The 88348-nt window shown below is 72.6% G+C and carries 86 protein-coding genes; 32 read left to right on the top strand and 54 right to left on the bottom strand.

Features of this window, described 5'->3' with window-relative positions; translation table 11 throughout:
* Nucleotides 1-284: 284 nt before the first annotated feature.
* On the bottom strand, nucleotides 285-1331 hold the full coding sequence (locus K7G60_RS17470; RefSeq protein ID WP_225801835.1) for a GlxA family transcriptional regulator: 1047 nt from the start codon (nucleotides 1329-1331) through the stop codon (nucleotides 285-287).
* A gap of 45 nt (nucleotides 1332-1376) precedes the next feature.
* Between K7G60_RS17470 and K7G60_RS17465 the strand changes: the two genes are divergently transcribed.
* The gene (locus K7G60_RS17465) at nucleotides 1377-1964 is read left to right on the top strand and encodes a cysteine hydrolase family protein (protein WP_225801834.1); all 588 of its coding nucleotides are present in this window, start codon (nucleotides 1377-1379) and stop codon (nucleotides 1962-1964) included.
* Between the two features lie 4 nt (nucleotides 1965-1968).
* On the opposite strand, the gene proC is transcribed toward K7G60_RS17465, so the two are convergent.
* The 5 genes from proC to K7G60_RS17440 form a co-directional block, all read right to left on the bottom strand.
* Nucleotides 1969-2778 carry a pyrroline-5-carboxylate reductase gene (gene proC / locus K7G60_RS17460; RefSeq protein ID WP_225801833.1) on the bottom strand — a complete coding sequence of 270 codons (810 nt, stop codon included), beginning with the start codon at nucleotides 2776-2778 and terminating at the stop codon, nucleotides 1969-1971.
* Between the two features lie 84 nt (nucleotides 2779-2862).
* Entirely contained in the window at nucleotides 2863-3600 is a 738-nt protein-coding gene (locus K7G60_RS17455) for an ABC transporter permease (protein WP_225801832.1), read from the bottom strand.
* Nucleotides 3597-4421, bottom strand: a complete 825-nt coding sequence (locus K7G60_RS17450; protein WP_374115640.1) for an ABC transporter ATP-binding protein — start codon at nucleotides 4419-4421, stop codon at nucleotides 3597-3599. The genes K7G60_RS17455 and K7G60_RS17450 overlap by 4 nt, the downstream gene beginning before the upstream one ends.
* A 293-nt stretch (nucleotides 4422-4714) precedes the next feature.
* Nucleotides 4715-5215, bottom strand: coding sequence for a hypothetical protein (locus K7G60_RS17445; RefSeq protein ID WP_225801831.1), 501 nt, complete (start codon nucleotides 5213-5215; stop codon nucleotides 4715-4717).
* A gap of 35 nt (nucleotides 5216-5250) precedes the next feature.
* Nucleotides 5251-5583, bottom strand: coding sequence for an SH3 domain-containing protein (locus tag K7G60_RS17440; RefSeq protein ID WP_225801830.1), 333 nt, complete (start codon nucleotides 5581-5583; stop codon nucleotides 5251-5253).
* 77 nt (nucleotides 5584-5660) lie between these two features.
* Here K7G60_RS17440 and K7G60_RS17435 point away from each other — a divergent pair, with 77 nt between their 5' ends.
* Complete coding sequence (locus K7G60_RS17435) at nucleotides 5661-7820, top strand: PQQ-binding-like beta-propeller repeat protein (protein WP_225801829.1); 2160 nt, start codon at nucleotides 5661-5663, stop codon at nucleotides 7818-7820.
* 72 nt (nucleotides 7821-7892) lie between these two features.
* Here K7G60_RS17435 and ilvD read toward each other — a convergent pair whose 3' ends face one another.
* The 4 genes from ilvD to K7G60_RS17415 form a co-directional block, all read right to left on the bottom strand.
* Nucleotides 7893-9746, bottom strand: coding sequence for a dihydroxy-acid dehydratase (gene ilvD / locus K7G60_RS17430; protein WP_225801828.1), 1854 nt, complete (start codon nucleotides 9744-9746; stop codon nucleotides 7893-7895).
* 249 nt (nucleotides 9747-9995) lie between these two features.
* A complete protein-coding gene (locus K7G60_RS17425; protein WP_225801827.1) occupies nucleotides 9996-10607 on the bottom strand; it encodes a TetR family transcriptional regulator in 612 nt (203 codons plus the stop codon).
* Entirely contained in the window at nucleotides 10604-11440 is an 837-nt protein-coding gene (locus K7G60_RS17420) for a sugar phosphate isomerase/epimerase (protein ID WP_225801826.1), read from the bottom strand. The genes K7G60_RS17425 and K7G60_RS17420 overlap by 4 nt, the downstream gene beginning before the upstream one ends.
* Nucleotides 11441-11539: 99 nt before the next feature.
* Entirely contained in the window at nucleotides 11540-12472 is a 933-nt protein-coding gene (locus K7G60_RS17415) for a Ppx/GppA phosphatase family protein (RefSeq protein ID WP_225801825.1), read from the bottom strand.
* Nucleotides 12473-12513: 41 nt separating this feature from the next.
* On the opposite strand from K7G60_RS17415, the gene K7G60_RS17410 reads away from it, so the two are divergent.
* Nucleotides 12514-13395: a hypothetical protein gene (locus K7G60_RS17410; RefSeq protein WP_374115639.1), complete on the top strand. Its 882-nt coding sequence runs from the start codon at nucleotides 12514-12516 to the stop codon at nucleotides 13393-13395.
* Nucleotides 13396-13439: 44 nt separating this feature from the next.
* Here the strand turns inward: K7G60_RS17410 and K7G60_RS17405 are convergent, their stop codons facing one another.
* The gene (locus K7G60_RS17405) at nucleotides 13440-15236 is read right to left on the bottom strand and encodes a hypothetical protein (RefSeq protein WP_225801824.1); all 1797 of its coding nucleotides are present in this window, start codon (nucleotides 15234-15236) and stop codon (nucleotides 13440-13442) included.
* 173 nt (nucleotides 15237-15409) lie between these two features.
* On the opposite strand from K7G60_RS17405, the gene radA reads away from it, so the two are divergent.
* Both radA and disA read left to right on the top strand, forming a co-directional pair.
* Nucleotides 15410-16816, top strand: coding sequence for a DNA repair protein RadA (gene radA, locus K7G60_RS17400; RefSeq protein WP_225801823.1), 1407 nt, complete (start codon nucleotides 15410-15412; stop codon nucleotides 16814-16816).
* Between the two features lie 175 nt (nucleotides 16817-16991).
* Nucleotides 16992-18116, top strand: coding sequence for a DNA integrity scanning diadenylate cyclase DisA (disA, locus tag K7G60_RS17395; RefSeq protein ID WP_225801822.1), 1125 nt, complete (start codon nucleotides 16992-16994; stop codon nucleotides 18114-18116).
* Between the two features lie 94 nt (nucleotides 18117-18210).
* On the opposite strand, the gene K7G60_RS17390 is transcribed toward disA, so the two are convergent.
* Complete coding sequence (locus tag K7G60_RS17390) at nucleotides 18211-19062, bottom strand: hypothetical protein (RefSeq protein ID WP_225801821.1); 852 nt, start codon at nucleotides 19060-19062, stop codon at nucleotides 18211-18213.
* Between the two features lie 224 nt (nucleotides 19063-19286).
* Between K7G60_RS17390 and K7G60_RS17385 the strand changes: the two genes are divergently transcribed.
* The 6 genes from K7G60_RS17385 to cseC all read left to right on the top strand — a co-directional run bounded on the left by K7G60_RS17385 (nucleotide 19287) and on the right by cseC (nucleotide 24566).
* Entirely contained in the window at nucleotides 19287-19970 is a 684-nt protein-coding gene (locus K7G60_RS17385) for a phosphatase PAP2 family protein (RefSeq protein ID WP_225801820.1), read from the top strand.
* Nucleotides 19971-20003: 33 nt separating this feature from the next.
* Nucleotides 20004-20930, top strand: a complete 927-nt coding sequence (locus K7G60_RS17380; RefSeq protein WP_225801819.1) for an A/G-specific adenine glycosylase — start codon at nucleotides 20004-20006, stop codon at nucleotides 20928-20930.
* Nucleotides 20931-21125: 195 nt separating this feature from the next.
* The gene (locus K7G60_RS17375) at nucleotides 21126-21698 is read left to right on the top strand and encodes a SigE family RNA polymerase sigma factor (RefSeq protein WP_225801818.1); all 573 of its coding nucleotides are present in this window, start codon (nucleotides 21126-21128) and stop codon (nucleotides 21696-21698) included.
* Complete coding sequence (locus K7G60_RS17370; RefSeq protein WP_225801817.1) at nucleotides 21686-22486, top strand: hypothetical protein; 801 nt, start codon at nucleotides 21686-21688, stop codon at nucleotides 22484-22486. The genes K7G60_RS17375 and K7G60_RS17370 overlap by 13 nt, the downstream gene beginning before the upstream one ends.
* A 43-nt stretch (nucleotides 22487-22529) precedes the next feature.
* Nucleotides 22530-23231 carry a two-component system response regulator CseB gene (gene cseB, locus K7G60_RS17365; protein WP_225801816.1) on the top strand — a complete coding sequence of 234 codons (702 nt, stop codon included), beginning with the start codon at nucleotides 22530-22532 and terminating at the stop codon, nucleotides 23229-23231.
* An 18-nt stretch (nucleotides 23232-23249) separates the two neighbouring features.
* Nucleotides 23250-24566 (top strand): two-component system sensor histidine kinase CseC, encoded by a 1317-nt coding sequence (cseC, locus tag K7G60_RS17360; protein WP_225801815.1) that lies wholly within the window; start codon nucleotides 23250-23252, stop codon nucleotides 24564-24566.
* 56 nt (nucleotides 24567-24622) lie between these two features.
* On the opposite strand, the gene K7G60_RS17355 is transcribed toward cseC, so the two are convergent.
* On the bottom strand, nucleotides 24623-26206 hold the full coding sequence (locus K7G60_RS17355; RefSeq protein ID WP_225801814.1) for an MDR family MFS transporter: 1584 nt from the start codon (nucleotides 26204-26206) through the stop codon (nucleotides 24623-24625).
* A 101-nt stretch (nucleotides 26207-26307) separates the two neighbouring features.
* On the opposite strand from K7G60_RS17355, the gene K7G60_RS17350 reads away from it, so the two are divergent.
* The gene (locus K7G60_RS17350) at nucleotides 26308-26862 is read left to right on the top strand and encodes a TetR/AcrR family transcriptional regulator (RefSeq protein ID WP_225801813.1); all 555 of its coding nucleotides are present in this window, start codon (nucleotides 26308-26310) and stop codon (nucleotides 26860-26862) included.
* 8 nt (nucleotides 26863-26870) lie between these two features.
* Here K7G60_RS17350 and K7G60_RS17345 read toward each other — a convergent pair whose 3' ends face one another.
* Entirely contained in the window at nucleotides 26871-27554 is a 684-nt protein-coding gene (locus K7G60_RS17345) for a M23 family metallopeptidase (protein WP_225801812.1), read from the bottom strand.
* A 551-nt stretch (nucleotides 27555-28105) separates the two neighbouring features.
* Between K7G60_RS17345 and K7G60_RS17335 the strand changes: the two genes are divergently transcribed.
* A complete protein-coding gene (locus K7G60_RS17335; RefSeq protein ID WP_263985990.1) occupies nucleotides 28106-31036 on the top strand; it encodes an NACHT domain-containing NTPase in 2931 nt (976 codons plus the stop codon).
* Nucleotides 31037-31115: 79 nt separating this feature from the next.
* Here the strand turns inward: K7G60_RS17335 and K7G60_RS17330 are convergent, their stop codons facing one another.
* On the bottom strand, nucleotides 31116-33638 hold the full coding sequence (locus K7G60_RS17330) for an ATP-dependent Clp protease ATP-binding subunit (RefSeq protein ID WP_225801811.1): 2523 nt from the start codon (nucleotides 33636-33638) through the stop codon (nucleotides 31116-31118).
* Nucleotides 33639-34099: 461 nt separating this feature from the next.
* On the opposite strand from K7G60_RS17330, the gene K7G60_RS17325 reads away from it, so the two are divergent.
* Nucleotides 34100-34687 (top strand): SCO3374 family protein, encoded by a 588-nt coding sequence (locus K7G60_RS17325; RefSeq protein ID WP_225801810.1) that lies wholly within the window; start codon nucleotides 34100-34102, stop codon nucleotides 34685-34687.
* On the opposite strand, the gene K7G60_RS17320 is transcribed toward K7G60_RS17325, so the two are convergent.
* From K7G60_RS17320 to K7G60_RS17275, 10 genes are all read right to left on the bottom strand, one after another.
* Nucleotides 34666-35001 (bottom strand): Lsr2 family protein, encoded by a 336-nt coding sequence (locus K7G60_RS17320; protein ID WP_030324199.1) that lies wholly within the window; start codon nucleotides 34999-35001, stop codon nucleotides 34666-34668. The two genes, K7G60_RS17325 and K7G60_RS17320, sit on opposite strands and share 22 nt — an antisense overlap.
* Nucleotides 35002-35154: 153 nt before the next feature.
* Complete coding sequence (locus tag K7G60_RS17315; protein ID WP_123452951.1) at nucleotides 35155-35673, bottom strand: amino-acid N-acetyltransferase; 519 nt, start codon at nucleotides 35671-35673, stop codon at nucleotides 35155-35157.
* 15 nt (nucleotides 35674-35688) lie between these two features.
* A complete protein-coding gene (locus tag K7G60_RS17310) occupies nucleotides 35689-36108 on the bottom strand; it encodes a BlaI/MecI/CopY family transcriptional regulator (protein WP_225801809.1) in 420 nt (139 codons plus the stop codon).
* A gap of 117 nt (nucleotides 36109-36225) precedes the next feature.
* Entirely contained in the window at nucleotides 36226-36405 is a 180-nt protein-coding gene (locus K7G60_RS17305) for a hypothetical protein (protein ID WP_225801808.1), read from the bottom strand.
* 14 nt (nucleotides 36406-36419) lie between these two features.
* Nucleotides 36420-36992: a hypothetical protein gene (locus tag K7G60_RS17300; RefSeq protein WP_225801843.1), complete on the bottom strand. Its 573-nt coding sequence runs from the start codon at nucleotides 36990-36992 to the stop codon at nucleotides 36420-36422.
* 96 nt (nucleotides 36993-37088) lie between these two features.
* Nucleotides 37089-37895: a type III pantothenate kinase gene (locus tag K7G60_RS17295; RefSeq protein WP_225801807.1), complete on the bottom strand. Its 807-nt coding sequence runs from the start codon at nucleotides 37893-37895 to the stop codon at nucleotides 37089-37091.
* Nucleotides 37895-38911, bottom strand: a complete 1017-nt coding sequence (gene nadC / locus K7G60_RS17290; protein ID WP_225801806.1) for a carboxylating nicotinate-nucleotide diphosphorylase — start codon at nucleotides 38909-38911, stop codon at nucleotides 37895-37897. Before nadC ends, K7G60_RS17295 begins: the two co-directional genes overlap by 1 nt.
* Nucleotides 38908-40608, bottom strand: a complete 1701-nt coding sequence (locus K7G60_RS17285) for an L-aspartate oxidase (protein WP_225801805.1) — start codon at nucleotides 40606-40608, stop codon at nucleotides 38908-38910. Before K7G60_RS17285 ends, nadC begins: the two co-directional genes overlap by 4 nt.
* Nucleotides 40605-41696 carry a pantoate--beta-alanine ligase gene (gene panC / locus K7G60_RS17280; protein ID WP_225801842.1) on the bottom strand — a complete coding sequence of 364 codons (1092 nt, stop codon included), beginning with the start codon at nucleotides 41694-41696 and terminating at the stop codon, nucleotides 40605-40607. The genes K7G60_RS17285 and panC overlap by 4 nt, the downstream gene beginning before the upstream one ends.
* 47 nt (nucleotides 41697-41743) lie before the next feature.
* On the bottom strand, nucleotides 41744-42709 hold the full coding sequence (locus K7G60_RS17275; protein ID WP_225801804.1) for a Rossmann-like and DUF2520 domain-containing protein: 966 nt from the start codon (nucleotides 42707-42709) through the stop codon (nucleotides 41744-41746).
* Between the two features lie 126 nt (nucleotides 42710-42835).
* Here K7G60_RS17275 and K7G60_RS17270 point away from each other — a divergent pair, with 126 nt between their 5' ends.
* Complete coding sequence (locus K7G60_RS17270) at nucleotides 42836-44008, top strand: low specificity L-threonine aldolase (protein ID WP_225801803.1); 1173 nt, start codon at nucleotides 42836-42838, stop codon at nucleotides 44006-44008.
* Nucleotides 44009-44038: 30 nt separating this feature from the next.
* Here the strand turns inward: K7G60_RS17270 and K7G60_RS17265 are convergent, their stop codons facing one another.
* Nucleotides 44039-44251 carry a hypothetical protein gene (locus K7G60_RS17265; protein ID WP_225801802.1) on the bottom strand — a complete coding sequence of 71 codons (213 nt, stop codon included), beginning with the start codon at nucleotides 44249-44251 and terminating at the stop codon, nucleotides 44039-44041.
* A gap of 138 nt (nucleotides 44252-44389) precedes the next feature.
* On the opposite strand from K7G60_RS17265, the gene K7G60_RS17260 reads away from it, so the two are divergent.
* Nucleotides 44390-45472, top strand: a complete 1083-nt coding sequence (locus tag K7G60_RS17260) for a DUF5937 family protein (RefSeq protein WP_225801841.1) — start codon at nucleotides 44390-44392, stop codon at nucleotides 45470-45472.
* Nucleotides 45473-45519: 47 nt separating this feature from the next.
* On the opposite strand, the gene K7G60_RS17255 is transcribed toward K7G60_RS17260, so the two are convergent.
* Both K7G60_RS17255 and K7G60_RS17250 read right to left on the bottom strand, forming a co-directional pair.
* Nucleotides 45520-46194: a response regulator transcription factor gene (locus K7G60_RS17255; protein WP_225801801.1), complete on the bottom strand. Its 675-nt coding sequence runs from the start codon at nucleotides 46192-46194 to the stop codon at nucleotides 45520-45522.
* Between the two features lie 22 nt (nucleotides 46195-46216).
* Entirely contained in the window at nucleotides 46217-47419 is a 1203-nt protein-coding gene (locus K7G60_RS17250; protein WP_225801800.1) for a sensor histidine kinase, read from the bottom strand.
* Between the two features lie 96 nt (nucleotides 47420-47515).
* Between K7G60_RS17250 and K7G60_RS17245 the strand changes: the two genes are divergently transcribed.
* A complete protein-coding gene (locus K7G60_RS17245) occupies nucleotides 47516-48544 on the top strand; it encodes an SAM-dependent methyltransferase (protein ID WP_225801799.1) in 1029 nt (342 codons plus the stop codon).
* A 4-nt stretch (nucleotides 48545-48548) separates the two neighbouring features.
* Entirely contained in the window at nucleotides 48549-49691 is a 1143-nt protein-coding gene (locus K7G60_RS17240) for an NADH-quinone oxidoreductase subunit D (RefSeq protein WP_225801798.1), read from the top strand.
* A gap of 359 nt (nucleotides 49692-50050) precedes the next feature.
* On the opposite strand, the gene K7G60_RS17235 is transcribed toward K7G60_RS17240, so the two are convergent.
* From K7G60_RS17235 to K7G60_RS17220, 4 genes are all read right to left on the bottom strand, one after another.
* The gene (locus K7G60_RS17235) at nucleotides 50051-51067 is read right to left on the bottom strand and encodes a hypothetical protein (protein WP_225801797.1); all 1017 of its coding nucleotides are present in this window, start codon (nucleotides 51065-51067) and stop codon (nucleotides 50051-50053) included.
* Nucleotides 51068-51197: 130 nt separating this feature from the next.
* Nucleotides 51198-52187, bottom strand: coding sequence for an ABC transporter substrate-binding protein (locus tag K7G60_RS17230; RefSeq protein WP_225801796.1), 990 nt, complete (start codon nucleotides 52185-52187; stop codon nucleotides 51198-51200).
* Nucleotides 52188-52192: 5 nt separating this feature from the next.
* Nucleotides 52193-52876 (bottom strand): ABC transporter permease, encoded by a 684-nt coding sequence (locus K7G60_RS17225; RefSeq protein WP_225801795.1) that lies wholly within the window; start codon nucleotides 52874-52876, stop codon nucleotides 52193-52195.
* The gene (locus K7G60_RS17220; protein ID WP_225801794.1) at nucleotides 52869-53555 is read right to left on the bottom strand and encodes an ABC transporter permease; all 687 of its coding nucleotides are present in this window, start codon (nucleotides 53553-53555) and stop codon (nucleotides 52869-52871) included. Before K7G60_RS17220 ends, K7G60_RS17225 begins: the two co-directional genes overlap by 8 nt.
* Nucleotides 53556-53698: 143 nt before the next feature.
* Between K7G60_RS17220 and K7G60_RS17215 the strand changes: the two genes are divergently transcribed.
* A complete protein-coding gene (locus K7G60_RS17215) occupies nucleotides 53699-54685 on the top strand; it encodes an ABC transporter ATP-binding protein (RefSeq protein WP_225801793.1) in 987 nt (328 codons plus the stop codon).
* A gap of 3 nt (nucleotides 54686-54688) precedes the next feature.
* Here K7G60_RS17215 and K7G60_RS17210 read toward each other — a convergent pair whose 3' ends face one another.
* Complete coding sequence (locus tag K7G60_RS17210) at nucleotides 54689-55801, bottom strand: esterase family protein (protein WP_225801792.1); 1113 nt, start codon at nucleotides 55799-55801, stop codon at nucleotides 54689-54691.
* Nucleotides 55802-55966: 165 nt separating this feature from the next.
* Here K7G60_RS17210 and K7G60_RS17205 point away from each other — a divergent pair, with 165 nt between their 5' ends.
* From K7G60_RS17205 to K7G60_RS17180, 6 genes are all read left to right on the top strand, one after another.
* Entirely contained in the window at nucleotides 55967-57802 is a 1836-nt protein-coding gene (locus K7G60_RS17205; protein WP_225801791.1) for a phosphatidylglycerol lysyltransferase domain-containing protein, read from the top strand.
* Between the two features lie 135 nt (nucleotides 57803-57937).
* A complete protein-coding gene (folP, locus tag K7G60_RS17200) occupies nucleotides 57938-58735 on the top strand; it encodes a dihydropteroate synthase (RefSeq protein WP_225801840.1) in 798 nt (265 codons plus the stop codon).
* A complete protein-coding gene (locus K7G60_RS17195; RefSeq protein WP_225801790.1) occupies nucleotides 58732-59223 on the top strand; it encodes a nuclear transport factor 2 family protein in 492 nt (163 codons plus the stop codon). The genes folP and K7G60_RS17195 overlap by 4 nt, the downstream gene beginning before the upstream one ends.
* A 121-nt stretch (nucleotides 59224-59344) precedes the next feature.
* Nucleotides 59345-59704 carry a dihydroneopterin aldolase gene (folB, locus tag K7G60_RS17190; RefSeq protein WP_225801789.1) on the top strand — a complete coding sequence of 120 codons (360 nt, stop codon included), beginning with the start codon at nucleotides 59345-59347 and terminating at the stop codon, nucleotides 59702-59704.
* A complete protein-coding gene (gene folK / locus K7G60_RS17185; RefSeq protein WP_225801788.1) occupies nucleotides 59701-60300 on the top strand; it encodes a 2-amino-4-hydroxy-6-hydroxymethyldihydropteridine diphosphokinase in 600 nt (199 codons plus the stop codon). Before folB ends, folK begins: the two co-directional genes overlap by 4 nt.
* A gap of 60 nt (nucleotides 60301-60360) precedes the next feature.
* Complete coding sequence (locus K7G60_RS17180; RefSeq protein ID WP_225801787.1) at nucleotides 60361-60840, top strand: DUF3180 domain-containing protein; 480 nt, start codon at nucleotides 60361-60363, stop codon at nucleotides 60838-60840.
* Nucleotides 60841-60843: 3 nt separating this feature from the next.
* On the opposite strand, the gene K7G60_RS17175 is transcribed toward K7G60_RS17180, so the two are convergent.
* The 7 genes from K7G60_RS17175 to dacB all read right to left on the bottom strand — a co-directional run bounded on the left by K7G60_RS17175 (nucleotide 60844) and on the right by dacB (nucleotide 69219).
* Nucleotides 60844-61839 (bottom strand): hypothetical protein, encoded by a 996-nt coding sequence (locus K7G60_RS17175; RefSeq protein WP_225801786.1) that lies wholly within the window; start codon nucleotides 61837-61839, stop codon nucleotides 60844-60846.
* A 69-nt stretch (nucleotides 61840-61908) separates the two neighbouring features.
* A complete protein-coding gene (folE, locus tag K7G60_RS17170) occupies nucleotides 61909-62514 on the bottom strand; it encodes a GTP cyclohydrolase I FolE (protein WP_225801785.1) in 606 nt (201 codons plus the stop codon).
* Between the two features lie 101 nt (nucleotides 62515-62615).
* Nucleotides 62616-64634 carry an ATP-dependent zinc metalloprotease FtsH gene (gene ftsH, locus K7G60_RS17165; RefSeq protein ID WP_225801784.1) on the bottom strand — a complete coding sequence of 673 codons (2019 nt, stop codon included), beginning with the start codon at nucleotides 64632-64634 and terminating at the stop codon, nucleotides 62616-62618.
* A 171-nt stretch (nucleotides 64635-64805) separates the two neighbouring features.
* Nucleotides 64806-65345, bottom strand: coding sequence for a hypoxanthine phosphoribosyltransferase (gene hpt, locus K7G60_RS17160; RefSeq protein ID WP_225801839.1), 540 nt, complete (start codon nucleotides 65343-65345; stop codon nucleotides 64806-64808).
* A gap of 41 nt (nucleotides 65346-65386) precedes the next feature.
* On the bottom strand, nucleotides 65387-66385 hold the full coding sequence (tilS, locus tag K7G60_RS17155; protein WP_225801783.1) for a tRNA lysidine(34) synthetase TilS: 999 nt from the start codon (nucleotides 66383-66385) through the stop codon (nucleotides 65387-65389).
* 208 nt (nucleotides 66386-66593) lie between these two features.
* Complete coding sequence (locus K7G60_RS17150; protein WP_225801782.1) at nucleotides 66594-67742, bottom strand: zinc-dependent metalloprotease; 1149 nt, start codon at nucleotides 67740-67742, stop codon at nucleotides 66594-66596.
* A gap of 82 nt (nucleotides 67743-67824) precedes the next feature.
* Nucleotides 67825-69219: a D-alanyl-D-alanine carboxypeptidase/D-alanyl-D-alanine-endopeptidase gene (gene dacB / locus K7G60_RS17145; RefSeq protein ID WP_225801781.1), complete on the bottom strand. Its 1395-nt coding sequence runs from the start codon at nucleotides 69217-69219 to the stop codon at nucleotides 67825-67827.
* A gap of 102 nt (nucleotides 69220-69321) precedes the next feature.
* On the opposite strand from dacB, the gene K7G60_RS17140 reads away from it, so the two are divergent.
* Nucleotides 69322-69813, top strand: a complete 492-nt coding sequence (locus K7G60_RS17140) for an inorganic diphosphatase (RefSeq protein ID WP_123453014.1) — start codon at nucleotides 69322-69324, stop codon at nucleotides 69811-69813.
* Nucleotides 69814-69929: 116 nt separating this feature from the next.
* Nucleotides 69930-71582, top strand: a complete 1653-nt coding sequence (locus K7G60_RS17135) for a threonine/serine exporter ThrE family protein (RefSeq protein WP_225801780.1) — start codon at nucleotides 69930-69932, stop codon at nucleotides 71580-71582.
* 8 nt (nucleotides 71583-71590) lie between these two features.
* On the opposite strand, the gene K7G60_RS17130 is transcribed toward K7G60_RS17135, so the two are convergent.
* Nucleotides 71591-72292 carry a DedA family protein gene (locus K7G60_RS17130; protein ID WP_225801779.1) on the bottom strand — a complete coding sequence of 234 codons (702 nt, stop codon included), beginning with the start codon at nucleotides 72290-72292 and terminating at the stop codon, nucleotides 71591-71593.
* 151 nt (nucleotides 72293-72443) lie between these two features.
* Between K7G60_RS17130 and K7G60_RS17125 the strand changes: the two genes are divergently transcribed.
* Nucleotides 72444-72812, top strand: a complete 369-nt coding sequence (locus K7G60_RS17125; protein ID WP_225801838.1) for a YbjQ family protein — start codon at nucleotides 72444-72446, stop codon at nucleotides 72810-72812.
* 126 nt (nucleotides 72813-72938) lie between these two features.
* Here K7G60_RS17125 and K7G60_RS17120 read toward each other — a convergent pair whose 3' ends face one another.
* Nucleotides 72939-73700 (bottom strand): MerR family transcriptional regulator, encoded by a 762-nt coding sequence (locus tag K7G60_RS17120; protein ID WP_225801778.1) that lies wholly within the window; start codon nucleotides 73698-73700, stop codon nucleotides 72939-72941.
* A gap of 148 nt (nucleotides 73701-73848) precedes the next feature.
* On the opposite strand from K7G60_RS17120, the gene K7G60_RS17115 reads away from it, so the two are divergent.
* Nucleotides 73849-75123 carry an ion channel protein gene (locus tag K7G60_RS17115; protein WP_225801777.1) on the top strand — a complete coding sequence of 425 codons (1275 nt, stop codon included), beginning with the start codon at nucleotides 73849-73851 and terminating at the stop codon, nucleotides 75121-75123.
* Nucleotides 75124-75165: 42 nt separating this feature from the next.
* Here the strand turns inward: K7G60_RS17115 and K7G60_RS17110 are convergent, their stop codons facing one another.
* From K7G60_RS17110 to K7G60_RS17085, 6 genes are all read right to left on the bottom strand, one after another.
* Complete coding sequence (locus K7G60_RS17110) at nucleotides 75166-75987, bottom strand: ABC transporter permease (protein ID WP_374115638.1); 822 nt, start codon at nucleotides 75985-75987, stop codon at nucleotides 75166-75168.
* Nucleotides 75984-76931, bottom strand: coding sequence for an ATP-binding cassette domain-containing protein (locus K7G60_RS17105; RefSeq protein ID WP_225801776.1), 948 nt, complete (start codon nucleotides 76929-76931; stop codon nucleotides 75984-75986). Before K7G60_RS17105 ends, K7G60_RS17110 begins: the two co-directional genes overlap by 4 nt.
* A gap of 89 nt (nucleotides 76932-77020) precedes the next feature.
* The gene (locus tag K7G60_RS17100; protein WP_225801775.1) at nucleotides 77021-77635 is read right to left on the bottom strand and encodes a PadR family transcriptional regulator; all 615 of its coding nucleotides are present in this window, start codon (nucleotides 77633-77635) and stop codon (nucleotides 77021-77023) included.
* Nucleotides 77636-77658: 23 nt separating this feature from the next.
* Complete coding sequence (locus K7G60_RS17095) at nucleotides 77659-78201, bottom strand: DinB family protein (RefSeq protein WP_225801774.1); 543 nt, start codon at nucleotides 78199-78201, stop codon at nucleotides 77659-77661.
* Between the two features lie 90 nt (nucleotides 78202-78291).
* The gene (locus K7G60_RS17090; RefSeq protein ID WP_225801773.1) at nucleotides 78292-79749 is read right to left on the bottom strand and encodes an aldehyde dehydrogenase family protein; all 1458 of its coding nucleotides are present in this window, start codon (nucleotides 79747-79749) and stop codon (nucleotides 78292-78294) included.
* Nucleotides 79750-79811: 62 nt separating this feature from the next.
* Nucleotides 79812-80684, bottom strand: coding sequence for a helix-turn-helix transcriptional regulator (locus tag K7G60_RS17085; RefSeq protein WP_225801772.1), 873 nt, complete (start codon nucleotides 80682-80684; stop codon nucleotides 79812-79814).
* A 340-nt stretch (nucleotides 80685-81024) separates the two neighbouring features.
* Here K7G60_RS17085 and K7G60_RS17080 point away from each other — a divergent pair, with 340 nt between their 5' ends.
* The gene (locus tag K7G60_RS17080; protein ID WP_189803263.1) at nucleotides 81025-81522 is read left to right on the top strand and encodes an ATP-binding protein; all 498 of its coding nucleotides are present in this window, start codon (nucleotides 81025-81027) and stop codon (nucleotides 81520-81522) included.
* Nucleotides 81523-81576: 54 nt separating this feature from the next.
* Here K7G60_RS17080 and K7G60_RS17075 read toward each other — a convergent pair whose 3' ends face one another.
* From K7G60_RS17075 to K7G60_RS17050, 6 genes are all read right to left on the bottom strand, one after another.
* On the bottom strand, nucleotides 81577-81789 hold the full coding sequence (locus K7G60_RS17075) for a DUF397 domain-containing protein (protein ID WP_225801836.1): 213 nt from the start codon (nucleotides 81787-81789) through the stop codon (nucleotides 81577-81579).
* Between the two features lie 199 nt (nucleotides 81790-81988).
* Complete coding sequence (locus K7G60_RS17070; RefSeq protein ID WP_225801771.1) at nucleotides 81989-82243, bottom strand: type B 50S ribosomal protein L31; 255 nt, start codon at nucleotides 82241-82243, stop codon at nucleotides 81989-81991.
* Nucleotides 82244-82250: 7 nt separating this feature from the next.
* Entirely contained in the window at nucleotides 82251-82415 is a 165-nt protein-coding gene (rpmG, locus tag K7G60_RS17065) for a 50S ribosomal protein L33 (protein WP_225801770.1), read from the bottom strand.
* Nucleotides 82416-82492: 77 nt separating this feature from the next.
* On the bottom strand, nucleotides 82493-84574 hold the full coding sequence (locus K7G60_RS17060) for an FUSC family protein (protein WP_225801769.1): 2082 nt from the start codon (nucleotides 84572-84574) through the stop codon (nucleotides 82493-82495).
* Between the two features lie 534 nt (nucleotides 84575-85108).
* Entirely contained in the window at nucleotides 85109-86230 is a 1122-nt protein-coding gene (locus tag K7G60_RS17055) for a DUF2786 domain-containing protein (RefSeq protein WP_225801768.1), read from the bottom strand.
* A complete protein-coding gene (locus tag K7G60_RS17050; RefSeq protein WP_225801767.1) occupies nucleotides 86227-86628 on the bottom strand; it encodes a helix-turn-helix domain-containing protein in 402 nt (133 codons plus the stop codon). The genes K7G60_RS17055 and K7G60_RS17050 overlap by 4 nt, the downstream gene beginning before the upstream one ends.
* A gap of 73 nt (nucleotides 86629-86701) precedes the next feature.
* On the opposite strand from K7G60_RS17050, the gene K7G60_RS17045 reads away from it, so the two are divergent.
* Both K7G60_RS17045 and K7G60_RS17040 read left to right on the top strand, forming a co-directional pair.
* Nucleotides 86702-87523, top strand: a complete 822-nt coding sequence (locus K7G60_RS17045) for an NAD(P)H-binding protein (protein ID WP_225801766.1) — start codon at nucleotides 86702-86704, stop codon at nucleotides 87521-87523.
* Nucleotides 87524-87593: 70 nt separating this feature from the next.
* On the top strand, nucleotides 87594-88348 hold a 755-nt coding region (locus tag K7G60_RS17040; protein ID WP_225801765.1), incomplete at its 3' end, for an ABC transporter ATP-binding protein.

Genomic DNA, 88348 nt, shown 5'->3' with positions numbered 1-88348 from the left:
CTTTCGGCGTCTGATTCCCAGTCAGCGGGATTTGTCTTTCCGGCTGTTGGGCCGTTCCGACGAGTGAGACTTTAGCGGATTCCCTGCCCCCGACGCTAATCGGGCGGCTGCGCTCAGACCTTCGAACGCGGATTCCCCATTTCGCAAAAACACACGGAAAGCACGACGGCGCGACAAGGCGTCGTCAGCTTCTGAGGATCTTGCGGAATGGTTGTCCGGGGCCGACCGGAGTCGGTGCTCACGTCGGACAACTCGGAGAACAGTACGGACCGGAGGGTTCCGTGTCAACCCTGGCCCTGGGGCGTTCCTCTGCCCGGGCGACGGAAGGCCGTGCGGTAGTCCCGGGGGCTGGTGCCCAGGTGGGAGGCGAAGTGCTGGCGCATCGTGACCTCGCTGCCGAAGCCGGCGCGGCGGGCCACCTCGGGGAGGGGGTGGTCGGTCCGTTCGAGGAGCTTCTGGGCCGCCGCGACGCGCTGGGTGATGAGCCAGTGGAGGGGGGTGGTGCCCGTCGTGGCCTGGAAGTGGCGGGCGAAGGAGCGGGGGGACATGCCGGCGAGGGCGGCCAGGCTCGCGACGGTGTGGGGTTCGGCGAGATGGGCCAGGGCGTGGGCGCGTACGGCGGCGAGGGCGTCGGCGTCCCGGTCGGCGCGGGGCGTGGGGTGCTCGATGAACTGGGCCTGCGTCCCCGTACGGAAGGGGGCGGTGACCATGGAGCGGGCGACCGCCGCTGCGGCTTCGGCGCCGTGGGCGGTGCGGACGAGGTGGAGACAGAGGTCGATGCCCGCGGCGGTGCCGGCGGAGGTCCAGATGCCGGTGTCCTCGACGAAGAGGGCGTCGGGTTCGACCTGGACGGCGGGGTGGAGGGCGGCCAGGGCCCCGGCCAGGTGCCAGTGGGTGACGGCGCGGCGGCCGTCGAGGAGGCCGGCGCGGGCGAGGACGAAGGCTCCGGCGCAGAGCGAGGCGACCGGGACGCCGGCGGTGTGGGCGCGGCGGAGGGCGTCGAGGACGGGGGGCGGGAGGTCGGCGCGGGGGTCCTCGATGCCGGGGACGACGACCAGGTCGGTGGGGGTGAGGTCGTCGAGCCAGGTGAGGGGGCGGTCGGGGGTGAGGGTGAGGCCCCCGCGCAGGGGGATGGGGGCGCCCGGTTCGGTGGCGGTTCTGCGGAGTTCGAAGGGCGGGACGCCGCGGAGGGTGCGGTCGCTGTCCCAGACCTCGGTGATGACGGAGACGTCGAAGGCGCGGATGCCGGGGAAGGAGACGAGGGCGATGCGCTGGGGGCGGGGCGCGGGGGTCCGTGACACGTTTGGCAGTAAAGCATCGATCGCTGGCATTCGTCCCTCTGGGAGGGCGGGACCGGCGGCGGGAGGATCGTTGTCATGGAGATCAACGAGAACGCGGCGCTGGTGGTCGTCGACGTGCAGAAGGGCTTCGAGTCCGAGTTCTGGGGCCGTCGGGACAATCCGGAGGCCGAGCGGAACATCGCGGCCCTGATCGACGTGTGGCAGGAGACGGGGCGGCCGGTCGTCTTCGTGCGGCACGACTCGTCGCAGCCGGGGTCGCCGCTGGCGGCGGGGACCGAGGGGAACGAGTTCAAGGACTTCGTCGAGGAGCGGCGGGGGAAGGGCTCGGGTCCGGAGCTGTTCGTCACGAAGTCCGTGAACTCGGCGTTCTACGGGGAGCCGGACCTGGACGCCTGGCTGAAGGGTGCCGGGGTCGAGCAGTTCGTGGTGGTGGGGATCCAGACCAACATGTGCAACGAGACCACCGCCCGGATGGGCGGGAACCTCGGGTACGACGTGTTGTTCCCGCTGGACGCGATGCACACCTTCGACCTGGCCGGACCGTTCGGCTGGACGCGGTCGGCGGAGGAGCTGACCCGGGCGACGGCGGTGTCGCTGCACGGTGGGCGGTTCGCCCGGGTCGTGACCACGGAGGACGTGGTGAAGGGCGCGTCGGCCCGGTAGGGGGTCAGCTGTTGCCGGAGGCGAGCTCGCGGCTGCGGTCGCGGGCCGCTTCCAGGGCGGCGATCAGGGCGGCGCGTACGCCGTGGTTCTCCAGCTCGCGGATGGCGCTGATGGTGGTGCCGGCCGGTGAGGTGACCGCCTCGCGGAGCTTGACCGGGTGTTCGCCGCTGTCGCGGAGCATCACGGCGGCGCCGATGGCGGCCTGGACGATGAGGTCGTGGGCCTGGGCGCGGGGCAGGCCGAGGAGGATGCCGGCGTCGGTCATGGCCTCTACGAGGAAGTAGAAGTACGCGGGGCCCGAGCCGGAGAGGGCGGTGGCGGCGTCCTGCTGGGACTCGGGGACGCGGAGGGTCTTGCCGACGCCGCCGAAGATCTCCTCGGTGTGGGCGAGGTGCTCGGGGGTGGCGTGGCTGCCGGCCGAGATGACCGACATGCCCTCGTCGACGAGGACGGGGGTGTTCGGCATGACGCGGACGACGGGGGTGCCGGCGGTGAGGCGGTCCTCGATGAACGAGGTGGGGATGCCGGCGGCGGCGCTGACGACCAGGCGGTCGGCGGTGACGTGGGGGGCGAGCTCGTCGAGGAGGCGGCCCATGTCCTGCGGCTTGACGGCCAGGATGAGGGTGTCCGCGCGCTTGGCGGCCTCGGCGTTGGTGACGGTCTCGACGCCGTAGCGGGTGCGGAGCTCCTCGGCGCGTTCGGCGCGGCGGGCGGTGACCAGGAGGTTCGCGGGGCGCCAGCCGGCGCGGATCATGCCGCTGAGGAGCGCTTCACCGATCTTGCCGGTGCCGAGGACTGCGACGGTCTGGGTCATGGGTCTGTTCACCTCGCCGGAGGGGGCTTTTTCGACATCCTTTCACCGGTGGGGGGCGGGGTGCGTGGGGTGTCCGAGGGGCGGTCAGGCGGTGCGGCGGCGGAGGGTGGCCGCGCCGAGGCCGAGGACCAGGACGGCGCAGCCGGCGACGACGAGGGCGTCGCGGACGAAGGCGGCGGTCATGTCGGTGTGGCGGAGGACCTCGTTCATGCCGTCGACGGCGTACGACATGGGCAGGACGTTCGAGATCGCCTCCAGGGCGGGGGCCATGCGGTCGCGCGGGGTGAACAGGCCGCAGAGCAGGAGCTGGGGGAAGATCACGGCCGGCATGAACTGGACGGCCTGGAACTCGGACGCGGCGAAGGCGGAGACGAAGAGGCCGAGCGCGGTGCCGAGGAGGGCGTCGAGGAGCGCCACCAGGAGGAGGAGCCAGGGGGAGCCGGTGACGTCGAGGCCGAGGAACCGGACGGCGAGGCCGGTGGCCAGGACGGACTGGAGGACGGCGACGAGCCCGAAGGCGAGGGCGTAGCCGGCGATGAGGTCGGCCTTGCCGAGGGGCATGGCGAGCAGGCGTTCCAGGGTGCCGGAGGTGCGTTCCCTGAGGGTGGCGATGGAGGTCACCAGGAACATCGTGATGAGCGGGAAGATGCCGAGGAGCGAGGCGCCGATGCCGTCGAAGGTGCCGGGACTGCCGTCGAAGACGTAGCGGAGCAGGAAGAGCATCAGGCAGGGGACGAGGAGCATCAGGGCGATCGAGCGCGGGTCGTGGCGCAGTTGGCGCAGGACGCGGGCGGAGGTGGCGAGGGTGCGGTCGGCGTTCACGGTCGGTGCTCCTCCTGGGTGGTGGCGGCTGCTTGGGCGGCGCGGGTGTTCGCCGCGTCCACGAGGTGCAGGAAGGCCTCTTCGACGGTGGCCGTGTCGTTGCGGCGGCGGAGGGCCTCGGGGGTGTCCTCGGCGAGGATCTCGCCCTCGCGCATGAGGAGGAGACGGTGGCAGCGCTCGGCCTCGTCCATCACGTGGGAGGAGACGAGGAGGGTGGTGCCCCGCTCGGCGGCGAGCCGGTGGAAGAGGTCCCAGAGGTCGCGGCGGAGTACGGGGTCGAGGCCGACCGTGGGCTCGTCGAGGACGAGGAGTTCCGGGGTGCCGAGGAGGGCGACGGCGAGGGAGACCCGGCTGCGCTGACCGCCGGAGAGCCGTCCGGCGAGGGTGTCGGCGTGGTCGGTGAGGTCGACGTCCTCGACGGCCCGGTCGACGGCGTTGCGGCGGTCGTGGCGGTGGGCGCGGCCGGGGAGCAGGACGGCGGCGAAGTAGTCGAGGTTCTGGCGGACGGTGAGGTCGTCGTAGACGGACGGGGCCTGGGTGACGTAGCCGATGCGGGAGCGGAGGGCGGGGTCGCCGGCGGGGCGGCCGAGGACCTGGAGGGTGCCGCCGACCTTGGCCTGGGTGCCGACGATCGCGCGCATGAGGGTGGTCTTGCCGCAGCCGGAGGGGCCGAGGAGGCCCGTGATGCGGGCGGTGGGGATGGTGAAGTCGATTCCCCGGAGGACCTGGCGGTCGGCGCGGGTGGTGGTGAGGGCTTGGGCGATGACGGCCGCCCGCTTCGGGGGTGCACCCGACGCCTGCCGGGCCGAGTTATTCATCATGCGATGAATAATGGGCCTGGGGGTATGCGGCGTCAAGGAGCTGAGCGGGTTCGGCGGTACGGGGGCGGGCCGGCCGTGCCCACGACGGCGCCGCTCGGGGTGCGGGTTCAGGCGCGGGACGCGGAGGCCCCGCTGAAGGGCGCCGTCCCGTGCGCCCACCCTCCCCCAAGCTCTCGGCTTCGCTCGAGCAGGAGGGACCTCCTTGCCCCAGCGGGACGACTGCCCACACGGGGGGTGGGTGGGGGCGGGGCGATTGCCCGCGCGGCGGGGGGGCGCCAGCCCGCGGGGGAGGGCTACTTGCGCTTCGGCTTCTTGCGGGTCGCGGGGTTGCCCGTGCGGGAGGAGCGGCGCTTCTCGTACTGCGCCAGCGCCGTCTCGTACTCCGTGCGACGCAGTCCCTCGCCGGGGGCCTCGACGAAGCAGCGGGCGGCGTAGGCGAGGAGGGAGCCGATGAAGCCGATGGCCTTCAGGCTGCGGAGGGACTCCTCGCGGGCCGGGTCGGCCGGGCGGCGGACGAAGCCCTCCCAGGTCTTGCCGAACGCGATGGCGCTGCAGACCGCGAACATGACGACGACCAGCGCGTTGACGACGCCGCCGACGGCCGCGATCTGCAGGCCCTCGTAGGCGAAGCGCAGCACGAAGCAGGCCGCGACGGCGGCGGCCAGCGCGCCGGCGGCCAAGCCGGCGCGGCGCGGCGCGTAATTGCCGCTGTGGTCGACCCAGGTCGTGCCGAAGAAGCGGATCTCCTCCGGCTGCGGGCCGGCCTTGGCGGGGGTCTGCTCTTCGTCGCTCACGGGGTCGATTATCCCCGGGGTGACGGAGAAGGGGCTCAGGGGCAGCGCGGTGCGACCAGGTCGTCGCTGCCCGTGTGGACGTACGCGTCGGAGACGTACTCGCCCGGGGCGATGTTGTCCCAGATGTTCGTCGTGCCGTACGGCCCGCTGATCCACTCGCCGTACTTCTGGCAGTAGATCGCCACCGTGGCGCCGAGCGGCAGCACCCGGACGATCGGATACTTGGTGCTCGGGCCCGAGCGCACGTTGACCCGGTAGCCCGGTGCGACCTCGTAGCGCGTGGTCATGGTGTCCTCCCCCTGTGGCGCAAAAGCGCTCCGCCGAGTTTCACTCTCCGCGACGCGCAGGCTAGCAAGCTCCACCGACATCGCGGGCACCATGGACTAGGCTCCGTCGGGTCGCGCACGTGCGCGCGATGTGACGGGGACTCACACGGGGGTGGGCGATGCCACCGTTGCGCGGCACCGGTGCCGATCGCTATGCGGAGGAGCCGGAGTACGCGGGCGACTACCGTCTCCAGGCCTGTCTGGGGGCCGGCGGCATGGGCGTCGTGCACCTCGCGAGCTCCGCCTCCGGGCTGCGGCTCGCGGTCAAGGTCGTGCACGCACGGTATGCGGAGGACCCCGAGTTCAGGGCGCGTTTCCGCCAGGAGGTCGCGGCCGCGCGCCGGGTCAGCGGGGCCTTCACCGCGCCGGTCGTCGACGCCGATCCCGATGCCGTGCGCCCCTGGATGGCGACCCTCTACGTGCCGGGCCCCACCCTCGCCGACCAGGTGAAGCGGAACGGCCCGCTGTCCCCCGCCGAGCTGCGCCGGCTCACCGCCGGGCTCGCGGAGGCGCTGCGCGACATCCACCGGGCCGGGGTGGTCCACCGCGACCTCAAGCCCAGCAACGTCCTGCTGACCGACACCGGACCGAAGGTCATCGACTTCGGGATCTCCCGGCCGGTCGACAGCGATCTGCACACCGAGACGGGCAAGCTCATCGGCTCGCCGCCGTTCATGGCGCCCGAGCAGTTCCAGCGGCCGCGCGAGGTCGGGCCGGCGGCGGACGTGTTCGCGCTCGGCTCCGTGCTCGTGCACGCGGCGACCGGGCACGGCCCGTTCGACTCCGACAGCCCGTACATCGTGGCGTACCAGGTCGTCCACGACGAGCCGGACCTGACGGGGGTGCCGGCGGACCTCGCGCCGCTCGTCGCCCGCTGCCTCGCCAAGGAGCCCGTCGAGCGGCCGACGCCGGCCCAGATCATGCAGGCGCTGCTGCCCCCCTCGTACGCGGCCGAGGCCTTCATACCGGCACAGCGGCGGCGGCCCGCCCTGTCCGAGGGCGAGACCGGACCCGCGCCCGCGTGGGACGCGGACACGCCGGTGCGGGCCTCCGCGCCGACCCCGCCCCCGCGCGGCCCGCGGGTCCGGATCCGGCCGCGCCCGACGATCGCCGTCGCCGCCGCGCTCGCACTGACCGCCGCCGGTCTGTACGCGGCGCTCAGCCGACCGGCGGACGGCGGGCCCGAGACCCCGACGAGCCCGGCCGAGGTGGCCACCTCCTTCGCCGGCTGGCAGACCTCGCTCCAGGAGCACGGCCCTTCGGCCGCGCCCGCCTGTGCCCACGGCGCCGGCGCGCTGTACTGCACGGCCCGGGGCGTCGGCCTCGCCCGGCTCGACCCGGTGACCGGGCACGTCCTGTGGTCGCGGACCGAGCCCGTCGGGCAGGAGAGCCCCGCCGCCCCAGTGGCCCTGACGGACGGGCTGATCGGAGCCGCCGCCCCCACCGGGCCGCTGAAGGCGTACGCGGCCGGGGACGGCTCCCCCGGCTGGAGCGCCGCGGCGAGCCTGCCCGAGTCGTACCGGCCGGCCGGCTCCGCCGTCGTCCTGTCCGACGGCACCGGCAGCATCCGGGCGGTCGACGCCCGCAGCGGCAAGGAGCTGTGGCGGCACGGCCTGGCGGGCTTCGAGGTCCCGCGCCCGGGACCGTACGACGCGCCCTCCGGGCTGCTCACCGTTTCCGAGACCTCGTACGACGGCTCGCGCACCCGGGTCGGCGCGATCCGCCCGGCCACCGGCGAGGTGGTCTGGCAGCGGGAGCTGGACGGCAACCTCGACCCGCTGGGCCGGACCGGCGACGGCACCCTGGTCCTCGCCTCGTTCTACGACACCGATCTGGCCGACGCCGTCGTCCTGGTGGGTTCCGGCGGCGAGGGCGCGGTGCGCAGGCTCGCCCTGCCGCACCGGATCGACCTCCGGGGCGTCGCCGTGCACGGCGGCGTCGTCCATCTGCTCGCCGCGGACGGGCACCTCACGGCCTTCGACACCGCCGCGGAGAAGGGGCGGACGCTGTGGGACCTGGAGACGGCCGCCGGAAACGTGTCGCCGCCGGTCCTCGGGCCGGGCGACCGGCTCTACTTCTCCGTCCAGGACGGCCGGCTGATCGCGGTGGACACCGCGCGCGGCGCGGTGATCGGCCAGACCCGGCCGCGGCTGCGGAACGGCCGGCTCGGATACGCGCCCCTGGTGCCCGCGCCGCTGGTCGCCGGGGACCGGGTCTTCGGAACGGCGCCGGACGGCTCCGTCTTCGCGGTCGACGCGCGCGACCCGGCCGCCTGGTGAGCGCCTGAGGCGTGCGTACGGCGGAGGGGGCGGGCCCGCGGGCCCGCCCCCTCCGCCGTACGTCCCGCCGGGTCAGCCCAGCTTCGACACGTCCCGGACCGCGCCCTTGTCGGCGCTGGTCGCCATCGCCGCGTACGCCCGCAGCGCGGCCGACACCTTGCGCTGCCGGTTCTTCGGCGCGTACACGCCGCCGAGGGCCTCACGGCGGGCCGCCAGGGTGGAGTCGTCGACGAGCAGCTCGATCGAGCGGCTGGGGATGTCGATGCGGATGCGGTCGCCGTCCTCGACGAGAGCGATCGTGCCGCCCGAGGCGGCCTCCGGGGAGGCGTGGCCGATGGAGAGGCCCGAGGTGCCGCCCGAGAAGCGGCCGTCGGTGACGAGGGCGCAGGACTTGCCCAGTCCCCGGCCCTTGAGGAAGGAGGTCGGGTAGAGCATCTCCTGCATGCCGGGGCCGCCCTTGGGGCCCTCGTAGCGGATGACGACCACGTCGCCCTCCTTGACCTGCTTGTTCAGGATCTTCTCGACGGCCTCCTCCTGCGACTCGCAGACGACGGCCGGGCCCTCGAAGGTCCAGATGGACTCGTCGACGCCGGCGGTCTTCACGACGCAGCCGTCGACGGCGAGGTTGCCGTGCAGGACGGCGAGGCCGCCGTCCTTCGAGTAGGCGTGGGCGACGTCGCGGATGCAGCCGTTCGCGGCGTCCGTGTCGAGGGTGTCCCAGCGCTCCGACTGGGAGAAGGCGGTCGCGGAGCGGACGCAGCCGGGGGCCGCGTGCCACAGTTCGACGGCCTCCTCGGAGGGCGAGCCGCCGCGCACGTCCCAGGCGTCCAGCCACTCCTTGATGGAGCGGGCGTGGACCGCGTGGACGTCCTCGTTGAGCAGGCCGCCGCGGTAGAGCTCGCCGAGGATGGCGGGGATGCCGCCGGCCCGGTGCACGTCCTCCATGTAGTACGTGCGGTCCTTCGCCACGTTCGGCGCGACCTTCGCCAGGCAGGGGACGCGGCGCGAGACCTCGTCCATGTCCGGCAGGCCGTAGTCCAGCTCGGCCTCCTGGGCGGCGGCGAGCAGGTGCAGGATCGTGTTGGTCGAACCGCCCATGGCGATGTCCAGCGCCATCGCGTTCTCGAAGGCGGCGCGGGTGGCGATGGAGCGGGGCAGGACCGAGTCGTCGTCCTCGTCGTAGTGGCGGCGGGTGATGTCGACGACCGTCCGCGCGGCGTTCTCGTAGAGGGCGCGGCGGGCGGTGTGGGTGGCGAGCACGGAGCCGTTGCCCGGGAGGGAGAGGCCGATCGCCTCGGTCAGGCAGTTCATCGAGTTGGCGGTGAACATGCCGGAACAGGACCCGCAGGTCGGGCAGGCGTTCTCCTCGATGCGGGAGATGTCCTCGTCCGAGATGTTCGGGTTCACCGCGTCGGAGATCGCGTCGACCAGGTCGAGCGTGCGGACCGAGCCGTCGACGAGGGTGGCGCGGCCGGACTCCATCGGGCCGCCGGAGACGAAGACCGTCGGGATGTTGAGGCGCAGGGCGGCCATCAGCATGCCGGGGGTGATCTTGTCGCAGTTGGAGATGCAGATGAGGGCGTCGGCGCAGTGCGCCTCGACCATGTACTCCACGCTGTCCGCGATCAGGTCGCGGGAGGGCAGGCTGTAGAGCATGCCGCCGTGGCCCATGGCGATGCCGTCGTCGACGGCGATCGTGTTGAACTCTCGGGCGATGCCGCCGGCGGCGGTGATGGCCTCGGAGACGATCCGGCCGACCGGCTGGAGGTGGGTGTGGCCGGGCACGAACTCGGTGAAGGAGTTGGCGACGGCGATGATCGGCTTCCGGCCGATGTCCGCGCCGGGTACACCGGAGGCGCGCATAAGGGCGCGTGCGCCCGCCATGTTGCGGCCGTGGGTGACAGTGCGGGACCTCAGCTCGGGCATCGTCGCTCGCTCCTCGTGATGGGTGTGCTTGCTTTCGAGCGTACGCCGCCGCTCCAAGATCTGGACGGGGCGTCCGGAATGCGGGACAAGTGTTCAGGTCTCGGACGCCCGGCCGGCCACCGCCTGCCCCCGGAGGGGCTTCCGGGCCTCGGACGGCTTCCGCCGGGCTCGGCGGGGCTTCCGCCGGTCTCGGCGGGCTTCCGCCGGTCTCGGCGGGCTTCCGGGCCTCGGCGGGCTTCCGGGCCTCGGTCAGGCTTCCGTCAGGTAGCGCTGGAGGGTCGGGGCCACCTGCTCGACGATCCGCTCCGGGTCCGCCGAGGCCAGCGGCTCGACCTGGATCACGTACCGCATGATCACGATCCCGATCATGTGCGAGGCGGCAAGCTCCGCGCGGAAGGCCGGGTCCGGCACGTCCAGCTCGGCCGCGATCCGCTCCAGGAGCCGGCGCAGCACGAAGGTCCGCAGCACCTTGGCCGCCGCCTCGTGGGTGAGCGCGGAACGGACGATCGCGAGGAGCGGGGCGCGGGAGGCCGGGTTCTCCCAGACGCCGATGAAGAAGCGCGCGAGCCGTTCGCCGATGGCCTCGCGCGGGCCGCCGAGAATCGCCGGGACGACGGTCGTGGGCTCGAAGGAGACCTCGACGGCGGCGGCGAAGACCTCGTCCTTCGTGCCGAAGTAGTGGTGCACGAGCGCCGGGTCCACCCCGGCCGCCTTGGCGATGCCGCGCACCGAGGCCTTGTCGTAGCCGCGCTCGGCGAACTGGGCGCGGGCCGCTTCGAGGATGCGTTCGCGCGCGCCCGGGCCGCTCTCCTCCTCGGTACGGGACGGGCGGCCGCGCCGGCGCGGGGCCGGGTCGGTCATGGGCGGGGGGCCCGTTCCGTCGGGCGGGCGGCGGAGGCCAGGTGGAGGCGGGTGAAGGCCAGGGCCTCCGCGAGGTCGGCCTCGCGTTCGGCGGCTGACATAGCGCGGCGGGTGTTGACCTCGATGACGACGTGCCCGTCGAAGCCGGTGAGTGCGAGGCGCTCCAGGAGCTCGGCGCAGGGCTGGGTGCCGCGGCCCGGGACGAGGTGCTCGTCCTTGGCGGATCCCTTGCCGTCGGCGAGGTGGACGTGGCCGAGCCGGTCGCCCATGCGGTCGATCATCGCGAGGGCGTCGGTGCGGGCGGTCGCGGTGTGCGAGAGGTCGACGGTGAAGTGCCGGTAGTCGTCCTTGGTGACGTCCCACTCGGGGGCGTACGCGAGCATCTCGCGGTCCTTGTACCGCCACGGGTACATGTTCTCGACGGCGAAGCGCACGTCCGTCTCCTCCGCCATCCGCCAGATGCCGGTCACGAAGTCCTTGGCGTACTGGCGCTGCCAGCGGAACGGCGGGTGCACGACGACCGTCGACGCGCCGAGCCGCTCGGCCGCCGCCTGGGCGCGCTGGAGCTTGACCCACGGGTCGGTGGACCAGACGCGCTGGGTGATGAGGAGGCAGGGGGCGTGCACGGCCAGGATCGGGACCTGGTGGTAGTCGGAGAGCCGGCGCAGTGCCTCGATGTCCTGGCTGACCGGGTCGGTCCACACCATGACCTCGACGCCGTCGTAGCCGAGGCGCGCGGCGATCTCGAAGGCCGTCGCCGTCGACTCCGGATAGACCGAGGCCGTCGACAGGGCGACCTTCGCATCCGGGATGCGCACCACTGGTTCTGCCACGGGGACAGGGTACGGGGCGGGCCGGGGGGCCGGGGGGTGGTTCCGGTCACGCCCGGCCCGTGCGCGAGGGGTCCGTCGGCGGTCGGGCCGTGCCCGGGCTCAGTGCTCCGGCAGGTGGTCCAGGCGGCGCAGGATGACGCCCTCGCGCAGGGCCCAGGGGCAGATCTCCAGCTCCTCGACGCCGAGGAGGTCCATCGCGCCCTCCGCGACGAGCGCGCCCGCGAGGAGCTGTCCCGCGCGGCCCTCCGAGACGCCGGGAAGGGAGGCGCGCTCGGGCACGGTCATGCCGGCGAGGCGCGGGACCCACTCCTCCAGGGCCTTGCGGGTCAGGATCCGCTGGACGTAGAGGCCCTCCCCCGAGCCGGGCGCGCCCGCGATCCTGGCGAGCTGCTTGAAGGTCTTGGAGGTGGCCACGACGTGGTCGGGGCGGCCGAAGCGGCTGAACTCGCCGACCGTGCGGGCGATCTGCGCGCGCACGTGGCGGCGGAGCGCCTTCACGTCGTCGGTGTCGGCCGGGTCGCCGGGCAGCCAGCCCGCCGTGAGGCGGCCGGCGCCGAGGGGCAGGGAGACGGCCGCGTCCGGGTCCTCGTCGATGCCGAAGGCGACTTCGAGGGAGCCGCCGCCGATGTCGAGGAGGAGCAGCTTGCCCGCGGACCAGCCGAACCAGCGGCGGGCGGCGAGGAAGGTGAGCCGGGCCTCCTCCTCGCCGGTGAGGACCTGGAGGTCGACCCCGGTCTCGTCCTTCACGCGCGCGAGGACCGCGTCGGCGTTGCTGGCCTCGCGGACCGCGGAGGTCGCGAAGGGCAGCACCTCCTCGCAGCCCTTGTCCTCGGCGGCCAGGAGCGCGTCCCGCACGGTCGCGATGAGCCGCTCGACGCCGCCGGGCGCGATCGCGCCCCGCTCGTCGAGCAGTTCGGCGAGCCGCAGCTCCGCCTTGTGCGAGTGGGCGGGCAGCGGCCGGGCGCCGGGGTGGGCGTCCACCACGAGCAGGTGCACTGTGTTCGAACCGACGTCGAGGACTCCGAGTCTCATGGGCGGAACGCTACTGCGCTCGCCCGCATACGCTTGGAGTTGTGCCAAAGACGAAGAAGGCGAAGCCGGACAAAGAGAGCGACGGCTCACGCGTGAAGGACGCCAGGAGCGCGCACGCGGCGAAGTCCGTGAAGGCGATCAAGGTCGGGAAGCAGAAGCGGGACAAGGCCGAGGAGCCCGACGAGAAGGGCCTGGACTTCGCGCGCGCGTGGGTCGAGTTCCCCGATCCGGCCGACGAGGAGCAGGTCTTCCGCTGCGACCTGACCTGGCTGACCTCCCGCTGGACGTGCATCTTCGGCAACGGCTGCCAGGGCATCCAGGAGGGGCGCGCCGACGACGGCTGCTGCACCCTGGGCGCGCACTTCTCCGACGAGGACGACGAGAAGCGGGTCGCGGAGCACGTGGCCCGGCTGACGCCCGAGCTGTGGCAGTTCCACGACGTCGGCACGGAGTCGGGCTGGGTGCAGCTCGACGAGGACGGCGACCGGCAGACCCGCCGCTGGGAGGGGTCCTGCATCTTCCAGAACCGGCCCGGTTTCGCGGGCGGCGCGGGCTGTTCGCTGCACATCCTGGCGATGAAGGAGGGCCGGGAGCCGCTGGAGACGAAGCCGGACGTGTGCTGGCAGCTGCCGGTGCGGCGGACGTACGACTGGATCGACCGTCCCGACGACAGCCGGGTGCTCCAGGTGTCGATCGGCGAGTACGACCGGCGCGGCTGGGGGCCGGGCGGTCATGACCTGCACTGGTACTGCACGACGGCGTCGTCGGCGCACGTCGGCGCCGAGCCGGTCTACGTCTCGTACCGGCCCGAGCTGGTCGAGATGATGGGCGAGGAGGCGTACGAGGTCCTGGCCGGGCTGTGCGAGGCCCGGCTCGCCTCGCAGCTGCCGCTGGTGGCCCCGCACCCGGCGGATCCCGTCTAGGACGCCGTCCGAGGCTCCGTCCAGGACGCCGTCCGAGGCCCCGTCTAGGACGCCTCGGTCGACGGCGGGGGTGCGCCCGGGTCCGAGTTCGTCGGCGGGGGGTCCTCCGCCGACGGGGGCGGGGTGGTCGGTTCGGTCGTCGGCTGCGCGGTCGGCGGCGGGGTCGTGGGCTCGGTCGTGGGCGGCGTCGTCGGTTCCGTCGTGGGCGGTGACGTCGGCGGCGTCGTCGGTTCCGTCGTGGGCGGTGAGGTCGGCGGCGTCGTGGGCGGTGACGTCGGCGGGGTCGTCGGTTCCGTCGTCGTGACCGGCGGAGGGGTGATGGACCGGCCGGTGGGCGGCTTGGCCGGACCGTGGCCGTCGATCCTGACCACCGCGCCCGAGGGGTTCACGCCCACGCGCGCGCTCCAGGGGCCCGCGGGTGCGCGGCCGTGGTCGACGCGGACGGCGATCGTGATCTTCTCGCCGGGGCCGAGCGTGCCGGAGGCCCGGCTCACGTACAGCCAGGGGGCGTCCGTCCACAGCGACCAGTCGACGGGCGAGCCGCCTGCGGCGGTGAGGGTGAGCAGGGTGACGTCGCCGTGGCCGGTGGCGGTGACCGTGATCCAGCCGGCGGCGGGTTCGCCGGGCCGGGCGGGCCCGGTGGGGGCGCCGGGGCTGACGACCTCGACGGAGACGTCGGGGGCGCGGCCGCCCTGGGTGAAGCGGGGTTCCGGGGTGGCGCGGGCGTTGCCCGCGTTCTCGTACCGGTCGTAGGGGCCGCCGTCCGGGCCGGCCGGTTCGTCCGCCTCGCGCGCGCTGACCCTGGCCCCGTCGTGGCCGGCGGTGTCCGCGTCCGGGGCCCCGCGGTAGGAGGTCCACAGGGCGAGGACGGGCGCGGCGACCACGGCGGCGACCACGGTGGTGGTCACCGCGCGGGCCCGCATCCGGTCACGGCGGGCGACGTGGTCCTTCGGGTCCAGGGGGAAGCCGGTCGGCGCGAAGCGCGGGGCGCCGGCACGCGCGCGTGGGACGTGCAGCATCGCCATGTACGCGGCGGCCCGGGGCGCCTCGACGAGCGGCAGCCGGTCCGCCGGGAGGGCCGCGGCGCCGGGCCAGGGGCCGGCGGCGCCGACGCGCTCGGCCGCGCGGCGGCAGCGGGGGCAGTCGTCGACGTGCCGGACGAGTTCGGCGCGCAGGGCGGCCGAGAGGAGGACCCGGTGGTCGCCGGTGAGCCGGGCGACGGTGGGGCAGCTGCCGGTCTCGACGACGGCGAGGGCGGCCCGGGTCCGCTCGACCTCGCAGCCCGCGGTGGCGAGGAGCTCGCGGGCGGCGAGCGGGTCGAGGGAGAGCACCGCGGCGACCTGGCGGTGGCTGAGCCCGTGCCGCACGGCGAGTTCCAGGGCCTCGCGCTGCTCGGGCGTGGTGCCCGCGGCCTCCGGCCAGGCGAGCCGGGCGAGCTCGGCGCGGCGCCGTTCGGCGGTCTCCTCGGAGACCCGGGGCGGCTCGGGGGCGGTGACGGCCGGGCGGCCGGTGTGGGCGCCCTGGCGCTTGCCGCGCTGCTCGCCGAGGCTGCGCAGGCAGGCCCAGCGGGCGAGGGCGTACAGCCAGGCCGTGCGGCCGTCCTCGTCGGAGGGGCAGCGGCCGTGGTGGCGCTCGGCGACGGCGAGGACCTCGCCGAGGACGGCGGTGGCCGTGTCGTGGTCGCAGAGCACGGAGAGGCAGTACGTGAAGAGGCCGTCGAGGGCGGCCTCGTAACGGGCGGGGGGCCGCCGGCCGAGCGTGCGCGGTCCCTGGGCCGCGGCGCGGTGCGCCCGGTGTGCGCCGGTGGTGCGTGCGGGGGAATCCAGCCTGCTGCTCGTCACTGGGCGACCGTAGGCAGCGCGGGGTGCACTCTTCGTACCGGTAGCTCGATTCTCATTCTTACGGGTGAAGCTATCGCTCGAAAGGGGACAGGAGGCGGGTGTTCCGGTGCCGGGGCGCTCCCCCTGTGGACGGCCGGGGCCCGTTGTCGGTGGCGGCGGATACGGTGGGGCTCATGGCTGCCCGTACGAAAACCGCCAAGGACCGGCCGTCCTACCGCTGCACCGAGTGCGGCTGGCAGACGGCCAAGTGGCTCGGCCGCTGCCCCGAGTGCCAGGCCTGGGGGACGGTCGAGGAGTACGGCGCGCCCGCCGTCCGGACGACCGCCGCCGGCCGCGTCTCCACCGCCGCCCTCCCCATCGGACAGGTCGACGGCCGACAGGCGACCGCCCGCTCGACCGGCGTCGACGAGCTGGACCGGGTCCTCGGCGGGGGCCTGGTGCCCGGCGCCGTCGTGCTGCTCGCGGGCGAGCCGGGCGTCGGCAAGTCCACGCTGCTGCTCGACGTGGCGGCCAAGGCGGCGAGCGAGGAGCACCGCACGCTGTACGTCACGGGCGAGGAGTCCGCGAGCCAGGTCCGGCTGCGCGCCGACCGGATCAACGCGCTCAACGACCATCTGTACCTGGCGGCCGAGACCGATCTGTCGGCCGTCCTCGGGCACCTCGACGCGGTGAAGCCCTCCCTGCTGATCATGGACTCGGTGCAGACCGTCGCCTCCCCCGAGATCGACGGCGCGCCCGGCGGCATGGCCCAGGTCCGCGAGGTCGCGGGCGCCCTCATCCGGGCCTCGAAGGAGCGCGGGATGTCGACGCTCCTCGTCGGCCACGTCACCAAGGAGGGGTCCATCGCGGGTCCCCGGCTCCTGGAGCACCTGGTCGACGTCGTCCTCAGCTTCGAGGGCGACCGGCACGCGCGCCTGCGCCTGGTCCGGGGCGTGAAGAACCGGTACGGGGCGACCGACGAGGTCGGCTGCTTCGAACTGCACGACGAGGGGATCACCGGCCTCGCCGATCCCTCCGGGCTCTTCCTGACCCGGCGCGACGTGGCCGTGCCCGGCACCTGTCTGACGGTCACCCTGGAGGGCAAGCGTCCGCTGGTCGCCGAGGTGCAGGCGCTGACGGTCGACTCGCAGATCCCGTCGCCGCGGCGGACGACCTCGGGTCTGGAGACCTCCCGGGTCTCGATGATGCTGGCGGTCCTTGAGCAGCGCGGCCGGATCAGCGCGCTGGGCAAGCGGGACATCTACAGCGCGACGGTCGGCGGCGTGAAGCTCACCGAGCCCGCGGCCGACCTGGCGATCGCGCTCGCGCTGGCCTCCGCGGCGAGCGACACCCCCCTCCCGAAGAACCTGGTGGCGATCGGCGAGGTCGGGCTCGCGGGCGAGGTGCGGCGGGTGACGGGCGTGCAGCGGCGGCTCGCCGAGGCGCACCGTCTCGGCTTCACGCACGCGCTGGTCCCGACGGACCCGGGGAAGGTGCCTGCCGGCATGAAGGTGACGGAGGTGGCGGACGTGGGAGACGCGCTGCGGGTGCTGCCGCGGAGTCGGCGGGGCAAGGGCGCGGAGGAGGCGCCGGGCGGCTGACCGGGCCCGGTCCCCGGGTGCGCCGAGGGGCCGGGGGAGCCGTCTCCGCGGGGGTGTGCCCACCCGTTCCGGCCTGCGGAACGGGTGGGCACACCGCTGCGGCGAATCCCCCGCCGAGGCGGTGTCGCTAGACTTTGCCCTGGTCTCGCCCATCCGTACGAGCCGGAGGAGTGCAGTGGCAGCCAAGGACGGGGCAGCAGCTCCCGGGAAGTCCGGCGCGGGCTCCGGCAACGAAGCGCTGATGCGCGCCGCCCTGAGCGCGGTCGCGCCGGGCACCGCGCTGCGCGACGGCCTGGAGCGGATCCTCCGGGGGAACACGGGCGGTCTCATCGTCCTCGGCCTGGACAAGACGGTCGATTCGATGTGTACCGGCGGTTTCGTGCTGGACGTCGAGTTCACCGCCACGCGCCTGCGTGAGCTGTGCAAGCTCGACGGCGCGCTCGTCCTCGACAAGGACATCACCAAGATCCACCGCGCGGGCGTGCAGCTGGTCCCGGACGCCTCCATCCCCACCGAGGAGACCGGCACCCGCCACCGCACCGCGGACCGGGTCTCCAAGCAGTGCAACTTCCCGGTCGTCTCCGTCTCCCAGTCGATGCGTCTGATCGCGCTGTACGTGGACGGCGAGCGCCGGGTCCTGGAGGAGTCGGCCGCGATCCTGTCCCGCGCCAACCAGGCGCTCGCGACCCTGGAGCGGTACAAGCTGCGGCTCGACGAGGTGGCCGGCACGCTCTCCGCCCTGGAGATCGAGGACCTGGTCACGGTCCGGGACGTCACGGCGGTCGCGCAGCGCCTGGAAATGGTCCGCCGGATCGCCACCGAGATCGCCGAGTACGTGGTGGAGCTCGGCACCGACGGGCGGCTCCTCTCGCTCCAGCTCGACGAGCTGATCGCGGGCGTGGAGCCGGAGCGCGAGCTGGTGATCAGGGACTACGTGCCGGAGCCGACGGCGAAGCGCTCGCGGACGGTCGCCGAGGCGCTCACCGAGCTGGACGCGCTCACCCACACCGAGCTCCTCGAACTTCCGGTCGTGGCGCGGGCCCTCGGCTACAGCGGTTCGCCCGAGACCCTCGACTCGGCGGTCTCGCCGCGCGGTTACCGGCTCCTGGCGAAGGTGCCGCGGCTGCCGGGCGCGATCATCGAGCGTCTGGTGGAGCACTTCGGCGGGCTGCAGAAGCTGCTCGCGGCGAGCGTGGACGACCTCCAGACCGTCGACGGCGTCGGCGAGGCGCGTGCCCGCAGCGTCCGCGAGGGCCTGTCGCGCCTCGCGGAGTCCTCGATCCTGGAGCGGTACGTCTAGCCGCACGTCCGACGCGGTGCGTCCGGTCCGACGCGCCCAGCCGTACGTCCGGCCCGGCGCGCCCGGCGGTGCGTCCCGAGCCCCGGTGGGGCTTTCAGTCCTTGGCGAGCGTGAACGACGCCGGGAGCACCTTCGCGCCCGGCATCTCCGCCTCCACCAGGTAGGTGCCGGGGCCGGCCTGGCCCGCCGGAGTGGTGGCGCACTGCGGGGCGCTGCGGCTGCGGTCCCATTCCACGGTGTGGGTGATGGTGGTGTGGGCGGGGACGCTCAGCAGGAGCGGGGTGCCGGGGCGCGGGCAGTCGGCGGTGGACCAGACCTCGTCGTCCCGGGCGTCGCTGATCGTCAGAACGGCGTTGCGCGGGCCGAAGTCGGCCTTGCAGGTGGTGTTCGAGGTGTTCTTCACGACGAGGTGGAAGCGCGGCTTCTCCCCCGTCTCGTAAGTGATTTTGGTGGAGCGGAGGGTCAACTGCAGCGCCCCGGCGGGGCAGTTCGGGAGCGGGGAGTCGGCCGGGACCTGCCGGCCCGCGCCGGTGCCCGCGCCTCCGTCGCCGCCGGCCCCGTCGGTGTCGCCGTTCTTCCCGGTGCCCGTGGTGCCTCCCGCGCCCTCGGCGCCGGAGTCCGTACCGGCGTCGGCGCCCGTGTCCGTACCGGATCCTTCCGAGCCGCCGTCGTCGCCCGCGGTCTCGCCGGAGTCCCCCGACTCGTCGCGTCCGCCGGGCTGTTGGCTGATCGCCGGGCCGGTGCCGGAGGGCCCGGGGGTGATCGACGGCGGGGTCGGCGACGAGCCGTTGGCGGCGTCGCTCGGCTTCTTCCCGCCGTCGTCACCGGAGGTGAAGGCCCATACGGCGAGGAGCGCGAGGAGCACCACCAGGCACGCCGCCACCGCCCTCCGTCGCCAGTAGATGGTGGAGGGAAGCGGCCCGACCGGATTGCGCAAAGATCCCACGCCCCGAACCTTACGAGAGATCCGGCCCAACTCCCGCCCCACCCGCCGCCCGAGAGCTCAAGTTTTGCCGATGATCACATCCGTCGGTCCGGGGAACTTTTTCCGGAACACCGACGGAAACCATAGGGAAACGGAGCGAATCGCAGCCCCCCACTTTCGTCGGGGGTCGTTCTGGCCGTTGGCCCGGGGCGGCGGACTCCGGATTCCGGTTAGCGTCGTGCACCATGAACACCCTTCTCGACCTCTCCGACCGTCTGTATCTCGACGTCGCCGACTTCGCCCACTCCATGCCCCACTGGTTCCAGTGGATCGCCGAGGTGTGGACGGAGCTCGGGCTGCTGCTCTTCGCCGTGCTGTTCCTCGCCGGCTGGTGGCGCTCCCGGGAGGGGTCGAGCCGGGCGATGGCGCTCGCGCTGCTCGCCCCGGTCGCCACCGGTTTCGGTTACGTGGTGAGCGAGGCCCTGAAGTCGCTGATCGACGAGGAACGCCCGTGCCGCGCGGTCGCCGGCGCGCCCGTCTCGCTCGTCGTCTGTCCGCCGCACGGCGACTGGTCCTTCCCCAGCAACCACTCGGCCATCGCGGGTGCCGCCGCGATCGCCCTCGCGCTGTCCTGGCGCGGGATCGTCTGGCTGACCGTGCCGATGGCACTGCTCATGGCCTTCTCCCGGGTCTTCGTCGGGGTCCACTACCCGCACGACGTGACCGTCGGCCTGCTCGTCGGCGCCCTGGTGGCCTTCGTCGTGATGCGGGCGGCCGAGCGGCCCGTGCGGTCGCTGGTGGAGACGGCCCGGTCGAGCCGGAGCTCGGCCGTGGTGTGGTGCGCGGGGCGCGGGGCGAGTGCACACGCCTCCGCGCACGCGCCCGCGCACTCCGGGCGGCGCTCTCGCGCACGCCACGGCGCGTACTGATCCCGCCGGGGACGTGCCAGGATCGGAGGTGCCATGACTTCCATCGACACTCCCTCCACTTCCACGGCCCCCGTCGCCCCGGCGCTCCCCGCCGAGCTGCACGGGCCCGTCCTCGCCTGGTTCGACCGGCACGCCCGTGACCTGCCCTGGCGCCGCCCCGAGGCCGGTGCCTGGGGCGTCATGGTCAGCGAGTTCATGCTCCAGCAGACCCCGGTCGTCCGGGTCCTGCCGGTGTACGAGCAGTGGCTGGCGCGCTGGCCGCGTCCGGCCGACCTGGCCGCCGAGGCCCCCGGCGAGGCGGTCCGCGCCTGGGGCCGGCTCGGCTATCCGCGCCGGGCGCTGCGGCTGCACGCGGCGGCCGTCGCCATAACGGAGCGGCACCACGGCGACGTGCCCCGCGACCACGGGCAGCTGCTCGCGCTGCCCGGGATCGGCGAGTACACGGCGGCGGCGGTGGCCTCCTTCGCGTACGGGCAGCGGCACGCGGTCCTGGACACCAACGTGCGCCGGGTCTTCGCGCGGGCGGCGACCGGCGTCCAGTACCCGCCGAACGCGACCACGGCCGCCGAGCGGCGCCTCGCCCGGGCGCTGCTGCCGGAGGACGAGGCGACGGCCTCCCGCTGGGCGGCCGCCTCCATGGAGCTGGGCGCCCTGGTGTGCACGGCGAAGAACGAGGACTGCGGGCGCTGCCCGATCGCCGGGCGGTGCGCCTGGCGGCTCTCGGGGAAGCCGGCGCACGACGGTCCGCCGCGGCGCGGTCAGACCTACGCCGGGACCGACCGGCAGGTGCGCGGCCGGCTCCTCGCGGTGCTGCGGGAGTCGGCGGAGCCGGTGACGCAGGCGGCCCTGGACGCGGTCTGGGACGAGCCGGTGCAGCGGGGCAGGGCCCTGGACGGGCTGGTCGCGGACGGTCTCGTGGAACCGCTGGAGGGCGGCCTGTACCGGCTCCCGCTGTCCTGAGGCCGCGTCCCGGCCCGTTCGAGGCCCCGCTCTCCCCGGAGCGGGGCCTCAAACCTTTTCCGCCCCCGCTGTTACACAACCGATGGGTAGCCGTGCGCCGACCGACGGCTGCCTCGCACAGCCTCGTGACAACCGCTCCGTAGCGTCGTCCACGACACGAGGACAAGCAGGTCACGGGGAGCGGAGGCGGTCGGGATGCGGCAGGGCGAGGTGCTCGACTTCGAGGAGTACGTACGCACGCGGCAGGACGCGCTGCTGCGCAGTGCCCGCCGGCTCGTCGCCGACCCCGTCGACGCCCAGGACCTGCTCCAGACGGCGCTGGTCCGTACGTACGGCCGCTGGGACGGCATCGCCGACAAGTCCCTCGCCGACGCCTATCTGCGCCGGGTCATGATCAACACCCGGACCGAGTGGTGGCGCTCCCGCAAGCTCGAGGAGGTGCCGACCGAGCAGCTGCCGGACGCGAGCATCGACGACCCGACCGAGCAGCACGCCGACCGCGCCCTCCTCATGGACGTCCTGAAGGTGCTGGCGCCGAAGCAGCGCAGCGTCGTCGTCCTGCGTCACTGGGAGCAGATGAGCACGGAGGAGACGGCGGCGGCGCTCGGCATGTCGACGGGTACGGTGAAGTCGACGCTCCACCGCGCGCTCGCCCGGCTCCGCCAGGAGCTGGAGAGCCGTGACCTCGACGCCCGCGCTCTGGGGCGGACCGGGGAGCGGACGACCGTACGAGGTGACGAAGGGGGGCGGGAGCGGTGCGCGGCCTAGACGGCGGACCCGACGGCGACGGCAGAAGCCACGACGACCACGAGCACGGCCCCAGGGGCTCCGGCGGACCGAGCGGCCCCGGCTTCGGCGGCCCCGGCTCCAGCGGCTTCGGCGGCGGCGACCGGTATCCGACCGGGCGCCGCCCTCGCCGTACCGTCAAGGCGGCGAGCGCCACGGCGACGGCCGGGCTCGTCGCCGTCGGGCTGTCCCTGGCCGCCTGCTCCACCGGCGGCACCGGCTCCCGCGACGAGGGCGCGGCCCGCACCGGCGAGATCACCGCCGCGGCGCCCACCCCCTCCGCCTCCGGCACCGCCGGCCCGCAGTCGGCCGAGCGGGTGGATCCGATCGAGCTCCTGAAGGCCGACCCGAAGATCGGCGCACGGCTGAAGAACGATCTGAAGCCCTGCGTCGCGGACGCGTACCCGGTGGACGCCTCCTACGGCAACCTCACGGACTCCTCCGCCCCCGACGTCGTCGTCAACGTGATGACCTGCGGCGATGCCGTCGGCATCGGCACGTACGTCTACCGCAGGCAGAGCGACCGGTACGAGAACGTGTTCATGGCCGAGGACGCGGCGGTCTACGCCACGATCGACCGCGGCGACCTCGTCGTCACCAAGCAGGTGTACGCGAAGGGCGACCCGGTCGCGTACCCCTCGGGCGAGGACGTGATCACCTACCGCTGGTCGGGGAGCAGGTTCACCCAGCACGACTGGGTGCACAACGACTACAGCAGGGCCGTCGGCGACGGCGCGGAGCCCGCTCCGGCCGAGTCCCCCGCCGGCTGAGCCGTGGACCGAGAGAACGCACAGATCCCGAAGGGCACGCACGATGGCCGAAACCCATGTCCTGTTCGTCGAGGACGACGACGTCATCCGTGAGGCCACCCAGCTCGCCCTCGAGCGGGACGGCTTCCGGGTGACCGCCATGCCCGACGGGCTCTCCGGCCTGGACGCCTTCCGGGCGCAGCGGCCCGACATCGCGCTGCTGGACGTGATGCTGCCGGGGATGGACGGGGTCAGCCTCTGCCGCCGCATCCGCGACGAGTCGACCGTGCCCGTCATCATGCTCTCGGCGCGCGCCGACTCGATCGACGTCGTGCTCGGCCTGGAGGCCGGGGCCGACGACTACGTCACCAAGCCCTTCGACGGCTCGGTGCTCATGGCCCGCATCCGGGCCGTGCTGCGCCGCTTCGGGCACGCGGGCGGCGCCGGTGCGGGCGAGCGGGGGGACGCGCCGGACGTCGGCGGGCTCCTCGTCTTCGGCGACCTGGAGGTCGACACCGAGGGCATGGAGGTCCGCAAGGGCGGGGTGCCGGTGGCGCTGACCCCGACCGAGATGCGGCTGCTCCTGGAGTTCTCGTCGGCGCCGGGCACCGTGCTGTCCCGGGACAAGCTCCTGGAGCGGGTCTGGGACTACGGCTGGGGCGGGGACACCCGGGTCGTGGACGTCCACGTGCAGCGGCTGCGCGCCAAGATCGGCCAGGACCGGATCGAGACCGTGCGCGGCTTCGGCTACAAGCTCAAGAGCTAGGGCCTCGTACTTGTGCCTGTGAAGCCGCTCCCCCTGCGCACCGGGGTCCGCTGGAAGATCGCCGTCGCCATCGCGGCGGTCGGCGCCCTCATCGCGGTCACCCTGAGCATCGTCGTGCACAACGCCGCCCGCATCTCGATGCTCGACAACGCGCGCGAGGTGCAGATGGAGCGGCTGCTCTTCGCCCAGCGGATGTACGAGACGTCGAAGCCGAAGGAGCCCCGCTTCGGCACGAAGATCAACGACCCGGCGCTGCCGACCCAGCTGGACCAGTTGATGCGGGACAAGCGGCGCGGGACCTACGTGCAGGAGCACCGGCACGGCGGCCCCCCGGACGTGTGGGCGGCCGTGCCGCTCGCCAACGGCGACGTGCTGTCGCTGCACATCCCCTTCGCCGACCGCAGCGCGACGATCATGAACGATCTGGACCGGGCGCTCGTCATCGGCTCGGTGTCGGTGGTCTTCGGCGGCTGCGCGCTCGGCGTGCTCATCGGCGGCGGGCTCTCCCGGCGGCTGCGGAAGGCCGCCGTCGCGGCCGGCCGGGTGGCCCAGGGCAACACGGACGTCCGGGTGCGGGACGCGGTCGGCGGGGTCGTACGGGACGAGACCGACGACCTGGCCTGGGCCGTCGACGCCCTGACCGACGCCCTGAACGAGCGGATCGAGGCCGAGCGCCGGGTCACCGCCGACATCGCGCACGAGCTGCGCACCCCCGTCACCGGGCTCCTCACGGCGGCCGAGCTGCTGCCGCCGGGGCGGCCGAGCGAGCTGGTGCGGGACCGGGCGCAGGCCATGCGGACGCTGGTCGAGGACGTCCTGGAGGTGGCCCGGCTCGACAGCGCGTCGGAGCGGGCCGAGCTCCAGGAGATCGCGCTCGGCGAGTTCGTGGAGCGGCGGGTGCGGGCCCTGGACCCGGAGCTCGTCGTCCGGGTCGTGCACGAGTCCTGGGTGAACACCGATCCGCGCCGTCTGGAGCGGGTCCTGGGCAATCTCCTCGCCAACGCGGCCAAGCACGGCAAGCCACCGGTCGAGGTCACCGTCGAGGGCCGGGTGGTCCGGGTCCGCGACCACGGTCCGGGCTTCCCCGAGTCGCTCCTCAAGGAGGGCCCGAGCCGTTTCCGTACGGGGACGAGCGACCGCGCGGGCCAGGGCCACGGTCTGGGCCTGACGATCGCGGCGGGCCAGGCCCGTGTCCTCGGCGCCCGGCTGACCTTCCGGAACGTGGCCGCGGAGGGGGCTCCGGGCGGGGTGGGCGGTGCCATCGCGGTGCTGTGGCTGCCGGACCACGCGCCGACGAACACGGGCAGCTTCCCGATGCTGAGGCTGCCGGAGTGAGTACATGACGGAGGGGCCGGTCCCGCACGGGACCGGCCCCTCTTTCGTGCGGGGGATCAGACCGTCTCGGCGACCTTCGCGGTGTCGCCGGACTCCGCCTTCGGCTCCGCGGCCGGTCCGGCGCCGCGCAGCGCCACCTCCTTGACGAAGAAGGCGAGGACGAAGCCGAGGACGGCGACGGCCGAGCCGATGAGGAAGGCGCCGTGCGTGCCGGAGGCGACCGCGTGCTGGTAGGCCTCGCGGAGCGCGGCCGGCAGCTTGGCGAGGCTCGCCGCGTCGAGCTGGGCGGTCCGCTCGGTGAGTCCGGCGCCGCCGCGGGAGGCCATCTCGTCCTGGACGCGGCTGGTGAAGAGCGCGCCCATGATCGCGACGCCGAAGGAGGAGCCGAGCGTCCGGAAGAGGGTGGTGGAGGAGGAGGCGACGCCCATGTCCTTCATCTCCACGCTGTTCTGCGCGACCAGCATGGTGATCTGCATGAGGAAGCCCATGCCGGCGCCGAGGACGGCCATCCAGACGCCGGAGACGAGGCGCGAGGTGCCGGTGTCCATGGTGGAGAGCAGGAAGAGGCCGGCCACCATGAGCGCGCCGCCCACGATCGGGAAGGCCTTGTACTTGCCGGTGCTGGTGGTGAAGCGGCCGACGACCAGCGAGACGACCATCATCGACAGCAGCATCGGCAGGAGCAGCAGGCCGGAGTTGGTGGCCGAGGCGCCCTGGACGGCCTGCTGGAAGATCGGCAGGTAGAGGACCGCGCCGAACATCACGAAGCCGGTGATGAAGCCGATCAGGGACATCAGGGTGAAGTTGCGGCTGCGGAAGATGTGCAGCGGCATGATCGGGTCGCTCGCCCGGGTCTCGACGAAGAGGAAGGCGGCGAGGGCGGCGGCGCCGCCGATCGTGAGGCCGACGATGGTGGCCGAGCCCCAGGCGTACTCCGTGCCGCCCCAGGTGGTGACGAGGACGATCGCGGTGATGCCGGCGGTCAGCAGCGCGGCGCCGAGGAAGTCGATCCGGGTGCCCGTGGCGCGCTGCTTCTTCGGCAGGTGCAGGACGGTGCTGAGCATGGCGAGGGCGACGGCGCCGAGCGGCAGGTTGATGTAGAAGGACCAGCGCCAGCCCCAGTGGTCGGTGATGGTGCCGCCGACGAGGGGGCCGCCGATCATGGCGAGGGCCATGATCCCGGCCATCATGCCCTGGTACTTGCCCCGCTCGCGGGGCGGGATCAGGTCGCCGATGATGGCCATGACGCCGACCATGAGGCCGCCGGCACCGAGGCCCTGGACGGCGCGGAAGCCGATGAGCTGGCCCATGTCCTGGGCCATGCCGCTGAGCGCCGAGCCGATCAGGAAGATCACGATCGAGGTGAGGAAGACGCCCTTGCGGCCGAACATGTCGCCGAGCTTGCCCCAGAGCGGGGTGGAGGCGGCGGTGGCGAGGGTGTAGGCCGTGACGACCCAGGAGAGGTGCTCCAGACCGCCGAGCTCACCGACGATCGTCGGCATCGCGGTGCCGATGATCATGTTGTCCAGCATCGCGAGCAGCATCGCGATCATGAGGGCGAGGAGGACGACGCGTACGCTGCGCGGCTGCGGGTCCGCAGCCTCCCCCTGTACTGCCTGAACGTTCTGTTTCGTCGCCATGTCGATCCCTTACTTGCCGCCCGGCTAGTTACTACACTGAGGAAGTTAGGCCGGTAACTAGCCGGGCGTCAAGTAAGTTTTCTGGAAAGTGGAGACCCGTCATGGCCCGAGGCAACACCCGCCAGCGCATCCAGGACGTGGCTCTCGAACTCTTCGCCGAGCAGGGCTACGAGAAGACCTCGCTGCGCGAGATCGCGGAGCGCCTGGACGTCACCAAGGCCGCGCTCTACTACCACTTCAAGACCAAGGAAGACATCATCATCGGGATCTTCCAGGACCTGACGCGCCCGATCGACGAGCTCGTCGCCTGGGCGGCCGGGCAGCCGCGCACCCTGGAGACCAAGCAGGAGATCCTGCGCCGCTACCAGAAGGCCCTGCGTGCGGCGACCCCGCTGTTCCGCTTCATGCACGAGAACCAGGCGACCGTGCGCGACCTGAGCATCGGACTCACCTTCAAGGAGCGCCTCATCGCGCTCAACCGGTTCCTCCAGGAACCCGAGGCCTCGACGAAGAACAAGGTCCGCGCCGTGAGCGCGATCTTCGCGCTGCACGCCGGGACCTTCTTCATGGACAACATCGAGGGCGACCCCGAGGAGAAGCAGGAAGCCGTCCTCGAGGTCGCCCTCGATCTGATCGAGCAGGCCCAGCAGGCCTGACGGGTGCGTCAGACGCCGACGCCGTGGGCCCGGAGGAACGCCATCGGGTTGACGGCGGAGCCGTAGTTCGGGGTCGTGCGGATCTCGAAGTGCAGGTGCGGGCCGGAGGAGTTGCCGGTGTTGCCCGAGAGGGCGATCTGCTGGCCGGCGGCGACCTTCTGGCCGATGTGGACCTTGATCTTCGACAGGTGGGCGTACTGCGAGTACGTGCCGTTGGCGTGCTTGACGACGATCGCGTTGCCGTACGCGGGGCCGTCGCCGCCACCGTTCGGGCCCGCCTTCACGACGGTGCCGAAGCCGGCGGCCTTGACCGGGGTGCCGACCGGGACGGCGAAGTCCTGGCCGGAGTGCTTGTGGGCCCACATGGCGCCGCCCTGGTTGAAGCTGGCGCTGAGGGTGTACGAGGTGACCGGCTTGACCCAGGCCGGGGTCGCCTTCTTGACGGCCTTCACGGGAGTGGCCTTCACGGCGGCGGCCTTGGCGACGGCGGCCTTCACCTGGGCGGCGACGTGGGCCTGGGCGTCGGCCTGGGCGGCGACGGCGGCGGACGCGGTCAGCGCGGCCGGGGCGGCGGCCCTGCCCTCGGCGGCGAAGGCGGACCCTGCTCCGGCCACCAGCGTCGCTCCCAGGCCCGCGGCGGCGAGAGCGACGGCGGTGATACGGGCGGCGGGGTTCATGACGCGCTTCGACATACGGGGGGAAACCTCCGGGAAGTACGGGACCCGGCGCGGGCGGTCGCTGCGCCGGGCTTGCTCATCCTTGGTAACCCGGACCCCAGGCCAGGCCAAAACACCCCATCTACGACATGACGTCGTAGCGATCTCCCGGGAAGTTCACCCCTTGACGACCTCCGAGGGGGGTCGCGAAATCGGACATACCGGCATAAGCGAATCGGTTTAAGCGCACGTCGCGGGCGCCCGGAACCGCCCGAAAGGCCGCCTGACGCCCGGTTGGAGGCCCCTCGGGACCAAAGTCCCGGCGGTTCGCACCTGAACGTCCCGAATCGACACCAAAGGTCGCCACTATTCCGGTTAGTACCCCTCGAAACGCCTGTGCGCCTTGTCACCAGCGCCCCTCTCCGAATGGGACCTGGGTCACGCGACGAGACGCCCCGGATGGGACCTGGGTCACGCGCCCGAGCCGCCCGGATGGGGCCTGGGTCACGCGCCCGAGCCGCTCCGGAGACCGTCCCCCCACTACGCTGATCGCTTCGGCAATCCAGGGCATCCACGGGGGACCACACATGGAACCGGCGCTCATCGGCACCCGCCTCGCCTCGGCCGCGATCGGCCCACTGCTGAAGAAACTGGTGGTCAGCGACGGCCCGGGGGCCGGCCTCACCGGTTCGTCGGGCACGATCCGGCTCTCCTCGCTCGTCTCCTTCCGAGGCGAGAAGCGCACGCTGACCGAGAAGGACGTCCGGAAACTGGCGTCGACCCTGGTCGAGAGGTCCCGGGAAGGGGGCGGGGAGAGCCCCTTCCCCGCCGACGAGACCGAAGCCGTCACCGACACCCTCGCCAGGACCCTGCTCTCCCTCGGCGACCTCGACATGGACGACGTCCAGGCCGTCCGCCTCGGCCACCAGGCCCTCGCCCGGCGTCTACGGGCGGCGGCCCCGCCCCCGGACGGCCTCTCCACGGACTCCGCCCTCTACCTGGAGTCCCTGACCGAATGGGCCTGCCTGCACCTCCTGGAGTTCTTCACCCAGCGCTCCACCTTCGTCGCCCGCAGCCTGGTCGAACAGACCCGGGCCCAGACCGAGCTCATAGCGAAGGTCGACGAGGTCATCCGCCGGACGCCGCGGACGGACTCGCGGGACGCGGACTTCGAGCGCCGGTACCTGGAGCACCTCGCCAAGAAGCACGGCCGCCTCACGATCCACGGCATCGACCTGCACCACTCGCCGGACCGGTGGCCACTGGACCTCGCCTACCTGTCCCTGGAGGCGACGGGCGAAGCACACGCGCCGGACGAGGCGGGCCCCTACGCCCCCCACCAGCGAGAGCAGGCCGTCCGCGCCGATCTCGCCCTCGCCCGGCACGACAGGGTCCTCCTGCGCGGCCTCGCCGGCTCCGGCAAGACCACCCTCGTCCAGTGGCTGACGGTCTCGGCCGCGACCGAGGGCCGCGCGGACGGCATGGCGTACCTCCGGGGCCGCATCCCCTTCGTCCTCCCTCTGCGCACCCTCACCCGCCACGGCGAGCGGCTCCCCGCGCCCGACCGCTTCCTCCCCGCCGCCGGCTGCCCGCTCACCCCGCCCGACGGCTGGGCCGACCGGGTCCTCGCCGCCGGCCGCGGCGTCGTCCTCGTCGACGGCATCGACGAGATCCCCGAGGCCGAGCGGGGCCGGGCCCGCGAGTGGCTCCGGAACCTCCTGGACGCCTACGACGGCAACCGCTGGCTCGTCACCTCGCGCCCCACGGCCGTACGCGACGACTGGCTGGCCTCCGACGGCTTCACCGAGTTGACCCTCGCGCCCATGACCCGCGCCGAGGTCACCACCTTCGTACGGCGCTGGCACCGGGCCGCCGGGCCGGAGGCCGAACCGTACGAGCAGCCGCTCCTCGACGCCCTCCGCACCACCGAGCACGTCTCCCAGCTCGCCACCAACCCCCTCATGTGCGGCCTCGTCTGCGCCCTCCACCGCGACCGGCGCGGCTTCCTGCCCCGCGGCCGCAAGGCGCTCTACGAGGCCGCCCTCTCGATGCTCCTGGCGCGCCGCGACCGGGAGCGGGACATGGGAGCCCCGTCGGGCATCGCCCTCGACGAGGCGCCCCAGATCCAGCTGATCCAGCGCCTCGCGTACTGGCTGACGCTGAACGGCCGCACCCAGCTCGACCGGGCCCACGCGGAGTCGCTCGTACGGGAGGCGGTCCCGGCGGTCCAGGAGGCGGCGCAGTATCCCCCGGAGAAGGTCTTCACCCACCTCCTCCACCGCAGCGGCCTGCTGCGCGAGCCGACGGAGGACACCGTCGACTTCGTCCACCGCACCTTCCAGGACCACCTGGCCGCCAAGGCCCTGGTGGACCGCTGGGACATCGGCGTCCTGGTCCGGCACGCCGCCGACGACCAGTGGGAGGACGTCATCCGCATGGCGGTGGGGCACGCGCGGCCGCGGGAGTGCGCGGAGATCCTCCGCGAGCTGCTGGCAGCGGCGGACGCCGCCGAGGACCGCCGGGACCAGTTGCGCGTCCTGATGGTCGCCGCGACCGCGCTCGAAAGCGCCACGGAGGTGTCCCCCGACGTGCGGGACGAGATCATGGCCCGCACGGCCGAGCTGATCCCGCCCCACTCGTACGACGAGGCCCGTCAGCTCGCGCTGGGCGGCTCACCGGTGCTCCGGCTGCTGGGCGGCCCGGAGGAGCTCGGAGCGACGGACGCGTACCACTCGGTGATCACCGCCACCCACATCACGGTGGACGCCGCCCTGCCTTACCTGGCCCGCTTCGCCGACCATCCCGCCCTACGGATCCGGGCCCAGCTGATGCACGCCTGGACCCGCTTCGAGCCCGGCCCGTACGCCGAGGAGATCATCGCGCGACTCGATCCCCGTGGGCTCCGGTACTTCGTCCACGCCGACGAGCACGTGGACGAGCTCCTCCGGCTCGGCCTGCGCCCCGACCTGCTGGAGGTCGACGAGCCGGTGTCGGACGAGGCCCTTGCCCGGCTCCTCGCCGCCTGCGACCCCGTGGCCCTCCGGCTGCGGCGGGCGGGCGGCCGGCCCCGCCTCTCCGCGCTGTCCGGACTGACCCGGCTGGAGTCCCTCGTCCTGGGACTGAGGGCGGGCGCCACGTGGTCGGCGGCGGACCTGCCCGCCGGGGCACCGCTCGACCGCCTCCAGCTGCCGGACAGCTGGCCCGAGGACGGGCTGGAGACGCTCGGACGGCTCCGGAACCTGACCTCGCTGAACCTGTGGAAGGCGCCGTACGCGACCGCCGTCGCATGGCGGGGACTCGCCTCCCTTTCCACGGTGAGCACCCTCTGGATCGACGAGGGGGATCTCGTCGGCTGTCCGGAGGGGACGGCTCTGGAATCGGTGCGGACCGTCCGTCTGACTCACGAGGAGGAACCGGAGCTCAGCCGGATCGACGAGATCTTCCCCTCGCTGGACGAGCTCGATCTCGTTCGGACGGGGAGCGACGGGGAGCAGGTCCACCGGGCCTTCGCGCCCTGACGGCACGCGAAAGGGGCGGCCCCGGAACCATCAGGTTCCGGGGCCGCCCCTTCACAGCGCCACACGCTCAGCGCGTGCGTCACGCGTCCTTCGAGAGGTTCGGGCCCGGGCCGCCCGCCGCCTCGATCGGCGGGGCGTCCGGCAGGGACGTCTTCTCCTCGCCGCGGAAGGTGAACTTGCGCTCCTCGCCCTCGCCCTCCGTGTCCACGACCACGATGTGACCGGGGCGCAGCTCGCCGAAGAGGATCTTCTCCGAGAGCGTGTCCTCGATCTCGCGCTGGATCGTCCGGCGCAGCGGCCGGGCGCCCATCACCGGGTCGTAACCCTTCTTGGCGAGCAGCTCCTTCGCGGACTGGGAGAGCTCGATGCCCATGTCCCGGTCCTTGAGGCGCTCGTCGACGCGGCTGATCATCAGGTCGACGATCTGGAGGATGTCCTCCTGCGTCAGCTGCGGGAAGACGATGATGTCGTCCACACGGTTGAGGAACTCCGGGCGGAAGTGCTGCTTCAGCTCGTCGCTGACCTTCGCCTTCATCCGCTCGTAGTTGGACTTCGTGTCGCCCTGGGCGGCGAAGCCCAGGTTGAAGCCCTTCGAGATGTCCCTGGTCCCGAGGTTGGTGGTCATGATGATGACCGTGTTCTTGAAGTCCACGACCCGGCCCTGGGAGTCGGTCAGGCGACCGTCCTCCAGGATCTGGAGAAGGGAATTGAAGATATCGGGGTGGGCCTTCTCGACCTCGTCGAAGAGGACGACGGAGAACGGCTTGCGGCGCACCTTCTCGGTGAGCTGGCCGCCCTCTTCGTAGCCGACGTATCCGGGCGGCGAACCGAAGAGACGGGAAACCGTGTGCTTCTCGCTGAACTCCGACATGTCGAGGGAGATCATCGCGTCCTCGTCGCCGAAGAGGAATTCGGCGAGCGCCTTCGAGAGCTCGGTCTTACCGACGCCGGACGGGCCGGCGAAGATGAACGAGCCACCGGGGCGCTTCGGGTCCTTCAGACCCGCACGGGTGCGGCGGATGGCCCGCGAGAGGCCGATGACGGCGTCCTTCTGGCCGATGACGCGCTTGTGGAGCTCGTCCTCCATGCGGAGCAGACGCGAGGACTCCTCCTCGGTCAGCTTGAAGACCGGGATGCCGGTGGCGGTCGCGAGGACCTCGGCGATCAGCTCGCCGTCGACCTCGGCGACGACGTCCATGTCGCCGGCCTTCCACTCCTTCTCCCGCTTGGCCTTCGCGGCGAGGAGCTGCTTCTCCTTGTCGCGCAGGGACGCGGCCTTCTCGAAGTCCTGCGAGTCGATCGCGGACTCCTTGTCGCGGCGGACGCCGGCGATCTTCTCGTCGAACTCGCGGAGGTCCGGCGGCGCGGTCATCCGGCGGATGCGCATCCGGGAGCCGGCCTCGTCGATCAGGTCGATCGCCTTGTCCGGGAGGAAGCGGTCCGAGATGTACCGGTCGGCCAGGGTCGCGGCCTGGACGAGGGCCTCGTCGGTGATGGAGACCCGGTGGTGGGCCTCGTACCGGTCGCGCAGCCCCTTGAGGATCTCGATGGTGTGCGGCAGCGACGGCTCGGCGACCTGGATGGGCTGGAAGCGGCGCTCGAGGGCCGCGTCCTTCTCCAGGTACTTCCGGTACTCGTCGAGCGTGGTGGCACCGATGGTCTGGAGCTCACCGCGGGCCAGCATCGGCTTGAGGATGCTGGCGGCGTCGATCGCGCCCTCGGCGGCGCCCGCACCCACGAGGGTGTGGAGCTCGTCGATGAACAGGATGATGTCGCCGCGGGTGCGGATCTCCTTGAGGACCTTCTTCAGGCGCTCCTCGAAGTCACCGCGGTAGCGGGAGCCGGCGACCAGCGCGCCGAGGTCCAGGGTGTAGAGGTGCTTGTCCTTGAGGGTCTCGGGCACCTCGCCCTTGACGATGGCCTGCGCCAGGCCCTCGACGACGGCGGTCTTGCCGACGCCGGGCTCGCCGATGAGGACCGGGTTGTTCTTGGTGCGGCGGGACAGCACCTGCATGACCCGCTCGATCTCCTTCTCGCGCCCGATGACCGGGTCGAGCTTGGATTCGCGGGCCGCCTGGGTGAGGTTCCGGCCGAACTGGTCGAGGACCAGGGACGTCGAGGGGGTGCCCTCGGCAGGACCGCCGGCCGTGGCGGCTTCCTTGCCCTGGTAGCCGGAGAGCAGCTGGATGACCTGCTGCCGCACCCGGTTGAGGTCGGCGCCCAGCTTCACGAGGACCTGGGCGGCGACGCCCTCGCCCTCGCGGATCAGGCCGAGCAGGATGTGCTCGGTGCCGATGTAGTTGTGGCCGAGCTGGAGGGCCTCCCGGAGCGACAGCTCCAGGACCTTCTTGGCACGAGGGGTGAAGGGGATGTGCCCGGACGGGGCCTGCTGGCCCTGGCCGATGATCTCCTCCACCTGCTGCCGGACCGCCTCGAGCGAAATCCCGAGGCTCTCCAGGGCCTTAGCGGCGACACCCTCACCCTCGTGGATAAGGCCCAGAAGGATGTGCTCGGTGCCGATGTAGTTGTGGTTGAGCATCCGGGCTTCTTCCTGAGCCAGGACGACAACCCGCCGCGCGCGGTCGGTGAACCTCTCGAACATCGTTAATCGCTCCTCAGAGCGGTCAGTCAGTTAGGGGTCGATCCCCTCCCTGTCCTTCCGCAGCTTAGTCCCGCAAGCGGGGACCGCTCATTCCAACTGCCGACATCCGTCCGGATCACCCCCTCTTCAGCGGGGAGACCTGCTGCCGAACAGCCGACAAATGCTCCAACCCGATGGTGCGAGACGATGTTCCCGCAGGCCAAGTAGTTACCCGCGCCATCAGTACGCCGATGGCGAACGTGAGACGCCCAAGCCCGCGAGTCGCCCCTCCCCACTAGGAATGTCTTACCCGTAAGGACTGACACTCCATGCGGCGCACCCCGGTTCCCTCCGCTACCAGCGAACACCCTTGCGCGCTCGAATGCACCCTTAGGCCCCATCCCGGACACCTTGCGCGACCCCGGCGGGACGCTGCGTCACCGCGGGCGTAACCAACACGCCCTCCCGGGAGTTCCCCGGACATGGCCCTCACCGTCCCGCTGCCCCGCTCGCCGATCGACGGCGGTGTGGCGCGGTGGTACGAGGACGAGCTCGGCTGGGCGACGGAGGCGGGACCGCCGGTGCGGCTGGTCACGGGGCTGCGCTTCGACGTCCTGGAGGTGCCCGTCGAGGCCGGCCGGGGCGTGCTGCGCCGGATGGGCGCGGCGACGGGTCCTGTGGCCCTGGTGGGGCGCCGGATGGGGCTGCTCGTGGCCGCGGGGAGCGCGGAGGAGCTGCCGGGGCTGCTCGACTGGCTGGAGTGGGGCGGGATCTCGCTGGATCTCGCGATCCTCGGTGCCGACGGCCGGATGACCGCACCCCTTCCCCCGGGGTGGAGCGGATCCGGCGCGCCGGGCGCCGCGGTGTGGCTGCGGGCGCCCGCGCCGGGCCGCGAGGTCGAGGCCTCGCTTCCGGTGCTGCGGTCCGCGCCGTGGGGCGTTGCGGATGCCCCCTGTCTGGTGCGTCTCGTGGCCGCCGCCGCTGCGGAGTGCCACCGGGTGCGGCTGCTGAGTGCCCGTGCCCGTGGGACGGCTCAGCAGCTGCCGCCTCAGCGGTTCGCGTCCTCGTAGGCAGCCTTGATGTCGGCGGGAACGCGACCGCGGTCGTTGACGTTCATGCCGTTCTCCTTGGCCCACGCGCGGATCTTCGCGGTGTCCTGGCTGCCCGTGGCCACGGCGCGGCCCTTGCCTCGTCCGCCGGTGGTGCGGCCACCGGTGCGACGGCCACTCGTGGTGTACGGCTCGAGCAGGCCACGGAGCTTTTCCGCGTTGGCGGTGGTGAGGTCGATCTCGTAGGTCTTGCCGTCCAGCGCGAACGTCACGGTCTCGTCCGCCTCGACGCCGTCGAGGTCGTCGACAAGAAGGACCTGAACCTTCTGTGCCACCGGATTTCCTTTCATCGAAAATGCAGTACGCGGAAAGGAAACCGCTTTTCCCGGAAAAACACAAACCCCTGGGAGAGGTTCAGAACCCCGACAGCGCGGGAAACGTGCGCGATTCGGACATAGGGCTCCGCGAGAGGATCCCGGGCTTCCGCGTCACAGGTGCAGAAGCATCCGGCTGTTGCCCAAGGTGTTCGGCTTCACTCGTTCGAGACCGAGGAACTCGGCGACTCCCTCGTCATAGGAACGCAGGAGCTCGCTGTAGACATCTCCGTCGACCGGGGTCTCGCCGATCTCGACGAAGCCGTGCTTCGCGAAGAAGTCGACTTCGAAGGTCAGGCAGAATACCCGCCGCACGCCGAGCCATCGGGCGGTGTGCAACAACTTGTCCAGCACCTGATGTCCGACGCCGGCGCCCTTGAACTCGGGATCGACGGCGAGAGTGCGGACTTCGGCGAGGTCTTCCCACATGACGTGGAGTGCGCCGCAGCCGACGACGGTGGCGTCCTCGTCGCGTTCCGCGACCCAGAACTCCTGGATGGACTCGTAAAGGGTCACGGTCGCCTTGTCGAGCAGGATGCCGCGCTGCACGAAAGGATCGACGAGACGGCGGACCGCGGGGACGTCGCTGGTGCGGGCCCTGCGGACGGTGACGGCTTTGGCGGAGGTCGACATGGGGGGACGCTATCGCTACGGGCGGGCGGTCCCCTCGCCACCCTCGGGCTCCCGCGGGGCGGCGGGAAGCGGGCTGTCGCGCTGGACGATCCGGATGGCGTCGTTCAGCGACTCCCGCTGTTCCGGCGACATCATCCCGAAGAAGGCGACGAGCGCGGCGGCGGGGTTGTCGCTCCGCGCCCAGGCCTCGTTCATCAGGGCCGCCGAGTAGGCGGCGCGGGTGGAGACCGCCGTATATCGATAGGCGCGGCCTTCGACTTCCCTGCGGACCCAGCCCTTCTGATGGAGATTGTCCATGACGGTCATGACGGTGGTGTAGGCGATGGACCGTTCCTGCTGGAGGTCCTCCAGAACTTCCCGGACGGTCACGGGGCGGTTCCATTGCCAGACGCGCGTCATGACGGCGTCTTCGAGATCTCCCAATGGACGGGGCACAGCGTCACCATAGTGCGAAAAACGTCAATATGGGGCCATTGGCGACGAGAAACCAACAAAAAGGACGCACGACCTCGAAAGGTCGCACGCCCTCGGTGCCACGGGGGCACTCTGGCCTCAGGAGGCGGTGGAGCCGTCCGCCTGACGGGCGGCCTCGGCGCGGGCGAGGGCGGCGTCCACGACCGCGTCCTCCTTGGCCTTGTTCGGGCCGCCCTGGCTCTTGACGATCGTGACGACGAGACCGATGAAGAACGCGGCCATCACGACGGGGGGCAGGAGCGCGGATACGTATTCCATGGCGTCCAGGGTAGCTAGCCTGCGACCCGTTCCTCGGGCGGGGGCGGGGGCACGGGGCGGCGGCGCGGCGGGAAGGCCTCGGAGGGCTTGGGCACCGGGCGCTCGGCCGGGGCGGGCGGGGTCGGCTTGGGCTCGTCGCCCGCCGAGCGCCCGCCGGGCAGGGCGAGCAGCCGGGCCCGGGAGGCGGACGGCGCGGCCGGGGCGGTGGCCCGGGAGACCCGGGCCAGGCGCGTGCGCACCGAGCGCTCGGCGAGGACCTGGCAGCGGGCGAGCAGCTCGGCGGCGGCCGGGTTGCGGCGCAGCGCGCGCAGGGCGGCGAGGTCGTCGGCACCGGGGTCGTAGCCGGCGGCCAGCGCGTCCCGGAGGAGCTCCAGGTAGCCCCCGAGGGACCCGGGCAGCGCCTGGCGGTAGCGGGTCAGGTCGTCGAGGAGGAAGGCGCGCAGCCGGCCGGCCTCGCGTACCGCCTCGTCCACGGATTCGGCCAGGCGCAGGCAGTCCTGGACGTCCTCTTCCTGGAGGGGGACGGGATGGAGGGCAGTGGCGAGGGCGCGGCGGAGCACACGCAGTTCGTCCGCGCTGAACGCCATGCCGCCGCGGGATCCGTATGGCGTGGGCATGGGCCGACACTACGCGCTAATCGGACAATTTTCGCTTAGCGATCATCACGGCGCGCCGAGCCACCCCTACATGCGGGACACGTTCCGCTCGTAGACCAGGCGCAGGCCGATCAGGGTCAGCCAGGGCTCGTGCACGTCGATCTCCTTCGAGTCGGCGAGGACCATCGGCGCCAGGCCGCCGGTCGCGATCACCGTGACGTCGGAGGGGTCGCCCTTGGGCCCGACCAGTTCCCGCTTCATCCGGGCCACGACGCCGTCGACCTGACCCACGTACCCGAAGACGATGCCCGACTGCATGGCCTCGACCGTGTTCTTGCCGATCACGCTGCGCGGCCGGGCCAGCTCGATCTTGCGGAGCATGGCGCCCTTGACGCCCAGGGCCTCCACCGAGATCTCGATGCCCGGGGCGATCGCGCCGCCCGCGTACTCCCCGCGCGTGCTGACCGCGTCGTACGTCGTCGCCGTGCCGAAGTCCACGACGATCGCCGGGCCGCCGTACAGCTCGACGGCCGCGACCGCGTTGATGATGCGGTCGGCGCCGACCTCCTTGGGGTTGTCCGTCAGGATCGGCACCCCCGTCTTCACGCCCGGCTCCACCAGGACCGCCGGCACGTCCCCGTAGTACCGGCGGGTCACCTCGCGCAGCTCGTGCAGCACCGAGGGGACGGTCGCACAGATGGCGATCCCCTCGATGCCGTCGCTCAGCTCGACGCCCAGCAGCGGGTGCATGCCCATGAGGCCCTGGAGCAGGACCGCCATCTCGTCGGCGGTCCTGCGCGGGTCCGTGGAGATCCGCCAGTGCTCGACGATCTCCTCGCCGTCGAAGAGACCGAGCACCGTGTGCGTGTTGCCGACGTCGATGGTGAGCAGCATCAGGCCCGCACCTCGCGCAGGTCCAGGCCGATGTCGAGGATCGGGGAGGAGTGGGTGAGGCCGCCGACCGCCAGGTAGTCGACGCCGGTCGCCGCGTACGCCGCCGCGTTCTCCAGGGTCAGCCGGCCCGAGGACTCCAGGACGGCGCGGCCCGCGACCAGGGCGACGGCCTCCTCCGTCTCCAGCGGGGTGAAGTTGTCGAGCAGGATCAGGTCGGCGCCCGCGTCCAGGACCTCGCGGACCTGGTGCATCGTGTCGACCTCGACCTCGATCGGCACCTCGGGGAACAGCTCGCGGACGGCCTTGAAGGCCTCGGCGACGCCGCCGGCCGCCACCACGTGGTTGTCCTTCACCAGGGCGGCGTCGGAGAGCGACATGCGGTGGTTGACGCCGCCGCCGCAGCGGACCGCGTACTTCTCCAGGGCGCGCAGGCCCGGCGTCGTCTTGCGGGTGTCGCGGACCTTCGCCTTCGTGCCCTCCAGGGCGTCCGCCCACGCGCGCGTGGCGGTGGCGATGCCGGAGAGGCGGCACAGGATGTTGAGCGCGCTGCGCTCGCCGGTGAGCAGGTCGCGGGTGCGGGCGGTGACGCTGAGGAGCTTCTGCCCGGCCTCGACGCGCTCGCCGTCCTCGACGTGCCGCTCGACCTCGAACTCGTCGGTGCAGACGATCGACAGGACGGCCTCGGCGACCCGCAGGCCGGCCACGACACCGGCCTCGCGGGCGGTGAAGTCGGCGGTGGCGACGGCGTCCTCGGGGACGGTCGCCACGGTCGTGACGTCGACCCCGCCGTCGAGGTCCTCGGCGATCGCGAGGTGGGCGATGTCCTCGACCTGGACGGGGTCGAGACCGGCGTCGGCGAGCAGCTGCGCGAGGGCGGGGTCGAGCCCGCACTCGAACTCCTCGCCGTCGCCGCAGGCGCAGCCCTCGCCGCAGCCGTCGGTCTCCTCGGAGACCGTGTTGATCTGGATGAGAGGGACGTCCACGGGCTCGGGACGGGCTTCCTCGGGCGTGCTCACTTACGGCTCCCTGGGGCGTCGGCGGTGGGGGGGAAGTCGGAGGTCTCGGTGGTGCGGACGTCGAGGGTCCGCTCCGGGGTGAGGTGGACGACGAGGTGCCTGCGCCACCGGGCGTCGTCCCGGTCGGGGTGGTCCTCGCGCCAGTGGCAGCCGCGGGTCTCCTCGCGGCGGGAAGCCGCCGCGACCAGGAGGCGGGCGACGGCGAGCAGGTTGGTGGTCTCCCACGACTCGACGCCCGGCTCGGCGGACTTCCGGTCGTCGGTCTCGCCGGGGACGGGCGGTATGTGGAGGGCGTCCAGCTCCCCGGAGGCCGTGCGCAGGCTCTCGGCGGACCTGAGCACTCCGGCGCCCAGGGTCATGGTGCGCTGGATGCGGCGCCGGGCGCCGGGGTCGAGCAGCGGCAGGACCACCGGGGCCGGGTGCCGCACCGGCACGGCCGGGCCGCGGCCGGGGGCGCGCGCCACGACGTCCTCGGCGATCCGCTCGGCGAAGACCAGGCCTTCCAGGAGCGAGTTCGAGGCGAGCCGGTTGGCGCCGTGGACGCCCGTGCAGGCGACCTCCCCGCACGCGTACAGGCCCGGCACGGTCGTCCGGCCCGACAGGTCCGTGCGGACGCCGCCGGAGGCGTAGTGGGCGGCCGGGGCGACCGGGATCGGCTCCGTCACCGGGTCGATGCCGTGGGCGCGGCAGGCCGCCAGGATCGTCGGGAAGCGCTCCGCCCACATCTCGGCGCCGAAGTGACGGGCGTCGAGGTACATGTGCTCGGCGCCCTGCTCCTGCATCCGGCGCGTGATCGCCTTGGCGACGATGTCCCGGGGCGCCAGCTCGGCCAGCTCGTGCTGCCCCAGCATGAAGCGGACCCCGTCGGCGTCGACCAGGTGGGCGCCCTCGCCCCGCACCGCCTCGGAGACCAGCGGCTGCTGGCCCTCGGAGCCGGCCCCGAGGAAGAGCACCGTGGGGTGGAACTGGACGAACTCCAGGTCGGAGACCTCGGCCCCGGCCCGCAGCGCGAGCGCGACGCCGTCGCCGGTGGAGACGCCCGGGTTGGTGGTGGCGGAGAAGACCTGGCCCATGCCGCCGGTGGCGAGGACCACCGCGGGCGCGTGGACGGCGCCGACGCCGTCGTGCTGCCCCTCGCCCATGACGTGCAGGGTCACGCCCGCCGTACGGCCCTCGGCGTCCCTCAGGAGGTCCAGGACGAGGGCGTGCTCGACGGTGCGCACGCCCCGGTCCCGTATCGCCTCGACCAGGGCGCGGGAGATCTCGGCGCCGGTCGCGTCCCCGCCCGCGTGGGCGATCCGGCGGCGGTGGTGGCCGCCCTCCCGGGTCAGTGCGATCTCGCCGTCGGCGGTCTTGTCGAAGTCGGCGCCCGTCGCGATCAGGCGGCGGACGGCGTCGGGGCCCTCCGTGACCAGGGCCCGCACGGCCCGCTCGTCGCAGAGCCCGGCACCGGCGACGAGGGTGTCGTCGAGGTGCTGCTCGGGGGTGTCGCCCTCGCCGAGCGCGGCCGCGATGCCGCCCTGGGCCCAGCGGGTGGAGCCCTCGTCGAGCCGGGCCTTGGTGACGACGACCGCGCGGAGCCCGGCGGCGGTGCAGCGCAGGGCCGCGGTGAGGCCGGCGACCCCGGAGCCGACCACGACGACGTCGGCGTCGATGGCCCAGCCCGGCGCGGGCGCGTGCAGCCGTATTCCGGTCACTTGGTGGCTCCGAAGGTCAGGGGGATGTTGTCGATGAGCCGCGTGCTCCCCACGCGCGCGGCGACGGCGAGGATCGCCTCCCCGTCGTGGCCGTCGGCGACCTCGGTGAAGTCGGCCGGGTCCACGAGGGCCAGGTAGTCGAGGACGAGCGGCGGCTCGGCCTTGGCGGCCTCGTCCAGGACGGCGCGGGCCGCGGCCCGTACGGCCTCGGCGCGGCCGCCCTCGGCGGCCTGCGCGACCGCGTGGGCGTCGGCGGCGGCCCGGGCCTCGCCGAGCCGCGACAGGGCCTCGGCCCGGTTCTCGGCCCGGCCCTGGGCGCCGGGCAGCGAGGCGGCACGCGCGCGCAGCGCCTCCTGGGCGGCGAGCCGCTCGCGGGCGGCGAACAGCGCGCGCGACAGCGACAGCGCCGTCCGGCGCTCCTCGGCCGAGAGGTAGCGGTTGCGGCTGGAGAGGGCCAGGCCGTCGGCCTCGCGGACGGTCTCCACGCCGACGATCTCGACGGGGAAGTTCAGATCGCGGGCCATGCGGCGGATCAGGGCCAGCTGCTGGGCGTCCTTCTGGCCGAAGAAGGCCAGGTCGGGCGCGGTGAGGTGGAGCAGCTTGGCGACGACCGTCAGCATGCCGTCGAAGTGACCCGGCCGGAAGGCGCCTTCGAGCCGCTCGCCCATGGGTCCGGCGGCGATCCGGACCTGGGGCTCCCCGCCCGGGTAGACCTCGTCCACGGAGGGCGCGAAGACGGCGCTCGCGCCCGCTTCGAAGGCCAGCGCGAGGTCGGCGTCGAGGGTGCGGGGGTAGCGGTCGAGGTCCTCGCCGGCGCCGAACTGGAGCGGGTTGACGAAGACGGTGACGACGACGAAGCCCTTGGTGCCGACGCGCTCGCGTGCGGCCCGGATCAGGGTGGCGTGGCCCTCGTGGAGGGCACCCATGGTCATGACCACGGCGGTGCGGCCGGGCACGCCCCAGTGGGCGACGGCGTCGCGGAGGTCCTCGACCGTGGGCAGCAGCTCGGCCGGCTGATGACGGACGGACCGGCCGGCCCCGGCGGTCGTGGCGCGCTCCGCGCTCCGCGTGCTCTCGGTGCCCTGCATGGTCTCGGTGCTCTGCGCGCTCTGCGCGCTCTCGCGGGCGGACAGGGTCATCGGTCGTCTCCTTGCGGCCCGTCGGCGGGGTCTGCGGGGTGGGCGGCTCCGCCCGACGGCTCGGCCAGCACGCCCAGCAGGTCCTCGGCCAGCTCGGGCTTGAGCAGGCCGTGCGCGAGCGCCCGGTCGGCGGTCGTGCGGGCCATCGCCAGATAGCCGGCGACGGTGCCGGGCGCGTGCTTGCGCAGCTCGGACACGTGGGCGGCGACCGTGCCGGCGTCACCGCGCGCGACGGGCCCGGTGAGGGCCGCGTCCCCGGACCGCAGGGCGTTGTCCAGTGCGGCGCCCAGAAGCGGGCCCAGCATGCGGTCGGGGGCGGCGACCCCGGCCTTGTGGAGCAGCTCCATCGACTGGGCCACCAGCGTGACCAGGTGGTTCGCGCCGAGGGCCAGGGCCGCGTGGTAGAGCGGCCGGGCCTCCTCCGCGATCCACTCGGGCTCGCCGCCCATCTCGATCACCAGCGCCTCGGCGGCGAGCCGCAGCTCCTCGGGCGCGGTCACCCCGAAGGAGCAGCCGGCGAGCCGCTGGACGTCGACGGCGGTGCCGGTGAAGGTCATGGCGGGGTGCAGGGCGAGCGGCAGGGCGCCGGCCCGGCGGGCGGGGTCCAGGACCCGCGCCCCGTACCGCCCGGAGGTGTGCACGAGCAGCTGCCCCGGCCGTACGGCCCCGGTGTCGGCGAGGCCCTCGACCAGTCCGGGCAGCGCGTCGTCCGGCACGGTCAGCAGGACCAGGTCGGCCAGGGCGAGGACACGGGCGGGCTCGACGACCGGGACGTCGGGCAGGAGTTCGGCGGCGCGGCGCCGGGAGGCGGCGGAGACCGCCGAGACGGCGACGGGGCGGTGCCCGGCGAGCCGGAGCGAGGCGGCGAGGGCGGGGCCCACACGGCCGGCGCCGACGACTCCGACGGTGAGCCGGGCGGGTCGGTCCTCGGCTCGGGGCTCTGGCGCTGCTGGTGCGTTCACGGTGGGGACGGCCTTCCGTTCCAGTCCTCGGCGGGTACCGGACGATTTCTGGTCATGCTACGCCAGCGTTTCGCGGCGCTCCGTGGGCTGTCCACAGGGTGTGGGCGGTGGTGTGATGATCGCCCCATGAATCCTGAGACTCCTGCCGAACCCCCTGTGGACGAGGAAGCCGCCCGGCTCCACCGGGCGAAGGCGTGGGGCGGCGCCGAGCGCCGCCTGTGGGACTCCTCGGCCGACGGCACGGTCGGCTCGCGGCTGCGCGAACTGGCCGCCTGGGCCCGGGCCGCGGGCCACGAGGACGCCCAGACCGACGTGTACGGGAACGGGCTCGTGGAGGAGCTGGAGCGGCGCGTCGCCGAGGAGCTCGGCCTCCCCGCCGCCGTCTTCTTCCCCACCGGCACCATGGCCCAGCAGGTCGCGCTGCGCTGCTGGGCCGGACGCACCGGCAGCCCCGTCGTCGCCCTCCACCCGCTCGCCCACCCCGAGGTCCACGAGAACGGGGCGCTCGGCGCCGTCTCGAGGCTCCGCACGGTCCACCCGACCGACGCGCCCCGGCTGCCGACCGCCGAGGAGGTGCGGAACCACCCGGAGCCCTTCGGGACGCTGATGCTGGAGCTGCCGCTGCGGGACGCCGGCTTCGTGCTGCCGTCCTGGGAGGAGCTGACCGAGGTCGTGGAGGCGGCCCGGGAACGGGACGCGGTGGTCCACTTCGACGGGGCCCGGCTGTGGGAGACCACGGCGCACTTCGGCCGGGGGCTCGCGGAGATCGCGGGGCTCGCCGACAGCGTGTACGTGTCGTTCTACAAGTCCCTCGGCGGCATGTCCGGGGCCGCGCTCGCCGGCCCCGAGGAGGTCATGGAGGAGGCCCGGATCTGGCGGCACCGGTACGGAGGGATGGTCTTCCAGCAGTACCCGGCGGCGCTCTCCGCCCTCCGGGGCCTGGACGTGGAACTGCCCCGGCTGCCCTCGTACGTGGCGCACGCGCGCGTGGTGGCCGACGCCGTCCGGGAGGCGCTCGCGGAGGCGGGCACCGGCTGGTCCCGGGTCCACCCGGAGACCCCGCACACCCACCAGTTCCAGGTCTGGCTGCCGTACGACCCGGACGCCCTGACGGCGGCGGCCCTCGCCCAGACCGAGGACACCGGCACCGCCTTCTTCCGGCGCTGGTCCGCCCCGGGCGCGGGCGGTCCGCCGGGGGTCGCGGTCACGGAGCTGACGGTGTCGGGGCCCGGCCTGGAGTGGACGGCGAAGGACGTGAAGGAGGCCGTACGGGACTTCCTGACGCGCGTGGAGGGCTGACGCCCCCGCCCCCGGGCTCCCCGGGGGGCGTCAGGGGGACGGCCGGCGGCGGCGCAGGGCCCGGCGGATCCGCAGGCGCAGCCCGCCGCCGGTCCCGCGGCCCGCCACCGACCGCTCGAAGCGGCGGCGGTCGTGGACGGCCCGCAGGACGGCGACGTCCTGGGTGCCGGGGGCCGGCGGCACCGGTTCGCCGAGCCGGGCGGCGCGACAGGCGTCGAAGAGGTACTGGTGCAGCGCGTTCATGCCCTCACCGTGCGCCGCGCCGCCGCGCTCCGGCCCCCGGATTGACGGCCCCCGTCAATCCGGGGCCCGCCGATTGACGACCCCCGTCAAACGGGACGACAGCTCCCCCGCCCCACCCCGCACCATGGACGGGTGAGCGTGACCATCGACATCACCGGACTGCCGCACGAGCGGATCACCTTCTGCCCCTCGCCGCTGGCCGAGCTGGGGTCCGCCCTGCACACCCTGGCCGTGCCCGCGCACCACCCCCGCCTGCACGCCTGGACCACCACGACGACGGCGGCGCTGAAGCCGGAGCTCGCGGACCGGCTCATCGAGGCCGACTTCATGTGGAACAACACCCGTTCGGACATCCTGCTGCCGTCGCGGCCCCGGGAGACCCTCGCGGAGGAGCTGGACGACCTCGACCGGATGGACGACGAGAAGTTCGTGGGCTCCGCCCTGGAGATCTCCTGCAACAGCCATTACACGGACGGCGCCCCCTCACCGCTCGTCGACGAGCGGATGCGCCGGCGCGCCCTCGACCTGGCCGCCGCGCGCGGCCCGCGCCAGGCCGCGTTCGTGGAGCGGATGCTCGCCGACCCGCCCGGCACGCGCGCGTGGATCCGGCGGCTCCTGGAGGACTGCGACGAGGCCTTCTTCGCGGACACCTGGAGCCGCGTCCGGCTCCAGCTCGCCGCAGACGCCCGCCGCAAGACGGAGCTGATGCGCCGCAAGGGGCTCGCCGAGGCAGTCGCCGACGCCTCCCCCGCGATGAGCCTGGAGGAGGACGAGCAGGGCTCCCGGATCGTCGTCGACAAGCTGATCCAGGGCCGCACCAGCGCCGAGGGCACCGCGGTGACGTTCCTGCCGACGGCCTTCGGCTGGCCGCACCTCTTCGCCCTCTACACCCCGGGCTGGCAGCCCGTCGTCCAGTACCCGATCCCCACCCGCGACCTCGGCGGCGGGGCCTCCGTGGAGGCGGTCAAACTGCGCCTGGAGGCCGTCGCCCATCCCATGCGGATGCGGCTCTGCCGCAGCCTGGCCCGGGGCTCCAGCACGACGAGCGAGCTGGCCGACGCGTACAACATCACCGCCCCCGAGGTCTCCCGCCACCTCGCGGTCATGAAGAAGGCCGGGCTGATCATCACCCAGCGCCGCGGCCGGTACGTGCACCACCAGCTCGACGTCTCCGTCGTCGCCCGCCTCGGCAGCGACTTCCTGGAGTCGGTGCTCCGGTAGGCCCGCGAGGACCGCACCGCGCCGCCGCCCGCCCGGCGCCGGGCGCCCTACATCGTGCCGCCGCCCGCCCGGACCAGACCCGTCTCGTACGCCAGGACCACGACCTGGACCCGGTCGCGCAGGCCCAGCTTGGTCAGGATGCGGCCCACGTGCGTCTTCACCGTCGCCTCGGAGAGGACGAGCCGGGCGGCGATCTCGCCGTTCGACAGGCCCTGCGCGACCAGCATCATCACCTCGCGCTCCCGCTCCGTCAGCCGCTCCAGCTCCTTGTGCTGCGGCTCCTTCCCCGAGGACGGCAGCATCGGCGAGAAGCGGTCGAGGAGCCGGCGCGTGGTCGAGGGCGCCACCACCGCGTCACCGCTGTGCACCGAGCGGATCGCGCCGAGCAGCTCCGCCGGCGGCACGTCCTTCAGCATGAAGCCGCTCGCGCCCGCCTTCAGGCCCGAGAAGGCGTACTCGTCGAGGTCGAACGTCGTCAGGATCAGCACCTTCGGCGCATCCGGCTGCGAGCAGATCCTCCGGGTCGCCTCCACCCCGTCCAGCTTCGGCATGCGCACGTCCATCAGGACGACGTCGACCTCCGTGGAACGCAGCACCTCGAGGGCCTCGACGCCGTCGCCGGCCTCCGCCACGACCTCCATGTCCGGCTGGGCGGCGAGCACCATGCGGAAACCGGTCCGCAGCAGCACCTGGTCGTCGACGAGCATCACGCGGATGGACATCAGGTCAGTTCCTTAGGGGTCGTCAGTGAGCGGGCTTGAGGGGAAGCAGGGCGCTGATCCGGAAACCGCCGCCCGGACGCGGGCCCGCGTCCAGGGTGCCGCCGACCATGCCGACCCGCTCCCGCATGCCGATCAGACCGTGGCCCCGCCCGTCGGCGCCCCCGTCCTCGTACATCTCCTGCGGAGCGCCCCGGCCGTCGTCCTCGACGAGCAGGCCGAGGCCGTCGTCGAAGTAGACGAGCCGCACGCTGGCGCCGGCGTCCGGCCCGCCGTGCTTGCGCGTGTTGGTGAGGGCCTCCTGCACGATCCGGTACGCGGTGAGCTCGACGCCGCTGGGCAGCGGGCGCGGGCTCCCCTCGATCGCGAAGTCGACGGTGAGGCCGGCGCCCCGGACCTGCTCCACGAGGTCCTCGATCTGCTGCACGTCGGGCTGGGGCACGTACTCCCCGGCCTCCTGGTGCTCACCGGTGCGCAGGATCCCGAGGAGCCTGCGCATCTCGGCGAGCGCCTGCCGGCCGGTGGTGGAGATCGTCTCCAGGGCCTGCTTGGCGGTCTCCGGGGAGGAGTCCATGACATAGGCGGCGCCGTCGGCCTGGACCACCATCACCGACACGTTGTGCGCGACGACGTCGTGCAGCTCGCGGGCGATCCGGGCCCGCTCGGCGGCGACCGCGACCTTCGCCTGGGCCTCGCGCTCCTGCTCCAGACGGGAGGCCCGCTCCTCCAGCTGCGCGAAGTAGGCGCGGCGGGTGCGGAGCGAGTCGCCGAGGACCCAGGCGAGGGCGAACGGCACGGTCATGATGATCGTGAAGAAGACCTTGGCCGCGCCGGAGCCCGTCCCCTCCATGGGCCATCTGAGCTGGGAGAGCGTGGAGGCGCTGAGCCCGCCGATGAGCGCCAGCCGGGACGCCCAGCGGGGTCCGTCGTGCGCCGCGACGGTGAAGATGATCACGAGCATGGCGAAGTCCGCCATGAACGGCATCAGGCCGAGGACGAGCTGGACGACGCCCAGCGCGACCGCGAGCACCAGCATCTTCTCCGGGGCACGCCGACGCAGGGCCACGACCAGCGAGAACAGCGCGGCGACCAGGCCGTACGCGACGGGGTGGTCCACCGTCGGGTAGGTCGTCCCCACCCACAGCAGGGAGAACCCGAGGAGGACGACGGCCCAGAAGCCGTCGACGCCCGTCGGGTGTCTGCGGATGAAGTCGTAGAGGCGCTGCACGTCACCCAGAGTAGGGAAGGGGACAGGTGCGGGGATCAACCGTGGGGGCGATCCTTGGCGCGGGACCCCTACTCCCCGAGGTGGAGACTGGGGCACGTGACGGATGAGACGTGTCAGTGGCAGGGGTGGCGGGAGGCCACGGAGCGGGCGCTGTACGGCCCCGGAGGCTTCTACCTGCGCCCCGAGGGCCCCGCGGGGCACTTCCGCACCTCGGTGCACGCCTCCCCGCTCTTCGCGGCGGCCGTGGCCCGGCTGCTCGGCGAGGTCGCGGAGGAGCTGGGCACCGCCGAGGTCGACCTGGTGGACGTGGGCGCGGGACGCGGCGAGCTGCTCACCGGCGTCCTCGCGGCGACCGCGGACAGCGGCCTGACGGTACGGGCGTACGCGGTCGAGCGCGCCGCCCGCCCGGCCGGGCTCGACCCCCGGGTGGAGTGGACGGACCGGGTGCCGCGGGGCGTGCGCGGACTGCTCTTCGCGAACGAGTGGCTCGACAACGTGCCGGTGGACGTCGCCGAGGCGGACGCGACGGGCACGGTCCGGTACGTGGAGGTCGCGCCGGACGGCACCGAACGGCTCGGCGCCCCCGTCACCGGCCCGGACGCCGACTGGCTGGCCCGTTGGTGGCCGCTGCGGGAGCCGGGCGCGCGGGCCGAGATCGGACGGCCCCGCGACGAGGCCTGGGCGGCGGCGGTCGCCTCCCTGGCGGCGGGCCGCGCGGTGGCCGTGGACTACGGGCACGTACGGGAGACCCGGCCGCCCTTCGGCTCCCTGACCGGCTTCCGCGCGGGCCGCGAGGTCCCCCCGGTCCCGGACGGAAGCTGCGACGTGACGTCCCACGTGGCCCTGGACGCGTGCGGGGACCTGGACCTTCCGGCGGAGAGCGGGCTCCCCGCCGCCGAGCTGTTCACGCAGCGGGAGGCGCTGGGGCGGCTCGGGGTGTCGGGCGGGCGGCCGCCGCTCGCGCTCGCCTCGACCGACCCCGCCGGTTACGTCCGCGCGCTCGCCGCCGCCGGCGAGGCGGCCGAGCTCACCGCGCTCGGCGGTCTCGGCGACTTCCTCTGGCTGAGCTGCCGGGTCCGTCCCTCGGGCGGGGGACCGGGGCCCCGGGGCGGCGGGGGATACTGACCGCATGACGGAGACGACGGTCGGAATCGGCGGCGCGGCGGAGAGCACCGACATGGTGCTGAACATCGGACCGCAGCATCCCTCGACCCACGGCGTGCTCCGGCTCCGGCTCGTGCTCGACGGCGAGGTCGTCCGGCACGCCGAGCCGGTGATCGGCTACATGCACCGGGGCGCCGAGAAGCTCTTCGAGGCGCGGGACTACCGGCAGATCATCATGCTGGCCAACCGCCACGACTGGCTGTCGGCCTTCTCCAACGAGCTCGGCGTCGTCATGGCCGTCGAGCGGATGCTCGGCATGGAGGTCCCGGAGCGGGCCGTGTGGACGCGGACGCTCCTCGCCGAGCTGAACCGGGTCCTCAACCACCTGATGTTCCTCGGCTCGTACCCGCTCGAACTGGGCGGGATCACCCCCGTCTTCCACGCCTTCCGCGAGCGCGAGGAGCTCCAGACGGTGATGGAGGAGGTCTCCGGCGGCCGGATGCACTACATGTTCAACCGGGTCGGCGGCCTCAAGGAGGACCTGCCCGCCGGCTGGCTGGGACGGGCGCGGCAGGCCGTCGCGGACGTCCGGTCGCGGATGGACGTGTACGACCGGCTGGTCCTCGGCAACGAGATCTTCCGGGGCCGTACGCGCGGGGTCGGCGTCCTCAGGCCGGAGACCGTCCACGCGTACGGGGTGTCCGGGCCCATCGCCCGCGCCTCGGGCGTCGACTTCGACCTGCGCCGCGACGAGCCGTACCTCGCGTACGGGGAGCTCCAGGGCACCCTGCGGGTCGCCGTGCGGCAGGAGGGCGACTGCCTCGCCCGGTTCGAGTGCCTGCTCGACCAGACGCACAACTCCCTGGACCTGGCGGACGCCTGCCTGGACCGGATGGCCGAGCTGCCGCCGGGGCCGATCAACCAGCGGCTGCCGAAGGTGCTCAAGGCGCCGGAGGGGCACACGTACGCCTGGACCGAGAACCCGCTCGGCGTCAACGGCTACTACCTGGTGTCCAAGGGCGAGAAGACCCCGTACCGGCTGAAGCTGCGCTCGGCCTCGTTCAACAACATCCAGGCGTTGGTGGAGCTGCTGCCGGGGACGCTGGTCGCCGACATGGTGGCGATCCTGGGCTCGCTCTTCTTCGTCGTGGGCGACATCGACAAGTAACGCCCCGTCACGGGCGGCCGCTCCGCCGGGGCGGTGCCCACCCCCGCCTCGCCCCGTTGTGGGCAGTCGTTCCGCTGGGGCGGAACGGGTGGGCACAACGGACGGCGCCCCTTGCCGGGCCCAGGCTCCCGCGCCTGAACGGCCACCACCGGTGTGCCGCACAACTGGGTGCGGGTCCAGGCGCGGAACGCGGAGGCGCCGCTATGGGAGCCGTCCCGTGTGCCCACCCGTCCCGCCCCAGCGGGACGACCGCCCACACGGCGGGTGGCGGAGGGGCACCGCCCAGGCGGGCGCGGCCCGCACGGGGCGGGGCCGGGGCGCCGCTCGGCAGGGGCGCGGCCGCGTGGGGCTTGGGTTCGTCAGGAGCTGACCGCGCCGCGGAGTTCGGCCACGTCCAGTTGTTCCGTCTCGTCGTGGGCCGTCAGGTCGATGACCTGGCCGATCGCCCGCGGCGGTGCCGGGACGACGGGCGCGGCGACCGGCTTGAGCAGCGGCGTCCCGGAGGCCAGGACCTCCTCGCCCACGACGTCGGCGAGGTCGCTGTTCTGCACGGCCTCGATGACGGCCGCCGCCTTCTGCGTACCGAAGAAGTCGAAGCCGCCCTCGGGGCGCGGGGCGGGCCTGCGGGCCGCGTACGGCACGACCGCGGCCGCGACCGGCACTGCGGGCAGGGCGGTGGAGGCGGCCGTACGGATGTGCTCGGTTCCGGCGGCCGCCGCGTGCTTCCCCTGCGGTTCCTCCGTCTCCCGGGCGCGCTCGGCGAGGTCGCGGGCGCGGGCGGCCTCGGCCGTGCGGCGGGCCTGCTGGGCGGCGGCGTTGCGCGGGAGGTCGCGCAGGGCCTGGGCGGCGCGGCGGAAGGCCTCCGGGGTGGGCGTGGACCCGGCGGCCGGCAGCGCCTTGGCGTCGGTGCCGGCCGTGCCTGCGGTCTCCAGGGCGAGGACGCGGCGGCCCTCCAGGGCGCTGGCCCGCTCGGTCTCCGCGGTGGCGTACCGGCGGAGCAGGTCGGCGTGCTCGCCGCGCAGTCCGGCGAGCTCCACGCGCTTGGCGCGGAGTTTGGCCTCCAGGCGGGAGCGCAGCGCGCGGGACTCCTCCAGGTCGGACTCCAGCTCGGCGGTCCGCTCCTCGGCCTTCCACTGGTCGGCGGCGCGCGCCCGGTCGAGCTCGGCGACCTTGAGGCCGGCGCTCCGGTCCCAACTGCGCATGAGGACGGCGCCGGTGACGGCGGCGGCGGCCGCCGCGGCCGCGAGCAGCCGCGCGATCACCGGGTCGCCGGGCAGCCAGGCGGCCGCGGCGCACACGACCGCGGCGCCGGCGACCGCGGAGGGCGGCAGCAGCTTGTGCAGAGGCGGGGAATGGCGGTGGCGTCCACGTGGCATGGCCTGAAATTTACCGTGCGTAGGCGTCATGTGGGGTGTCGGCCCGGCAATCTCTTGGCCACTTCTCGCCACCAGAAGTGGATATCGACGGTTCCGGTTCCGTTTCGGGCCGACTCCCCTCCCCCATCTCCTACTTCTTGAGCAGCCCCTTCGTCTCCAGATACTCCTTGGCGACGTCCTCCGGCTTCGCCCGCTCGGCGTCCACCTTGCGGTTGAGTTCGGCGAGATCCGCTGTGGTCAGCACCTCGGTGAGGCGGTCGAGCGCGGCGGCTATCTCGGGGGATCCGGCGTCCTTGGCGTTGACCACGGGCAGCACGTTGTCGGCGTTCTGCAGCTTCTTGTCGTCGGTGAGGAAGACGAGGCCGTAACCGTCGATCGTGGCGTCGGTGGTGGTCGTCAGGACCAGCTGGTCCACACCGTCCTGGACCGCCTGCTTGGCCTGCGGCGTGCCGACTCCCTTGGGATCGATCCCGGCCACGTCGATCCCGTACGTCTTCTTCAGACCGGGTGCGCAGAAGGGCCGCACCGCGCATTCGTCACCGGCCGCGATCTTCACCTTCAGCTTCGCGCGGCCGAGATCGGAAAGCGTCGTCAGCTTGTTCTTCGCGGCGAATTCCTTGGTCACCGCGAAGGCGTTCTGATCGACGGCCCCTCCGGCCGCGAGGACCTTCAGTCCGCGCGGTTCGGCGAGCTTCCGCAGCGCGTCGACCGTGGCCGTCACATCGCCCGAGGCGACCGGCTTGTCCTCGGGCGCCTTCGGGCCGTTCACCTTCGCGTTGAGGAATTCCGCGAGCGTCGCCGCGTATTCCGGGACGACGTCGATCTCGCCCTTCTCCAGCGAGGGTTCGTACAGCTCGCGATTCTTCACCGTCGTGACGGACACCGAGTATCCGGCGGCCCGCAGCGACTGCGCGTACAGCTCGGCGAGGACCTTGGCCTCCGTGAAGGCGGCCGCGCCGACCACCAGCGAGCCCTTCTGACCGCCGCCGGAGCTCCCGGACTCCTTCTTCCCGCCCTCCTCCAGGCTGTCGCCGCCGCACGCCGCGAGGGCGACGGTCAGCGCCGCCGTGCCCAGCAGCGCGCCCGCGATACGCGAGACCCTGTTCACGAGATCACCCATCCCAGTCAACGTTCGGCAATTCGTCTGTTTCGTCCGATGAGGCGGTCCGCGCCCACCAGGACGCCCTCCACCAGGAGGGCGAGCAGTGCCACGAGCACGGCGCCCGCGACCACTTGCGCGGTGTCGTACGTGGCGAACCCGGCCGTGATGATCCGGCCCAGGCCGCCCTGTCCGACCATCGCGGCGACCGTAGCCGTGGCGACCACCTGCACCGCGGCCGAGCGGATCCCGGTCATCACCACCGGCCGGGACAGCGGTAGTTCGACCCGGAGGAAGACCTGACCGCCCGTCATCCCCATGCCCCGGGCGGCCCGCACCGCCGCCCGGTCCACCTCCCGCACCCCCACGTACGCGTTGGTGAGGAGCGGGGGCATCGCGAACAGCACCAGGGCCACCACGGTCGGCACGTAGCCGGTGTTCCTCAGGGGCGACACCATGAACAGCGCGAGCACCGCGAAGACGGGGATCGCCCGCCCCACGTTCGACACGTTCACGGCGAGGGCCCCGCCCCGGCCGAGGTGGCCGAGCCACAGACCCAGCGGCAGCGCGAGCGCCGACGCGACGAGGAGCGCCGCCCCGCTCACGTACACGTGCTCGGCGAGCCGCTGCCCGATGCCGCCCTCGCCCGTCCAGTGCGCGCCGGTGGTGAGCCACCCCCAGGCGTCCGTCACGATGCCCGTCTCACCCACCTCCCGGCGCGGTCCGTATCCGGGCCCAGGGCGTGAGCAGCCGCTGGAGGCCCAGGAGCAGCAGATCGGCGGTGACGGCGAGCAGTACGCACAGCACCGAGGCGGCGAGCATCTGCGCCTTGAAGAAGGTCGGCAGGGCGTCCTCGATGAGGTTGCCCAGGCCCCCGCGGCCGACGACCGATCCGATCGTCGTCAGCGCGATCGTGGAGACCGTCGCCATCCGCACGCCGGCCATCAGCACCGGCAGCGCCAGCGGGAGCTCGACCTGCCAGAGCAGCCGCAGCGAGCCGTACCCCATGCCCCGGGCGGCCTGCCGCGTCTCGGCCGGCACCGCGGCCAGCCCCGCCAGGGTGTTGCGCACGAGGATCGTCAGCGCGTACAGCACGAGGCCGGTCACGACGAGCGCCGCCGACAGTCCGAAGAACGGCAGCAGCAGCGAGAACATCGCGAGCGACGGCACCGTGTAGAGCAGGGTGGTCAGACCGAGGACCGGGCCGGCGAACCGGGGCCGGGCACGGACGAGCAGCGCGAGGGGCACCGCGACGGCGAGCGCGATCAGCACCGACGCGACCGTGATTCCCACATGCTGGAGCAGCGCGTCCGTCAACTCCCCGCCCCGCGTGCGCAGATACTCACCGCAGATCCAGTCGTTCGTGACCAGACAGTTCGGCGCGCTCATCGTCCCTCCCCCCGGGTCGCCCACCCTCCCGAACGCTTGTGTGACGACCCTAACCCCCGCCACCGACAATCCCCGAGACCCGCCACAATGCGGCAACACGCCCTTCACACACTCCCGTCGGCCGGGAGACAGAATGGGGAACCATGATCCGGTTCGAGCACGTGACCAAGCGGTACGACGACGGCACCACGGCCGTCGACGACCTCTCCTTCGAGGTCGCCGAAGGCGAACTCGTCACCCTGGTCGGCCCCTCCGGCTGCGGCAAGACGACCACGATGACGATGGTGAACCGGCTCGTGGAGCCGACCTCGGGCCGCATACTCGTCGACGGCCAGGACATCGCCGGCGTCGACCCGGTCGCCCTGCGCCGCAAGATCGGCTACGTCATCCAGCAGGTCGGGCTCTTCCCCCACCGCACGGTCCTCGACAACACCGCGACCGTCCCCGCCCTCCTCGGCTGGAAGAAGACCGCCGCACGCGCGCGTGCCGCCGAACTCCTCGAACTCGTCGGCCTGGACCCGGCCGTGTACGGCTCCCGCTACCCCGCCCAGCTCTCCGGCGGCCAGCGCCAGCGCGTCGGCGTCGCCCGCGCGCTCGCCGCCGACCCGCCCGTCCTCCTCATGGACGAGCCCTTCGGCGCCGTCGACCCCGTCGTCCGCGAGCGCCTCCAGAACGAGTTCCTCGCCCTCCAGGCCACCGTCCGCAAGACGGTCCTCCTCGTCACCCACGACATCGAGGAAGCCGTCCGCATGGGCGACCGCATGGCCGTCTACGGACAGGGGCGCATCGAGCAGTTCGACACGCCCGCCACCGTCCTCGGCTCCCCCGCCACCCCGTACGTCGCGGACTTCGTCGGCAGCGACCGCAGCCTCAAGCGGCTCGCCGTCACCCCGGTCACCGAAGCCGACCTCGACCCTCGGACAGAAAGCACCGAGCGGTCCGCCGGAGGCCCCGAGGGGCACCAGGACGACGCCCGAGTACCCCTCGGAACCTCCCTCAAGGACGCCCTCGCCGCGCTCCTCCAGCACGACACCGGCCGCCTCACCGTCACCGGCGACGACGGCCGGCCGCTCGGCGTCCTCACCCCGGCCGGCGTCCACCGCGCCCTGCGCCGGGCCACCGCCGAATGAGCGTCAGCCCGCGCTGAGCTTCCCGGACATCCAGACCAGCCCCGGCGGGATCTCCCGGTTCCACGTGTTGAAGTTGTGACCGCCGCTCTCCAGCACGATCGACGAGACCTCCGCCGGACTCCTCACCTTCCGGATGAACTGCCGCGTCCCCTTCAGGTTGCCCTCGCCCCGCTTCGACGACGTCACCAGGAACGACGTGTTCCCCTGCCGCCCGTGGTCCAGGCTCCACAACAGGTCGCCCCGCCTGCGCAGCGCCTCGTCCCCGTGGAACAGGTCCCCGGTCGTGACGTCCTCCGCCGCCCGGTAGTACGCGGAGAAGCCCGCCCCCGCCGCGAACCGGTCCGGATGGTGCAGGGCGATCTTCAGAGCGCAGTAGCCGCCCGTCGAGTTCCCCATGAACCCCCAGTTCCGCGGCTCCGTCCCCACCCGGTACGTCCCCGAGACCGCCCTCGGCAGGTCCTCCGCGAAGAAGGTCTCCGTCTGCGGACCGCCCGGGATGTCCACGCACTCGGTGTCCCGCGGCGGCGCCACCGTCGGGCGCAGCATCACCAGGATCATCGGCTGCATCCGCCCCTCCTTCGCCTGGAGGTACGCCGTCCTCGGGTACTTGAGCCCCTTGATCAGGTTCTCCGCCGTGCCCGGATACCCCGTGAGCACCACCGCCGCCGGGAACGTCCGCCGGGCGTACTCCGACCGGAAGTACTCCGGCGGCAGGTACACATAGGCCGGCGAGACGATCCCCGACCGCTTCCCCGCCACCACGACCTTCTGTATCTGCCCCGCGACCGAAGGCCGGCCGCCACCCGGCACGTCGAGCGCCTGCGTCCCCACCACCCGCACGTCCTTCGAACCGGTCGCGTGGTCGACGACCACCCCCATCTCCTGCTCCTGCCCGAACAGGTCGGCCCACGAACCGTAGAAGAGGAACGACCGGTTCGCCCCCAGCCCCACCGCCGCGAACAACGCCACCTGGGTCGCGAGCAGCAGCCCCACCCGGCCCACGACCGGCCGCCAGCCACGCCGCGCGAGCCTCGGCCACAGCCAGACCGTGGCCAGGAACAGCACCACGGCCAGCACCACGGCCAGCACGAGGACTTTGTTGCTGGTGAGACCCATGAGACGACCGAGCCCTCTTTCCGAGATTTTCCCGTGGACGAATGAACCCGGCCCCGTACGCCGCCGTCATAGAGGGCGCACCAGCCGGAACGGCCCGCCGAACACGCCGCAGGGCCCGACCGGAGTCAAAGACCCTGCGCAGGACCACGGGAAGTACGGGAAGCCATGTCTGTCACAGTAGATGGGGACAAATCGGGATTGGTTCCGGTTCGGGTACGGCGGATTCTCCACGGCCCCCGCCCCGAGAAGGTCCCCACCCTCGTCGGCACGGCCTGCACCGCCATCGGCCTCATCGACATCGCCGCCGGCGTCTTCCCCCGCTTCCGCGCCAGCCGCATGCACGCCGTCGCCGAAATCCTCCCCGGCACCCTCGGCCCCCTCTCCGCCGCCCTCTCCCTGAGCGCCGGCGTCCTCCTCCTGCTCCTCGCCCACGGCCTCAAGCGACACAAACGCCGTGCCTGGCGCGCCGCCGTCGTCCTCCTCCCCGTCGGCGCCGCCGCCCAGTTCGTCTGGCGCCACTCCGTCCTCGGCGCCCTCCTCTCCCTCGCCCTCCTCACCCTCCTCGTACGCCACCGCAACGAATTCGCCGCCCTCCCCGACCCCCGCAGCCGCTGGCGAGCCCTCGCCAACTTCGTCGTCATGGGCGCCGGATCCATCGCCCTCGGCCTCGTCATCGTCAGCGCCCACCCACACCGCGTCATCGGCAGCCCCAGCCTCGCCGACCGACTCGAACACGTCCTCTACGGACTCCTCGGCATCGAGGGCCCCGTCGCCTACACCAAGGGCGTCGACTGGACCGTCGCCTACTCCCTCGGCGCCCTCGGCATGCTCACCGCCCTCACCACCATCTACCTGGCCTTCCGCCCCGAGCACCCCGCCGCCCGCCTCACCGACGAGGACGAGACCCGCCTGCGCGCCCTCCTCGACCAACACGGCGGCCGCGACTCCCTCGGCCACTTCGCACTCCGCCGCGACAAGGGCGTCGTCTTCTCCCCCAGCGGCAAGGCCGCCGTCTGCTACCGCGTCGTCTCCGGCGTCATGCTCGCCAGCGGCGACCCCATCGGCGACGTCGAAGCCTGGCCCGGCGCCATCGAACGCTTCATGGACGAAGCCAAAGCCCACTCCTGGACCCCCGCCGTCATGGGCTGCTCCGAAACCGGCGGCCAGGTCTGGACCCGCGAAACCGGCCTCGACGCCCTCGAACTCGGCGACGAGGCGATCGTCGACGTCGCGGACTTCTCCCTCTCGGGCCGCGCCATGCGCAACGTCCGCCAAATGGTCAAACGCATCGAACGCAACGGCTACACCACCCAGGTCCGCCGCGTCCGCGACCTCGACGACGACGAACTCGAACGCGTCCGCCGCGCCGCCGCCGACTGGCGCGGCACCGACACCGAACGCGGCTTCTCCATGGCCCTCGGCCGCATCGGCGCCCCCGGCGACGGCGACGCCGTCATAGCGACCGCCCACAAAGACGACGACGCCTCCCCCTACGGCAACCTCAAAGCGATCATCCACTTCGTGCCCTGGGGCCCCGACGGCATGTCCCTCGAACTCATGCGCCGCGACCGCTCCGCCGACCCCGGCATGAACGAGCTCCTCATCGTCGCCGCCCTCCAGGCCTCCCCCGGCCTCGGCATCACCCGCGTCTCCCTCAACTTCGCCATGTTCCGCGCCGCCCTCGCCCGCGGCGAGAAGATCGGCGCCGGCCCCGTCCTCCGCCTCTGGCGCGGACTCCTCGTCTTCCTCTCCCGCTGGTTCCAGATCGAATCGCTCTACAAGTTCAACGCCAAATTCCGGCCACGCTGGGAACCCCGCTTCGTCGTCTACCGCAAAAGCGGCGACCTCCCCCGCATCGGCTTCGCCGCCATGCAGGCAGAAGGCTTCGTGAACCTCACCCTCCCCCGGCCCTTCACCCGCAAAAACCCCACCCCCACACCCCGCCCCTGCGCCCACATCGTCCCCGCCCATACCGCCGACCGCGAGATCCGCGCCGCCTGACCGGGCCACACCTCCACCCCCCGCGCCCCCTCCACACGGCCTGATATCGCCCCTGGGCCCTACGCTGGACACATGAGTAAGACGATCGACCGGGGCACGGCCCAGGGCCTGCCGGAGTGGGACCGCTGCGCGGTCATGGGCGTGGTCAACGTGACCCCCGACTCCTTCTCCGACGGCGGCCGCTGGTTCGACACCACGGCCGCCGTCAAACACGGCCTCCACCTCGTCGCCGAAGGCGCCGACCTCGTCGACGTCGGCGGCGAATCCACCCGCCCCGGCGCCACCCGCGTCGACGAGGAGGAAGAACTCCGCCGCGTCATCCCCGTCGTCCGCGGCCTCACCGCCGAAGGCGTCACCGTCTCCGTCGACACCATGCGCGCCACCGTCGCCGCCCGCGCCGTCGAAGCCGGCGCCGTCCTCGTCAACGACGTCAGCGGCGGCCTCGCCGACCCCGCCATGGTCCCCGCCGTCGCCGCCGCCGAGGTCCCCTTCGTCGTCATGCACTGGCGCGGCTTCAGCCACAACATGAACAGCCTCGCCGTCTACGACGACGTCGTCGGCGAAGTCCTCACCGAACTCCGCACCCGCATGGAAGCCGTCATCGACGGCGGCATCGCCCCCGAACGCATCGTCATCGACCCCGGCCTCGGCTTCGCCAAACTCGCCCCCCACGACCTCGCCCTCGTCGCCCACCTCCCCGAGCTCCGCGCCCTCGGCCGCCCCCTCCTCGTCGCCGCCTCCCGCAAACGCTTCCTCGGCCACGTCCTCACCCGCGAAGGCGCCACCCCACCCCCCGCCCGCGAACGCGACGCCGCCACCGCCGCCGTCTCCGCCATCGCCGCCCACACCGGCGCCTGGGCCGTCCGCGTCCACGAGGTACGAGCCACCGCCGACGCCGTACGCGTCGCCAGGGCCGTCGAAGGAGCCGCGTGAGCCACACCGACCGAGCCACCGACGAAGCAGCCGTCGAAGCAGCCAACACCGCCTTCTACGAAGCCATGGAAACCGGCGACTTCGAAAACCTCTCCGCCCTCTGGCTCGACGACGGCACCACCCCCATCACCTGCGTCCACCCCGGCTGGCCCGTCCTCACCGGCCGCGGCGAAGTGCTCCGCTCCTACGCCTTGATCATGGCCAACACCGAGTACATCCAGTTCTTCCTCACCGACCTGCGGATCTCCCTCGCCGACGACACCGCCCTCGTCACCTGCACCGAGAACATTCTCAGCGGCGGCCCCGCCGAAGACGGCGCCGAACTCGGCCCCCTCGTCGGCCAGCTCGTCGTCGCCACCAACGTCTTCCGCCGCACACCCCGAGGCTGGCGCATCTGGTCCCACCACGCCTCCCCCGTCCTCGGCGAGACCGACGAACCCGACACCCCCGAAACAACCGGCACCGAACCCACGGAACCCCCCGCCTGACACACCCCCGGCCCCCCACGGGCAAGCGCTGTCGGTCCCCGCAGGTAGATTCGAAGTGGACACCCGGCCGTCCGCACCCGGCTGCGTGGCCAACCGAACTACGACAGCAGGAGTGATTCGCGTGGATCGTGTCGCGCTGCGCGGCCTCAGGGCCCGAGGCCACCACGGCGTCTTCCCCAAGGAGCGCGAGGAGGGCCAGACCTTCATCGTGGACCTGGTCCTCGGCCTGGACACCCGCCCGGCCGCCGCCGACGACGACCTCAGCAAGACGGTGCACTACGGCATCGTCGCCGAAGAGGTCGTCGACGTCGTCCAGGGCGAACCCGTCGACCTCATCGAAACCCTCGCCGAACGCATCGCCCAGCAGTGCCTCAGCCACACCGGGGTACAAGAAGTGGAAGTCGTCGTCCACAAACCGGACGCCCCCATCACCGTGCCGTTCGACGACGTGACCATCACGATCACCCGGAGCCGACGATGAAGCCGACACAGAGCGACCCCACCGTCCAGCCCGTACCGGCCTCCGTCGTCGCCACCGTCGACGCCGCCGACACCACCCTCTCCAACCCCCGCTGGGCCGTCCTCGCCCTCGGCGCCAACCTCGGCAACCGCCTGGAAACCCTCCAGGGCGCCATCGACGCCCTCGGCGACACGCCCGGCCTCCGCGTCAAAGCCGTCTCCCCCGTCTACGAGACGGCCCCCTGGGGCGTCGAACCCGGCACCCAGCCCTCCTACCTCAACGCCGTCGCCCTCGTGAAGACGACACTCCCGCCCTCCTCCCTCCTCGAGCGGGCCCACGCCGTCGAAGAGGCCTTCCACCGAGTCCGCGAAGAACGCTGGGGCGCCCGCACCATCGACGTCGACATCATCACCTACGCCGACGTCGTCTCCGAGGACCCCGTCCTCACCCTCCCGCACCCCCGCGCCCACCAGCGCGCCTTCGTCCTCGCCCCCTGGCACGACGTCGACCCCGGCGCCCGGATCCCCGGACACGGCCCCGTCGCCGAACTCCTCGCCGCCCTGGGCCACGAAGGCGTCACTCCCCGTGCCGACCTGGAACTCCGTCTGCCCGAGTAGTCGTTACGCTCGGGGAGACCGCCCGGCGACCACGACCGACGACCACACGAAGGACATCCGGTGAAACAACTGCGGCTGAAGGTACTCACCGGACTGTTCCTGGTCGCCGGCATCCTCTCCTGGGGCGCCGCCCGCCTCTGGGACTCGGTCGGCACCCTCCCCAGCGTGCCGATCGCCGCACCCATCGTCCTCGCCGTCATCGCCGTCGTCCTCACCGCGACCGCCCTCTCCATCCGCACCCGCCTCAAGGCCCAGCGCGAGCGCCGACCCGGCGCCAAGGGCGTCGAACCCCTGATGGCGGCCCGCGCGGTGGTCTTCGGCCAGGCGAGCGCCCTGGTCGCCGCCCTCGTCGCCGGCATGTACGGCGGCACGGGCGTCTTCCTCCTCGGCTCCCTCGACGTCCCCGCCCGCCGCGACCAGGCCCTCTACGCGGCCTTCTCGGTCGCGGCGGGCATCGCCGTCATCGCCGCGGCCCTCTTCCTGGAGCGGGTGTGCAAGCTCCCGGAGGACGACGACAAGAACCACACCGCAGCGGCGTAGCGGCTACCCGGGCCGGCGCGCGAGGTGCCCGTTCACCAGGAAGGTGGGGTACGGCGAGAGCTCGTACCCGTAGAAGGTGAAGGGTTTGGTGCCGAGCGCGGGGCGGGGGCGGACTTCGTGGACCTGGACCCAGGAGGACTCGGGCGGGTCCAGGGGGTGGTGCTCGGGGGTGAAGGTGCCCCGGCTGGTCCAACGATCCGATACGCAGAGTCGCGAGGCGCCTTTGTCCCTGGCTCGCGGGGTGAACCGTGCCCCGATGATCGGGGCGATTTCGGCAAGGAAGGGAACGTTGGCGCTCGTGATCACACGCGCGTCCCATCCCTTGATGGGGCAGCCGTCACCTTCGATGTATCCGTCGAGGAATCCCTTGAAGGTCTCCAGGTCCCGCAGGACGACCCGGGGGAAGCGTTGCCGCATGTGGTGTGCGTCCCCGCCCACGTAGTGCCGCAGCGCGTCCGAGAGGTACGAGGAGACCACTCGCACGCGGAAGCCGGGCAGATCCCGCTTCAGATAGCCGGATGGCCGAGTCACCGCCTCCAGGCGAGCCGGCAGTCCTGTGCAGGACGTCAGAGCGGCCGCGTAGCGCGTTGCGAAGGCTTCCTCGTTCACCACCAGCGACACATAGTTCTTGCCGACCGTGCCGTCGGCGCAGGTGGCCCCCACGAAGTAGCCGAACTCGTACCCCGGCCTGATCGTCAGCCGCTCCCGGCGCAGTTTCCGCGCGTGCGTCCAGGCGACCGTCGCCCCCGCCACGTCCGCCGCGCGCTTCCACCCTTCCGGGGTGAGCAGCAGCAGATCCGGACCGGCGGTGAAGGTCATGTGGCCCGTGACCACGTCGACGGCCTGCCGCCCCCTCACCGCCGTCACGTCCACGACCGTGGTCCGCACCGTCCGGTCGCCGTCCAGCGTCCACATCACGCTGCCCGGCACCACGTTCTTGGCCTGAGCGCAGCCGCCCACCAGGTTGACCAGCATCTTGCTGGTCGGCCCGTACCCCATACCGCCCCCTTGATCAGCGATGAACTCCGCTGATCAAGGACGCTATGGAGCAAGGCGGACAGTCCGCCACTAGCGGGCCAATATCAGGGACATGGCCTCAGCACGTGTAGTAGCGTCACGAAGTTGACCTCGTACCGCCGAGGTCGTCGTCTTCGCGCCCGGCTTGCGGATGCCGCGGAGCGACATGCACATGTGCTCGGCCTCGATCACGACGATCGCGCCTCGGGCCTCGAGGATCTTCATCAGCGAATCGGCGATCTGGGTCGTCAGGCGCTCCTGGACCTGCGGGCGCCGCGCGAACACGTCGACCAGGCGGGCCAGTTTCGAGAGCCCCGTGATCTTGCCGCTTTCCGCAGGGATGTAGCCCACATGGGCCACGCCATGGAACGGGAGCAAATGATGTTCGCAGAAGCTAACGAGTTCGATGTCCTTCACGAGGACCATTTCGTCATGCCCGAGGTCAAAAGTCGTGGTCAGGACATCCTCAGGCTCCTGGCGCATACCTGCCAGCAATTCCCTATATGCACGTGCAACGCGTGCGGGCGTCTGCTGCAAACCCTCGCGGTCCGGATCCTCGCCGACCGCGATGAGGAGCTCCCGTACGGCATTCTCGGCGCGCTTCTCGTCGAACTCGCCGATCGTGCCCTCGCCGTCCAGCGTCACCGGGTCGGTCATCCTGTGCCTCGTTCCGTCTGACTGTGTGCGCGCGAAATAGCCGCGCCCCCACAGGCTAGAACCTGTGGGGGCGCGGCTTCCATTCCGGGGTGCCGGGGCGGTCAGTCCTCGGGGGTCTCCACCGGGGCGATGTCGATGCCCTTGGTGGTGTCGACCGCCGGGGTCGCCGAGCCGTTCGCGCTGTTCGTCAGGGCGAGCTCCTTGGGGGAGAGCACCGGCGGGCGCGTGGACGGGGTGCGGCGGCTGGAGCCGGTCCAGGCCGGGCGGGCCGGGCGCTTGACGATGGGGGCGAAGATCTCGGCGATCTCCTCCTTGCCCAGCGTCTCCTTCTCCAGGAGGGCGAGGACCAGGTTGTCGAGGACGTCGCGGTTCTCGACGAGGATCTCCCAGGCCTCGTTGTGCGCGGTCTCGATGAGCTTCTTGACCTCTTCGTCGACCAGTGCGGCGACTTCTTCCGAGTAGTCGCGCTGGTGCGCCATCTCGCGGCCGAGGAAGGGCTCGGTGTTGTCGCCGCCGAACTTGATGGCGCCGAGTCGCTCGGTCATGCCGTACTGGGTGACCATCGCGCGGGCCGTGGCGGTGGCCTTCTCGATGTCGTTCGCGGCGCCCGTGGTCGGGTCGTGGAAGACGAGCTCCTCGGCCGCGCGGCCGCCCAGCATGTAGGCGAGCTGGTCGAGCATCTCGTTGCGGGTGGTCGAGTACTTGTCCTCGTCCGGGAGGACCATCGTGTAGCCCAGGGCGCGGCCGCGGGACAGGATGGTGATCTTGTGGACGGGGTCGGAGTTGGGGGAGGCCGCGGCGACGAGGGCGTGGCCGCCCTCGTGGTAGGCGGTGATCTTCTTCTCCTTGTCCGACATGATCCGGGTCCGCTTCTGCGGGCCCGCGACCACGCGGTCGATCGCCTCGTCCAGTGCCTTGTTGTCGATCAGCTTCTGGTCGCTGCGGGCGGTGAGGAGCGCCGCCTCGTTGAGGACGTTGGAGAGGTCCGCGCCGGTGAAGCCGGGGGTGCGGCGGGCGACGGCGCCGAGGTCGACGTCGGGGGCGACCGGCTTGCCCTTCTGGTGGACCTTGAGGATCTCCAGGCGGCCCTGCATGTCGGGGCGGTCGACGGCGATCTGCCGGTCGAAGCGGCCGGGGCGCAGGAGGGCGGGGTCGAGGATGTCGGGGCGGTTGGTGGCGGCGATGAGGATGACGCCGCCCTTGACGTCGAAGCCGTCCATCTCGACGAGGAGCTGGTTGAGGGTCTGCTCGCGCTCGTCGTGGCCGCCGCCGAGGCCGGCGCCGCGGTGGCGTCCGACGGCGTCGATCTCGTCGACGAAGACGATGGCGGGGGCGTTGGCCTTGGCCTGTTCGAAGAGGTCGCGGACGCGGCTGGCGCCGACGCCGACGAACATCTCGACGAAGTCGGATCCGGAGATGGAGTAGAAGGGCACTCCGGCTTCGCCGGCGACGGCGCGGGCGAGGAGCGTCTTGCCGGTTCCGGGCGGGCCGTAGAGCAGGACGCCCTTGGGGATCTTGGCGCCGACGGCCTGGAACTTCGCGGGTTCCTGGAGGAATTCCTTGATCTCGTGGAGTTCCTCGACGGCTTCGTCGGAGCCGGCGACGTCGGCGAAGGTGGTCTTGGGGGTGTCCTTGGTGATGAGCTTCGCCTTGGACTTGCCGAACTGCATGACGCGGGAGCCGCCGCCCTGCATCTGGTTCATCAGGAAGAGGAAGACGACCACGATGAGGACGAAGGGGAGGAGCGAGAGCAGGATCGAGACGAAGGGCGACTGCTTCGTCGGGGAGACGGTGTAGCCCTTCTCGATCTGCCCGGCCTCGAACTTCTCCTGAAGCTTGTCGGCGAGGTCGGCGCCTTGGGTGCCGATGTAGCTGGCCTGGAGCTTGTCGGCCTTGTTGATCTTCTGACCGTCGATGAGGTCGATCTTGATGAGCTGCTCATCACCGGTGGTGAGTTTTGCCTGCTTGACCTGGTTCTTGTCGATCGCCTGGACGACCTGGCCGGTGTCCACCGTCTTGTAGCCCTCGGACGAGCCGACGACCTGCATCAGCACGACCACGGCGAGGACGGCCAGCACGATCCACATGACCGGCCCACGGAAGTATCGCTTCACGTCCATCCATACGGAGCGAGTACGCCCCGTCCCTCCTGCCCGTAGGAAAATGCTGCTGTGAGAGCTGCAGTGTGAAAAAGCTGTTCTTCGGACGGTACCTCAGCATCGTCGCCCGCGACCGCCTTCCCATGGTTCAACGGAGGGAAGGCGGTGCGGGTTCCCGGTACGGCCGGGTACTCAGCCGCCGTAGACGTGCGGGGCGAGCGTGCCGACGAAGGGGAGGTTCCGGTACTTCTCGGCGTAGTCGAGGCCGTAGCCGACGACGAACTCGTTGGGGATGTCGAAGCCGATCCACTTGACGTCGATGGCGACCTTGGCGGCTTCGGGCTTGCGCAGCAGGGTGCACACCTCGAGGGAGGCGGGCTCGCGCGAGCCGAGGTTCGACAGCAGCCAGGACAGGGTCAGGCCGGAGTCGATGATGTCCTCGACGATCAGGACGTGCTTGCCCTTGATGTCGGTGTCGAGGTCCTTGAGGATGCGGACGACGCCCGAGGACTGGGTGCCGGCGCCGTAGGAGGAGACGGCCATCCAGTCCATGGTGACGGGGGTGGAAAGGGCGCGAGCCAGATCCGCCATCACCATCACCGCGCCCTTGAGGACGCCGATGATGAGCAGGTCCTTGCCCGCGTATTCCGCGTCGATCTTCGCGGCCAGCTCTGCCAGCTTGGCGTCGATCTCTTCCTTGGTGATGAGCACCGACTGGAGGTCGGTGCCCATGTCCTTCTCGTTCACCCGGGTCACTTTCGTTGCAGCGTGCGTCAGCCTTGCCGGATGACCAGTCTGCCACCCTGGCGGCGGGCTTCGACTCGGCCGGGCAGGTTGATGGCTCCCTGGCCGCGCCATCCGGTGATGAGCCGGTCGACTTCTTCGATGTGGCGGGCGAAGAGGGAGCCGGCGGGGGCGCCCTCCGCGATGACGGCGCGGCGCAGGACTCGGCGGCGTACGGCGGGGGGCAGCCCGAAGAGTTTGGCGCATTCGAGGGCGCCCGCCTCGTCGCGTACGGCGGTCTCGGCGTCGGCGGCCCAGGTGTCGAGGGCGTCGGCGTCGTCGCGGGAGAGCTGGGCCGTTCGGGCGAGGGCTTCGACGACGCCTTTTCCGAGGGCCTTCTCGAGGGCGGGGAGGCCTTCGTGGCGGAGTCGGGAGCGGGTGTAGGCGGGGTCGCTGTTGTGGGGGTCGTCCCAGACGGCGAGTTCTTGGGCGATGCAGGCCTTGCGGACGGTTTGGCGGTCGAGCTGGAGGAAGGGGCGCCGGTAGCGGCCGGAGGTGCCGGAGACGGCGGCCATGCCGGAGAGGGAGCGGATGCCGGAGCCGCGGGCGAGGCCGAGGAGGACGGTTTCGGCTTGGTCGTCGCGGGTGTGGCCGAGGAGGACGGCGGTGGCGCCGTGGCGTTCGGCCGCGGCGTCGAGGGCGGCGTACCGGGCGTCGCGGGCGGCGGCTTCGGGTCCTCCTTCGCGGCCGACGGTGACGGCGACGGCTTCGGCGGGGGTGAGGCCGAGGGCGGTCATGCGTCCGGCGACCTCGGCGGCTCGGGTGTCGGAGCCGTCCTGGAGGCCGTGGTCGACGGTGATGCCGCCGGCGCGTACGGGGAGTTTGCGGGCCTCGAAGGCGAGGGCGGAGGCGAGCGCCATGGAGTCGGCGCCGCCGGAGCAGGCGACGAGCACGAGCGGTTCGTCGCCGGTGGTGTGGTCGGTGAGGACGTCGTGGAGTACGCGGCGGACCGCCAGGCGTATCGCCGCGACCGCAGGATGGGGACCCATGTCCGGTGCCCTTCGTGAATGGGGTGGGGTGCCTCGGTCGGAGTCTTAACGGTCGGAAAGGGGGGTTCGGTCACTCAGAGTGCGTCGATGGTGACAGAAACACGCCCGTTACCCGAGCATTGCACGCCTCACCCCATGGTCAGGGTCCCTCGGATGGGTGATTGGTGGGGTGTTCTCATGTGTCCCCGTGTCGTGTGCCGCTCCTGTCTCAGGAGTCTGCTTTACGGTGCACCCTCGCGATCCAGTCGGCGGGGTCCGCGATCTCGGCCTTGGTGGGGAGTGTGTTGGGTGAGGTCCACACGCGGTTGAAGCCTTCCATGCCGACCTGGTCGACGACGGCGCGGACGAAGCGTTCGCCGTCGCGGTACTGGCGGAGTTTGGCGTCGAGGCCGAGGAGCCTGCGCAGGGCGAGGTCGAGGCGGGAGGCGCCGCGGGCGCGGCGGGCCTGGAACTTCTCGCGGATCTCGGCGACGGAGGGGACGACCTGGGGTCCGACGCCGTCCATGACGTAGTCGGCGTGGCCTTCGAGGAGCGACATGACGGCGGTGAGGCGGCCGAGGATCTCGCGCTGTTCGGGGGTCTGGACGAGTTCGACGAGGGAGGGGGAGGGTTCGCCCTCCTCGCCTTCGGGGCGGCCGCCGGCGAGGGTCTGGACGGCTTCGCGGAGGCGTTCGACCACGGTGCCGGGGTCGACGTCGGTGGCGGCGAGGAACGACTGGATTTCGCCCTGGAGGTGGTCGCGCAGCCAGGGGACGGCGGTGAACTGGGTGCGGTGGGTCTCTTCGTGGAGGCAGACCCAGAGGCGGAAGTCGTGGGGGGAGACGTCGAGTTCGCGTTCGACGTGGACGATGTTGGGGGCGACGAGGAGGAGGCGTCCGCCGCCGTTCTCGCCGGCGGGGAGGTCGCGGGTGGCGGGGGCGAAGGTCTCGTACTGGCCGAGGATGCGGGAGGCGAGGAAGGACAGGAGCATGCCGAGCTCGACGCCGGTGACCTTGCCGCCGACGGCGCCGAGGACGGCGCTGCCGGGGGTGGCGGAGCGGCGTTCCTGCATCTTGCCGAGGAGGGGGGTGAGGAGTTCGCGGAAGCCGGCGACGTTGGCCTTGATCCAGCCGACGCGGTCGACGACGAGGACGGGGGTGTCGGCGATGGTCCGGGCTTCGGCGTCCTCGGGGATCATGCGGGTGTAGGCGCGGACGTGTTCTTCGGAGGCTTTGGCGTGCCTGCGGAGTTCGGCGACGACCTCGCGGGCCTCGTCGCGGCTGACTTCGGGTCCGGGCCGCACGAGGCGGGTCGCGGTCGCGACCGCGAGGTTCCAGTCGACCATCCCGGATGTGCCTGCGCCACCGATGCTCGTCATGCGTCAACCGTACGGGTTCGGCGCCTGTTCGGTCAGGGTTCGGTGCCGTTCGGACACGGGTGGGGGACGGATGGGGTGGTGGTCACTTCTGGCCGGCGAGGGCGGCGGAGAGCCGGTCCAGGGCGGGCTGGGCCTGGTCCGGGGAGGGGGTGCGGCCGGCGAGGAACGCGAAGGCGAGGAGGCGTCCGTCGGGGGTGACGACGGTTCCGGCGAGTGTGTTGACGCCGGTGAGGGTGCCGGTCTTGGCCCGGACGAGTCCGGCGCCGGCGGGGGCGGTGTCGAAGCGGCCGGCGAGGGTGCCGGTGAAGCCGCCGACGGGGAGTCCGGTGAGGAGGGGGCGCAGGGCGGGGCGGGGGGGGTCGGCCGCTCGGGTGAGGAGGCCGGTGAGGAGGGCTGCGGAGACGCGGTCGCGGCGGTCGAGTCCGCTGCCGTCGGCGAAGCGGGCGCCGGCGAGGGGGAGGCGGAGTCGGGCGAGCTCGTCGTGCACGGCCTTTTCGGCGCCCTGGAAGCTGGCGGGCTGCCCGTGGGCGAGGGCGGTCTGGCGGGCGAGGGCCTCGGCGAGGTCGTTGTCGCTGTGGGTGAGGGTGTGCTCGACGAGGTCGGCGAGGGGGGCTGATTCGGTGCGGGCGAGGGGGGCGGCTCGGGGGGTGGTTCCGGGGGCGGGGTTCCCGGTGATCGTGATGCCGGCTTCGGTGAGGAGTTCCGCGAAGGCGGTGGCGGTGTCGCCGGCGGGGTCGGCGGTGCGGGGGGCGGGGCCGCTGGTGCTGTCGTCGAGGCGGCCTTCGCGGGTCATGAGGGCGACGACGGGGGCGATGTTCTCGTTGGGGCCGATGGGGTGGAGTTCGGGGCCCCGGTAGAGGTGCGTGTCGTAGGCGAGGCGTACGGAGGTGTGGCCGCGGGTCTTGAGGGCGCGGGCGGTGTCGGCGGCGAGGGCCTTGAGGCGGGGCGGGTCGAGGGTGGGGTCGCCGCCGCCGGTGAGGGTGACGCTCTTGCCGTCGGGGGCGGCGGTGACGGTGGTGGGGATGCGGTGGTCGGGGCCGAGGGCGGAGAGTGCGGCCGCGGTGGTGGCGATCTTGACGGTGGAGGCGGGTGTCATGGGGGTGGTGGCGCCTTCGCCGTACAGCTGCTTCCCGGTGGCGGTGTCGACGACGGAGGCGGTGCGGAGCGAGCCGAGGCCGGGGTCGGCGAGGAGCGGGACGAGGGCGGCGGCGAGGTCGGCGTGGCGTCCGGCGGTGGGGGCGTGCAGGGAGGTGAGGACGCCGGGGGCGCTGGGGGCGGGTGCGGGGCGGCGGGGGGCGACGGGCGCGGGGGGCGGGGCGTGATGCGCGCCACCCGTCGTGGGGGCGGCGGCGCGGGCCCGCTCGGCCGTACGCTGGCCTCCGTCCCATGGTCCGGCCGCGGTCACCGCCGCGGCGGCCAGGACGAGACCGAGGGCGGCGGAGCCCGCCGTGAGCTGCCACGTCCTCGGCTCCGGCATTGCTGACCAGCCCCTTTCGCGATCACACACGTGCGTGAGGGACACTTAATCACCGCGCGTCGTCGCGAGCATTCACTTGTGTTGATTCAGGAGGAGCCACCCGTGGAGTTCGACGTTCTCATCGAGATCCCCAAGGGATCGCGGAACAAGTACGAGGTCGACCACGAGACCGGTCGCATCCGCCTGGACCGTCGTCTCTTCACGTCGACGGCCTACCCGACGGACTACGGCTACGTCGAGAACACCCTGGGTGAGGACGGCGACCCGCTGGACGCGCTGGTGATCCTGGACGAGCCCACCTTCCCGGGCTGCCTGATCAAGTGCCGCGCCATCGGCATGTTCCGCATGACGGACGAGGCCGGCGGCGACGACAAGCTGCTGTGCGTGCCGGCGACGGACCCGCGCATGGAGCACCTGCGGGACATCCACCACGTGGCGGAGTTCGACCGCCTGGAGATCCAGCACTTCTTCGAGGTCTACAAGGACCTGGAGCCGGGCAAGTCGGTCGAGGGTGCGGACTGGGTCGGTCGCGCCGAGGCCGAGGCCGAGATCGAGAAGTCGTTCGCGCGCGCCAAGGAGCAGGGCGGCCACTGAGCCTCTGATTCCGGGTTGACGTGAAGGCGGTGCGCCTCTTGGGGCGCACCGCCTTTCGCGTGTCCGTCGCACCTTCATACTGGAATCCAGGATTCCCCGGGGATGAGGCGGAGAGAGTGGTGGCGGAGCCGGAGGACGGTGCTCCTGAGGACCGGAAGCCGCAGTCGGACGAGGCGCGGAGCGCGTTCGTGCCGCCGGCGGGGGTGGAGCAGCCCGCATCGGCCGAGGAGGAGCACGCGACCTCGGAGTTCGCCCTTCCGCCCGGTCTGGTGCCGGAGCCGCCGCAGGAGCCGGAGGGTTCGGCGTTCGCCCCGCCGGCCACGTACTCGGTGAAGGACTCGCCGCCCGCCTTCACTCCGGCGTACGGGGTGCCGCTGGTGCGGCTCTCGCAGGACGCGCCGTGGCAGGACCGGATGCGGACGATGCTGCGGCTTCCGGTGGGCGAGCGGCCGGTGCCGGAGGCGCCGCGCAAGGAGGACGAGGCCGGGCCGTCGGTGCCGCGCGTGCTCGACCTGACCCTGCGCATCGGTGAGCTGCTGCTGGCGGGCGGGGAGGGTGCGGAGGACGTCGAGGCGGCGATGTTCGCGATCTGCCGCTCGTACGGTCTGGACCGGGTGGAGCCGACGGTCACCTTCACGCTGCTGTCCGTCACCTACCAGCCCTCGCTGGTGGACGACCCGGTCACGGCGAACCGGACGGTACGTCGGCGGGGCACGGACTACACGCGGCTGGCGGCCGTCTACCAGCTGCTCGCGGACATCAACGCGCGGGCGCACGAGGTGACGCCCGAGGAGGCGTACCGGCGGCTCGCGGAGATCCGGCGGAACCGGCACCCGTATCCGGGGTGGGTCCTGACGGCGGCGGCGGGCGTGCTGGCGGGCGCGGCCTCGGTGCTGCTCGGCGGCGGTCCGACGGTCTTCTTCGTGGCGGCGCTCGGCGCGGTCCTCGGCGACCGGCTGGCGTGGCTGTTCGCGGGGCGCGGGATGCCGGAGTTCTACCAGTTCCTGGTGGCGGCGATGCCGCCGGCGGCGATGGGGGTGCTGCTGACGCTGCTGCACGCGGACCTGCGTCCGTCGGCGGTGATCACCGGTGGGCTGTTCGCGCTGATTCCGGGGCGGGCGCTGGTCGCGGCCGTGCAGGACGGTCTGACCGGTTTCTACATCACGGCTTCGGCCCGGCTGCTGGAGGTCGCGTACTTCTTCGTCGCGATCGTGGTGGGCGTGCTGTCGGTGCTGTACGTGGCGGTGCAGTTCGACGCCCAGCTGAATCCGGAGGGGGTGCTGCGGCCGGTGGAGCGGCCGGTGGTGCAGATCCTGGCGTCGATGGTGCTGTGCGCGACCTTCGCGATCCTGCTGCAGCAGTCGCGGGCGACGGTGCTCTTCGCGACGCTGAACGGCGGGGTGGCGTGGGTGGTCTACGCGTCGATCGCGGTGACCGCCGAGGGCTCGGCGGTGATGGCGACGGCGGTGGCGGCCGGCCTGGTGGGTCTCTTCGGGCAGCTGATCGCCCGCTATCACCACACTTCGTCGCTGCCGTACGTGACGGCGGCGATCGGGCCGCTGCTGCCCGGTTCGGCGACGTACTTCGGGGTGCTGGCGATCGCCCAGCACAATCTGGACCAGGGTTTCGCCTCGCTCGCGAAGGCGGCGGCGCTCGCCCTGGCGATCGCGATCGGCGTGAACCTGGGAAGCGAGCTGGCCCGTCTCTTCATGCAGGCCCCGGGCGCGGCGGCGGCACGGCGCGCGGCGAAGCGCACCCGGGGCTTCTAGCTTCGGTCCTACCGCTTGGCGTGGCGGCCGCGGGAGCCCGGCGGGTTCGGGGTGCCGGGGGCGTCGTGGTCGCTGCGGGGCGGGTTCTTCTTCGACTGGGCGCGGGCGCGGAGGAGCTCGATCGCGACCGGGATCACGGAGATCAGGACGATCCCGACGAGGATCAGCTCGATGTGCTTGTGGACGAACTCGACCTTGCCGAGGGAGGCGCCGAGCAGGGTCACGCCCGCGCCCCACAGCACGCCTCCGATGAGGTTGAAGATGATGAACGAGCGGTAGTTCATCCGGCTCACGCCGGCGATGATCGGCGTGAACGTGCGGACGATGGGCACGAAGCGGGCCAGGATCAGCGACTTCGGGCCGTGCTTCTCGAAGAACTCGTGCGCCTTCTCGACGTTCTCCTGCTTGAAGAGCTTGGAGTCGGGGCGCTTGAAGAGGGCGGGGCCGACCTTGCGGCCGAAGAGGTAGCCGACCTGGTCGCCGATGACGGCGGCGGCGACCACCAGGGTGCACACCAGCCACAGCGGGGTGTCGAGCTTGTTCGTGGTGACGAGCAGGCCGGTGGTGAAGAGCAGCGAGTCGCCGGGCAGGAAGAACCCGATGAGGAGGCCGGACTCGGCGAAGACGATCACCAGGACACCGATCAGACCAAAGGTCTGGATCAGATAGTCCGGGTCCAGCCAGCTCGGTCCGAGGGCAAGCGTGTTCACGGGTTCCGGGCTCCTGCGGTCGGTGGGGGCTTGGGGGACGGCTGGCCCCAAGCTATCAACGCGGGTCGCGGGCGCCCGGTTCCACCCGGCTCCCACGGGATGCGGAGCGGTCCCGCCGGCCCGAGGCTGGGGGGTCAGGAGGTGCATGCCGATGGGCATCGAGGAGTACGGAGGCGGTCAGGGGCCGCATCCCGACGTGCTGGTCGTGACGACGAACGACGTGCCGGGGTTCGAGGTCCGGCAGGTGATCGGTGAGGTCTTCGGGCTCACGGTCCGGTCCCGCCACCTGGGCAGTCAGATCGGTGCGGGGCTGAAGTCGATGATCGGCGGTGAGCTGAAGGGCCTGACGAAGACCCTGGTGCAGACCCGCAACCAGGCGATGGAGCGCCTGGTGGAGCAGGCGAAGGCGCGCGGCGCGAACGCCGTGCTCATGTTCCGCTTCGACGTGACGGAAGCGGCGGACGTGGGCACGGAGGTCTGTGCGTACGGCACGGCGGTGGTGATCGCGCCGCGCGTCTGAGGCGCCAGGGCGCGGTTCGTCAGGCGGCCCGGGGCGCGACGCCGCCCGGCCGCGGTGCCGCCCGGCGTCGGACGGTACCGCGCGGTGCCGCCCGGCGTCGTGACCGGGCGGGCCGGGCGCGGTTCGTCAGGCGGCCCGGCGTTCGGCGTTCGCCCGGACGGCCTCCCGCAGGTGCTCGGGGAGGCCCGGGTGGATCGCCTCGTAGAACGCGTGGAAGTTCTCGTCGGCGACGTACATCTCGGTGAGCTCCACATGGGTCCTCGGGTGGCATTCGAAGAACCAGGTGGTGAGGTGGCGGCGGTGGGCCTCGGCGAGGTCCATCGCCTCCTCGGACCCGGGGTCCCGGCCCTCGTCCATCAGGGCGGCGTAGGCGGCGCCCCAGGCGTCCACCTCGTCCTTCATCCGCTGCCAGTCCTCCTTGCCGTACGCGGCGGCTCGGGCCCGGGCCTGCCGGTGGGAGTGGGAGCCGCCCCAGCGGCGGGCGGTCTCGGCCGCGAACCTTTCGGGGTCCTTGTCCCCGAAGACCTCGAACTTCTCCTCGGGGGTGAGGTTGATGCCCATCCTCTTCGCCTCCATGGCGTGCTCGACGGCCGCCGCCATCCTCCGGAGCTCGTCGATCCGCGCGGTCAGCAGCGCGTGTTGGCGCCGCAGGTGTTCCCGCGGGTCGGCGTGCGGGTCGTCGAGGAGGACGGCGACCTCTTCGAGGGGGAAGCCGAGCTCCCGGTAGAACAGGATCTGCTGGAGCCGGTCGAGGTCCGCGTCGTCGTAGCGGCGGTGGCCCGCCGTGCTGCGGCCGCCCGGCGAGAGCAGCCCGATCGCGTCGTAGTGGTGCAGGGTGCGCACCGTGACCCCGGCGAAGCCGGCCACCTGTCCCACGGAGTAGCCCATCGGCCGTCCGCCCTTTCTCAGTCGGTACGCCGTTCAGCCTGGGTCCTGACGCGACGTGAGGTGCAAGTGCCCGCCGCGGTGTTGGCCGTGCCGCCACCCGGGAGCGGTTCGGGGTGTTATGTCTCTTTTGCTCACTTATGGTGGGGCGGTGGCCACTGATCATGCTCCGCCTCCCGTGGAGGCGCCCGCCCGGCTCCTGCTCCCCCAGATCCTGCCCGCGCTGCTCGTCGGGGTGGGGGCGAGCCTGCTGTTCCTCGGGATCAGCGCCCTCGCCGAGGAGTTCCAGCACGTCCTCTGGGACGACCTGCCGGACGCGCTCGGCATCGGGAACTACTCCGCGCTCTGGATGATCGTCATGCTCACGGCGGCGGGGGTCGCCGTGGGCCTCGTCGTGTGGAAGGTGCCCGGCCACGCCGGACCCGACCCGGCCTCCGAGGGGCTCGGCGGAGCGCCGCTCGCCCCCGGCGTGGTGCCGGGGCTGCTGCTCGCGAGCACCCTCACGCTGGCCGGCGGCGTCAGCCTCGGCCCCGAGAACCCGATCATCGCCGCCAACATCGCCCTCGCCTACTGGCTCGGCCGCAAGGCGGCCCCCGCCGTGCCGGGCGCGGCCTGGGTCGCGCTCGCCTCGGCCGCCACCATCGGCGCCCTCTTCGGCACCCCCGTGGCGGCCGCCCTCGTCCTCTCCGAGGCCCTGGCGGGACAGCCGGGCCGCGGCTCCCTCTGGGACCGGCTCTTCGCCCCGCTCGTCGCCGCCGGCGCCGGCGCGACGACCACCCAGCTGGTCTCCGACCCGAGTTTCGACGTGGGGCTCCCACCGCTGACCGACCCCGGGTTCGGCGACCTCCTCGCCGCCCTGGTCATCGCCCCGGCCGCGGCCGTCTTCGGCCTCGCCTCCTGCTACCTCTTCCCCCACGTCCACGCCGCCTTCCGGCGCCTGCGGCACCCCATGCTGATGCTGCCCCTCGGCGGCCTCGTCCTCGGCCTCCTGGGCGCCCTCGGCGGGCACCTGACCCTCTTCAAGGGCCTGGCGGAGACCAAGGAGCTCACCGCCTCGATCGGCGGCTGGTCCTCCGGCGAGCTCGCCAAGTTCGCCGTCGTCAAACTCCTCGCCCTCGTGGTCGCCGCCTCCTGCGGCTTCCGGGGCGGCCGGATCTTCCCCGCCGTCTTCGTCGGCGCCGCCTTCGGGCTGCTCGCCCAGGCGCTCGTCCCGGAGGTCCACCCGGCGGTCGCCGTCTCCTCCGCCGTCCTCGGGGTCCTGCTCGCCACCACCCGGCAGGGCTGGATCAGCCTCTTCACCGGCGCCGTCCTCGCCGCCTCCCCCACGGTGCTCGCCCTCCTCTGCCTGGCCTCGCTGCCCGCCTGGCTGATCGTCACCGGGCGCCCGCAGCTCGAACTCGACCATCGGGGCAACGCCCTGCGCTGACCCGGGGCGCGCGGCCCCGGAGCTCCCGCCCCGTGAGCGCCGCTACCTCCCGAGCCGCCCGAACTTCCGTACCGCCAGCGGGAAGAAGAGCGCCAGGAGCAGCAGCGGCCACACCACCGCCGCCGTGAGGTGCCCCGGCTCGCCGCCAGGGTTGCCGAAGAGGTCGCGCACCGCCGTCGCGGTCGCCGACATCGGGTTCCACTCCACGACCGTGCCGAGTCCGCCCGGCATCGAGTCCGGCGAGGCGAAGGCGTTGGAGAGGAAGCCGACCGGCCAGACCAGGATCTGCACGGCCTGCACCAGCTCCGCCCGTCCGGCGACCAGGGCCAGGAAGATCCCGATCCACAGCATCGCGAAGCGCAGCAGGAGCAGCAGCCCCAGCGCGCCGAGGGCGGCTCCCGGGCCGCCGTCCGCCCGCCAGCCGATCGCGTACCCCACGCCGGCCATCATGAGGAGTCCCACCGCCGACTGGAGCATGTCGGCGGCCGCCCGCCCCACGAGCACCGCCCCGTCGGCCATCGGCATGGACCGGAAGCGGTCGATCACGCCCTTGTCCAGATCCCGCGTCACCGCCGTCATGGTGCCTTCGAGGCCGAAGACCATGGTCAGCGTGAGCATCCCCGGCACCAGGTAGTCGACGTAGTCGCCGTCGACGGCCCGCCCGCCGCCGACCAGATGGCCGAACATCAGGAGCAGCATCACCGGGAAGACGAGCCCGACGAGGACCTGCACCGGCTGCCGCGCCCAGTGGGCGAGTTCGCGCCGGGTCATCGTCAGGCAGTCGCTCACCACGTCCGCCGCGCTCGTCCGCGAAACCGCCGTCTCCGCCGCGCCCGTCCCCGCCGTCGGCCGTGCCGTGCTCATGCCGCCTCCTTCTCACGTCCGGTCAGGTGCAGGAAGACCTCGTCCAGCGTCGGCCGCCGCAGGGCGATGTCCTCCGCCTCGATCCCGGCCGCGCCGAGCGCCCGGACGGTCTCGGCGAGGACGGCCATCCGGTCCGCGGCCGGTGCGCTGAGCCGCCGCCGGTCGGCGTCCACGGTCACCTCCGCCCGCTCGACGGGCAGCAGGCCGGCCGCCTCGTCGAGCCGCGCCGCGTCCCGGACGACCACGTCGACGCGGTCGGCGCCCACGCGCGCCTTGAGCTGGTCGGGTGTGCCGTCGGCGACGACCCTGCCCCGGTCCACGACCGAGATCCGGTCGGCGAGCCGGTCGGCCTCCTCCAGGTACTGCGTGGTCAGCAGGACGGTCGTGCCCCCGCCGACCAGGGAGCGCACGGCCTCCCAGACCTCCGTGCGCCCGCGGGGGTCGAGCCCGGTCGTCGGCTCGTCGAGGAAGAGCACCTCGGGCCCGGTGATCAGCGAGGCGGCCAGGTCGAGCCGTCGCCGCATGCCCCCGCTGTACTGCCGGACGGGCCTCCGGCCGGTGTCCGCGAGGCCGAAGCGCTCCAAGAGCTCGTCGGCCCGGGCGCCGGCCCGCCGGGCGCCCAGGTGGTGGAGCCTGCCGAACATCTCCAGGTTCTGCCGGCCGCCCAGCTCCTCGTCCAGTGCGGCGTACTGCCCGAGGAGCCCGATCCGCCGCCGTACCTCCCGGGCCCCGGTCCGTACGTCATGGCCCGCGACCCGCACCAGGCCCTCGTCGTGGCGCAGCAGGGTCGCCAGGATCCGTACGGTCGTGGTCTTGCCCGCTCCGTTGGGGCCGAGGAGGCCGTGAACGGTGCCCCGCCCGACGGCGAGGTCGAGTCCGTCCAGGGCGTTCTTCCCCCCGTACCGCTTCAGCGCACCCTCGACGAGGATCGCTTCCGATGACATCCGTCTCCTCCCGACACCTCTTAGTCAAATTTGACCAGTGGCCGTTGACGGAGGACGGTATGCCCTCGCGGGGCATTATTCAAACTTGATCAGTTCGCGTACGGGTTCTCCTCGCCCTCCGCCAGCACCCCCACGAAGGGCTCGCCCTCGCCCGCGAACACGTACGCCCCGGCCTCGATCCGCTCGATCAGGCCCAGCGTCCACTCCTTTCCGGCGTCCGCCGAGTGGACCCAGAAGTGCATGATCTCGCCGATGTGCCCGAGCTGCTCCGGGCCGCCCTCCGGCGTGTAGTACCCGGTGACCTCCGCCCGCCACTCGTCGAGCGCCCGCACCCGCCGGCGCAGCAGCTCGGCGGCCTCCTCGCGGGGCAGGTCCACCATGAAGCCGATGGCCGCCGACAGGACGTCCGTCCTCTGGTCGTACGTGGTCAGCGCCTCGCGCAGCAGCGCGAAGTACTCCTCCGCACCGGCCTCCGTCAGCTCGTACTCGACCCGCGGGGGCCCGCCCACCGTGCTCGGCGCGACCTCGTGCGCGTGCAGCAGTCCCTGCTTCGCCATCTGCTTCAGCGCGTGGTAGATCGAACCGGGCTTGGCGTGGGACCACTCGTGGGCACCCCAGTACTCCAGGTCGTTGCGGACCTGGTAGCCGTGGGCGCGGCCGTGCTGCTTGACCGCGCCCAGGACGAGAAGACGGATCGCCGACATGCCTCGATGTTAGTCAACCTTGACTAAGCGAGGCTGTTCTCCTCCGCGATCAGGTCGAAGGATCCCTTGCCGTCCAGGGACTCGCGGATGACGTCCGCGTGGCCGGCGTGCCGCCCCATCTCCTGGACCAGGTGCAGCAGCATCCAGCGCACCGACACCCGCCCGTCCTTCGGGAACCAGGGCGCGGGCGGCAGCGGGAAGGTGTCGTCCAGGCTCGGCACCGAGCGGACGAACTCCTCCGTCTGCTTCGCGACGTCCGCCCAGAACGCGACGACGTCGGGGATCGTCTCGCCGTCCACGAGCCGGAAGGCCTCGCCCCAGGTCTCCTCGGTCCGCTGCTTCTCGTTCGGCTGCTGCTGGGCCAGCCGCAGCCAGTTCAGCTCCACCTCGGCGACGTGCTTGACCAGCCCCGAGAGGCTGAGCTCGCTGGCACTGGGGCGGCTCGCCGCCTGCTCCTCGGTGAGGCCGAGGAGCGAGCGGCGGAGCGCGGCGCGCTGCGCCTCGACGAAGTCGAGGAACGCGCCGCGCTCGTCGCCGGGCTGCTCCGCGGGAACAAGGGCCACCATGGTGGGTCCGCCTTTCGTGGCTGTGGCTTTTCGACACCGACCACGCTACGGACCCTTGCGGACAACTACTGTCCTCAATGGCCCTGGAACCTAGAAGGGGAAGCGGCTGCGGCCGTGCTGGATCGAGATCCACTTCTGGGTGGTGAAGGACTCCACCATCGCCTCGCCGTTGAGCCGCCCCACGCCCGAGTGCTTCTCGCCGCCGAAGGGCACGATCGGCTCGTCGTGCACGGTGCCGTCGTTGATGTGGATCATGCCGGTGTGGATGCGCTTGGCGACCCGCACGCCCCGCTCGACGTCCCCGGTGTGGACGGCGCCGCTGAGCCCGTACGGCGTGTCGTTGGCGATCCGCACGGCCTCCTCCTCGCCGTCGAAGGGGACGATCAGCGCGACCGGGCCGAAGATCTCCTGGCTCAGGACCGGGGAGTCGGCGGCGAGACCGGTGAGGACGGACGGGGAGACAAGGTTGCCGTCGACCGTGCCGTGCAGCAGGGCCGTCGCGCCGGCCGCCACCGTCTGCTCGACGAGCGAGGAGACGGACTCCGCCTGCTGGGAGTTGATGAGGGGACCGATGTGGGTGGCGGGGTCGGCCGGGTCGCCGACGCGCAGGGTCTTCACCTTCGCCACGAACTTCTCGGTGAACTCCTCCTCCAGGGCGCGGTCCACCAGGATGCGGTTGGCGGCCATGCAGACCTGGCCCTGGTGCACGAAGCGGCTGAAGACGGCCGCGTCCACCGCGTAGTCCACGTCGGCGTCGTCGAGGACGATCAGGGCGCTGTTGCCGCCGAGTTCGAGGACGGCGTGCTTGAAGTTCTGCGCGCAGACCGTGGCGACGTGGCGGCCGACCTTGTCGGAGCCGGTGAAGGAGATGACCTTCGGCACCGGGTGGGTCAGGAGCGCGTCGCCGATCTCGGCGATGTCGGTGACCACGACGTTCAGCAGGCCGGCCGGCAGGCCGGCCTCCTCCAGGACCTTCGCGACCAGCGTGCCGCCGCAGATCGGGGTGTTCTGGTGCGGCTTGAGGACGACGGCGTTGCCGAGCGCGAGCGCGGGCGCGACCGACTTGATGGAGAGCAGGAAGGGGAAGTTGAAGGGGGAGATGACGCCGACGACGCCGACCGGGACGCGGTAGACCCGGTTCTCCTTGCCGTCGACCGGGGAGGGCAGGATGCGGCCCTCGGGGCGCAGCGCCAGCTGGATCGCCTCGCGCAGGAACTCCTTGGCGAGGTGCAGCTCGAAGGCCGCCTTGAGACGGGTGCCGCCGAGCTCGGCGACGATCGTCCCGGCGATCTCCTCCTCGCGGTCCTCGATGATCCGCAGCGCGCGCTCGAAGACGAGGCGGCGGGTGTACGGGTTGGTCTCGGCCCACGCGGTCTGGGCGCGCTCGGCGGCCCGGTAGGCGCGGTCGACCTCGTCGGCGGTCGCGACGGTGATCGACGCCAGCTTCTCCCCGGTGTACGGGTTGAAGTCGATGATGTCCCACGAACCGCTGCCGGGCTTCCACTCGCCGTCGATGTACTGGTGGGCCAGGTCGGTGAAGTGCGACATGGTTGAGACCCCTCTACCCGCTACCTGCAGTGCGACTGATGTGGCGTCATCGTACTGATGTGTCAGGAGAGTTGGAGGAGTCCCCGGAGAAGGTCCCGGCTTTCGGCCGGATCCGGACCGTCCTTCTGCAGCTTCTCCATCACCCGCTGGTACTGGGCGACCTCCTCGCGCTTGTCGAGGTAGAGGGCGCTGGTGAGCTGTTCGAGGTAGACGATGTCGGAGAGGTCGGACTCGGGGAAGCTCAGCATCGTGAAGGCGCCGCTCTCGCCGGCATGACCGCCGAAGCTGAAGGGCATGACCTGGAGCGTGACGCCCGGGTGCTCGGAGACCTCGATGAGGTGCCTCAACTGCCCCTGCATGACCGACCGGTCGCCGTAGGGGCGGCGCAGCGCGGCCTCGTCGAGGACGGCGTGGAACTGCGGGGCGCGCTCGGAGACCAGGACCTTCTGGCGCTCCAGGCGCAGGGCGACCCGGCGGTCGACCTCGGCGCGCGAGGCGCCGGGCATGCCCCGGCTGACGACGGCCTGGGCATAGGCCTCGGTCTGCAACAGGCCGTGGACGAACTGCACTTCGTAGACGCGGATGAGGGAGGCGGCGCCCTCCAGGCCGATGTACGTCTGGAACCAGCCGGGCAGGACGTCGCCGAAGCTGTGCCACCAGCCGGCGACGTTGGCCTCGCGGGCGAGTCCGAGGAGCGCGCCGCGCTCGGCCTCGTCCCCGACCCCGTAGAGGGTGAGCAGATCCTCGACGTCCCTGGCCTTGAAGCTCACCCTTCCCAACTCCATACGGCTGATCTTGGATTCGGACGCACGGATCGAATAGCCGGCAGCCTCGCGGGTGATCCCGCGCGACTCGCGCAGCCGCCTCAGCTGGGAGCCCAGCAGGATGCGCCGCACCACGCTCCCGCTCGCTCCGCTCGATTCGCCTGCGGTCACGGCTCTTCGCCTCCCCTTTACGGTGTCGAGCCCCCGTCGAGCCCCGGATTCTGCCATCAAACGCTTCAGCGCGTACACATTCGATTACGGAAAGGCGGCGACTTCCGGGCATCCGGGCGCACAGTGCGGGCACAGTGGGTGCGGATCGCGGGAAGTTCCCCTCATCGTGTGGACGACTTATGCACAGATTCGGCACGGGGACGGACAGGTCCGGCGCGTGCACGTGCATCTGCCCTTGCATCCGATGGGCGCATTCGGAACCATGGAGCCCGCGCAGCCGCGTACTCGTTCGTGTTGTCGTGTTGTCGCACCACAGTCGCGATTCCCGGGAGTGCCTCGCATGGGGACGAATGGATCGACCGTGCTCGAGCCGTTACGGCAGGGCCTTCCGCCGATCGATCCCGGCGCCGTCTCCACCTCCGCCTCCTGCGCCCTGCCCGCCCGGTACGAAGCCGTGCGCGGGGCCCGCAAGTTCACCAGCGCCACGCTCGACCGCTGGGAGCTGACGGAGCGTTTCGACGACGTGGCCCTGGTCGTCTCCGAACTCGTCACCAACGCGCTGCGGCACGCCGTGCCCGCCGACGCGCCGCAGGAAGAAGGCCAGAACCCGCCGGTCCGGCTGCACCTGATGCGCTGGGCCTCGCGCCTGGTGTGCGCCGTGCGCGACCCCAGCCGGGAGAGCCCGGAGGCGCGCGGCGGCGAGGAGGACTTCGCCGCCGAGTCGGGGCGCGGGCTGTTCCTGGTGGACTCGTTCAGCGACAGCTGGGGCTGGCACCCGCTCGCGGGGACGCTCCAGGGCAAGGTGGTGTGGGCACTGTTCCGGATCGGACCGGAGTAGCGCCGGAGACGTCAGAAGGGCCCCGACGGAAACCGTCGGGGCCCTTCTCGCGTCTCACACCAGGTGGTCGAACTCCCCGTCCTTGACGCCCAGCAGGAGCGCCTCTATCTCCGCGGGCGTGTAGACGAGCGCGGGGCCGTCGGGGTGGCGCGAGTTGCGCACGGCGACGTCGCCCCCCGGCAGCTTGGCGAACTCCACGCAGGACCCCTGGGAGTTGCTGTGCCGGCTCTTCTGCCACACGACTCCTCGCAGCTCCTTGGCCGCCATGCCGTTGTACGCGTGATGCGCATGATGCACTGGTAGCTCCCCGAGTTGCTTGGTGCAGGTGTCAACTTCCTCGGATCATAGCTGTGTTCATATGCCGATGCATGAGCAGATGCACGTGCACAGGGGGTGGCGTAGCGGCTACGCGACGGAGAGTTCTACCGGCGGGTATCCCCCGCCGGGAACGCGATCACCGGGGGCGTCAGCGCGCCTCGCGCCGTCCGTAGCGCTTCTCGAAGCGCTCGACGCGGCCGGCGGTGTCGAGCACGCGCGCAGTGCCGGTGTAGAAGGGGTGGCTCGCCGAGGAGATCTCGACGTCGACGACGGGGTAGGTGCGGCCGTCCTCCCACTCCACGGTCTTCTCGCCGGTGAGCGTGGAGCGGGTGAGGAAGGCGAAGTCGCCGGCCTTGTCGCGGAAGACGACGGGCTCGTACGCGGGGTGGATGCCGGGCTTCATGGGTGCTTCAGCGCTCCTCTCGGAAGTCGACGTGCCGGCCGGCGACCGGGTCGAACTTGCGCAGGGTGAGTCGGTCGGGGTCGTTGCGGCGGTTCTTGCGGGTGACGTAGGTGAATCCGGTTCCGGCGGTGGACCGGAGCTTCACGACGGGACGGAGTTCATTGCGTGCCATGTCGTGCAGGGTAAATGAAAACGAATCCCATTGCCAATAATTGGGATGAGAGGTGGGTCACCCCTGTCCGGCGGGGCTCATCCGGGCCGCTTCGACTCCATGAGGGCCGTCCCGAGCTCCTCCAGGGAGTCCAGGAGCAGGACGGCGCCCTTGTGGAGCAGGAAGTGGTCCGGCGGTCCCGCCGACCAGGCCGCGACCGTCTCGCGCAGGTCGTCCCAGTGCGGCTCCCCGCGCTCCCGCACCTCCTTCGCGCCCCGCTCCGTCGACCGGCGCAGGGACTCGGCGAGGGCCGCCGCCGCGGGCACGGCCGGGGCGCCGCGCTCCGGCAGGTGCGCCTCCAGGAGCATCGCCACCCGGCCGAACTCCGCGAGCGCCTGCTCCGCCTGCTCCACCGCCGCGTGCGAGAGCCCCCGGTGCCGCACCGGCTCGTGGGACGCCCGGGCCACCGCCTCCTGCCAGGCGACCCGGGCCGCACGGGTCCTCAGGAGCGCCTCCCGCACGTCGGGGTCGGCCGGCCCGGCCGGATCGGCGTACCGCGCGGTGACGACGGCCGCGAACGCGCCGGCCGACGCCAGCCAGTCCGCGAGCAGGCCGCGCAGCCGGGGCGTCTCCCAGGCCGGGTAGACGGCGTACGACAGCATCGCGAGGACCCCGCCGAGCAGGGTCAGCAGGACCCGCTCCCGCACGGTCTGGGTCAGGCCCGCGCCTTCCATGCCGAGCAGGAAGACGACGTACGCGGAGACGAAGGTCTGCGCCGCCGCGTACCCCGTCCGCATCAGCAGGTACATCCCGAACGCGCACGCCACCGCGAGCGCGGCGGACGGGTACGGGCCCGGATGCGCCGACCGGACGACCGCCGTCGCCAGCGCCACCCCGACCAGGGTTCCGCCGAAGCGCGCCACCGAGCGCGCGTACGTCTGCGAGAAGTCCGGGCGCATCACCATCACCGAGGCCATCGGCGCCCAGTAACCGTGACCGAAGGGCAGCCACGTCCCCAGCAGATAGCCGACGGCCGTGACCGCCGAGACGCGGACCGCGTGCCGCAGGACCGGGGAGCCGGGGCGCAGCTCGGCACGCACCTCCGCCAGGACGACCGGCACGAGCCGGAGGAGGGTGGGGCGGGTACGGGCGTCGTGGCCCGGCGGCGCCCCGTCCGGGGGCGGCGACGCCCCCGGGCGCGGGTCCGCCGTCTCGACGACGTCGCCGAGCAGCGCCGCCAGGCGGAGGGCCGCCCGGCGGGACGGGCCCTTGAGGATCGCGCCGGTGTCCGGGGTGCGTAGGGCGGCGAGGGCGGGCGGCGGCGGTGCCACCGGTTCGCCGTGCCGGATCGCGTGCGCGGCGGCGTCCAGGACCTCGGCCGCCGCACCGAGCAGCTCCCGCACCCGGGCCCGTTCCGGCCCCGCCCCCGGCACGCCGACCGCGGGGTCCGCGAGCGAGGCCAGCACCGGGCGGATCCGCTCCGCGAGCCCCCGCGCACCGTGCAGCTCCGGCGGCCGGGTGCGGGCCTGGCGGGGCGTCACCGCGGCCGCGCTCCGCGCCGTCATGAGCGGTACGGGATCGAACGGGGCGACCGGATCGTGGCGCAGCCTGCGGGCGTAGTCCGCCTCCGCGGCGAGCGCGTCCGCGAGGGCGTCGCGCTGGGCGCCCCAGCGGCGGACGGGCAGGAGGACCACCAGGGCGGCCTGGACGACACCGCCCGCGAAGATCGTCACGGCGTGGCCGGCGGCGGTGGCGACCGAGGTCGGGAGCGTGACCGTCACCAGCATGATCGCCACGTTGGAGGAGGCGATGATGCCGGCGGTCGGACCCGCGGCCCACGCCAGGCCCGACAGGAACGTCCAGGCGAGCAGCAGGGCGAGGAAGAGGACCTGGTGGGCGCCCGTGAGATAGCCGAGGAACGTCGAGACGGCGAGGCTGGCGCCGGAGGCCAGGGCCAGGGTGGGGCGGGGGCGCCAGGAGCGCTGGAAGGTGGCGATGGCCGCCTGGAAGGCGCCGAAGGCGGACGAGACGGCGACGGTGGGGCCGAAGAGGGCGAGGGAGAGGCCGACGACCAGGGCCAGGCCGAGGGCGCCGCGGGCCGCTGCGGCCGGTTCGAGCCGCTGCCGCTCGACGGTGAGCCCGGAGCGGGCGGTCTCCTTCAGCGCCCGGAGCCAGCTCATGCCCCAGAGCGTATCCGCGAACCCGTACGAAACGGGCGATAACCTCCTGTTGCGGGCCGCGGCCGGGGCCTTCGCAGGGCCGGGTTGCCGGCAGTCGCCCCGGCGGAACGACCGCCCACCCGTCGCACCCCCGTGGTGGGCGGTCGTTCCGCCGGGGCGGCGCCCGCCCCTCGCGCCCCGTTGTGGGCAGGCGTTCCGCAAGGGGCGGAACGGGTGGGCACAACGGAACGGCGCCCTTGCCGGCGCCCGAGGCTCCTGGGCCTGGACCCGCACCCCGTGCACAGCGCCCTGTCGGTGCGGGTCCAGGCGCGGAACGCGGAGGCGCCGCGAAGGGCGCCGTCCCGTGTGCCCACCCGTCCCGCCCCAGCGGGACGATTGCCCACACGGCGGGTGGCGGGGGGGGGCACCGTCCCGCCGGGCGCGGGCCGCACGCGGCGGGTGGCGGGGGGGGGGCACCGTCCCGCCGGGCGCGGGCCGCGCGCGGCAGGTGGGCACCGGCCTGGCGGGCGCGGCCCGGGCCACGGGCCGGTGGGGTCAGGGCAGGTGGGGGCGGTTCGGATGGAGGCCCGCGGCGTCGGCGGCCGTCGCACCGTGGTTCCAGCCCGCCTCGTCCCACGCCGCCCGCACCCGCGTCGTGCGGGTCTCCGGGAAGAGTTCGTCCGTGCGGGCCGACACCGCGACCTCGCGCGACGCGAGGGCCGGGAGGAGCGTCGGGGCCTCGGCCGCCACCCGGCGCGACGTCGCCGAGAGCCGGGCGCCCAGCCGGTTCGCGTACGCGAGGAGGAAGGACTGCCGGAAGGACTTCGTGCGCTTGCGCCCGCCCGCCCGCTGCTCCGCCTCCGCCCGCGTCATCGCCGCCGTGCCCTGGACGAGGAGCGAGGTGTAGAGCAGCTCCACCGGGTCGAGGTCCGCCTCGAAGCCGACGACCGTCGAGAAGCCGTACGCCTCGTTCCACACGGCCCGGCAGTGGTTCGCCGTCGCGACCGCGTCGAGCAGGATCGCCTTCGCCTGTTCGTACGGCGGCTCCACCCCGATCCGGATCGCGCCCGGCGTCTCGGGGGACGGCGCGCCCGCCGCGAGCGTCGCCTCGTCCAGGCTGTGCCGGGCCATCAGCTCCTGCGCCTTCGCGGTGAGCGCCTCCGCCTCCTCCGGGTATCCGGTCGCCTCCGCCTTCGCGAGCAGCGCCCTGATCCGGCCGAGCATCCGGGGTTCGCCCGTCACCGCCGGCGGCAGGGCCTCCCCGGGGGCGGGCCCCACCGCGTCCAGGCGCGGGAGCCGGACGAGCAGCCGGTACAGCTCCAGGACGGTCGTCGCCCGCGAGAAGCGGTCCGCCGGACGTCCGCCCTCCGCGTCCAGTCCGTCGATCTGCGCCTGCCAGCGGTGCGGCAGCCGCCCGTAGCCGGCCGTCTCCGCCCGGATGAGTGCGGAGAGGAGTCGGACGTGCTCGTCGGCGAGCTCTCGGCGCGCCATGCGGACGAGATCCGCCGGCTGCCAGCCCCGCGCCCACAGCGTCCGCACGAACTCCTCTCCCCGCCGGGCCAGTTCCGCGTCCACGCCGCGGTCGGCGGCGAGCAGCGAGGCCGCCGTGTCGAGGGAGCCGTCGTCGCTCGCGTACAGCGCCTCGAAGGCCTTGTCGATGGTGGTGCCGCCGCTCACGCCGTGCCCCTCGCGTGCTTCGCGTCCCACTGTTCGCGCGACCGGGCGATCACCGCGCGGTGGTCGAGCGACCAGTCGATCAGCTGCTTGATGAGGTGGGTCATGCTGTGGCCGGTCTCGGTCAGCGCGTACTCCACCTGCGGCGGGGTCGTCGGGTACACCGTCCGCGAGACGAGCCCGTCCCGTTCGAGGCGGCGCAGCGTGAGCGTCAGCATCCGCTGCGAGACGCCGGTGACGAGCCGCTGGAGCTCCCTGAACCGCCGTGGCCCTGCGGCCAGTTCGACGACGACGTGCACCGTCCACTTGTCGCCGAGCCGGTCCTGGACGTCCCGTACCCCGCAGTCCTCGGCACAGCTGACCAAGGGCTCGGTGGTTACCTCCGTGTGCCCCTCTGACATCAATGTGCCTCCTTCCGCACTCCTGTCCGTCCGACCACGATGGTCTCAGCCATCACGACCCCAGGGGGAATCCATGCTGCTCGTCACCGGCGTCTCCGGCGCCCTCGGCTCTCTCGTCGCCGAACGGCTCGCCGGCCGCGACGACGTCGTCCTCGGCACCCGCGCCGGGCTTCCCGGCACCCGCCCTCTCGACTTCGACGCCCCGGAGACGCTCCCCGCGGCCTTCGCCGGCGTGGAGACCCTCCTCCTCATATCCGCCGGGTACGGGGAGGACGACGTCGTGATCGCCCGCCACGAGGCCGCGATCTCCGCCGCCGAGGCCGCCGGCGTCCGGCACGTCGTCTACACGAGCCTCTCCGGCGACGGCGACCACCTCACGTACGCGCTCGCGCACCGCTGGACCGAGCGGCGGCTCCGGCGGTCCACGACGCTCGACTGGACCGTCCTCCGCAACGGCCTCTACGCCGAGTTCCTCACCTGGATCGCCGCCCCGGACGCCGAGCACCGCATCACCGGCCCCCTCGGCGGGGGCCGCCTCGCCGCCGTCGCCCGCGCGGACCTCGCCGACATCGCCGTCTCCGTCGCCACGGACCCGGCCGCCCACCGGAACCGGGTGTACGAGCTCGTCGGCGAGCGCCCCCTCGGCGGCGCCGACCTGGCGGCGGCCCTCGGCGCCGAGTACGCCCCCGGCACGCTCGCGGAGGTCCGTGCCGCGCTCGCCGCCTCCGGGGCCGTGCCCTTCCAGGTGCCGATGCTGGCGAGCACGTACTCGGCGATCGCCCACGGCTTCATGGACGGCACGGGCGTGGAGCGAAACGACCTGCGCGCGCTGCTCGGCGGGCGCGAACCCCTCGACGCGCTGGACGTGTTCGTGAGGGCGGTAGGGGAGAGGTAGGGCCAGGCCTACCTCCGGGACGCCCGGTGGTGGTCGTGATCGGGGCCGGCCGAAACGGTTCGCTTGAGCCATGACCTCGAACGCCGCCGTACGGCTCCGCCGGCTCACCCGGCACCACCGGGACGTCCACGCCCTCGACGGCGTCGACCTCGACTTCCACACCGGGACCTTCACCGCCGTCATGGGGCCCTCCGGCTCCGGCAAGTCCACGCTCCTCCAGTGCGCCGCCGGGCTCGACCGGCCCACCGCCGGGACCGTGGAGGTCGGCGGCGTCGCCCTGGAGGGACTGAGCGAGCGACGCCTCACGCTGCTGCGGCGGGACCGGATCGGTTTCGTCTTCCAGTCCTTCAACCTGCTGCCCTCCCTGACCGCCGCGCAGAACGTGGCCCTCCCGCTCCGGCTCGCCGGCCGCCGTCCGTCCCGTACGGAGGTACGGCGGGCACTCGCGCGCGTGGGGCTCGCCGGCCGGGAACGGCACCGGCCCGGCGAACTGTCCGGCGGCCAGCAGCAGCGGGTCGCGATCGCGCGCGCACTGATCACGCGGCCCGTCGTCCTCTTCGGCGACGAGCCGACCGGCGCGCTCGACTCGACGACGAGCCGCGAGATCCTCGACATGCTGCGGGACCTCGTCGACCACGACGGCCGGACGATCGTCATGGTCACCCACGACCCGGTGGCGGCGTCCCGCGCGGACCGCGTGGTCTTCCTGGTCGACGGGCGGCTCGCGGGCGAGCTGACGGACCCGACGGTGGAGTCGGTCACGGCCAGGATGACGGCCCTGGAGACTGGCGGGGGGGGGGGGGGGGGGCCGGGGGGGGGGGGGGG

It is taken from the genome of Streptomyces sp. NK15101, assembly GCF_020400725.1.
In the GTDB taxonomy this organism is placed as follows: domain Bacteria; phylum Actinomycetota; class Actinomycetes; order Streptomycetales; family Streptomycetaceae; genus Streptomyces.
Note: the sequence above shows the minus strand (reverse complement) of the source record. Positions and strands in the feature narration are given on the sequence as shown.

What these genes read in the sequence shown, in the direction of transcription:
- K7G60_RS17425 (WP_225801827.1), bottom strand. Translation starts at nt 10,607, where the DNA reads ATGACCGACCCGGCCCCGCGCCGGCGCGGCCGCCCGTCCCGTACCGAG.
- K7G60_RS17240 (WP_225801798.1), top strand. Translation starts at nt 48,549, where the DNA reads ATGACGGAGACGACGGTCGGAATCGGCGGCGCGGCGGAGAGCACCGAC.
- K7G60_RS17450 (WP_374115640.1), bottom strand. Translation starts at nt 4,421, where the DNA reads ATGATGAATAACTCGGCCCGGCAGGCGTCGGGTGCACCCCCGAAGCGG.
- K7G60_RS17265 (WP_225801802.1), bottom strand. Translation starts at nt 44,251, where the DNA reads ATGAACGCGCTGCACCAGTACCTCTTCGACGCCTGTCGCGCCGCCCGG.
- K7G60_RS17295 (WP_225801807.1), bottom strand. Translation starts at nt 37,895, where the DNA reads ATGCTGCTCACCATCGACGTCGGCAACACGCACACGGTGCTCGGTCTC.
- K7G60_RS17270 (WP_225801803.1), top strand. Translation starts at nt 42,836, where the DNA reads ATGAATCCTGAGACTCCTGCCGAACCCCCTGTGGACGAGGAAGCCGCC.
- K7G60_RS17150 (WP_225801782.1), bottom strand. Translation starts at nt 67,742, where the DNA reads ATGACGAGCATCGGTGGCGCAGGCACATCCGGGATGGTCGACTGGAAC.
- K7G60_RS17435 (WP_225801829.1), top strand. Translation starts at nt 5,661, where the DNA reads ATGCCACCGTTGCGCGGCACCGGTGCCGATCGCTATGCGGAGGAGCCG.
- K7G60_RS17105 (WP_225801776.1), bottom strand. Translation starts at nt 76,931, where the DNA reads ATGTCATCGGAAGCGATCCTCGTCGAGGGTGCGCTGAAGCGGTACGGG.
- K7G60_RS17315 (WP_123452951.1), bottom strand. Translation starts at nt 35,673, where the DNA reads ATGTCGACCTCCGCCAAAGCCGTCACCGTCCGCAGGGCCCGCACCAGC.
- K7G60_RS17325 (WP_225801810.1), top strand. Translation starts at nt 34,100, where the DNA reads ATGGCCCTCACCGTCCCGCTGCCCCGCTCGCCGATCGACGGCGGTGTG.
- K7G60_RS17300 (WP_225801843.1), bottom strand. Translation starts at nt 36,992, where the DNA reads ATGGCGTTCAGCGCGGACGAACTGCGTGTGCTCCGCCGCGCCCTCGCC.
- K7G60_RS17230 (WP_225801796.1), bottom strand. Translation starts at nt 52,187, where the DNA reads ATGGGTGATCTCGTGAACAGGGTCTCGCGTATCGCGGGCGCGCTGCTG.
- K7G60_RS17255 (WP_225801801.1), bottom strand. Translation starts at nt 46,194, where the DNA reads ATGTCCATCCGCGTGATGCTCGTCGACGACCAGGTGCTGCTGCGGACC.
- cseB (WP_225801816.1), top strand. Translation starts at nt 22,530, where the DNA reads ATGGCCGAAACCCATGTCCTGTTCGTCGAGGACGACGACGTCATCCGT.
- K7G60_RS17380 (WP_225801819.1), top strand. Translation starts at nt 20,004, where the DNA reads ATGACTTCCATCGACACTCCCTCCACTTCCACGGCCCCCGTCGCCCCG.
- folK (WP_225801788.1), top strand. Translation starts at nt 59,701, where the DNA reads ATGAAGCCGACACAGAGCGACCCCACCGTCCAGCCCGTACCGGCCTCC.
- K7G60_RS17070 (WP_225801771.1), bottom strand. Translation starts at nt 82,243, where the DNA reads ATGAAGCCCGGCATCCACCCCGCGTACGAGCCCGTCGTCTTCCGCGAC.
- K7G60_RS17215 (WP_225801793.1), top strand. Translation starts at nt 53,699, where the DNA reads ATGATCCGGTTCGAGCACGTGACCAAGCGGTACGACGACGGCACCACG.
- dacB (WP_225801781.1), bottom strand. Translation starts at nt 69,219, where the DNA reads ATGCCGGAGCCGAGGACGTGGCAGCTCACGGCGGGCTCCGCCGCCCTC.
- K7G60_RS17045 (WP_225801766.1), top strand. Translation starts at nt 86,702, where the DNA reads ATGCTGCTCGTCACCGGCGTCTCCGGCGCCCTCGGCTCTCTCGTCGCC.
- K7G60_RS17120 (WP_225801778.1), bottom strand. Translation starts at nt 73,700, where the DNA reads ATGGGCTACTCCGTGGGACAGGTGGCCGGCTTCGCCGGGGTCACGGTG.
- K7G60_RS17080 (WP_189803263.1), top strand. Translation starts at nt 81,025, where the DNA reads ATGGGGACGAATGGATCGACCGTGCTCGAGCCGTTACGGCAGGGCCTT.
- K7G60_RS17235 (WP_225801797.1), bottom strand. Translation starts at nt 51,067, where the DNA reads ATGCCACGTGGACGCCACCGCCATTCCCCGCCTCTGCACAAGCTGCTG.
- K7G60_RS17125 (WP_225801838.1), top strand. Translation starts at nt 72,444, where the DNA reads ATGGGCATCGAGGAGTACGGAGGCGGTCAGGGGCCGCATCCCGACGTG.
- tilS (WP_225801783.1), bottom strand. Translation starts at nt 66,385, where the DNA reads ATGGGTCCCCATCCTGCGGTCGCGGCGATACGCCTGGCGGTCCGCCGC.
- K7G60_RS17345 (WP_225801812.1), bottom strand. Translation starts at nt 27,554, where the DNA reads ATGTCGAAGCGCGTCATGAACCCCGCCGCCCGTATCACCGCCGTCGCT.
- K7G60_RS17330 (WP_225801811.1), bottom strand. Translation starts at nt 33,638, where the DNA reads ATGTTCGAGAGGTTCACCGACCGCGCGCGGCGGGTTGTCGTCCTGGCT.
- K7G60_RS17375 (WP_225801818.1), top strand. Translation starts at nt 21,126, where the DNA reads ATGCGGCAGGGCGAGGTGCTCGACTTCGAGGAGTACGTACGCACGCGG.
- hpt (WP_225801839.1), bottom strand. Translation starts at nt 65,345, where the DNA reads ATGGGCACCGACCTCCAGTCGGTGCTCATCACCAAGGAAGAGATCGAC.
- radA (WP_225801823.1), top strand. Translation starts at nt 15,410, where the DNA reads ATGGCTGCCCGTACGAAAACCGCCAAGGACCGGCCGTCCTACCGCTGC.
- K7G60_RS17060 (WP_225801769.1), bottom strand. Translation starts at nt 84,574, where the DNA reads ATGAGCTGGCTCCGGGCGCTGAAGGAGACCGCCCGCTCCGGGCTCACC.
- folP (WP_225801840.1), top strand. Translation starts at nt 57,938, where the DNA reads ATGGGCGTGGTCAACGTGACCCCCGACTCCTTCTCCGACGGCGGCCGC.
- rpmG (WP_225801770.1), bottom strand. Translation starts at nt 82,415, where the DNA reads ATGGCACGCAATGAACTCCGTCCCGTCGTGAAGCTCCGGTCCACCGCC.
- K7G60_RS17465 (WP_225801834.1), top strand. Translation starts at nt 1,377, where the DNA reads ATGGAGATCAACGAGAACGCGGCGCTGGTGGTCGTCGACGTGCAGAAG.
- ilvD (WP_225801828.1), bottom strand. Translation starts at nt 9,746, where the DNA reads ATGCCCGAGCTGAGGTCCCGCACTGTCACCCACGGCCGCAACATGGCG.
- K7G60_RS17095 (WP_225801774.1), bottom strand. Translation starts at nt 78,201, where the DNA reads ATGGTGGCCCTTGTTCCCGCGGAGCAGCCCGGCGACGAGCGCGGCGCG.
- K7G60_RS17350 (WP_225801813.1), top strand. Translation starts at nt 26,308, where the DNA reads ATGGCCCGAGGCAACACCCGCCAGCGCATCCAGGACGTGGCTCTCGAA.
- K7G60_RS17175 (WP_225801786.1), bottom strand. Translation starts at nt 61,839, where the DNA reads ATGGGGTACGGGCCGACCAGCAAGATGCTGGTCAACCTGGTGGGCGGC.
- K7G60_RS17110 (WP_374115638.1), bottom strand. Translation starts at nt 75,987, where the DNA reads ATGAGCACGGCACGGCCGACGGCGGGGACGGGCGCGGCGGAGACGGCG.
- K7G60_RS17100 (WP_225801775.1), bottom strand. Translation starts at nt 77,635, where the DNA reads ATGTCGGCGATCCGTCTTCTCGTCCTGGGCGCGGTCAAGCAGCACGGC.
- K7G60_RS17470 (WP_225801835.1), bottom strand. Translation starts at nt 1,331, where the DNA reads ATGCCAGCGATCGATGCTTTACTGCCAAACGTGTCACGGACCCCCGCG.
- K7G60_RS17220 (WP_225801794.1), bottom strand. Translation starts at nt 53,555, where the DNA reads ATGAGCGCGCCGAACTGTCTGGTCACGAACGACTGGATCTGCGGTGAG.
- K7G60_RS17440 (WP_225801830.1), bottom strand. Translation starts at nt 5,583, where the DNA reads ATGTCGGTGGAGCTTGCTAGCCTGCGCGTCGCGGAGAGTGAAACTCGG.
- panC (WP_225801842.1), bottom strand. Translation starts at nt 41,696, where the DNA reads ATGCAGGGCACCGAGAGCACGCGGAGCGCGGAGCGCGCCACGACCGCC.
- K7G60_RS17305 (WP_225801808.1), bottom strand. Translation starts at nt 36,405, where the DNA reads ATGGAATACGTATCCGCGCTCCTGCCCCCCGTCGTGATGGCCGCGTTC.
- K7G60_RS17205 (WP_225801791.1), top strand. Translation starts at nt 55,967, where the DNA reads ATGTCTGTCACAGTAGATGGGGACAAATCGGGATTGGTTCCGGTTCGG.
- proC (WP_225801833.1), bottom strand. Translation starts at nt 2,778, where the DNA reads ATGACCCAGACCGTCGCAGTCCTCGGCACCGGCAAGATCGGTGAAGCG.
- K7G60_RS17355 (WP_225801814.1), bottom strand. Translation starts at nt 26,206, where the DNA reads ATGGCGACGAAACAGAACGTTCAGGCAGTACAGGGGGAGGCTGCGGAC.
- ftsH (WP_225801784.1), bottom strand. Translation starts at nt 64,634, where the DNA reads ATGGACGTGAAGCGATACTTCCGTGGGCCGGTCATGTGGATCGTGCTG.
- K7G60_RS17210 (WP_225801792.1), bottom strand. Translation starts at nt 55,801, where the DNA reads ATGGGTCTCACCAGCAACAAAGTCCTCGTGCTGGCCGTGGTGCTGGCC.
- K7G60_RS17075 (WP_225801836.1), bottom strand. Translation starts at nt 81,789, where the DNA reads ATGGCGGCCAAGGAGCTGCGAGGAGTCGTGTGGCAGAAGAGCCGGCAC.
- K7G60_RS17415 (WP_225801825.1), bottom strand. Translation starts at nt 12,472, where the DNA reads ATGAGACTCGGAGTCCTCGACGTCGGTTCGAACACAGTGCACCTGCTC.
- folE (WP_225801785.1), bottom strand. Translation starts at nt 62,514, where the DNA reads ATGACCGACCCGGTGACGCTGGACGGCGAGGGCACGATCGGCGAGTTC.
- K7G60_RS17385 (WP_225801820.1), top strand. Translation starts at nt 19,287, where the DNA reads ATGAACACCCTTCTCGACCTCTCCGACCGTCTGTATCTCGACGTCGCC.
- K7G60_RS17090 (WP_225801773.1), bottom strand. Translation starts at nt 79,749, where the DNA reads ATGTCGCACTTCACCGACCTGGCCCACCAGTACATCGACGGCGAGTGG.
- K7G60_RS17050 (WP_225801767.1), bottom strand. Translation starts at nt 86,628, where the DNA reads ATGTCAGAGGGGCACACGGAGGTAACCACCGAGCCCTTGGTCAGCTGT.
- K7G60_RS17335 (WP_263985990.1), top strand. Translation starts at nt 28,106, where the DNA reads ATGGAACCGGCGCTCATCGGCACCCGCCTCGCCTCGGCCGCGATCGGC.